The sequence below is a fragment of the Lactococcus sp. dk101 genome (assembly GCF_009601055.1).
GTDB lineage: Bacteria > Bacillota > Bacilli > Lactobacillales > Streptococcaceae > Lactococcus.
The window spans coordinates 1-115,343 of sequence record NZ_WITI01000002.1 but is presented as its reverse complement, the minus strand read 5'-3'; the positions used below and the strand labels follow the sequence as shown (position 1 = coordinate 115,343).

The 115,343-nt window shown below is 39.7% G+C and carries 102 protein-coding genes, 15 tRNA genes, 1 rRNA gene and 3 pseudogenes (1 of these 121 running past the window's edge); 16 read left to right on the top strand and 105 right to left on the bottom strand.

Annotation, left to right across the window (positions count from 1 at the left end):
* The 6 genes from GHI45_RS02460 to GHI45_RS02435 all read right to left on the bottom strand — a co-directional run.
* Positions 1-901, bottom strand: the 5' portion of a protein-coding gene (locus GHI45_RS02460) for an aminopeptidase P family protein (protein WP_147778912.1). 158 nt of this gene lie to the left of the window's left edge; 901 of the gene's 1,059 nt are visible here — the first part of the coding sequence; it begins with the start codon at positions 899-901; its stop codon lies beyond the left edge, outside the window.
* A gap of 118 nt (positions 902-1,019) precedes the next feature.
* A complete protein-coding gene (gene rsmA / locus GHI45_RS02455; protein ID WP_147778911.1) occupies positions 1,020-1,913 on the bottom strand; it encodes a 16S rRNA (adenine(1518)-N(6)/adenine(1519)-N(6))-dimethyltransferase RsmA in 894 nt (297 codons plus the stop codon).
* A gap of 4 nt (positions 1,914-1,917) precedes the next feature.
* Positions 1,918-2,493, bottom strand: coding sequence for a ribonuclease M5 (gene rnmV / locus GHI45_RS02450; RefSeq protein ID WP_147778910.1), 576 nt, complete (start codon positions 2,491-2,493; stop codon positions 1,918-1,920).
* Positions 2,494-2,542: 49 nt separating this feature from the next.
* Positions 2,543-3,319 (bottom strand): TatD family hydrolase, encoded by a 777-nt coding sequence (locus GHI45_RS02445; protein WP_147778909.1) that lies wholly within the window; start codon positions 3,317-3,319, stop codon positions 2,543-2,545.
* Positions 3,320-3,454: 135 nt separating this feature from the next.
* A complete protein-coding gene (gene spx, locus GHI45_RS02440; protein ID WP_147778908.1) occupies positions 3,455-3,853 on the bottom strand; it encodes a transcriptional regulator Spx in 399 nt (132 codons plus the stop codon).
* A 265-nt stretch (positions 3,854-4,118) separates the two neighbouring features.
* A complete protein-coding gene (locus GHI45_RS02435) occupies positions 4,119-4,649 on the bottom strand; it encodes a hypothetical protein (protein ID WP_187230040.1) in 531 nt (176 codons plus the stop codon).
* A 296-nt stretch (positions 4,650-4,945) separates the two neighbouring features.
* Between GHI45_RS02435 and GHI45_RS02430 the strand changes: the two genes are divergently transcribed.
* Complete coding sequence (locus GHI45_RS02430; RefSeq protein WP_147779128.1) at positions 4,946-5,584, top strand: ATP-dependent Clp protease proteolytic subunit; 639 nt, start codon at positions 4,946-4,948, stop codon at positions 5,582-5,584.
* 45 nt (positions 5,585-5,629) lie between these two features.
* Here GHI45_RS02430 and GHI45_RS02425 read toward each other — a convergent pair whose 3' ends face one another.
* The 24 genes from GHI45_RS02425 to miaA all read right to left on the bottom strand — a co-directional run bounded on the left by GHI45_RS02425 (position 5,630) and on the right by miaA (position 32,952).
* Positions 5,630-9,055, bottom strand: a complete 3,426-nt coding sequence (locus GHI45_RS02425) for a pyruvate carboxylase (RefSeq protein WP_147778907.1) — start codon at positions 9,053-9,055, stop codon at positions 5,630-5,632.
* A gap of 197 nt (positions 9,056-9,252) precedes the next feature.
* The gene (locus GHI45_RS02420; RefSeq protein WP_147778906.1) at positions 9,253-10,512 is read right to left on the bottom strand and encodes an FtsW/RodA/SpoVE family cell cycle protein; all 1,260 of its coding nucleotides are present in this window, start codon (positions 10,510-10,512) and stop codon (positions 9,253-9,255) included.
* Between the two features lie 96 nt (positions 10,513-10,608).
* Complete coding sequence (gene rpmG / locus GHI45_RS02415) at positions 10,609-10,755, bottom strand: 50S ribosomal protein L33 (RefSeq protein ID WP_147778905.1); 147 nt, start codon at positions 10,753-10,755, stop codon at positions 10,609-10,611.
* A gap of 77 nt (positions 10,756-10,832) precedes the next feature.
* On the bottom strand, positions 10,833-11,426 hold the full coding sequence (gene coaE, locus GHI45_RS02410) for a dephospho-CoA kinase (protein ID WP_147778904.1): 594 nt from the start codon (positions 11,424-11,426) through the stop codon (positions 10,833-10,835).
* A 199-nt stretch (positions 11,427-11,625) separates the two neighbouring features.
* The gene (gene pflB, locus GHI45_RS02405; protein ID WP_147778903.1) at positions 11,626-13,989 is read right to left on the bottom strand and encodes a formate C-acetyltransferase; all 2,364 of its coding nucleotides are present in this window, start codon (positions 13,987-13,989) and stop codon (positions 11,626-11,628) included.
* Between the two features lie 188 nt (positions 13,990-14,177).
* Positions 14,178-15,095 carry a magnesium transporter CorA family protein gene (locus tag GHI45_RS02400; protein WP_187230039.1) on the bottom strand — a complete coding sequence of 306 codons (918 nt, stop codon included), beginning with the start codon at positions 15,093-15,095 and terminating at the stop codon, positions 14,178-14,180.
* Positions 15,096-15,255: 160 nt separating this feature from the next.
* Complete coding sequence (gene eno, locus GHI45_RS02395) at positions 15,256-16,584, bottom strand: phosphopyruvate hydratase (protein WP_147778902.1); 1,329 nt, start codon at positions 16,582-16,584, stop codon at positions 15,256-15,258.
* Between the two features lie 211 nt (positions 16,585-16,795).
* Positions 16,796-17,557, bottom strand: a complete 762-nt coding sequence (locus GHI45_RS02390) for a (S)-acetoin forming diacetyl reductase (protein WP_147778901.1) — start codon at positions 17,555-17,557, stop codon at positions 16,796-16,798.
* Between the two features lie 186 nt (positions 17,558-17,743).
* A complete protein-coding gene (gene hpf, locus GHI45_RS02385) occupies positions 17,744-18,301 on the bottom strand; it encodes a ribosome hibernation-promoting factor, HPF/YfiA family (protein WP_147778900.1) in 558 nt (185 codons plus the stop codon).
* Between the two features lie 228 nt (positions 18,302-18,529).
* A complete protein-coding gene (locus tag GHI45_RS02380; RefSeq protein WP_147778899.1) occupies positions 18,530-20,980 on the bottom strand; it encodes an ATP-dependent Clp protease ATP-binding subunit in 2,451 nt (816 codons plus the stop codon).
* Positions 20,970-21,428: a CtsR family transcriptional regulator gene (locus GHI45_RS02375; RefSeq protein ID WP_147778898.1), complete on the bottom strand. Its 459-nt coding sequence runs from the start codon at positions 21,426-21,428 to the stop codon at positions 20,970-20,972. Before GHI45_RS02375 ends, GHI45_RS02380 begins: the two co-directional genes overlap by 11 nt.
* 141 nt (positions 21,429-21,569) lie before the next feature.
* Positions 21,570-21,725: a hypothetical protein gene (locus GHI45_RS02370; protein ID WP_153497385.1), complete on the bottom strand. Its 156-nt coding sequence runs from the start codon at positions 21,723-21,725 to the stop codon at positions 21,570-21,572.
* A complete protein-coding gene (locus GHI45_RS02365; RefSeq protein WP_147778897.1) occupies positions 21,722-22,162 on the bottom strand; it encodes a hypothetical protein in 441 nt (146 codons plus the stop codon). The genes GHI45_RS02370 and GHI45_RS02365 overlap by 4 nt, the downstream gene beginning before the upstream one ends.
* Before the next feature lie 275 nt (positions 22,163-22,437).
* Positions 22,438-22,911 (bottom strand): transcription elongation factor GreA, encoded by a 474-nt coding sequence (gene greA / locus GHI45_RS02360; protein ID WP_147778896.1) that lies wholly within the window; start codon positions 22,909-22,911, stop codon positions 22,438-22,440.
* 27 nt (positions 22,912-22,938) lie between these two features.
* Positions 22,939-24,531: an endolytic transglycosylase MltG gene (gene mltG / locus GHI45_RS02355; RefSeq protein WP_147778895.1), complete on the bottom strand. Its 1,593-nt coding sequence runs from the start codon at positions 24,529-24,531 to the stop codon at positions 22,939-22,941.
* A 202-nt stretch (positions 24,532-24,733) separates the two neighbouring features.
* On the bottom strand, positions 24,734-25,285 hold the full coding sequence (gene rpoE / locus GHI45_RS02350; protein ID WP_147778894.1) for a DNA-directed RNA polymerase subunit delta: 552 nt from the start codon (positions 25,283-25,285) through the stop codon (positions 24,734-24,736).
* A 123-nt stretch (positions 25,286-25,408) separates the two neighbouring features.
* A complete protein-coding gene (locus GHI45_RS02345) occupies positions 25,409-25,921 on the bottom strand; it encodes an adenine phosphoribosyltransferase (RefSeq protein WP_147778893.1) in 513 nt (170 codons plus the stop codon).
* A 92-nt stretch (positions 25,922-26,013) separates the two neighbouring features.
* On the bottom strand, positions 26,014-28,245 hold the full coding sequence (gene recJ, locus GHI45_RS02340) for a single-stranded-DNA-specific exonuclease RecJ (protein ID WP_147778892.1): 2,232 nt from the start codon (positions 28,243-28,245) through the stop codon (positions 26,014-26,016).
* Between the two features lie 25 nt (positions 28,246-28,270).
* Positions 28,271-28,963, bottom strand: coding sequence for an SDR family oxidoreductase (locus tag GHI45_RS02335; protein WP_147778891.1), 693 nt, complete (start codon positions 28,961-28,963; stop codon positions 28,271-28,273).
* The gene (gene rnz / locus GHI45_RS02330) at positions 28,956-29,879 is read right to left on the bottom strand and encodes a ribonuclease Z (RefSeq protein ID WP_147778890.1); all 924 of its coding nucleotides are present in this window, start codon (positions 29,877-29,879) and stop codon (positions 28,956-28,958) included. The genes GHI45_RS02335 and rnz overlap by 8 nt, the downstream gene beginning before the upstream one ends.
* 227 nt (positions 29,880-30,106) lie before the next feature.
* Positions 30,107-30,178 (bottom strand) — tRNA-Arg (locus GHI45_RS02325).
* A gap of 110 nt (positions 30,179-30,288) precedes the next feature.
* Positions 30,289-31,194 (bottom strand): SPFH domain-containing protein, encoded by a 906-nt coding sequence (locus GHI45_RS02320; protein ID WP_147778889.1) that lies wholly within the window; start codon positions 31,192-31,194, stop codon positions 30,289-30,291.
* A 108-nt stretch (positions 31,195-31,302) separates the two neighbouring features.
* Entirely contained in the window at positions 31,303-31,968 is a 666-nt protein-coding gene (locus GHI45_RS02315; RefSeq protein WP_147778888.1) for a hypothetical protein, read from the bottom strand.
* Between the two features lie 99 nt (positions 31,969-32,067).
* Positions 32,068-32,952, bottom strand: a complete 885-nt coding sequence (gene miaA / locus GHI45_RS02310; RefSeq protein ID WP_147778887.1) for a tRNA (adenosine(37)-N6)-dimethylallyltransferase MiaA — start codon at positions 32,950-32,952, stop codon at positions 32,068-32,070.
* 113 nt (positions 32,953-33,065) lie between these two features.
* Between miaA and GHI45_RS02305 the strand changes: the two genes are divergently transcribed.
* Positions 33,066-33,233 (top strand): DUF3042 family protein, encoded by a 168-nt coding sequence (locus GHI45_RS02305; RefSeq protein WP_147779126.1) that lies wholly within the window; start codon positions 33,066-33,068, stop codon positions 33,231-33,233.
* Between the two features lie 35 nt (positions 33,234-33,268).
* On the opposite strand, the gene GHI45_RS02300 is transcribed toward GHI45_RS02305, so the two are convergent.
* Positions 33,269-35,353, bottom strand: coding sequence for a potassium transporter Kup (locus tag GHI45_RS02300; RefSeq protein ID WP_147778886.1), 2,085 nt, complete (start codon positions 35,351-35,353; stop codon positions 33,269-33,271).
* Positions 35,354-35,485: 132 nt separating this feature from the next.
* A complete protein-coding gene (locus tag GHI45_RS02295; protein WP_147778885.1) occupies positions 35,486-36,043 on the bottom strand; it encodes a hypothetical protein in 558 nt (185 codons plus the stop codon).
* Between the two features lie 283 nt (positions 36,044-36,326).
* Here GHI45_RS02295 and GHI45_RS11235 point away from each other — a divergent pair, with 283 nt between their 5' ends.
* From GHI45_RS11235 to GHI45_RS02275, 4 genes are all read left to right on the top strand, one after another.
* Positions 36,327-37,049, top strand: a complete 723-nt coding sequence (locus GHI45_RS11235) for a helix-turn-helix transcriptional regulator (RefSeq protein WP_187230038.1) — start codon at positions 36,327-36,329, stop codon at positions 37,047-37,049.
* Positions 37,050-37,269: 220 nt separating this feature from the next.
* Positions 37,270-38,178, top strand: coding sequence for an NADPH-dependent FMN reductase (locus GHI45_RS02285; protein ID WP_147778884.1), 909 nt, complete (start codon positions 37,270-37,272; stop codon positions 38,176-38,178).
* Between the two features lies 1 nt (position 38,179).
* A complete protein-coding gene (locus GHI45_RS02280; RefSeq protein WP_147778883.1) occupies positions 38,180-39,133 on the top strand; it encodes an FAD:protein FMN transferase in 954 nt (317 codons plus the stop codon).
* An 11-nt stretch (positions 39,134-39,144) separates the two neighbouring features.
* Entirely contained in the window at positions 39,145-39,633 is a 489-nt protein-coding gene (locus GHI45_RS02275; protein WP_228385995.1) for a PAS domain-containing protein, read from the top strand.
* Between the two features lie 263 nt (positions 39,634-39,896).
* On the opposite strand, the pseudogene GHI45_RS02270 reads toward GHI45_RS02275, so the two are convergent.
* From GHI45_RS02270 to GHI45_RS02235, 8 genes and pseudogenes are all read right to left on the bottom strand, one after another.
* Positions 39,897-44,264: pseudogene (locus GHI45_RS02270) on the bottom strand (Eco57I restriction-modification methylase domain-containing protein).
* A complete protein-coding gene (locus GHI45_RS02265; RefSeq protein ID WP_147778882.1) occupies positions 44,264-44,938 on the bottom strand; it encodes a methylase in 675 nt (224 codons plus the stop codon). The pseudogene GHI45_RS02270 and the gene GHI45_RS02265 overlap by 1 nt, the downstream one beginning before the upstream one ends.
* A 250-nt stretch (positions 44,939-45,188) precedes the next feature.
* The gene (gndA, locus tag GHI45_RS02260; protein ID WP_147778881.1) at positions 45,189-46,607 is read right to left on the bottom strand and encodes an NADP-dependent phosphogluconate dehydrogenase; all 1,419 of its coding nucleotides are present in this window, start codon (positions 46,605-46,607) and stop codon (positions 45,189-45,191) included.
* Between the two features lie 174 nt (positions 46,608-46,781).
* On the bottom strand, positions 46,782-47,318 hold the full coding sequence (locus GHI45_RS02255; RefSeq protein WP_147778880.1) for a YtxH domain-containing protein: 537 nt from the start codon (positions 47,316-47,318) through the stop codon (positions 46,782-46,784).
* 2 nt (positions 47,319-47,320) lie between these two features.
* Positions 47,321-47,785: a DUF948 domain-containing protein gene (locus GHI45_RS02250; RefSeq protein WP_147778879.1), complete on the bottom strand. Its 465-nt coding sequence runs from the start codon at positions 47,783-47,785 to the stop codon at positions 47,321-47,323.
* Between the two features lie 150 nt (positions 47,786-47,935).
* Positions 47,936-48,742, bottom strand: a complete 807-nt coding sequence (gene lgt, locus GHI45_RS02245; protein WP_147778878.1) for a prolipoprotein diacylglyceryl transferase — start codon at positions 48,740-48,742, stop codon at positions 47,936-47,938.
* A 25-nt stretch (positions 48,743-48,767) separates the two neighbouring features.
* Complete coding sequence (hprK, locus tag GHI45_RS02240) at positions 48,768-49,694, bottom strand: HPr(Ser) kinase/phosphatase (RefSeq protein WP_147778877.1); 927 nt, start codon at positions 49,692-49,694, stop codon at positions 48,768-48,770.
* A gap of 136 nt (positions 49,695-49,830) precedes the next feature.
* Complete coding sequence (locus GHI45_RS02235; protein WP_147778876.1) at positions 49,831-50,010, bottom strand: DUF3272 family protein; 180 nt, start codon at positions 50,008-50,010, stop codon at positions 49,831-49,833.
* 134 nt (positions 50,011-50,144) lie between these two features.
* Between GHI45_RS02235 and GHI45_RS02230 the strand changes: the two genes are divergently transcribed.
* Complete coding sequence (locus tag GHI45_RS02230) at positions 50,145-50,588, top strand: GtrA family protein (protein WP_147778875.1); 444 nt, start codon at positions 50,145-50,147, stop codon at positions 50,586-50,588.
* Positions 50,589-50,612: 24 nt separating this feature from the next.
* Here the strand turns inward: GHI45_RS02230 and GHI45_RS02225 are convergent, their stop codons facing one another.
* Entirely contained in the window at positions 50,613-51,626 is a 1,014-nt protein-coding gene (locus tag GHI45_RS02225) for a YihY/virulence factor BrkB family protein (RefSeq protein WP_147778874.1), read from the bottom strand.
* A gap of 66 nt (positions 51,627-51,692) precedes the next feature.
* Positions 51,693-52,550: a methionyl aminopeptidase gene (locus GHI45_RS02220; RefSeq protein ID WP_147778873.1), complete on the bottom strand. Its 858-nt coding sequence runs from the start codon at positions 52,548-52,550 to the stop codon at positions 51,693-51,695.
* Between the two features lie 339 nt (positions 52,551-52,889).
* On the opposite strand from GHI45_RS02220, the gene GHI45_RS02215 reads away from it, so the two are divergent.
* Positions 52,890-53,336: a flavodoxin gene (locus GHI45_RS02215; protein ID WP_147778872.1), complete on the top strand. Its 447-nt coding sequence runs from the start codon at positions 52,890-52,892 to the stop codon at positions 53,334-53,336.
* Positions 53,337-53,386: 50 nt separating this feature from the next.
* Here GHI45_RS02215 and GHI45_RS02210 read toward each other — a convergent pair whose 3' ends face one another.
* A complete protein-coding gene (locus GHI45_RS02210; protein WP_147778871.1) occupies positions 53,387-54,124 on the bottom strand; it encodes an RNA methyltransferase in 738 nt (245 codons plus the stop codon).
* A gap of 194 nt (positions 54,125-54,318) precedes the next feature.
* Here GHI45_RS02210 and GHI45_RS02205 point away from each other — a divergent pair, with 194 nt between their 5' ends.
* Positions 54,319-54,612, top strand: coding sequence for an acylphosphatase (locus tag GHI45_RS02205; RefSeq protein WP_147778870.1), 294 nt, complete (start codon positions 54,319-54,321; stop codon positions 54,610-54,612).
* 30 nt (positions 54,613-54,642) lie between these two features.
* Here GHI45_RS02205 and GHI45_RS02200 read toward each other — a convergent pair whose 3' ends face one another.
* The 15 genes from GHI45_RS02200 to GHI45_RS02130 form a co-directional block, all read right to left on the bottom strand.
* Positions 54,643-55,245 (bottom strand): lysozyme family protein, encoded by a 603-nt coding sequence (locus GHI45_RS02200; protein ID WP_147778869.1) that lies wholly within the window; start codon positions 55,243-55,245, stop codon positions 54,643-54,645.
* Between the two features lie 112 nt (positions 55,246-55,357).
* A complete protein-coding gene (gene glyA / locus GHI45_RS02195) occupies positions 55,358-56,605 on the bottom strand; it encodes a serine hydroxymethyltransferase (protein ID WP_147778868.1) in 1,248 nt (415 codons plus the stop codon).
* A gap of 72 nt (positions 56,606-56,677) precedes the next feature.
* Complete coding sequence (locus GHI45_RS02190; protein WP_370450729.1) at positions 56,678-57,280, bottom strand: L-threonylcarbamoyladenylate synthase; 603 nt, start codon at positions 57,278-57,280, stop codon at positions 56,678-56,680.
* A 338-nt stretch (positions 57,281-57,618) separates the two neighbouring features.
* Positions 57,619-57,951: a hypothetical protein gene (locus tag GHI45_RS02185; protein ID WP_147778866.1), complete on the bottom strand. Its 333-nt coding sequence runs from the start codon at positions 57,949-57,951 to the stop codon at positions 57,619-57,621.
* On the bottom strand, positions 57,948-58,424 hold the full coding sequence (locus tag GHI45_RS02180; RefSeq protein ID WP_147778865.1) for an N-acetyltransferase: 477 nt from the start codon (positions 58,422-58,424) through the stop codon (positions 57,948-57,950). The genes GHI45_RS02185 and GHI45_RS02180 overlap by 4 nt, the downstream gene beginning before the upstream one ends.
* Entirely contained in the window at positions 58,421-59,260 is an 840-nt protein-coding gene (prmC, locus tag GHI45_RS02175; protein WP_147778864.1) for a peptide chain release factor N(5)-glutamine methyltransferase, read from the bottom strand. Before prmC ends, GHI45_RS02180 begins: the two co-directional genes overlap by 4 nt.
* Positions 59,238-59,522, bottom strand: coding sequence for a hypothetical protein (locus GHI45_RS02170; protein WP_147778863.1), 285 nt, complete (start codon positions 59,520-59,522; stop codon positions 59,238-59,240). Before GHI45_RS02170 ends, prmC begins: the two co-directional genes overlap by 23 nt.
* A gap of 14 nt (positions 59,523-59,536) precedes the next feature.
* A complete protein-coding gene (locus GHI45_RS02165; RefSeq protein ID WP_147778862.1) occupies positions 59,537-60,076 on the bottom strand; it encodes a hypothetical protein in 540 nt (179 codons plus the stop codon).
* A 53-nt stretch (positions 60,077-60,129) separates the two neighbouring features.
* Positions 60,130-61,203 carry a peptide chain release factor 1 gene (prfA, locus tag GHI45_RS02160; protein ID WP_147778861.1) on the bottom strand — a complete coding sequence of 358 codons (1,074 nt, stop codon included), beginning with the start codon at positions 61,201-61,203 and terminating at the stop codon, positions 60,130-60,132.
* 23 nt (positions 61,204-61,226) lie between these two features.
* On the bottom strand, positions 61,227-61,748 hold the full coding sequence (locus GHI45_RS02155; RefSeq protein WP_147778860.1) for a GrpB family protein: 522 nt from the start codon (positions 61,746-61,748) through the stop codon (positions 61,227-61,229).
* A gap of 18 nt (positions 61,749-61,766) precedes the next feature.
* Positions 61,767-62,228: a hypothetical protein gene (locus GHI45_RS02150; protein ID WP_147778859.1), complete on the bottom strand. Its 462-nt coding sequence runs from the start codon at positions 62,226-62,228 to the stop codon at positions 61,767-61,769.
* Between the two features lie 89 nt (positions 62,229-62,317).
* Positions 62,318-62,887, bottom strand: coding sequence for a thymidine kinase (locus tag GHI45_RS02145; protein ID WP_147778858.1), 570 nt, complete (start codon positions 62,885-62,887; stop codon positions 62,318-62,320).
* A 289-nt stretch (positions 62,888-63,176) separates the two neighbouring features.
* Positions 63,177-63,734: a GNAT family N-acetyltransferase gene (locus GHI45_RS02140; RefSeq protein ID WP_147778857.1), complete on the bottom strand. Its 558-nt coding sequence runs from the start codon at positions 63,732-63,734 to the stop codon at positions 63,177-63,179.
* A 435-nt stretch (positions 63,735-64,169) separates the two neighbouring features.
* Positions 64,170-65,804: an LCP family protein gene (locus GHI45_RS02135; RefSeq protein WP_228385994.1), complete on the bottom strand. Its 1,635-nt coding sequence runs from the start codon at positions 65,802-65,804 to the stop codon at positions 64,170-64,172.
* Positions 65,805-65,956: 152 nt separating this feature from the next.
* Positions 65,957-66,136 (bottom strand): CsbD family protein, encoded by a 180-nt coding sequence (locus tag GHI45_RS02130; RefSeq protein ID WP_147778856.1) that lies wholly within the window; start codon positions 66,134-66,136, stop codon positions 65,957-65,959.
* 242 nt (positions 66,137-66,378) lie between these two features.
* On the opposite strand from GHI45_RS02130, the gene GHI45_RS02125 reads away from it, so the two are divergent.
* The 4 genes from GHI45_RS02125 to yidC all read left to right on the top strand — a co-directional run bounded on the left by GHI45_RS02125 (position 66,379) and on the right by yidC (position 69,143).
* On the top strand, positions 66,379-66,564 hold the full coding sequence (locus GHI45_RS02125; RefSeq protein WP_187230037.1) for a 2-hydroxymuconate tautomerase: 186 nt from the start codon (positions 66,379-66,381) through the stop codon (positions 66,562-66,564).
* Positions 66,565-66,685: 121 nt separating this feature from the next.
* Positions 66,686-67,042 (top strand): iron-sulfur cluster biosynthesis family protein, encoded by a 357-nt coding sequence (locus tag GHI45_RS02120; RefSeq protein WP_147778854.1) that lies wholly within the window; start codon positions 66,686-66,688, stop codon positions 67,040-67,042.
* Positions 67,043-67,208: 166 nt separating this feature from the next.
* Complete coding sequence (locus tag GHI45_RS02115) at positions 67,209-68,036, top strand: HAD-IIB family hydrolase (protein WP_147778853.1); 828 nt, start codon at positions 67,209-67,211, stop codon at positions 68,034-68,036.
* Positions 68,037-68,174: 138 nt separating this feature from the next.
* Positions 68,175-69,143: a membrane protein insertase YidC gene (gene yidC / locus GHI45_RS02110; protein ID WP_147778852.1), complete on the top strand. Its 969-nt coding sequence runs from the start codon at positions 68,175-68,177 to the stop codon at positions 69,141-69,143.
* A 73-nt stretch (positions 69,144-69,216) separates the two neighbouring features.
* Here the strand turns inward: yidC and fabI are convergent, their stop codons facing one another.
* Positions 69,217-69,969 (bottom strand): enoyl-ACP reductase FabI, encoded by a 753-nt coding sequence (fabI, locus tag GHI45_RS02105; protein WP_147778851.1) that lies wholly within the window; start codon positions 69,967-69,969, stop codon positions 69,217-69,219.
* Between the two features lie 247 nt (positions 69,970-70,216).
* Between fabI and fabZ the strand changes: the two genes are divergently transcribed.
* Positions 70,217-70,666, top strand: coding sequence for a 3-hydroxyacyl-ACP dehydratase FabZ (gene fabZ, locus GHI45_RS02100; RefSeq protein ID WP_147778850.1), 450 nt, complete (start codon positions 70,217-70,219; stop codon positions 70,664-70,666).
* 34 nt (positions 70,667-70,700) lie between these two features.
* Here the strand turns inward: fabZ and GHI45_RS11490 are convergent, their stop codons facing one another.
* The 5 genes and pseudogenes from GHI45_RS11490 to GHI45_RS02080 form a co-directional block, all read right to left on the bottom strand.
* Positions 70,701-71,063, bottom strand: a complete 363-nt coding sequence (locus GHI45_RS11490; RefSeq protein ID WP_255471387.1) for a gamma-glutamyl-gamma-aminobutyrate hydrolase family protein — start codon at positions 71,061-71,063, stop codon at positions 70,701-70,703.
* Complete coding sequence (locus GHI45_RS11485; protein ID WP_255471386.1) at positions 71,002-71,436, bottom strand: gamma-glutamyl-gamma-aminobutyrate hydrolase family protein; 435 nt, start codon at positions 71,434-71,436, stop codon at positions 71,002-71,004. Before GHI45_RS11485 ends, GHI45_RS11490 begins: the two co-directional genes overlap by 62 nt.
* A gap of 73 nt (positions 71,437-71,509) precedes the next feature.
* Positions 71,510-71,764, bottom strand: coding sequence for a metal-sensitive transcriptional regulator (locus GHI45_RS02090; protein ID WP_147778849.1), 255 nt, complete (start codon positions 71,762-71,764; stop codon positions 71,510-71,512).
* Between the two features lie 46 nt (positions 71,765-71,810).
* Positions 71,811-74,276: pseudogene (locus GHI45_RS02085) on the bottom strand (FAD-dependent oxidoreductase).
* Positions 74,277-74,491: 215 nt separating this feature from the next.
* The gene (locus GHI45_RS02080; protein WP_147778848.1) at positions 74,492-76,291 is read right to left on the bottom strand and encodes a MucBP domain-containing protein; all 1,800 of its coding nucleotides are present in this window, start codon (positions 76,289-76,291) and stop codon (positions 74,492-74,494) included.
* 276 nt (positions 76,292-76,567) lie between these two features.
* Here GHI45_RS02080 and GHI45_RS02075 point away from each other — a divergent pair, with 276 nt between their 5' ends.
* Complete coding sequence (locus tag GHI45_RS02075) at positions 76,568-76,768, top strand: Sec23/Sec24 zinc finger-containing protein (protein WP_147778847.1); 201 nt, start codon at positions 76,568-76,570, stop codon at positions 76,766-76,768.
* 93 nt (positions 76,769-76,861) lie between these two features.
* Here the strand turns inward: GHI45_RS02075 and GHI45_RS02070 are convergent, their stop codons facing one another.
* From GHI45_RS02070 to GHI45_RS01970, 21 genes are all read right to left on the bottom strand, one after another.
* Positions 76,862-77,674, bottom strand: a complete 813-nt coding sequence (locus tag GHI45_RS02070) for a transporter substrate-binding domain-containing protein (RefSeq protein ID WP_187230036.1) — start codon at positions 77,672-77,674, stop codon at positions 76,862-76,864.
* A gap of 187 nt (positions 77,675-77,861) precedes the next feature.
* Positions 77,862-78,935, bottom strand: a complete 1,074-nt coding sequence (locus GHI45_RS02065) for an iron-containing alcohol dehydrogenase family protein (RefSeq protein WP_147778846.1) — start codon at positions 78,933-78,935, stop codon at positions 77,862-77,864.
* Positions 78,936-79,134: 199 nt separating this feature from the next.
* Complete coding sequence (hisC, locus tag GHI45_RS02060) at positions 79,135-80,193, bottom strand: histidinol-phosphate transaminase (RefSeq protein WP_147778845.1); 1,059 nt, start codon at positions 80,191-80,193, stop codon at positions 79,135-79,137.
* A gap of 96 nt (positions 80,194-80,289) precedes the next feature.
* On the bottom strand, positions 80,290-81,105 hold the full coding sequence (locus tag GHI45_RS02055) for a transporter substrate-binding domain-containing protein (protein WP_228385993.1): 816 nt from the start codon (positions 81,103-81,105) through the stop codon (positions 80,290-80,292).
* A 370-nt stretch (positions 81,106-81,475) separates the two neighbouring features.
* Positions 81,476-83,554 (bottom strand): excinuclease ABC subunit UvrB, encoded by a 2,079-nt coding sequence (gene uvrB, locus GHI45_RS02050; RefSeq protein ID WP_147778844.1) that lies wholly within the window; start codon positions 83,552-83,554, stop codon positions 81,476-81,478.
* Between the two features lie 433 nt (positions 83,555-83,987).
* Positions 83,988-85,085 carry a lactate oxidase gene (locus GHI45_RS02045; RefSeq protein WP_147778843.1) on the bottom strand — a complete coding sequence of 366 codons (1,098 nt, stop codon included), beginning with the start codon at positions 85,083-85,085 and terminating at the stop codon, positions 83,988-83,990.
* A gap of 168 nt (positions 85,086-85,253) precedes the next feature.
* Positions 85,254-86,501: a DUF916 and DUF3324 domain-containing protein gene (locus GHI45_RS02040; RefSeq protein WP_147778842.1), complete on the bottom strand. Its 1,248-nt coding sequence runs from the start codon at positions 86,499-86,501 to the stop codon at positions 85,254-85,256.
* A 137-nt stretch (positions 86,502-86,638) separates the two neighbouring features.
* On the bottom strand, positions 86,639-87,304 hold the full coding sequence (locus GHI45_RS02035) for a WxL domain-containing protein (protein ID WP_147778841.1): 666 nt from the start codon (positions 87,302-87,304) through the stop codon (positions 86,639-86,641).
* A 37-nt stretch (positions 87,305-87,341) separates the two neighbouring features.
* Positions 87,342-88,133, bottom strand: coding sequence for a WxL domain-containing protein (locus tag GHI45_RS02030; protein WP_147778840.1), 792 nt, complete (start codon positions 88,131-88,133; stop codon positions 87,342-87,344).
* 110 nt (positions 88,134-88,243) lie between these two features.
* Positions 88,244-89,038 carry a WxL domain-containing protein gene (locus GHI45_RS02025; RefSeq protein ID WP_147778839.1) on the bottom strand — a complete coding sequence of 265 codons (795 nt, stop codon included), beginning with the start codon at positions 89,036-89,038 and terminating at the stop codon, positions 88,244-88,246.
* A 50-nt stretch (positions 89,039-89,088) separates the two neighbouring features.
* Positions 89,089-89,868 carry a WxL domain-containing protein gene (locus GHI45_RS02020; protein ID WP_147778838.1) on the bottom strand — a complete coding sequence of 260 codons (780 nt, stop codon included), beginning with the start codon at positions 89,866-89,868 and terminating at the stop codon, positions 89,089-89,091.
* 120 nt (positions 89,869-89,988) lie between these two features.
* Positions 89,989-90,900, bottom strand: a complete 912-nt coding sequence (locus GHI45_RS02015) for a WxL domain-containing protein (protein WP_147778837.1) — start codon at positions 90,898-90,900, stop codon at positions 89,989-89,991.
* 299 nt (positions 90,901-91,199) lie between these two features.
* Positions 91,200-92,057, bottom strand: a complete 858-nt coding sequence (locus GHI45_RS02010; protein WP_187230034.1) for a WxL domain-containing protein — start codon at positions 92,055-92,057, stop codon at positions 91,200-91,202.
* Positions 92,058-92,142: 85 nt separating this feature from the next.
* Positions 92,143-92,958 carry a WxL domain-containing protein gene (locus GHI45_RS02005; protein WP_187230033.1) on the bottom strand — a complete coding sequence of 272 codons (816 nt, stop codon included), beginning with the start codon at positions 92,956-92,958 and terminating at the stop codon, positions 92,143-92,145.
* Between the two features lie 40 nt (positions 92,959-92,998).
* Positions 92,999-95,260 carry a hypothetical protein gene (locus GHI45_RS02000; RefSeq protein ID WP_147778834.1) on the bottom strand — a complete coding sequence of 754 codons (2,262 nt, stop codon included), beginning with the start codon at positions 95,258-95,260 and terminating at the stop codon, positions 92,999-93,001.
* Between the two features lie 93 nt (positions 95,261-95,353).
* Positions 95,354-99,124 carry a hypothetical protein gene (locus tag GHI45_RS01995; RefSeq protein WP_147778833.1) on the bottom strand — a complete coding sequence of 1,257 codons (3,771 nt, stop codon included), beginning with the start codon at positions 99,122-99,124 and terminating at the stop codon, positions 95,354-95,356.
* Positions 99,125-99,832: 708 nt separating this feature from the next.
* Positions 99,833-100,651, bottom strand: a complete 819-nt coding sequence (locus GHI45_RS01990) for a Cof-type HAD-IIB family hydrolase (RefSeq protein WP_147778832.1) — start codon at positions 100,649-100,651, stop codon at positions 99,833-99,835.
* On the bottom strand, positions 100,648-101,559 hold the full coding sequence (locus GHI45_RS01985) for an AraC family transcriptional regulator (protein ID WP_147778831.1): 912 nt from the start codon (positions 101,557-101,559) through the stop codon (positions 100,648-100,650). Before GHI45_RS01985 ends, GHI45_RS01990 begins: the two co-directional genes overlap by 4 nt.
* Positions 101,560-101,727: 168 nt before the next feature.
* Positions 101,728-102,225: a hypothetical protein gene (locus GHI45_RS01980; protein ID WP_147778830.1), complete on the bottom strand. Its 498-nt coding sequence runs from the start codon at positions 102,223-102,225 to the stop codon at positions 101,728-101,730.
* Between the two features lie 172 nt (positions 102,226-102,397).
* Positions 102,398-104,002, bottom strand: coding sequence for an L-lactate permease (locus tag GHI45_RS01975; RefSeq protein WP_147778829.1), 1,605 nt, complete (start codon positions 104,000-104,002; stop codon positions 102,398-102,400).
* 135 nt (positions 104,003-104,137) lie between these two features.
* Positions 104,138-104,596, bottom strand: coding sequence for an RNA pyrophosphohydrolase (locus tag GHI45_RS01970; protein ID WP_147778828.1), 459 nt, complete (start codon positions 104,594-104,596; stop codon positions 104,138-104,140).
* Between the two features lie 263 nt (positions 104,597-104,859).
* Here GHI45_RS01970 and def point away from each other — a divergent pair, with 263 nt between their 5' ends.
* The gene (gene def, locus GHI45_RS01965; RefSeq protein WP_370450731.1) at positions 104,860-105,441 is read left to right on the top strand and encodes a peptide deformylase; all 582 of its coding nucleotides are present in this window, start codon (positions 104,860-104,862) and stop codon (positions 105,439-105,441) included.
* 52 nt (positions 105,442-105,493) lie between these two features.
* Here def and GHI45_RS01960 read toward each other — a convergent pair whose 3' ends face one another.
* The 20 genes and pseudogenes from GHI45_RS01960 to rrf form a co-directional block, all read right to left on the bottom strand.
* Entirely contained in the window at positions 105,494-107,422 is a 1,929-nt protein-coding gene (locus GHI45_RS01960) for a hypothetical protein (protein WP_147778827.1), read from the bottom strand.
* Between the two features lie 288 nt (positions 107,423-107,710).
* Positions 107,711-109,960 (bottom strand): ATP-dependent Clp protease ATP-binding subunit, encoded by a 2,250-nt coding sequence (locus GHI45_RS01955; protein ID WP_147778826.1) that lies wholly within the window; start codon positions 109,958-109,960, stop codon positions 107,711-107,713.
* Positions 109,961-110,443: 483 nt separating this feature from the next.
* Complete coding sequence (gene rpoD / locus GHI45_RS01950; protein ID WP_370450730.1) at positions 110,444-111,547, bottom strand: RNA polymerase sigma factor RpoD; 1,104 nt, start codon at positions 111,545-111,547, stop codon at positions 110,444-110,446.
* Positions 111,548-111,652: 105 nt separating this feature from the next.
* Positions 111,653-111,802 (bottom strand): annotated as a pseudogene (locus tag GHI45_RS11550) (translation initiation factor IF-2 N-terminal domain-containing protein); the annotation flags it as partial.
* Between the two features lie 64 nt (positions 111,803-111,866).
* On the bottom strand, positions 111,867-113,750 hold the full coding sequence (gene dnaG, locus GHI45_RS01945; protein ID WP_147778824.1) for a DNA primase: 1,884 nt from the start codon (positions 113,748-113,750) through the stop codon (positions 111,867-111,869).
* A gap of 178 nt (positions 113,751-113,928) precedes the next feature.
* Positions 113,929-114,016: transfer RNA gene (locus GHI45_RS01940), tRNA-Ser, on the bottom strand.
* A gap of 12 nt (positions 114,017-114,028) precedes the next feature.
* Positions 114,029-114,102 (bottom strand) — tRNA-Ile (locus tag GHI45_RS01935).
* Between the two features lie 15 nt (positions 114,103-114,117).
* Positions 114,118-114,188, bottom strand: a tRNA-Gly gene (locus GHI45_RS01930).
* Between the two features lie 3 nt (positions 114,189-114,191).
* Positions 114,192-114,264: transfer RNA gene (locus GHI45_RS01925), tRNA-Phe, on the bottom strand.
* Positions 114,265-114,273: 9 nt separating this feature from the next.
* Positions 114,274-114,347 (bottom strand) — tRNA-Ile (locus GHI45_RS01920).
* 15 nt (positions 114,348-114,362) lie between these two features.
* Positions 114,363-114,436, bottom strand: a tRNA-Met gene (locus tag GHI45_RS01915).
* 18 nt (positions 114,437-114,454) lie between these two features.
* Positions 114,455-114,528 (bottom strand) — tRNA-Pro (locus GHI45_RS01910).
* Positions 114,529-114,530: 2 nt separating this feature from the next.
* Positions 114,531-114,604, bottom strand: a tRNA-Arg gene (locus GHI45_RS01905).
* Positions 114,605-114,621: 17 nt separating this feature from the next.
* A tRNA-Gly gene (locus GHI45_RS01900) sits at positions 114,622-114,693 on the bottom strand.
* A 19-nt stretch (positions 114,694-114,712) separates the two neighbouring features.
* Positions 114,713-114,785, bottom strand: a tRNA-Thr gene (locus GHI45_RS01895).
* Between the two features lie 66 nt (positions 114,786-114,851).
* Positions 114,852-114,933, bottom strand: a tRNA-Leu gene (locus GHI45_RS01890).
* 9 nt (positions 114,934-114,942) lie between these two features.
* Positions 114,943-115,015: transfer RNA gene (locus GHI45_RS01885), tRNA-Lys, on the bottom strand.
* Between the two features lie 25 nt (positions 115,016-115,040).
* Positions 115,041-115,113: transfer RNA gene (locus GHI45_RS01880), tRNA-Asp, on the bottom strand.
* A gap of 24 nt (positions 115,114-115,137) precedes the next feature.
* Positions 115,138-115,210, bottom strand: a tRNA-Val gene (locus GHI45_RS01875).
* Between the two features lie 6 nt (positions 115,211-115,216).
* Positions 115,217-115,332 (bottom strand): 5S ribosomal RNA (gene rrf / locus GHI45_RS01870).
* Between the last annotated feature and the right edge of the window lie 11 nt (positions 115,333-115,343).

Here is a 115,343-nt window from a genome sequence, read left to right as displayed (position 1 = left end):
TTTTCTGATTAAAATAAGGAATTTCGTGAATATCTAAGCCTACACCATGGCCAATCCCGTGTGTAAAGTACTTACCGTAGCCAGCTTCTTCAATCACTTGACGGGGAATGCGGTCAAAATCAGCGTAGCTTAGGCCTGCTTTCGCTTTTTCAATCAATGCTTGATTGGCTTTTTGCACCACGTGATAAATTTCAGCTACTTTAGGATCGGCTTCACCAACAAAAATAGTCCGGGTCATATCGCTCGCATAATGGTCATAATAACATCCAAAGTCCATTGTCACCGTATCGCCAAACTCAATCGTCTTGTGGCTAGCCACTCCATGCGGCAAACTGCTTCTGTGACCGCTGGCAATAATGGTGTCAAAGCTGATACCACTTGCGCCCATTTCACGCATTTTAAAATCTAAGAAATTGGCGATTTCGATTTCAGTGCGCCCAGGTTCAATAAATTTTAAGGCCTCCATAAAGGTAGCATCTGAGATTGCACAGGCTTTTTTCATTTTATTGATTTCATCTTCGTCTTTAAATTGGCGTAATTCCATCAGGAAATTTTGGCTGGCAAACAATGTTACTTCAGGCAGTCGGGTCGCAAGTTGATTGAAAAAACTGTATTCGACATTTTCTTCAAAGCCCAGTCTTTTAATCTTCTCAAACTCAAGAAGCGCAGGTAATTGACCAATCGGATCGCGTGTTTCGATGATTTCAAATCCTGAAATCAATGCTTTTGCCATTTCGCTGTAACGACTGTCCGTCATAAAAATGTTGCGTTCTTTGGTCAATAAAATACAGCCTGCTGTCCCTGAAAATCCAGTCAAGTAATAAATATTTTTCATGTCCGTAATCAATAAAGCTGGCAAATCTTGGGCTGCCATTTTTGTTTTTACATTTTCAACTCTCATGTGCTCTCCTTCAAATCCATTGCTTTGACCAAAAAGACTTCTCAATACTATGACTTTTGGCTTATTCCAATCATAGCAAAAATCACCAGCTTCTGCTAGTGATTTCTGATAATTTATTTTATTTTTTAAGCGGCATCAAGGCGTCTGCCAGATGGGCAAATTCTGGAATCGAAAGTGCTTCAGCACGCACACTTGGAGAAATTTCTGCTTGGGTCAAGCATTTTTCAATTTCTGGCTTGGCATCTTTCCCAAATTCAGCCTGCATGTTGTTCAACAAGGTTTTTCTACGGTGAACAAAACCGGCATGCATGATTTTGAAGAACCATGTTTCGTCTTCGACTTCTACCAAAGGTTTTTCACGACGGGTCATTTTCAAAATGGCCGAATCTACATTTGGCGCAGGAATAAAGACGGTTCGTGGCACGATAAAGGCGACTTGGGCTTCCATGTAATACTGAACAGCAATCGACAAAGAACCATAAGCTTTGGTTTTTGGATTGGCTGCAATCCGATCGGCTACTTCTTTTTGCATCATGACAACAAATTCAGCAAAAGGAATTTTAGATTCAATCAAATGCATCAAAATCGGTGTCGTAATATAATAAGGCAAGTTTGCGACCACTTTAATCGGCAAGTTTGGATTTTTAAATTTGGCAATTTCAGCAGCCAAATCCACCTTCAAAATGTCCGCATTGACTAAGATAAAATTATCATATTCTGCCAAAGTTTCGTCCAAAATTGGAATTAAGGTTTTATCAATTTCAAAAGCCATGACTTCAGCTGCTTCTTCAAGCAAATACTGTGTCAATGAACCAATTCCTGGTCCAATTTCAATCACGTTAACTGCTTCTGATAATTCTGCGGTTGCCGTAATCTTAGTCAAGATATTGTGGTCTGTCAGGAAATTTTGTCCAAATTTTTTCTTGAAATTAAAATCATGACGACGCAAAATATCCTGTGTTCTAATCACATTTGCGATACGGCTAATCTCTGTTTTTTCTGTTTTTGTCATTCTTCTATTGTATCACATTCCCATATTTTTTCATTGCTTGGTCCACTTCGTCAAGACCAATGCCAAACATATTCAGACGCTTCAAGAGTTGTTTCCCATTGGCATAACCAATCCGAAGCTCCGTACACAAAAAATCACGTCGTTTACGACTGTCTGCGCCCATAACTAATCCATAAGCCATCAAATCACTGACCGTCAATCCATTTTCATTTCTGTCAGGACTGACAGAAGTTTCAACTTGATTGAGGGCGGCTTCTAAAGCCGTGAAATCAGCGTGTTCAACGCCAAGTGAATGTCCTTTTGATTTTGATTTTGGCACCCCTTCATCACGTTGAATAAAGGCATGCTGAGCCGTCGGAATGGCTGCCATGATGATTTTTCGAATGCGCTCACCTTGAAAATCAGGGTCTGTAAAAACGATAATTCCCTGTTTTTCATGTAATATTTTTAATCGTTCCAAATCGGTTTGATTGATACTTGAGCCGTTTGTTTCATAAGTGTTGACCTCATAGAAACGTTTTAAATTGGCCGTATCATCTCGCCCTTCAACAACGATTATTTTGTTAATTTTTTTCTTCATTTTTTCTAATTTCTGTCTCTTGAAGTTCATACAATGCTAAAAAAGGAACTTATCTTTGCACTTTTTTAAAAATGGCAAGTGCATTTTGGTAAGTCTGCTCAGCAACGTCTTCTTTTGACATGCCTCGCAATTCAGCAATTTTTTCAACAACAAATTGAGTATAAGCCGGTGTATTTTCTCGTCCACGAAATGGCACTGGCGTCAAATAAGGCGCATCAGTCTCCACCAGTATTTTATCCATAGGCAAATGTTGTGCTGCATTTTGCTCATCTAAAGCCTTTTTAAAAGTGACAACACCAGAAAACGAAATCATCATACCAAGCGCAGCAAAACGTTCAGCATCAGCCAAACTTCCTGAAAAAGAATGCATGATTCCACCCGCAGGGCCGACACCTTCATCTTTAATGATTTTGTAAGTATCTTCTAATGCATCACGGGTATGCACTTGAAACGGAACATTCATTTCTTTTGAAATCTGAATTTGCCGTCTAAAAACACGCTCTTGCACCTCTTTTGGCTGTACCATCCAATGATAATCTAACCCAATCTCGCCAACGGCAAGCACTTTAGGCTTTGTCAGCTCTGACAAGAGATATGCTTCCGCTTTTTCGTCAAACTCGCCAGCATCATCTGGATGCCAACCAATCGTAGCATAGCAAGGTTCAAATTGTTCCGCAATCGAAACAGCAAGCTGATTGAGCTTCATGTTGCTGCCCACATTATTTATTTTAGTGACACCAAATTCCTGCGCTTTTCCAATTTCTTCTGCCAAGCGATTGGCAAAGGGAGCGTCATTCAAATGGGTGTGCGTATCGAAAATTTCCATGCCCTTATTATAGCACACTTCGCTTGATGGCATTTTATGAAAATGCCAAATAAAAGAAGCTCTGATATTTTTATCAAAATTGAAAACAAAAAAAGACGTGAAAACGTCTATAAAAATTCCGATTTTTTAAATAAATTAAATTGCACTACGTAAACGAGAGCCACCATTTTCAAGGATACGAACAGTACGTGGCAAAAAGGCACGAATTTCTTCTTCGTTGTAACCAACGTGAAGACGTTTTTCGTCCATAATAATAGGACGGCGCATAATTTGTGGGTTTTCAGAAATAATTTGAATTGCTCTTGATAAAGAGAGGTCTTCAAAATCGACACCAAGTGTTTTCACAAAACGATTACGACTTGAAATTAGACCTTCGACACCATCGTCGCATTTTTCAAGAATTCGGCTGATTTCTTCAACTGACAATGGATTAGCAATAATATTACGTTCTTCAAACGGAATGCGGTGATAAGAAAGCCATGTTTTTGCTTTCTTGCAGCTCGTACAAGACGGAGCTGTATAAATAGTAATCATTTTTTCTCCTTCATATAAGTATCTGTGATTTCAAAACAAATAAAAACCCACAGGTTTTCTTGTTTGATTTGTTTTTCATTTATCTAATAGTGTTTAGTAAACGGCAAACTCACGATTGTTCAATTATATCATAAAAGTGTAATGAAAAAAAGACCGTTTTGGACTTTTTTTTAATTTTTTTTAAAATAATTTGATAAAAAATGGAAATAAAAAAATGTCAGCGTTCACAAGCTGACTTTTATCAAATGTGCGACTGACATCTGGATTAAATATCGTAATGTTGACGTTTCAAAAGTGCCGGATAAATATTTTTTGCTTTATTGAGTTCACGTTTTTTGGATTCAATATCGTCAGTAATCTCAACTGAGAAATTTTCAAAAATTGGACGTGATTCTTTAAAAATATATCCTCCATTTTTCAGATCTTGCTCATCATCAAAAACAGCCAAATAATGTGACAATTTCTTAAAGAAAGTGTTCAAATAATAAGTTGGCAGGTAAAGATTATACATTGATGAGTAATTTTTAAGAAAATTATAATCATAAAATGGGACTTTTACATCGCTTTGAGGATTGATCAAAGCTGTGTCATCATCTGCAATTGGACGATTTAAAATTTCAATGATTTTTTGATTTAATGTGTTTCTCGCTTCAATTTCACGAATGAGTTTTTCCACAGCCAAACGCTTTTTATACCGATTTTCGTCGTATATTTTATAAATAAATATTCCAGCAATGGTCAACCAACAACCAAGCACTAAACCAACAACCATGGCAATAATGAGTTCTGTATTCATGAACCCATTATAGCAAATAAGTCAGACTTTGTGAACTTTTTTAAGAGACAAATGCTGATTTTTTCACATTTTTCTCATGAAAATCTTTTCTTTTGACCTTTTCTGACCTTTATTTTATAATATTACTATACTGAATCAGCAAAAGCAAAGTCTTATCTGTTGATTCAAGCTGTGGCAAATCTGTGATTTTTTATGGCATGGATTTGCAGAAGACTCAGTTTTTGAGTTCCTCAGCTTATAACAAAAACGAAAGGAACATCGGTTTCTATTGACCGGTGGACTTTATTAAACTTCGTATGTCTCGGCATACGAAAGAAAAAAGTCAGGAGACACTTATGGGTTACTTAGTTCCAACAGTTATTGAACAATCATCACGAGGCGAACGCGCTTATGATATTTACTCTCGTCTTTTGAAAGACCGCATCATCATGTTGACAGGTCCTGTTGAAGACGGTATGGCAAATAGCGTTATCGCACAACTTCTCTTCCTTGATGCACAAGACAACACAAAAGACATTTATCTTTACATTAACAGTCCTGGTGGATCAGTTTCTGCTGGTCTTGCGATTGTTGATACCATGAATTTCATCAAATCAGATGTTCAAACCATCGTTATGGGAATGGCTGCTTCAATGGGGACAATCATTGCTTCATCTGGTACCAAAGGCAAACGTTTCATGTTGCCAAATGCGGAATACCTGATTCACCAACCAATGGGCGGTGCTGGTCAAGGCGTTCAACAAACAGACATGTCTATCATTGCTGACCACTTGGTTCGCACACGTGACACGCTTGAAAAAATCCTTGCCGATAACTCTGGCAAATCAATCAAGCAAGTCCACAAAGACGCCGAACGTGACCACTGGATGTCAGCGAAAGAAACATTGGACTATGGTTTCATTGACGAAATCATGGAAAACAATTCATTAAAATGATTTTAAAATAAAAAAAATCTGTCAGAGCTGACAGATTTTTTTGTTTTATTCCATTTCAATTAACAAATCTTTGGTTTGAATTGCTTCGCCTTTAACCACGTGAATATCAATGATTTCACCTGCAAATGGCGCTTCAATACTGGTTTCCATTTTCATGGCTTCAGTGACCATCAAGGCTTGACCTTTTTTAACTTTGTCACCTTTCTTAACCAATACTTCAAGAACAGAACCTGGCATGGTTGCACCGATATGATGTGCATTGCCAGTTTCAGCCTTGCGTTTGGCAACCACTTGCGTCTTCACTGACTTGTCATTGATGACAACTTCACGACGTTGGCCATTCAAGTTAAAGAACAAGACACGGTTTCCTGATAAATCAGCTTCCCCGATTTCATCAAGACGAATGCTCAATGTTTTACCTTTTTCAATCTTCACTTCAATCTTTTCGCCCAAACGCATGCCGTAGAAATAGGTTGGTGTATCAAGTAAAGTGACAGCACCGAATTCACGTTGTATTTTTTGATAATCCAAGAAAACTTGTGGATACATAAGATAGCTGATAACTTCATGGTCAGCTGGTTCGTAACCGATTTTTTCTGCTAATTCTTTCTTGACAAGCTCAAAATCAACCGGTGCTGCATGCAAACCTGGTCTGTCAGTAATGACAGTTTTATCTTTAACGATAATCTTTTGCAATGCTTCAGGGAAACCGCCAACAGGTTGTCCCAAATCACCACGGAAGAAGGAAACAACAGACTCTGGGAAGTTTAATTCCATGCCTTGTTCGTAAACATCTGCTTCTGTTAAGTCATTTTGAACCATGAACAAAGCCATATCACCGATAACTTTAGAACTTGGCGTTACTTTGATAATATCACCAAACATCATGTTGACTGTTCGATAAACTTTTTTGATTTCATCAAAACGGTCGCCCAATCCAACAGCTGTGGCTTGAGATTTCAAGTTGGTGTATTGACCACCAGGCATTTCATGCGTATAAACTTCAGTCGATGGGCTTGTAATCCCCCCTTCGAAAGCAGCATAATATTTACGTGTATCTTCCCAATAATGGTCAATTTCTTCAGCGTTTTTCACATTGATTTGTGCATGACGTTTTCCGTGTTCCAATGCATAAACAATGGATTGCATTGACGGTTGAGAAGTCCCACCTGCAAGACTTGCACTGGCAACATCAATAATGTCCACGCCAGCTTGAGTCGCACCAGAATACGTAATAATTCCGTTTCCTGACGTATCATGTGTATGAAGATGAATTGGCATATCCACAGTGTCTTTAAGTTCAGATACTAAACGATAAGCTGCTTGAGGTTTCAACAAACCAGCCATGTCTTTGATTGCCAAAATATGCGCACCGGTAGCTTGCATTTCTTTAGCCAAATCTTTATAATATTTCAAATCATATTTAGCACGCGTAGGGTCGAGAATATCACCAGTATAACAAATGGTGGCTTCTGCAATTTTACCTGCATCACGCACTGCTTGAATTGATTTTTCCATTTGTGGCAACCAGTTCAGGCTGTCGAAAATACGGAAGACGTCAATTCCTTCACGGCTAGCAATTCGGATAAATTCTTCCAATACATTGTCTGGATAATTTTGATAACCGACTGCATTTGAGCCACGGAAAAGCATTTGGAACATGGTGTTTGGCATCAATTTACGTAATTGCCGCAGACGGTACCATGGCGATTCATTCAAGAAACGGTATGAAACATCAAATGTTGCTCCACCCCACATTTCAGCTGAGAATAAATCAGGCAAGCCTTGATCAATGCCGCTGGCAATAGCTTTCATGTCTTGAGTACGTAAACGTGTTGCAAGCAATGATTGGTGTGCATCCCGCAAGGTCGTATCTGTCAGCAAGACATTTTTCGTCTGTTTCACATAGTCAACAACAGCATCGGCACCCTTGGTATCCAAAATATTCTTGGTCGTCAAAATCTTCTTGTCAGCGCTGACCAATTCCAGATGAGGTTGTCTTGGTGTTTCAAAGTATTTCTTTTCTGGATCTTCAATTCCTGGGAAGCCATTGACGGTAATATTCGCCAAATAATGCAATGTTTTTGTTCCACGATTGCGCAAACGAGGGAAATTAAACAAGGTTGGTGTGTTATCGATAAAGGTTGTTGTTGCTAAACCGCTTGTGAACTGTTCATCATTGACCACATTGATCAAGAATGGAATATTGGTTTTGACCCCACGAATACGGAATTCATGAAGGACACGGCTCATCTTACGCACACTATCGCTGAAAGTAGGTGCAAAAGTACAAACTTTAACCAACAATGAGTCAAAGTAAGGTGTTACTTCATAACCAGCGTAGGCATTCCCGACGTCCAAACGGACACCATTACCACCTGGTGAACGATAAGTGTTAATCTTACCTGTATCAGGCAAGAAGCCGTTCTCTGGGTCTTCTGTGGTAATACGGCATTGAATAGCTGAACCCTTAATTGTAATTTCGTCTTGCTGTGGAAGTCCGATTTCTTTATGCAAATCTTTTCCTTGTGCAACCAAAATTTGTGTTTGAACAATATCAACACCCGTAATCAATTCAGTAATGGTGTGTTCAACTTGGACACGAGGGTTAACTTCGATAAAGTAAAAGTCATTGCCTTTCACGAGAAATTCTACAGTTCCTGCATTGACGTATTCAACGTTTTTACACAATTTAACGGCCGCATCACAAATTTGTTTACGAAGTTCAAGGTCAAGTCCAACAGCAGGGGCAATTTCAATAACCTTTTGGTTACGACGTTGGACAGAACAGTCACGCTCGAACAAATGCAAAATATTTCCGTGCTTGTCCCCCATGATTTGAACTTCGATATGTTTAGGATTTTCAATGTATTTTTCTACATAAATTTCGCCAGAACCAAAAGCACCAATGGCTTCGGATTTGGCACGAGCATAGCCATCACGCAATTCGTCATCATTACGTGCGACACGCATCCCACGACCGCCGCCACCAAGCGCAGCTTTAATCATGACAGGATAGCCATAAGTTTGAGCAAATTCATAAGCGCCATCGACATCAACGGCACCATGTGTCCCTGGAATTCCTGGAACACCTGCTTCGTCAGCCGCAGCTTTGGCTTTGATTTTATCTCCGAAAATGTCCAAATGATGTAATTCAGGTCCGATGAAAGTCAGACCAGCCTCACGTACTTTTGTTGCAAATTCAAGATTTTCTGAAAGAAGACCATAACCTGGGTGAATGGCGTCTGCCCCACAAGCCAAGGCAACTTTGATGATACCTTCAATGTCTAAGTAGGCTTCGATTGGTTTTTTTCCTTCCCCAATCATGTAAGACTCATCTGCTTTAAAGCGATGAACAGAGTATTCATCTTCTTTTGCATAAATAGCAACGGTTGCTAAACCAAGTTCATTGGCTGCACGAAAAACACGGATTGCGATTTCGCCACGATTTGCAACTAATAGTTTTTTCATTCTAAAGCTCCTTTTTCTACTTTAATTCTTCATTATTCAACTAACAATAACTAAGTAAATAAGCATCTATATACAATAGAATCTCATTTTCCTATACTATATAATAATATCATGATTAAATAAAAATTGCTCGCATGGCTAACCAATTCTAAGCATTTCAACAATAAAAAAAGAAAGGCCGTAAAAACAGCATTTCTTTAATTTTCTAAATCACTTTCTTGAATATAATGACTTGACAACTCACTAATTTCACGTCGTTTTTCATCCGCTGAAATGTTCAAAGCAAAGGCAATCCCTATCGATAATACAAGGAAGGAAGAGCCCCCTTGAGAGACAAACGGGAAGGTAACCCCTGTTTCAGGAATAACACCAATCGCTCCACCGACATTGACCAAAACCTGCAAAAGTAAGAGTGAGGCAACGCCAATGGCAATCAGGGAATTAAATGGATCTTTTGCACGAACCGCAACCATCAAAATTCGACCAATCAAGAAGAACAGAATACCAAGAACAAGAATGCCTCCAATAATTCCTAACTCTTCAACAATAATTGGAAAAATGAAGTCGGTTGATGCTTCTGGCAAGAAGCCATTCTTTTGGACTGAATTACCCAAACCACGTCCTAACCAGCCACCATTTGCAATCGCATAGTAAGAATTGGCCAATTGGTGTCCCGAATTTGCTAAGTCAACAAAAGGATCTACAAAAGCAATGAAACGTTTGTTCGCATAAGCAAAAGGAAGCGAACTTGGAATAATTTTTCCACCTACAACAAACAACAAGCCTAAAAAGGCGACAAAGATGGTTAAAAACACTTTTCCATAGCCACTAAACCAACGCCAAGAAATCCCACTTGCACCAATCATAATCAAAGCAATAAAGAGCATGATTGCGGTATTCCCAATATCTGGCATAATCAATTCAATCAGGATCAAACTTAGAACTGGTAAACGCCATCCACCGATGATTTTTTGTGAAAATGAGCTTCCTTTAAAGAGTTCATGAACATCATTCTTCTCAATTTCTTCTTGTTTTGCCGAAAAAACCGTTGCTAGATACCAAACCAAGAAAATTTTAGCAATTTCCGCAGGTTGAATGGTCCCAAAACCAGGAATATGAATCCAACCTCTAGCCCCATTGACAGGAGCTGTCAGTGCCACTGAAGAAGGCAATAACCGACACATCAACATGGCTAATAAAAGAACAATAAAGACAAAACTCAAGATTTTTTGATTTTTCAGCGTCTTTAATTTCATTCGATAGACGATACCCAACATGACAAAACTCAGCAGGATAAAGATACTTTGGTTAATGACCCCTGTATAAGGAGAAAGACCGCGTTGGAGTTGATAAGGGACGGATGTTGAAAACACCATAATAATTCCGATGAAAGCAAGTAAGACATAAGGTACAAGTATCGAATAATTTAAAAAACTATTTTTATTTATATTTTTCATTTTATTTATTATATCATTTGTAAGCCGAAAATAAAATAAAAGGACCAAATAAAGTTCTTCTATTCCCTATCGCACTCACTTTAAAAAGCACTTTCTTTATTCTTCTTTATGTAAAGTAACCATTCTTTCCTTTGGGCAAAATTTCATTGTTTCGACCTTTTCTGGATGATTGGCTTTATTTTTGCTACTAATATAATTTTTTTGGCCGCATGAAGTGCAGCGCAAAGTAATTTTAACTCTCATTTCAATGGCTCCGTTGCTATAAAATCAGGCCACAATAAAAAAGCGACAAACTTTCTATTTAGGCTTTGATTTTTTGATTATAATGACTGAAGGTAGGCTTTCACAATCTCGCGTGTTGCTTCAATCTCGCCTGAACTATCAATCACACGCGTTGCCAGTTGCATTTTTTGATCAAGCGGCATCTGTGCTGCTATTCTGGCCAATGCTTCTTCTCGTGTCAGATGATCTCTTGCAATCAGGCGTTCAATTTGCGTTTCTTTATCGACTGCGACAAGCCAGACCTCATCAAAGCCATCATAAGCTTGTTCAAAAAGCAAAGGAATATCCATAAAAATCGGTTGATTGTCTGTTGCTTGCTGTAAAAGGGCATCACGTTCTTTATAAAGTTCTTCACGAATGATTTGATTTTGAAGCCCAGCTAATTTTTCTCTCGCTTCTGAATCTGAAAAAATCAGTTGTCCCAATTTCGCACGATTCAACTGCTGTTCCTCATCAAAAAAGTCCGCGCCAAATGTGTCAGCAATCATTCGATTGAGACGACCATTTGGTGCTTGTAACCTTCTGACAAGCTTGTCAGCATCAATGACAGCATAACCTAAAGAAATCAAAAAATCAACAACAGTTGATTTGCCACTGGCGATACCGCCTGTTATTCCAATCACTTTTTTCATAACTCTATTATACCAAAATACCAACGATTTGGTATTTTGGGGTCGAGTGCTGGCACGAGACGACTTTAATGATTTTACGAAGCAAATTCCTTATACCACCGTTAGTGCAAGCAGCAGAAAACTTTTATTTTCCTGTATTATTTTCTGTCAGCTCTGACAAACAAAAAAACCTTCCTGATGGAAGGTTTTAATTTTATCATTAGATATTTGAAGTGTGCATTACTTCGTCATCGTCTTGTGAAAGAACTTCGTGGAAGACACGTGAAGTCAATTCTTGTTTTTGTTCAGGTGTAAGGTATTTAGTGTTAACACAGTATCCAGAGATACGAACGATAACATCTTCACCAGCCATAATTTTAGCGTAAACATCTTTAAGGTCCATAACGTTCAAGTTAACGTGTTGTCCAGCAAAGTCTGTACCAGAAATCAAAGCACCTGGAGTGAAGTATCCATCAAGAATGTGTACCAAGTTTTCAACTTGTTCGTCACGTGTTTTACCAAGTGCGCGTGGAGAAACTTGAGTTGTCAATGAGATACCGTCATTTGCGTCTTTAAATTCCAATTTAGCAAGTGAACGAAGGTTTTGCAACCATCCACCTTTAGCCTTGTTAGATGGGTTAGCACCTGGGCTGAAGAATTCAAGTTTAGATTTGTTAACTGTACCATCTTCGTTGAGGAATACACCTTTGTGAACTGGAGAGTTACCAGTTTGTTTAGAGTATGCAACGTTTGAAGTGATTGTCAAAAGTGATACAGTAGCTTCAGCGTCTTTGTAAAGTTTGTGTGAAGCAAGTTTAGAGTGATACATCTTCATAACAAGTTTAGCGATGTCATCAACACGGTCATCATCTTCACCATAACGTGGGAAGTCACCTTCTACTTCATAATCGTAAACATAGCCATTTTCGTCACGGATTGTTTTAACTTTAGCATATTTGATTGCTGAAAGTGAGTCAACAGTATTTGCGAAGCCACAGATACCAAATCCCATGTTAATTCCGACGCGTGTTGGCAAGAATGCCATTTGAACAGCTTCGTAGTTATATTTATCAGTCATGTAGTGAATGATATTCATTGCATCAACATAAGTATCTGTCAACCAGTTCAATGATTTATCAAAGTTTTCCATAACTTCATCGTATTCAAGGTATTCAGATGTGATGCCATCAATATCAAATACTTTAAAGTCTTTATGAACATCGTCATATCCACCATTGATACCAGTCAACATTGCTTTAAGCACGTTTACGCGGGCACCGAAGAATTGGATGTTGTGACGTGCATTTTCTGATTCTGGATCAAGAGGAGATACACAACATGAGATACATGACATTTCGCCGTAACCGTCTTTAGCCATTGTGTCAACACCTTCATATTGGATTGAAGAGTGTTTGTGTGACATAGACATTGCATAACGTTTGAATGAGTATGGCAATTTAGATGACCACAAAACAGTCAAGTTTGGTTCTGGAGCGTTACCGATTGTATCAAGTGTGTTCAAGAAACGGTAATCCATCTTAGTTACACGGTGACGTCCGTCGTTACCCATACCAGCCATAGAAGTTGTGATGAATGTTGGGTCACCAGAATAAAGTTCGTCGTATGCAGCAGCACGAGCGAATTTCATTGTACGAAGTTTCAAGACAAAATCATCAACGAATTCTTGAAGTTCTTGTTCAGTGAATGTTCCGTTTGCAAGGTCACGTTCAGCATAAATATCAAGAACGATTGGCACACGTCCGAGGGAAGTTGCAGCACCATTGATGACACGACATACAGCCATGTATGCAATGTTAACCCATTGGATAGCTTCTTTAGTGTTCATGGCTGGACGTGTAACATCAAGACCATACAATTTACCGAAGTTAACAACTTGTTGCAATGCTTCGTATTGCATGTTGATTTCTTCTTTAAGACGGATGTTTTCGTCATTGATTTCAGTGATTGCATCCCATTCACGCGCTTTTTCTTTCATCAAGAAATCAGCACCATACAATGCCAAACGTGCGTAAACACCAACGATACGTCCACGTGAGTAAGCATCTGGCAAACCAGTTACTGTGTGAGCGTGACGAGCTTTACGGATACCTGAAGTGTAAGCACGGAAGATACCATCATTAACAGATGTCATTGTTTGTGACAAAACATTGTGCAATGCTGGGTCAACTGAAAGTCCGTGCTCAACCAAGATTTTTTCTGCAACACGAAGTCCACCTTTAGGCATGAAGTTCAAACGGAAAAGTTCTTTGTTTTGTAAACCATAAATCAATTCAAGATCTTTATCGTTAGCATCAACGTAGCCTGCAGGAATTTTATCGACTGAAGCAACAACATCTGTATCAAATGGAAAGCCTACTTCTTCGTAGTGAGCTTTAGTGTCTTCAATGATTTTTTTAACTTTAAGTGTACGTTCTGTTGGTCCTGCGAGGAAACTTTCGTCTCCATCGTAAGGTTTGTAGTTTGCTTGTACGAAACGTGAAACGCTGGCTTTATCACGCCAATCCATTCCTTTAAAACCGTCCCAAGCTTGTTCGAATAATTCTGATGTTACTTCAGTTTTCATTTTGAAAATCTCCTTTGATTTCAACATCTGAACTTCTGTTTCAGATTATGGTTTAATTATATCATACAGTTTTACGATTTCAAGCTAAAAATGGGGGGTAAAAGCACTTTCTTTACTAGTACAGTTGCTCGTATTTTATTATCTGTTATATATTTTTGTGAAATTTTTAAACCAAACTAAAAAGAACATCAAATCATGTCCTTTTTATGTAACATCCAAGTGATTAAAGTGCAAATCAAAATCATCAATCCCAAAATTAACCAGAGCATATATTTATAATCTTGAAAAGCAATCGGGACATTCATGCCGTAAATCCCTGAAATAACTGCTGGAATACCAAGAACAAAAGTTGCAGAAGTCATAATTTTCATGACAATATTCAAATTATTGCTGACGATATTTGAGAACAAATCATGCAGATTTTCCAGTAATTTCAGTTGAATTTTGGTTTCTGTGTAGGCCTGATCCATTTCGACATAGACATCATAAATGCGATCTGCAAAGCCATCCTCATCTTCTTCACGCAGATAATGAATGAACTTTTGAATGACATCCAAGTTATTGTCGATAGCATCTTCAAAATAAATCAGACTTGCCTGAATTGCAATCATGTCAACGATTTGATCATTTTTCGTTGAATTTTTTATCCCAACTTCTAATTTTTTCCGTCGTTCACGAAAATCTTTCAAATAATCATGATAAGTGTGGGTCATTTGATACATGATTTGAAACACAAGCTGGTGCTTATATCTTTTCAAGTCATAAACACGATCAAACAAGATTTTTTTGTCAAATTCATGATTTAAAGCCAAGACCACATTTTCATTAGTTGTCCAAACTAATGAATAAGGAAACGTTTCGACTTCTCCTTCTTCTGATAGTGACGGATATTGAAGCAAAATCAGGTTATTATCATTTTCATCTGTTTCGAATCGGGCATTTTCATAATCATCTAAAATCCCTCCCAAATAATCAAAGGGAAATTTAAAATGCTCTGAAACTTCGCCAATTTCTTCGCGATTTGGATTTAAAACGTAAGTAAAATTTTTCATCTCATCTGAAGAGACGAGTTTTTTGTTTTCGGAAAGTTCATAGTTTTTGATCATTGGTCTATCGCTTACTTTCTTGTCATTTTTATTTATTATACCACACTTCCGACCAAGAGATTTTTTCCTTATGACTTCTGCAGTAAAAAAGTTCATCAGTCGATACTTTTGTTTTAGGAAACAAAAAAAGCCTCTAAAAAGAGACTTTTTTCACATTCAATTAGTCAACAAATTTGTTGTTTGGAATGTTGTAGAATGATGCAAGACCTTTGTATTGTCCAACTTCAGCCAATTGATCTTCGATACGGAGCAATTGGTTGTATTTAGCGATACGGTCTGTACGTGACAATGAACCAGTTTTGATTTGGCCAGCGTTAGTTGCAACAGCGATGTCAGCGATTGTAGCATCTTCTGTTTCACCTGAACGGTGAGAAACGATAGCTGTGAAGCCAGCTTCTTTAGCCATTTCGATTGCTTCAAATGTTTCTGTCAAAGTACCGATTTGGTTAACTTTGATCAAGATAGCGTTTGTAGCACCAAGTTTGATACCTTTAGCAAGGTAGTCAGTGTTTGTTACGAAGAAGTCGTCACCAACAAGTTGAACTTTGTCGCCAAGTTCTGCAGTGAATTTAACCCATCCGTCCCAGTCGTTTTCGTCAAGACCGTCTTCGATTGAGATGATTGGATATTTAGCAACCAATTCTTTGTAGTAGTTGATCATATCTTCTTCTGTACGGAGTTCCCATTCAGATTCAGGTTTACCAGCTAATTTACCGAATTCGTACAAACCAGTTTCTTTGTTGTAGAATTCTGATGAAGCAGCGTCCATAGCGAAGACGATATCTTTACCAGCAACATAACCAGCTTTTTCGATAGCTTCAAGGATAACATCGAAACCTTCATCGTTAGATTTAAGGTCAGGAGCAAATCCACCTTCGTCACCAACGGCAGTAGAGTAACCTTTTGATTTCAAAACTGAAGCCAAAGCGTGGAATACTTCTGCACCGTAACGAAGTGCTTCTTTGAATGTAGGAGCACCGATAGGCATGATCATGAATTCTTGGAAGTCGATTGAGTTAGCAGCATGTGAACCACCATTGATGATGTTCATCATTGGAGTTGGCAATACTTTAGCGTTAAATCCGCCAAGGTAGTTGTAAAGTGGAACACCAAGTTCGTCAGCAGCAGCACGAGCAGCACCGATAGAAACACCAAGAATAGCGTTTGCACCAAGTTTTGCTTTTGTAGGTGTGCCGTCCAATGCGATCATCGCACGGTCGATTGCTTGTTGGTCTGTAACTTCATAACCGATGATAGCTTCAGCGATAATGTTGTTTACGTTGTCAACAGCTTTTTGAACACCTTTTCCGCCGTAGCGTGATTTGTCTCCGTCACGAAGTTCAACAGCTTCGTGTTCACCAGTAGAAGCACCTGAAGGTACCATACCGCGACCGAATCCACCGTCTTCAGTGTAAACTTCAACTTCAAGTGTTGGGTTACCGCGTGAGTCAAGGACTTCACGAGCGTAAATATCAGTAATAATTGACATTTGTGTCTCCTTATTATTTTAAGTGCATCGCACTCTTAATACGCTTTAATTTTACTATTTTTTTACTTTTTTTTCAAGTGAGAATTGTGACAATCTCAAAGTTCACAAGGTTTTACGCTTACATTCACTTACTTGTAGTTTATAAATTAAAAAAAGATGATTTCCTCATCTTCTTTTAATTATTATTTATTTATTATTAGAATTCTAAAAATTAGTGGAATTGCATTCCGCCATCGACGATAATGGTTTGACCTGTAATATAATCTGAATCTTTACTTGCAAGGAAGCCAACGACATTTGCTACATCTTCAGGTTCTGACAAACGTTTCATTGCAATATCTTTTGCAAATGTGTTCATGCCCCATTCGTCATCTTTACCGGCATTTTTACCGACTTGGTGAGCAATATCAAACATCATTGGTGTTTTTACGATACCAGGTGCATAAGCATTAACTGTAATCCCTTCTTCAGCAAGGTCACGCGCAGCGATTTGAGTCATCCCACGAACTGCGAATTTTGATGAAGAATAAAGCATCAAATTAGGGTTCCCAACGACTCCAGCTTGCGATGTTGCATTGATAATTTTTCCACCGTGTCCGAGTTTACGGAAAGCTGCAGTTGCAGTTTGAGTTCCCCATAAAATACCACCAACGTTAATGTTGTAAACTTTGTGGAAAAGTTCAGGTGTAATTGTTTCGATTGGTGTTGTTGGAGCAACACCAGCATTGTTTACCATGACATTCAAATCACCGAATTTTTCGATGACAGCATCAATTGCTGCGATAACTTGTTCACGGTCAGAAACATCTGCTTTAAGCGCAATTGCATTTTCACCTAAAGTGCTTGCTGCTTTTTTTGCTGTTTCTTCGTTGTAATCAACGATTGCAACCTTAAATCCATCATTATAAAGACGTGTGGCGATTGCAAAACCAATTCCTTGACCTGCACCTGTTACTACTGCTACTTTAGACATAAAGTATCTCCTTTTATGAGTAAAAAGATTTTTCATCTTTTTATAATTTAATCTGCATACGCTAACATTGTTTGTGATAACACAAACTTTATTAGACACTTTCATTTTACGCTTAGTTTTTTTGATTGTCAAAAATTTGTTATGAAAAAACAAAAAAAATTGAGCAGGGCTCAATTTTTTATTTTATTATCTTGTTTCAATCACTCCGAAACGCCCGTCTTCACGGCGATAGACAACATTTGTTCCATCAGTTTCGGCATCAGTAAAGACATAGAAATCATGTCCTAGCATTTCCATTTGAAGGACTGCTTCTTCAGCATCCATTGGTTTAAGTGCAACATGTTTGGTGCGGACGATGTGAACGCCTGCATCTTCGATTTCTTCACTTACTTCCAATGGTGCAAATTCATCAGTGAAAATTTTTGAAGTAGGTACACTGTTTCTTGGGCGACGATTTGTACGTGTTTTATATTTACGAATTTGACGTTCGAGCTTTTCTTCAACAAAGTCAATCGATGCATACATGTCTTCTGAAGTATCTTCAGCACGGAGCGTCACATTTTTTGCAGGAATTGTGACTTCGACTTTTGCCCGTTTTTCAGTATAAACCTTCAAATTAACGTAGGCTGTCACTTCATGGCCGTCATTGAAATACTTATCCAATTTGCTGATTTTTCCCTCAACGTATGAACGGATTGCATCAGTTACTTCGACATTTTCACCACGAATATTAAATTTGAACATAAAATGCACCAATGTAGTACCAGAAATATTCTTATTATCATTTAACTTTAATCAATTTATCGCCGATTTCTTATTTTTACGAGCAATATTTTGGTCGAGTTGAATAATAAACCTTACTTGATTGTGCGTTAGAACTTTAAAGGAGTTCTGTTCAAGTAATCTTCTAACACTTCTAGAACCACCCTTTCTTTATTTCTAATTAAATTATAACATGAAACCGTTTTTATCTCAAATATTATGTGTAATTCTAATTTTTTTATTAGAGACACCTACTGAAACTTGATCACCGCGCTTGATTTGGCCAGTCAAAAGTAACTCTGATAGCTCATCTTCAATCTCACGTTGAATGGCTTTACGCAAGGGTCTAGCACCATAAGCAGGATCAAAACCAATCTGTGCAATCAGTTGAATTGCTGCAGGTGTGAGTTTTATCATAATCTCTTGTTCTGCAAGACGATTTATGAGAGATTTACTCATAATTTTCACAACTTGATGGATTTCATTTTCTGTTAAAGCATGGAAAACGATGGTTTCATCAATTCGGTTGAGAAATTCTGGGCGATAATGCAATTTTAATTCTTCAATGACTCTTGATTTCATTGCTTTGTAATCACTGACAGCTGATTTCGCTCCAAATCCAACGGTTTTGTCATCACGTAAAGCAGTGGCTCCCAGATTTGAGGTCATAATAATAATGGTATTCCTGAAATCGACTTTACGGCCTTTTGTATCTGTCACGAAACCATCATCAAGGATTTGCAACATGATATTAAAGACGTCAGGATGGGCTTTTTCGACCTCATCAAGCAAGACAACAGAATAAGGATGATTGCGCACACGTTCGGTCAACTGGCCGCCTTCATCGTAGCCCACATATCCTGGAGGAGCTCCGATTAAACGAGAGGTCGAGAATTTTTCCATGTATTCGCTCATGTCAATCCGTATCATGTTGTCCTCGCTCCCAAAGACACTCTCAGCAAGTGCTTTAGCGAGTTCGGTCTTACCGACACCAGTTGGACCTAAGAACATGAATGAACCCATTGGACGACGGCTGTCAGCAATGCCAGATCGGGCCCGACGGATTGAACGTGAAACCGCTGAAATGGCCTCCTCTTGCCCGATAACGCGCTTGTGAAGCTCTGTTTCGAGTTTAATCAGGCGTTCGCTTTCTGTCTTGGTCATTTGTTTGACAGGAATTCCTGTCAGGTTGCTAACAACATTGGTTACTGCTTCTGCGGTAACTTCTTGTTTTTTCGCTGTTGTCAATGAAAAGTGAGCAATTTTTTCTGTCAGCGCTGACAGTTCTTCTTCAACTTCTCTTGCCTTTTGGATATTCAATTCTGTCAATTCTTCGGTCAGCTTTTTCTCAAGATTTTGTGCTTGTCGCTCAAGTTCAACCCGTTTGGATTGATTATTTTTTGAGGAAATTTTAACCGCTGCGGCAGCTTCATCAAGCAAATCAATCGATTTGTCAGGCAATCTGCGACTTGGCATGTAGCGAATGCTTAATTTAACTGCTTGTTCAATGGCCGACTTTGTGAAAACGACATCGTGATAGCTTTCGAATTTTTCTTTTAAGCCTGTCAAAATGGCAATAGCGTCTGCTTCTGTAGGTTCGTCAACGTTGACACGCGCAAAACGACGTTCTAATGCTTCATCTTTTTCAATGTATTTTTGATATTCATGGTAAGTCGTTGCACCAATCAGTTGGAAACTGCCACGTGCCAATGCAGGCTTCAAGATGTTTGACGCATCTGTGACCGAGTCCATTCCGCCACCTGCGCCCACAATCGTGTGTAGTTCATCGACAAAAACGATGACATTTTCGGCTTGACTTACTTCATCGACAATGGCTGTCAAGCGATCCTCAAATTCACCACGGAACTTGGTGCCTGCAACGACTGCTGCCATGTTCAAGGACATGATACGTGTATTGATCAAGCCTACAGGCACATTGCCTTGGGCAATCCGTGTTGCCAGTCCTTCAATAATGGCTGTTTTTCCGACACCTGGTTCGCCAACTAAGACCGGATTGTTTTTTGTCCGACGGCTTAAAATATGAACCAAACGTTCGATTTCATTTTCACGTCCAATCATTGGATCTAATTTGCCCAAACGTGCTGCTTGTGTCAAATTGACAGAAACGGTATCCAGGGTTGGTGTGGTTGAGTTTTCGTCAATTGCGTGAGTCAAATCGCGTTTTGACATTGGAGTAACAGCTTTTTTCGCTTTCGGTGCTTTAAGCTGTGTTCTCTTTTTCAAATCTTCACGGATATTTTTGAGTGAGATTTTTTGCAATTTTAAAAGTTGAATGGCTGAGCCTTGATCATCTTGCAAAAGCGCAAAGAGAAGGTGTTCTGAGCCAATCAGTTCCGAATTATTCTGTTGTGCCAAGCGGTTCGCAAAATCTAAAATGTCTTGCACACGTGGTGCCAAAACGATTGCATTCTTCTTCACTTTGATTTGGCTTGAATATTCTTCCAAGTCCAAAAACATATCTTCCGCGTCAACATTAAAACTGGCAAGTGTTGTATAAGCAATCGAGGCTGGAATTTCAGCCATGGCAGTCAATAAATGACCACTTTCAAGCGTTGCAAAGTGAGTTTGATAGGCGATGTCTTTCGCTCTGGCAAAAATACGTGAGGCTACTTCGGTTAGTTGATATTCCTTATCTGTCATCTTCTTCGTCCCTGTCTAATCTTTGAATGATATTTTTCATCATTTGGCTTCTTAACATTGGAGTGATTGCTTCGTCAGTAATGACAAGTAAAAGGAGATTTCCTTCACGTTCTGTCAGTACTTTTTCATCGAACATCAACTGAATGATGTCTTGAGCAATCCTTGCCGTAAGGCTTACCGGCATTTTGTGATATAAATCGAGCAAGAACTCATGACGCGCAGAATAATGATACTTGACGATTTTGATATAGCCACCGCCGCCACGCTTTGATTCAACATCAAAGCCTTTTGAGCTTGTAAATCGCGTCTTAATCACATAGTTGATTTGCGAAGGAACCACATCAAATTGATTGGCTAAATCCACCCGCTTAATTTCTATTTCTGGCTCATCTTCTAGGAGCTTTCTTAAATAGGCTTCAATAATATCTGAGGTATTTGGTGTTGTCATTTCTGCTCCCTTTCTTTCTTTGACCTTTATTGACTATTATATTATTTTATCCTTTCAGATACAAGTATCACAGACTTATGCTCCGTTTTTGGCAAGAAAAAAAGCCCTCTTCATTTCTGAAAAGATGGGCTTATTTTTAAATTATTGATTATTTTGAACGGCTTGTTCAGCTTTAGTTTTTGTAGCTTCAACATCTGATAAGGCTTGTGAGAGTTCACTGTTTTTAGCAGTAAGGTCTGCGACCTGTTTTTTATAGTCAGTAATTTGATTGTTTAAGTCTGCAATCTGTGATGTCAATTGATTAGTTTTAGAAACTTCGTTGTTGTATGCTGTTTGTGCGTGCTCAACTCTTGATTTTTAGAACTAATTGTTGTATTGAGGTTATTGATTTCAGTGATTTTAGCATTGATTTCAGAAATTTTGGCATCAATTTCAGATTGTTTACTAGCGACTGAATTTTGTTTATCTGCGATTGCGTTATCTCTATCTGTAATTGCGTTTTGTTTCTCAATTTTCAACTGATCAATTTGTTGATTCAAACTCGTAATTTGATTTGAGTATGAAGTTGCATTTGAAGTAGCAGTACTTAAACTGTTTTGTAAAGTTTTAATCGAATCATTTTTAGTTTGAATTCTGCTGCTCAATGTATCAATATCTCTATTGATTGTTTCAATGTTGGCGTGACCTGCCCACATATTGTCCGCAAGGGCTTTGGCTCCTACCCCACTACCCAAGAGGACGACTGCAGCTGCTGTGATTACGATTTTCTTTTTTAAATCTATTTCTTTTTTCCTATGTTGTTCTATAATTTTTATATTGCTTTTTCAGCAACTAGAATAGTCTATCATATTTTTTTATTAAATAAAAGTATCAAGCATTGAATGTAAATGAAATAAATTATTTTATACATACTTATATTAAATTATTAAAACAACGAAATAATTGCAACGAAAAATATACAAAAAAAAGCCTCTATTAAGAGACTTATTCATTTTATGTATAAAATAATTTATTCAACACCAACGATTGTAACTTTCATTTCACCAACTGGAAGAGGAATTACGACTGTTTCACCAATCTTGCGTCCGATAAGTGAACGGGCGATTGGAGACTCATTTGAAATTTTACCTGTGAATGGATCTGCTTCTGCAGTCCCTACAATCGTGTAAGTTTCAGTGTCTTTTTCGCCGATTTCTTGGAAAGTAACTGTTTTTCCAAGAGAAACTTCATCTTTGGCAACAGAGGCACTATCAACGATTTCAGCATAGCGAATCATTGTTTCAACTGTAGAAACACGCCCTTCGATAAAAGCTTGTTCGTCTTTTGCTGCCTCGTATTCAGAGTTTTCTGAGAGGTCACCGTAGCCACGAGCAATTTTGATGCGTTCGATTACTTCGGGACGTTTCACAAGTTTGAGGTTTTCAAGTTCTTGTTCCAATTTTGCAAGACCGTCAGCGGTCATTTGAAAAGTTTTTTCTACCATTTTTATGTTAATCCTTTTTTTACTTTTTTATTTACTCAATTTACTGTTCACATATTTTTGAACATTTACATTTTGTTCTGCCAATGTCTTAGCAAAATAAACTTTGCCCGTTGTCACATCAGCGACAAAATAATAATAGGCATTCGTTGTTGGCTCAAGGACAGCTTTGATTGATGACAAGCTTGGATTGTCAATAGGACCCGGGCCATAGCCTTGATACATGTAAGTATTGTATGGCGAATTGAGCGACGTATTGATCGAGGCATCTTCTGCCAAAGTCGTCGTTGTTCCCAATTTTCCTTCAGCATACAAGACTGTCGTATTTGAATCCAAGGTCATGCCAGCCGCAATACGATTGTTAAACGTGCCAGCCACATTTCTTCTGTCATCGTCATTATTTGCTTCTTTTTCAACGATTGCTGCCAAACTTAGCACTTCATTAACAGTCTTATGACTGGTTGCAATTTGTGCATAGTAAGGGGTAAGCTGTGTATTCATGGCTTGAATCATACTTGCTGCTATCGTTTCTGCGGTTGAGCTCTTCGTATATTCGTAAGTAGCTGGGAAGAGGTAACCCTCAAGCTGATACTTAACGCCAGAAGCCTTTGTTGGAAGTGATTTGAAGAGATCAGGGTACAAGGCTGCCATTTTAGAAATAAAGGTTGGATCTTGTACGACTTTCAAAAATTCAGCTTCTGTAAATGGCGTTTTGCCATTTTTCACTGCAGAATTGACAGTCACTTGCTTGGCAATCTGAGCCAAGGTATAGCCTTCTGGAATCGTAATTTTTCCTAAAGAAGGAGCAACAGGTTTAGCCGTTCCACCTTTTTGAAGCTCCGTTGCAATGCTTGAGAGTGTCATATTAGGAGACAAGTTGTAGTAACCAGATTTAAAGCCGGTATAGTTTTTAAATTTTGTATAATACTGGAAAATCATGCCATTTTTGATAATGTTATCTTTTTCCAAGATTGTACCAATCTGTTTACTACTTGCACCAGCTGGAATATTGATTGCTTTGACTGTGGTATCTTTTGTATTCAGCGGTTGAAGTCCCGTTTGCACAAAATTATAACCGTACCAGCCCGTAGCTCCAGCAGTCAAAATCAAGACAATGACAATAACAGCAATAATTCTACCTGCTGTATTTTTTTGTTTCTTGTCTTTTTTCTTATTCTTCTTTTTGTTGTTTTGGGATTTTTTACTGGATTTGCGTTTTGGCTTCACTTCATCGTCCTCTTCGTCCTCCTTGTCAGCACTGACAGCACTTCTTGAATAATGAGTTGGCTCACTGATATCAGTAAGTTCGCCCGTTTCTTCAAGTCGGTCACGGAGTGTTGATTTTTGTTCAAAGCTCTTACGATCAAAATGATAGGGTTCATTTGATGCCTGTAAAAAATCGTGTTTCGTTATATTTTCATCTTCTTTTTGTGAAGATTTTTGAAAATCAAATGTGGGTTTTGTTTCTTCTTCTGACGAAAAACTCTGTGCGAAATTTTCTGACTTTAACTCTCTTTGAGTACTTTGTTCAGGTCTTTTCCCTTCGTTTCCTTCTTCAAGTTGACGTAGGATTTTTTCCTTAAAGCTCTCTCTTGAAAATTCAGTAGTTTCTTTTTCAACCAAATTTCTTCTCCTTAGAATTCTGAACACGTGGTTCATTGATTTACTGCATTTGCTTTGAACAAAATCCCCCAAAATCAGTCCAAAACTTTTCATAAAACGAAAGCAAACGAAGCGCTAAGTTAACGCTTTTCTTTATTTGCTCACGCCCAATACACATGAAATATTCATAAAAGTGAGGACGCATGCCTCACTTTTATCAACTTTAGTCTTCGTCGTCGATGTCGTCTTCGTCGTCATCTTCAACTTCAATGTCAACATCATCTTCAACATTGTCCAATTCGACTTCTTTAAGTTCCGCATCATATGCTTCAACTTCATCTTTTTCATCGTCTGGATTTTCGTCATAAATGATTTCGTCTTCAGCTTCAGCGTCGCCACTTTCGTCTTCAGGATCGATTTCATCTTCGATACCAAAGGCGTTGACTTTGCTACGTTTTTTGATTGGTGCTTCGTCTTCGTCGTCGATTTCGTCAAGTGCAATCACTTCTTCATCGATTTCGTCAATGGCGTACCATGAACGAAGTGCCCAAATGTTATTTCCAAGTGGGATAAAGCTGCCGTCAGTATTCATTTCTGTATAAAAACGAGTAATGTTTGCTTTAATCTCATCATCTGATTTTTGTAAATAATCTTGAACGGCATTCAAAATTTCAGCAAAAGTTAATTGTTTCCCAGTTTGTTCCAAGATGGCGTGGGCGACTTCAATCATTGAAAGTTCTTCGATTTTTTGTCCTTCTAAGGCTGTAATTTTCAACTTCTAGCTCTCTTTCCGATTTCTCTTTATTGTAATATCTTATATCAATTTTTGCTCACTGTCAATATGTAAATGCTTTCCAGCAAGCTTTTTTTATGTTTTTCTTGAATTATTATTCAAAAATTAGTAGTGCATCAACACTTTATAGTCATAATCACCGATTTTTTGACGGCCATTAAGTTCGTCAAGTTCAATCAAGAAAGCACAACCTGCAACAATTCCGCCAAGTTTTTCAACCAATTCGATTGTAGCTTGAATTGTACCACCAGTTGCCAACAAATCGTCAACAATCAAAACACGTTGTCCTGGTTTGATGCTGTCAGCATGCATGGTCAAAGTATCTGTACCATATTCTTTTTCATATTCTGCTGAAATGACTTCACGTGGCAATTTCCCAGGTTTACGAACTGGCGCAAAACCAACACCAAGTGCAAAAGCAACAGGACAACCAATGATAAATCCACGTGCTTCAGGGCCTACGACCATATCAATTTGTTTATCACGGGCGTATTGAACAATTTCAGTAGCAGCATAATTATAAGCATTACCGTCAGCCATCAAAGGTGAAATATCACGAAAGACGATGCCTTCTTTAGGATAATCATTGATAGTTGCGATATAGTCTTTAAGTTCCATTTTTTTAATGTCAAAAATCCTTGTCCGCTTGTGCATGCCCTTTCTGACTCAGCTGCTTTTGCAGGGGTCCGAACTGGCAGTGCTGACAAGTTTTAATTTTCGACTTCTCCTTTTTTTAAAGTTTGATAAATTTCTTTGACTGGCGAAAGTGCAAACATTTCTTGACGTTTAACAAGTTTTTGCAATTCTTGAAAGATTTGACTTTCGGAAATTTCATGTTTTTCGGCTTGTTTATTGACTTTCATCAAACCGTCCTTGATTTCAACAAACTTTAATTCTTCAAAAATTTGAATCATTTTAATCAGTAAAATTTCGGGGATTTTCAGATAATCGGCAAGTTGTTTCAGCTTAAATCGAATGTCAAATTCGGGAAATTGATAAATAGACTTGTATAATTTAGCGAACTGGTCTCTTGTACCAGCTCCCGTCAGATAATAAGCCTTATCAATCTCGTTTTTGAAGTAAATCAGTTGAACTGATGGCTCCAAAATTGCCTTTGTCAGTACTGACATTCCTTCATCAGTGGTTGGAACTTCAGCTAAAACAAGCACTTCTTCTATTATATCATTTTTTACAGTATTATTTGCAAAAACAACTGCATTTTTTGGTAAATTTATTTTCCGACTTCGGATATCAATAAGTTCAACGCCATTTGCCTGTGCATCTTCAACCATCAACTGTAAACTGGTATTGCCATTCCAGGTGTTTGATGAAAGCGTCACAGCAAGTTGACTGTCTGTTTGTTCAAATTCGAGCTGTTCTGCCCCATGTCCAAAATACACGGCATCAACTGTTGTTTTGCCTTGTTTAATTTTGAGTTTCAAATGCGCATTGTCTTTGCCCATGCTTCGACTTTGAAGCACTTGAAAATCTTTAATTAGGAATTTCGGCTTGGCGTTATCCATTCCAAATGGGCCTAATTTCGCTAAGCCGTCAATGGTCGCCAAGGAGATGTCATCAAGTTGACAAGTTCCAGCTAGAAGCAACTCACTTTTACCTGACATATCAAGATTTTCTTGATCAATATAATCAATCATTGCCTTTTTAACAGCTTCAATCTTGTCCAGTTGAATGGTCATTCCTGCTGCTTGCTTGTGCCCACCAAAAGCAACAAATAAGTCGCGGTGCGCATCAAGGGCTTTGAAAATATTATAATTTTCAATTGATCGTGCAGAGCCGCGTAAAACATCACCTTCTTGAGCCAACATGACTACTGGCTTATGGATTTTTTCTAAGAGGCGTCCTGCCACGATACCAAGCACACCCTTGTGCCAATCTTCATGATACAAGATTTGAACAGGTTCATCAGTTAACATTTGACTGGCTTCTTCAAATATCCGCTCGACAATGGCTTTGCGTTCGGTATTTTTTTCATCAATCATCTGGGCAATTTGTGCTGCTTCGTCTTCGTCCCAGCCCGTCAATAATTCAATGGCTGGATTTGGGTCGTCCAAACGTCCTAAGGCATTTAGTCTGGGCGCAATTTGAAAGCCAACCGTTTCTTCAGTGATGTTTTCAAAATCACACCCTGCAATTCGCATCAATTCTTGCAAACCAGCCCGTTCTGTATTAGCCATTATTTTAAGACCATAGGATACTAAAACGCGGTTTTCATCTGTCAAGGACACCATATCGGCGATTGTACCAATGGCAACCAAATCAAGCATCTCTGTCGGTGCATAATCCAATAAGGCACAGGCCACTTTAAAAGCAACACCAACCCCTGCCAAATATTTGAAAGGATAAGTACTGTCCGGATGTTCTGGATGGACAATGGCCAAAGCCGGTGGTAAGACTGCTGGCAAACTATGATGGTCAGTAATGACAACATCAACACCTGCATTTTGAGCATAACTTACCGCCTCAAATCCAGCGACACCATTATCCACAGTAATAATCAAATCAATGTGTTCATTTTCAATGAAATATTTATACACATCAAGGTTTGGCCCATAGCCATCTGTAAAACGATTGGGCAAATAAACTTGAACTTCTGCTCCAAGCTCATCCAATGCCGTTTTCATGACTGAACTTGCTGTCATTCCATCTGCATCGTAATCGCCATAAATCAAAATCTTTTCATTTCGCTCAATCGCTTGTAAAATGCGTGCCACGGCTTTATCCATGTCATGGAGCAAGAAAGGATCATGTAAGTCTTCCAGATTGGGCTGTAAAAATCGCTGTAAACTGGCTTCATCCCGAATGCCTCTCGCCCACAAAAGCTGACTGGCTAACAGATCCAATTGAAACTTTTTGGTTAATTTTAGAAAATCTTCTGGAATGTCGATTTCATTCAATTTCCAGCTATAATTTGACTGTATCATGTTCTCCTTATCTCATTTCAATTTTTTATTTGAAATTAAAAAAATGGACGGCACAATAATCTACTACTGCAGGAACAAGGCTGCGGCATTTTGCAACAAGCGCCATTGTCCACGGTAAATTGATTTCGCGTTTCTTTTTTCCTATATTTTTTAAAATCGTTTGCGCCACTTTTTCTGCAGAAATGGCATTTTTGCCTACTTTGGCTAGATAGTCCACATTGTCTGCATGAAACTTGGTCGTGACTGGGCCAGTATTGACTGTCGTGACAATCAAATCAGGTCTCTCCATCCGTAAGGCGTCAGAAAAACTGATTAAAGCTGCTTTTGATGCCGCATAAACGGTGGATTTGGCACTCGGTATCTTACCTGCGATGGATGCTATATTGATGAGCTGAACCTGTGGATTGAAAAAGCGTAAGCATTGGATAGGAAATAAACTGTTCACTTCAAATTGCTGCTTAATTTCCTCATCTGTCAGTGCTGACAGAGGTTTAAAAGCACCAAATCCTGCATTGTTGATGAGAATATCCACGGTCATTTTTGGATGGGTCAAAAGTTCATCATTCGTCATCAAGCTGACATAATCCAAATGTCCATATTTTTCTGTCAGTGCTGACAGGTCGCGTGATAACAAGATAAGATGGTCATTTGGGAGCATTTCAATCAGTTGTGCTGCGATGTCTCCCGTAGCTCCAGTAATGGCAATTTTTCTAGTCAATTTTTTCCTCGTAAAAGTCTCTCACGACAAACGCGTTAGCATGAACTTCTTGTGCCTCTGTAGCCAGTTGATTGACCAAAGGCCTGACATATCTTGCACTGATATGAGTCAAGAGGAGGCGATTAACGCCTGCTTCTTTGGCCACATCAGCAGCTTGTTTTGATGTCGAATGTCCATGATTTCTAGCCATCTTGCTTTCTTTAGCTTCATAAGTCGCCTCATGAACCAATAAATTAGCCCCCCAAGCCAGTCTTACCGCGGCATTTGATTTTCTGGTATCCCCCAAAATGGTTACAATTTTACCAATTTTGTCTTGACCAATGAAATCTTTCGGATCAAAAATTTTGCCTTTATATTCGACAACTTGACCTTTTTTCACTTGTCCAAAGAGCGGGCCAAATGGAAGTCCTGCTTCTTTCAAGCCTTGTGCATCAAGCTCACCGACACGATTTTTTTCAACCACGCGGTAACCCAAACAAAAAATGGTGTGGTCAAGCGGTTCAGCATAGACTTCAAAACTATCGTCTTCGAAAATTTTACCGCCATTTTCCAATTCATGAAAAATAATCCGATAACCTAACTTTGAACCTGATAAGCGTAAACTTGTCATCACATAATTTTTCAATCCAACTGGGCCATACATTTCCAAGTCGGTCTGTTCCTCAGAAGACTGAAAACTCCGACTTGATAAAAAGCCAGGAAGTCCAAAAATATGGTCGCCATGCAAATGCGTAATGAATATTTTTTTAATCTTGCGTGGCTTAATCGTTGTATTTAAAATCTGGTGTTGTGTTGCCTCTCCGCAATCGAACAGCCAAATTTCATTTCGTTCATCAAGTAATTTCAAGGCAATCGCCTGCGTATTTCGACTTTTAGAGGGTTGTCCTGCGCCTGTGCCTAAAAATTGAATCTCCATATTTACCTCATCGTACTTCTACTTCTATCGTTCAATAAATCGGTTTTGATACTAGTTAACCTACTGCCTTGCGCTAGCGCAAGAAGTGGTTTGCGTAGGACGCAAACTTTAACTTATAAAGGATATATTAGAAGTTAAACAGTATGAAATTAAAAAGACATTGCGAAAATTCACAATATCCGATTTATTTTTGTGGTGTTTTTTTTGCAAATAAAACCTTGCAAGCATGCGTCCGGAGGGAATCGAACCCCCATCGCAAGAACCGGAATCTCGCGTGATATCCATTACACTACGGACGCTTAATCAACTTCTCTATTTTACAGGAAAATGATAAAAAATTCAAGTTTCGATTTCGAAAATAAAAAAAACGAGAAAAACCAATGGCTTTCTCATTTTATTTTATTTTATTTTATTTCTTAGCTCCTGCGAGTGCAGTCATAATTTGTGTCCGAAGTTCATCGGCACCTTGTGCGCCACCTGGCAAGAAAATGGTTGAATTACCGCGGTCAGCAAATTGGTTCAAGGTATCAAGATATTGGTTGGTCAAGAGGATGGACATGATTTGTTCTTCGTCAAGGTCAACACCAACTTTCTTGATTTCTGTGATTTGTTGTGCCAAACCATCAACAATCGCTTTACGTTGCTCCGCAATCCCGACCCCACGCAGGCGGTCTTTTTCAGCTTCCGCTTCGGCAGCTGTAACCACTTGGATTTTGTTGGCATTGGCAAGCATTTGAGCAGCGTCTTGTTTACGTTGTGCCGCATTGATGTCGTTCATTGATTGCTTAACTTCAGCATCAGGTTCAACTTTTGTGATCAATGTTTTGACAATGATATAGCCATACGTTTGCATCTCTTCAGCAACGGTTTTTTGGACTTCCAAGGCAATCTCATCTTTTTTCTCAAAGACATCGTCCAAAATCAATTTTGGAACAGCCGAACGAATCGCATCTTCAATATAAGCTTTGATTTGTTCGCCTGGATTGATCAATTTGTAGTAGGCATCTTTGATAGATTCTTCATTAACACGATATTGTGTTGCAATATTCATGGTAACAAAGACGTTGTCGGCCGTTTTTGTCTCAACGGTCATTTCAGTTTGCAATAAACGCAGTTGGATGCGTGCAGCAATTCGGTCAATCCCCCATGGCAATTTCAGGTGAAAACCTGCTGTTGCTGTGGTTTGATATTTACCGAATCGTTCGATAATGGCCACCGTTTGTTGTTTGACAACAAAGGCTAGCGTACTCAGGCTTGCAATCAAAATAATTAAAACAGCAGCAAGCACAATCAGTGGAATGATAAGGACTGACATAAAAACCTCCCTCTGCACTGTCAGGCAGCGCAATATATTTCTTTCTGTTACTATTATATCATGATTTCATGTCAAAAAGAAAAAATTCCCAGTTTTGAGAACTCTTTTTTAGAATAATTTTTTGATATACAAATTAAATTGTTTTTGATAAAATTGCAGGCTTGGCGCTTCAAAGTAACCAATCTTTTCTGCCTGTTCAAATAAATCATCAATATTATAGCTTGACAAACGCATATAATTCGCGTTTTCAGCCAAATCTGTCAGCGCTGACAGGCTGTCAACTGCTTCAAAAGCTCCACCGAATTCTGCCTTTTTCATGCCAATCTCATTTTCATCATAAACTAGGACATAATGTGGGAAAATTTGTGACAGTTCAAAGACCAACTCACGCGTGATTTTTAAAGGAAACTCACAAAAAATCAGTGCCTCTTCTTGCGCATTTTTGTAGCAAAAACCAAAAGATTTCCCTGACAAATTCAAACGAATAAAGCGGAAATTTTCAGCTCCGGCTTTGCCTTCCAAACGGAAATCTGGTTTTTCTTGAAAAAGCTCCAAGTCTTTTGACAAATTGAAAAAGTAATCCGTTGCGTCCTTTGGCGAACGTTTTTGATAAAGCTCTGCAAAGTAAGCATTTAAGACACTTGCTGGTGGCGTAACCAATACTTTTTTGTCCATATCATCCGTCAAATTGGCAAGACGATTTTCCAAAAAAATACGATCTTGCTCCATAAAGCCTCCATATTTCAAGGCTAAGTCAATCCATTTTTGATTCATTGTGTTACCCAAATTCTATTTTTCTCGTTCTTCTAGACGGCACTCACTAAAAAATCTGAACGACTAAAAAGTGAGTCCTAGTCTATTATAACATGAAGCTCATTTTTCTTCGAGGAAGAGTTGTACCTCAGAACGCATTTTTTCCATTTGTTCTGTTGAAAAAACATCGACAAAGTCAACCGACATTCGATTTTTAAACCATGTAATCTGGCGTTTGGCATAGCGTCTCGAATTGCGTTTGACTAATTCGACAGCCTCCTCAAGCGTGATTTCTTGACGGAAATAAGGGAAGAATTCCTTGTAACCAATTCCTTTTGCTGCTTGAACATCAGGAAACTGGTCAAAAAGCATTTTTGCCTCATCTAATAAGCCATTACGCATCATCAGATCCACACGCGCGTTGATTCGCTCATACAAAAGCTCCCGTGGTGCATTTAAACCAATCAAATGAAAATCATAGTTCGAACTTTGATTTTCTCCCGACCCAAACTCAGCCAATTCAAGCGCCCGAATGGCACGACGCCGATTAATTTCCTCAATTTTAATTCCCTGCTCACTTACTTTTTGAAACAAAACATCGTCTGTCAGCGCTGACAGGCTTTCACGCAAGTCCATCATTGCCTCATGATTTTCCTGTCCGCCCAGATGATAGCCTTCAATCAAAGATTGGAGATAAAGTCCTGTGCCTCCAACAATGACTGGCACTTTTCCATCCGTTAACAGTTGCTCAATCAGCCGATTGGCTTCATTGACAAAATCAAATGCTGAGAAATTTTCAGTCAGCTGACGTACATCAATCAAATGATGAACGGCAGCAGCTTGTTCTTCAGCAGTTGCTTTTGCTGTACCAATATTCAGTTGGCAATAGACCTGCTGCGAGTCACCCGAAATCACTTCCCCATTAAAATGTTGACAGAGTTCAATCCCCAATGCCGTCTTACCTACAGCCGTTGGACCAACGACTACAATTACCTTATTTTTCATGAATTTTCCTTGCTATTTTTCCTGCAATATACTATATTTAGTATAACACAAGAAATCAAGAAAGCGATTAACCGATGTGTGAGTCACTTTCTCCAGAAACGAAAGGAATTGCCATGAACAAAATGATTAAGGGTTACCTGATTGGAAAATCAATCGAGATTGTTGTTGCCACAGCTATCGTTGTCTGCACTGGACTTACTGCAGAAATTGCCAAGACCAAAAAAGAGGATTTCATTGCACTCAATCGTAAAAAATCACAAAGAAAACGTTATTCACGTTAAAAAAAAGAGCCGAGGCTCTTTTTTTATTTTTCATTTTAATTTTTTTCTTGTGCTTTCAAAGCTTGATGTACTTCTGATGGCTTAAGTTCGCTCGTGGTAGAAGGAACACCTTCTGTCACGACTGGCTCAGCACCTGGAATACGTTCGTGAATTTCAAGATTACGGACATCTGACAGCACTAAAGGCACGGTCTCCATGGTTACTTCCGAAAATTGAAGTCCAAACCAGCGCATTGGCGAAGATGTAAATTTCTTAATGGTTGCCTTCGTGAGCAAGACAAAGCGATCAAAATCGTTCATCTGACGCGCATTGGTCAGCTTTTCTTCAATAACAACAAAACGGAAATCGCCTACTTTACGGCCTGGCGTAATCGAGTAATCCTGATGTTGCATTGGAATACGGCCAGACTCCATCAAATCCGTCACAATGGTTCTCAAATAACGTGGTATTTCTTGACGCATTCTAAAACCAAGATATATCACTACGCGAACGATATAATCCGTCCCCATCATATCTACCTTATACTCCGCGGTATATGGTTCATCCGTAACTTTCACATTGACAAACCAATAAACTTTGGCACGTTTTGGCCGTTTATCCAAGATCGAATACAAAACAGAGCGATCAATCCATTCATGATCCATTCGACTGGTCAAATAAACCACATTGGTTTGATACAAATCAATCGTTGGGTCATCGCGCAAGGCTTTGAGTTGATGCTTGTAGTCATTCAAGTTCAAGGACTTGATGTATTTAAAGACAATCGCATTGCCGTGGTGCCAAATAAACATGACAAACATGATTAACAAGGCAATAATGACAACAACATAGCCGCCATGCAAAAACTTCACAGCTGAAGCAATAAAGAACATGCCTTCAATAAGGATAAAGAATGACATGATGCCGTATGCCAACCATTTTGGCAAACCACGTTGAATAAGATAATAAGACAAGAGGATACTTGTCATCAACATGGTAACCGTGATGGCCAAGCCATATGCAGCTTCCATATGTGCGGAAGTCTTAAAATACAAGACGATGCAACTGGTTGTTATCCACAAGGCCAAATTGACCGCTGGAATATAAAGTTGTCCCAAAGTTTGCCCTGGATAATAGATTTTCAACATGGGCAACAATTTCAAACGAATGGCTTCTGAAACCAAGGTAAAGGAACCTGAAATCAAGGATTGCGACGCGATGATTGAGGCAAAGGTTGCCAAAATAACCGAGTACAGCATGATATTAGTCGGCAAAATGGCAAAGAAAGGATTAAGTCCGCCCAAATCAGAGCCACGGTGGGCAATCAGCCAAGCGCCCTGTCCACAATAAGACAAGACAATACAAATCTTGACAAAAGGCCAACTCACATGAATATTGCCTTTTCCGACGTGTCCGAGGTCAGAATACAAAGCTTCTGCCCCTGTTGTCGCAAGGAATATTGAACCCAAGACAAACAAACCGGCTTTATTCTCAGTGCTGAACAAGAGATGGATAGCATAGTAGGGATTAATGGCCTTAAAAATGGCCAGATTTGCAAACGAATTTAACAAGCCTGTAACGCCCAAAAAGCCAAACCAGATGAACATGACTGGCCCAAATATCTTTCCGACAAAGCCCGTTCCAAACCGCTGAATGAGAAACAAAATTGCCAAAATAATCAAAGTCGTTATGACAACAATGTTTTGATTGCTATAAAGTTCAGCCAAACTTGGCACGCCTTTTAGCCCCTCAATCGCCGAAGTCACCGTCACTGCTGGCGTTAGTGCGCCGTCAGAAAGGAGGGTTGCGCCTCCAATCATGGCAGGCACAATTAGCCATTTGGCCATTTTACGAACCAAGGTAAAGAGTGAGAATATGCCACCTTCATGATGATTGTCTGCATTTAAAGCGATAAGGACGTATTTTACAGTTGTAATCAAGGTCAATGTCCAAATAATCAGACTGACCGCCCCTAAAATAAAGTCCTCAGAGATATGAGCGAGGCCACCTTGGCCTTCAACAATGGATTGCATGGTATAGAGTGGGCTTGTCCCAATATCTCCATACACAACACCCAAAGCAATAATAAACCCAGCTTTTGTAGCTTTATTAAATGATTTATTATGTGCAGTTTTGCCCATAATAAAACCTCAACTTTCATTCCAAAAAAATTTTATCAAGATCTGGATGACACCATTATAGCAGATTTAAAAAATAAGTCATCAAAAATATCTTAATCCAAATGAAAAAGGGAACGTCATCCCTTTTTCGACTCAGTCTTTTAATAACCAATCAAGTGTCACAACGCCCATGTCACTGATTTGTATGCAATAATCAAGTAAAGGTGTACCGAAATTATTTTCCCAGTACATGACCGTTTCAGTTGAAACGGCGGGTTGCATGATTTGAGCGAATTCTGCTTCTGAAAGCGACAGTCTATTTCTTATGGATTGAATCTTTGTGCCTAGTTTTAATGGTGGAATAGAATATTCAAAATTCTTTTCTGTATCTAAAATCTCAGCTTCAGTCATTTCCTCTGAGTCAAGACTTTCATTTTCGTCAGTTTCTGAAGGTGACACTTTTGGAAGTTCTACCACAGTGATGGGTTTGACTCTGATGAGTTTGGCTTCTTCTTTAATTTGTGACACCGCTTCTTGAATGCTCAAAATCAGGGTATCGTCTGGTGCCTTTCTAAAGAATAAATAGTCTGACAAATTGGCGCTGTCCATGTTTAAAAACTTCGCTAATTCTATAGTTGTAATCCGCTGTGACTTTAATGTTGCTCGGATTTCTTTTAATTGCTTCACTTTATTTTCATCATTTTTTTGCATGAGTATCTTCTCTCTAATAATAATCTAATAAAACAAAAAACATTGCAGAAAGCCAAACCAGGATTATTTTAATCAATATTATAAAAAAATGTGAAAAATACGCTTAATTATAAAACATAAACTGTATTTAATCATTTTATGTGATATAATATAATTATTTATGTTACAATATGACAGAAATAATATCAATCCAGCTTCTGTAATCCATTAAATACAAAATGATTATATACTAGATTGTTTGTTTTGTCAATAATTTATTTACATTTTTGAGGAGAATTAATAAATGACTTTTTATGATCGTTTAAAAACGCTTGTTGTTGAATCGAAAAAATCGTTCAATCAAGTCGAACGAGAGCTGGGATATCCTCGAAACGCTCTCGCAAATTACCGTCTTGGGAAGCAACCTAGCGCCCGACGTCTGTCAGAACTTGCCGATTTTTTTGATGTGTCCGACGAATATTTGCTTGAAAAGAGCGATGACCGTGACCACAAAAAAATCCAGAAATTATTTAATAAATTAAATAATGATAATCGTCAATTGGTTATGGATTTTATTCAAGAAAAATTGGAACAGCAGGCTGTTGCTGAAGTTGGCTATACAACTGTTACCATCACAAGTTTCATTTATCGTGGTGACTACGTATGGCAACAAGGACGTTTGGACTCAAAAGTTGACGTACCAAGTTCACAAGTTCCTGAAGAATTCCATCAAGTGATTGAACCTGTCGGTTCAGACTTCTTCACCGAAGCGAAAGACGGCGATTTGCTCTTTGTCAAATATGACAAAGTGATCGATTTTGACAATATCGGTGGATTTATTTTTAATGACGAAAAATTTGTTCGTGTTGTAACATCTGGCGGACGTTTGCTTTATATTCACCAAGACAATCCTGATTTTGCGCAATACATTGCTGAAAATAATGCAGACACAAAAGAATTTCCTCAAGCAAAAATTGTGGACATTTTCCACACACGTACCCGTTCATGGGAAAAAGGAAATCAATAATCAAAAAGAAATTAACATTAAAAACGAAGGTGACCTTCGTTTTTTTGTCAGCTCTGACAGAAAAGCAGTGAGTTCACTGTTCTTTTTTTATAGCATCTGTATTCTATTGACACCACAAGAATTTTATATTAAAATGAAATTGTTAAATAATAAGCTATAGAAAGGACGTTTGTTGCTTTGCAACAACGGTTCTACTTCTAATAAATAGAACGGTCAAGCTATGAAATACGTTGCTATCGTTGGAACCAATGCCAGTTTTTCTTACAACCGAAAACTCCTTTGGTACATGAAAAAGCATTTCAATGCACAAGCTCAAATTGAAGTGCAAGAAATTACAGATGTTCCACTTTTTAGTGAGGACTATGCAACAACACTAGCCCGTGTCAATGAAATTGCGCGCGCCATTGAAGAATCAGACGGCGTCATCTTCTCAACGCCCGAATACGACCACTCCATTACCGCAGGTTTGAAATCTCTGATAGAATGGCTCTCTTGGGGCAAGCACCCTTTGACCAATACGCCAGTCATGATTGTCGGAACTTCTCTTGGACAAATGGGTACCGTTTTCGCCCAACAAAATCTGCGTGAAATCCTCAGTTCTCCAGGCATTGACGCTTTTGTCTTGCCCTCAAATCAATTTTTGCTTGGGCGGGCACCTAAAAGTTTCAATGAACATGATGAGCTGTCAGATGAACGCACCATTGGTTTTCTTGAAGCCTGTTTCAATAATTTCATGCTTTATTCACAAACCGTCAAATCCATGCGTGATTTGGCACAAGACCGCACTGGAAAAGCGCTTGTAAAGACAGAAAAACCTGTCCACACACTGCACGAAGTTGCTCATATTCTTGAAAAAGGCGAGGGCTGGTGGATTGAGAAAATCAATCTTGGCTTTCCAATTTCTGATGCTGAGACGGGAAGCTCGAAAAAAGAGACCCACGACGCTAAGACTGGTGCATCAAAATCTGAACACGCAAAACCTGTTGTTTTAGCACCAAAAGCAGATGCTCACATCTTGGATAAAGGCGAAGGCTGGTGGATTGAGAAGGTTGCATTGACCACAGGCGCTTCAAAATCAGAAGCCGATACGGAAAAATCTGATAGCGAAACAGGTGCCTCTAAACACTAAAATGGAAAAAGAACGTGCAAAAAAGCAGATTGCAAAACGTTATCGTGCTTTAGGGACTGTGATTGATTTGGCCGTTTATGGCAGCACTGACGAGAACTTACTTGATGGCGCTTTTCACTTAATTCAGCATTATGAAGATTTACTGACGGTCAATCGCCCCTTGTCAGAGCTGATGACCGTCAATCTTGCCGCTGGAAAATCAGCCGTCCAAGTTTCCGACGCTGTCTATCAGCTGACAAAACAAGCAGTTGAGCAAAGTCAAGAACATTTTGGCTTCAATGCTGCAATTGGCCCTTTAGTCAAACTGTGGCACATTGGTTTTAAAGATGCCAAACTTCCGACAGCAGCCGAGATTGAGGAAAAATTGGCTCTTGTCAGCCCTGACAAGATTGAACTTTCGGATGCAGATTTTTCCATATTTTTGCCCAAGGCTGGAATGGAACTTGATTTGGGTGCGATTGCCAAAGGCTATATCGCCGACCGGGTGCGCGATTATTTTGCTGCCTACGGTGTCAGCTCTGCCATCATCAATCTGGGAGGCAATCTGGTGCTTATGGGGTCTGCTCCTCATCATGACGATCAGAACTGGCGGATTGGCATTCGCGATCCATTCGGGGCTTCTGATGAAGCTGTGGTGCAACTTTTGACGCGTCATTGCTCAGTGGTCACTTCTGGCATTGCAGAGCGCCATTTTGAAATCAATGGCAGATCTTATCATCACATTTTTGATTCAAAAACGGGTTATCCTTTTGAAACTGACCTTGTCAGCGTAACTGTCATTACTGACAAATCGGTTGATGCCGAGATTGAGACCACACGGCTCTTTTTCGCACAGGAAATCCCTGCCGATTATGCCCATTCAGCCATTTTTATCTATCAGGACAAATCTATAAAGCTAGTCAACATTAAAGCTGACCAACTACGCATTATCAATCACGACTTTTATATCAAATAAGGAGAATTAACATGGTTATGACACGCGAACGCGACCAAAAAGACGAAGACGCAAAAACATATATTGATGAACTGGGCAATATCAATTTACCAACAGGACATTTTGACTTAAAACTTCTAAGAACGATGCTTAACATGATGCCATTTGAAATCGATTTGATCGACGCCAATGACAAATTTGTTTACTTTACTGACAGCGATACACGGATGCACCAACGCTATCCTTACCAATTAGAACAAGATTTACTTTCATTGCACCCAGAAAAACCTGAGCGCATTCGCCCAACCGTTCAAAAAATCTTGGACAGTTTCCACGACGGCTCTGCAGACCATTATGAACAATGGTTTCCAATGGCTGGAAAGACTTGCTACATCAATTATTACGCCTTGCGTGATGCCGATGGCACATATCTTGGATGTATGGAATTCACAGGTGACATCACGCGTATCCAAGGCTTCCGCGGTATTCGTACCCCACATAATTCTGAAAAATCAGAATAGGCCAAATGTGGAACGAAAGGATGATTTAGTTCATCGCTCTATACGTACACGCATGCGTGGAGATAGGGAAATATTCCGATTAAATCCAGCTTGTCGCTGGGTTTTTTCTTTTATTTTGACAAAAAACTAGAGATAATTAAATCTCTAGTTTTTGCTTTAATCCATCGCTCTAGCACTTCGTGAACGCATGCTACGCTGTCCATTTGCTGTAAAGTGCTAAAGCACTAACGCAAAATGGCAAGCGACTGCTAATGAGCTAAAGCTCAAAGCATCTGCTTAACTTTCTCCTCAATAAACGCAATCTCATGTTCATCAAGTCCATACTTGGCATAGAGTTGTTGGTCAATTTCAGGGATTGATTTTGTCCAGTCGATGTCGGAGTTGGATGTGAAGTCTTGGAGGGGGACTTTTCGCCATGTTGACTTTGGATTATCTTGTGTGATTTTCAAAATCCCAAGCATTGCACGAGCAAATTTTGTTTTAATATATTTAATCATATTTTGAGCTTCATTCTCTTTAGAAAATATACCTAAAGAAATAAAACTTTGGGTAAACCCGATTAGGGGCTCCCCGATTAGGGGGGTGGAAAGCACTTCGCCAATCGCTCCTGTTCCATTGGCTTTTGGAACTAAAACTTTATATGATTCAAGATTTCCATATTCTTGCAAATATTTTCTATTTATCCATTTATATAATCGTTTGTTCTTTGTTAGCCCAAGAATTTGAACATCTTCATTTCCCCTTTTTTCATCAGTAAATACTGATAATTGCTCAAAAGCAGGTGTTGTTAAACGTTGTTCTTTTCCATCACTTCCGATAATCTGCTTTAATTCAGGAAAATCATTGTACAGCACTTCTAAATTAAATTTGTTTTGCAAAGTCACATAATCACTTAATGGTTCAAATTTATCATTGACAACTTTTTTTAGAATTGTATTTAGTTCTTCAAAATGAGTGAAAACATCAATAGCACCAAAGTTTTGTTTCTCATCTCTATAACTTACAACTAGACCTCCTTTAATATCTGTATTAGGGAAAACTTCTGCACTATTTTGATTAAAATAGACAACCTTAAAATGTTTATCTTGAAGCATTTTTTCATTCCATGATTTCGGTGTCTTTCCTGCATTAAATAAAAATCGCGCTGGAGTGATTAAAACTGCTTTGGCTGCAACTTAATAAGCAGCTTCCATGAATAAATGATAAATTGGTATATCGCTAGTATCTTTCGTTTCTTCCTGATAAGGCGGATTCCCCACCACAACATCAAATTTCATTACATTCAGTCCTTTTTGTATTTCTTCTACGGTATTTTTAAGATTAGCTTTTAGCTTCTGGTTAATATCTTCCACATACAAAATATTCGTAGTCCAATCCTTATAACCTGCCATCGTACGCTGTGTAATCGTCTTCGCCATCGGCGTTTTGGCGATGACATAGATGTTATCCTCTAAAATTCTTTGGATGATTTCATCTTCATCCAACTTACTGATTTGTCCTGCACGGTCATTATTGAGCTGATTTCGCTGTTGATAAAAGATAGAACTTGCGACATAAAGTGGATAAAGCCCTGTCTTTGAATTGATCTCAAGAATTTTGCTCGTCGGATGAAACACTTCATGACTCAAGTCAGTTTCGACCCAACAAATAGACTCTTGACCGTTCAACGTCGTATTTTCAAAGTTTTCATCAAAATAACGCAGCCCACCAATCGTTTTAGACAGTTGGAGATTGACCACGCGCCACGGTGTCAAAACCGTTTCTTTATCAGGATTTTTGAACGTCCCGAAAAGCTCTGCGATTTTCTCTGCACGCTCGGTATATTCCAAGTCATCATAAGATTTGGCACGTTGACGGATGATGCGCCCCGCCTCGATGAAAACCTCAGGGTCGTAGTATTTTGCAAAGCGTTTGAAATCAGATTTTTTAATCCCTCTAGGCATAAATTCTTCCCAAGAAACGCTATCCACTTGATTGACAAACTCATCAATATCAACCTCTTTATCAATATCAAGTTCCATGCCGTAAATCATCATCGGGATGCGGATAGAAATGCCACGAAGAATAGAAATCATCGTTTTACGTTGTTTTTTAGCTTGCTTCGTCTTTTCTATCGCTTCATTTTCTTCCGGCGTTCGCTCACGTTTGGGCTTCTTCTGCGCTTTTTCGGCTTGATCGTACTCCTCATCGGTCAAGCCTTGTTTATTGATTTCAATTTTCTTTGGAAGTCCTGCAAGATTCGTTTTACCGACAATTTCTTTCAAATTCTTAAAATCATTCAAATCTGCTTCATCAAGTGTCAAAAGCTCATCATTATAGAGCGAGTCATCTTCAAATCCTGAACGCACTGCTTTTTCTGCATAGACTTTCTTGAGTTGCGTCAGCATATTGTCCACGTTAAAAACTTTCATACCGTTTGCTGTTTGTCCCAAAATCGGCATAAAATTAAGCAAGCGTGTCATCGCTTCTTTTTGTTGAACGGTATTTTTCTTGCCGACACCCGAGTTGATTTGCGCACTCTCGGCCATGACAGCAAGGGCACGGTCAGGCGCAAAGTCAAAGATATAACAATTTTTCTTCATACCGAGCTTTTCATGAGAAAATGGCGTTTGCGCACGGAAAGCCGCTTGAAGATAGTTCATCGCACTGTTCGTATTTGAAAGGAATAATACTGCCGTCCACTCAGGAATATTGACACCTGTCGTCAATTTTCTTACTGTTAACGTAATGGTTTTGGTCTGGCTAGGGTCACCGATAGCCTGTCTAACTTTATCGAGGTCACCTGCCGTCGCGACCTCGTTATTATCGAATTTGTCATTTTTAACGACATTGATGATTTTGTATTCTTGACCAAAAATTCGATGTGCGTTGAGCAATTTCTCAAAAGCGTTGGCTTCTTTGACACCTGGCATGAGCCACAAGGTATGACGGAGTTCATTGCGATATTGAGCCGTTGAAAATGGATAATTTGTCGAACTATCTTGATTCGTGATATTATCCAAAAACGCATTGACATCTAATTTATGTACAAGTTCACCATACTCATCTACTCGGAAAAATTCACGGAAATTAAACGCTTTTGATTCTTCCGCAAATCGCTCTTTATGCTTCATTTCAAAGGTGTACATATTGACCTTTGGCAGCGTTTCATAAGGATTTGGCTCAAGTGGATGCTCATAGTGCCAATGATTTTTAGCATTTTGCTCCATCGTATAATCCCATGTATAGACAGCTTTTTCATCATATTGATCTTGAATATTGAACGGTGTACCACTGAGTGACAGGATTTTTGTATTTATTTTATTAAGAGATTTCAACACATTATCCGCAAGCTCCGTCTGCGTCCCTTCGTGGGCTTCGTCAATGATAATCAAATCCCAGTCCACGTCTGAAAATTCGCTGAGATCTGCTTTCCCGCCATCATAACGGAGCTTTTGAATAGAGACAAAATAGATGAATGGTGTATCGCCTGATTTCAAATTTCCAAGTCGTTCTCCTTTATTTTCTGAACCGAAACGATAGTTTTCGTCCGCCATCTTCATTTTACCAAAATCTTCAAACCATGAGTCTGACACTACCGGACGATGGGTCATGATAAGTACTTTTTGATAGTGTTCATCTTTGATAAGTTGGAGCGAGGTCAATGTTTTACCAAAACGCATTTTTGCATTCCAGAGCATTTTTTTATTTTTCTTATCTTTGAATACCTTTTTTGTTTGTTCTACAGCTGATTTTTGCTCGGGCCGAAGTTTGATTTGATATTCAGGACTTGGTTCCGAGACGATATTTAAGGCTGATTGCCGATTTTTAACAGCTTCAATCGCTTGTTTCGCTGTTTCTAAGTCAGTTTGAAACCATTCTGTACCGCCTAATTTATCAGCACGCTTAACACCTGAACGTTCCAAAACTTGATGCACTGCTTTATCATGAAACCACTCTTTGGGTCTATATCGAACTGCAAGTTCTGCCCATTCTATTTTCCAAGGCAATCCCGCCGTTGTCATATATTGTTTAATCCGTTGACTGGCCTTTTTCCTCAAAAAATCACTGTTGGGCTCTGTATTTTGTTCCTCATCTTCCTCTGAAATCGATGCTTCGCCAATTTTTTGAGTTCCTTCATATCGTGGAGAAAGCCCATCGGAATTATCAACAGTTTGAATATAAATCAACTTACGCTCTGCCGTTTGATAGAGTTTCTCCGCTTGGGGTTCTAGAAAATCCATATAAACAGGTTGAATATCTGGTGAAATATATTTTTTTACATACCAAACGAGTATCACAAAAATTTTATTAAGGGCAAGTTTTGCATTCTCTTGAGTAGCACTCCGACTATTAAGATTATGCGCCGAATCGTTTCCTAATTTTTTGACATCATAAAATGCATCTATAATAAAAGGTTCAAATTGATAGGCTTTAATTTCACGCAAATTATCATTAAAGCTTGAACGCTCATCTAAATCTTTGCCTTCCTTTACTAGAATAGCTTGAGCTGTATTTTCAGCCAATTTTCTTACTTTTGTTAGCGTTCCTTCATAATCTTTGGATGTATAATTCTGTTCAGCAAAATTTGCCGTTTGAAATAATTCTGTAGTTTCTAACTCCAAATTTAAAAAATCAAAATTTGTACTCATTATAATTCTCCCAATTTATAGGCTTCTTTAATATCAATTACCTCGATTTGTTTAGCTTGAGGTTCATCGTCAAATAAAAAATCAAAACTCATTTGTCCATCAACAACCCCAACTTCAGCTTCTTCGTTAAAAAGTGAAGCAAAAGTAAATTTGATAGGCTCAACCTTACTTGAGCTTCCATATACTTTCTTCCATTCGTAAAACTCAATCCATTCATCATACTCAGGATGCTTTTTTGTTAACGTATTTCCTCGAACAATATTTTTATCAATAATGAATTTTGCTGATTTGTATATTTTGTTTGCTGGATTTAACTTTTCTCCATTTTTTTGTTCATACCAGTCTAAATAAAAAATCCGCATTCGGTAGCGTGCAAGTTCTAGATTATCTTCTAAAAACTCAATTCCATAAATAGAAGATAATGCAATCAAAGATTTCGATTCCCAATACCTTTTATTAAATTGTGTTGTAACAGCATCTAATTTACGCTCCAGTATTGCAAGTAAAAAATTGCCATCCCCAGCAGAAGGTTCTAAAAACGTAGCTTCAATATCTTCACAAGATTTTTTTATTTCGGGAACATCCAGCATTTTTTGCACCATCCAATGTGGTGTGAATACCTCGCCATGCTGTTGCACCCTTGCTTTAGACTTAATTAGTTTTTCATCGTACATCTCTAACCTCCAGCCTATTTAATAAATCACTATAGCCATAGGCACGAGATCTATCTTGGTTTAAATTTTTCTTTTTTAATTCTCATTAATTTCTTAAAAGTATGTTAAAACTACTATTTTAACATACTTTTATTATAGCAAATTTCTGAAGCCCTTACACCTGATAATACGTATTAGAACTCTCGAAATATTTTAACATTTTTTGAGGGTACAAAAAAAAGCCACGAAATCGTGACTTTTATTATCTTAATTATTCTTCCGTGTACCAGTCATAGTGATAAACACCTTCTTTATCTGTACGTTCGTAAGTATGTGCTCCGAAGTAGTCGCGTTGGGCTTGAATCAGATTTGCTGGTAAGTTTTCTGAACGGTAGCTGTCATAGTAAGCAATGGCAGAGCTAAATGTTGGCGCTGGTGTTCCAGTTTGAACAGCGAGGGCAACAACGTCACGGACTGCAGCTTGATAGTTTTTAGTGATGTCAACAAAATAGTCATCAAGCAAAAGATTTTCAAGTTCTTTGTCTTTATTGAAAGCATCTGTAATTTTTTGCAAGAATTGAGCACGGATAATGCAGCCTGCACGCCAAATCTTAGCGATATCAGCGTATGGCAAATCCCAGTCAAATTCTACTGAAGCCTTGCGAAGTTGAGCAAAACCTTGTGCATAAGACATGATTTTTGAGAAATACAGAGCTTGACGGATTTTTTCAATCACTTCTTTTTTGTCGCCTGTAAAGTTGGCTGTTGGCCCAGCCAAAACTTTGCTTGCTTTGACACGTTCGTCCTTGTATGTTGAAATATAACGTGCAAAGACAGACTCTGTAATCAATGGCAATGGTACACCGAGGTCAAGTGCAGATTGTGATGTCCATTTTCCTGTGCCTTTATTTCCAGCTTTATCAAGAATTTTATCAACGATAAATCCTTCGCCTTCGTCATCTTGACGTTTCAAAACTTCTTTTGTGATTTCAATCAGGTAGCTGTCAAGTTCACCTTCATTCCATTCTTCAAAAATGGCTTGAATTTCAGCATTTGATAGACCCAGAACGCGTTTCAAAAGGTCATAAGACTCAGCGATAAGTTGCATGTCGCCATATTCAATGCCGTTATGCACCATTTTAACGAAGTGTCCAGCACCATTTGGGCCAATGTAAGTGACACATGGTTCACCATCTTGAGGGGCTTTTGCTGAGATTTGTTCAAAAATTGGAGCAACAAGATCATAGGCTTCTTTTTGTCCACCAGGCATCATTGATGGGCCTAAGAGCGCACCTTTTTCACCACCAGAAACACCTGTTCCGATAAAGTTAATGCCTGAGTCTGCAAGTTCTGCATTACGACGGATAGTATCCGGATAGTGCGTGTTTCCACCATCAATCAAAATATCGCCTTTATCAAGCAAGGGCAACAAAGATTTGATTGTTGCATCAGTTGGGCCACCTGCTTTGACCATGAGCATGATTCGACGTGGTTTTTCAATCGCGTCAACAAATTCTTCCAGCGTTTTAGTAAAGACAAAATTTTTGTCAGGGTGTTCAGCGATAACTTCTTCAGTTTTAGCTGTTGTACGGTTAAAAAGTGCAACGGTATAACCACGTGATTCAACATTGAGTGCGAGGTTTTTTCCCATAACGGCCATGCCGACAACACCAAAGTTTGCTTGTGTCATAATGATCTCCTATTTGTGAATTAATAACTCCATTATAGCGTAAATTTCTTACAAGATGCTTAATAAAAGATAGAAATTGTTTTACATATACAATAAAAAATAAAAAATAACTGAAATACTGCCTTTTCTTTGATTTTTAAGCATATAAAAGGCTACTCTCAGTTACTTTTTATTTTAATCTTCAGTTGCTTTTTCAGCAATGTCTTCTGCTGTTTCAGCAACTTTATCAGCTGAATCTTCAACGACTTGATCTGCTTTTTCTTTAAAATCGGCAGCAGCTTCTGCGACTTCATCAGTCACTTCAGATTCTGTTTCGTCAAAAAGTTCTTCGCTCTCTGAGGTAATTTCATTGATTTTTTCAACAATCGCATCACGCGTTGCATTGAAGAAAGCAATCACTGATTCTTTAGAAAGTTCGCCTGAATCAACTTTTTCTTTGATGATATCGCGTTTATCCAACAAAAAGTCTTTTGCGCGTTCTGCTGAGATTTCGCCTGAGTCAAATTTATCTTTGACATCATTGAACTTTTCTGTTGAATAGTCCATGGCGTTGTCTTTCCAACGGTTCAATGCTTCTTGTGGATTATCTTTGAAATCATCATAGACTTTTCCAGCATCTTCACGCAATTCTTCTCCTTTTTTTGGAGCGAGGAAAAGGGCAGCAGCTGCACCAACAAGGGCACCAATAAGTAATCCTGATTTTTTAGACATCTTTATACCTCCGGTTTAGTTTCTTTTATTTCGACTTTTGTGTTCACCTCTTTGCTAACCTTTTTATCTGCTGTTTTGACAGGAGATTTTTTAACAAAGAATTTTTTCGCTGTTTTAGCAGCAAGGACAGCCGACGTTGCCGTACGCGCTGTATTTGGACGGTTCATTTTTGAAACAAGACGACGGGTTGACCCATTGACTTCAGAAATGCTTTCTGATAAATCAGCAACCGCCGTAAATAATGGATCGATTGTTGCCACCTTGCCGTTGACATCTTCAAGCAATACATTTGCTTTCGTCATCAAATTATCGGCTTGATGAAGCAATAAATCGACATCACTCGTAACAACTTTTACTGTGCGATTTGCTTCTTCCATTATTTTCGAAGCTTTGATTAAAACAATCACTAAGAAAACAACAAGTACTGCAAATGCAATAGCAATCACCATTAAGGCAATACTTCCCATATTGATCCTCCTTGTATTTTACGCCGTAGCGCTGTTACAATCTTAGAAACAGATTATAATTTAATTTTATTATAACAAATTTTTTATCTTTTTGTTAATAACTTTATTATATAAGACAAAAAAACTTGTCAGTACTGACAAGTCTTTATTTCATTCATATTTTTTATAACGGCGAACGGCAATGATGCCGATACCTACAAGAATTAAAAGGCCTGATAACCATTGTGAAACACGAGCTGGGCCCAGCATCAAACTGTCCGTCCGCATGCCCTCAACAATCATTCGTACAAAACCATACCAAATCAAATAGAAGGCAAAAAGATCCCCACGTTTGATAAATTTCAAACGGTGTCGGAAAATGACCATCAAAAGGAAACCTAGTATATCGCCAATACTTTCATACAAAAAAGTCGGCGTCCGATAATGTCCGTCAATGAACATTTGATTTTTGATAAAATCGGGTAAGAAATTGAGATTATCGACGATTTTTCCATAAGCTTCTTGATTGACAAAATTCCCCCAACGGCCAATACCTTGTGCTAAAATTACACCTGGAACCGTAATGTCAAGCAAGTCAAGCGGATGAATCATGCGATAATAACAAAAGATAAACAAGACGATTGCTCCTGCAATGAGACCACCGTAAATGGCACCTCCACCATCCCAAAGAGCAATGATTTGACCTGGGTGTTGACTATAATAAGACCATTGGAAAGCGACATAATAAGCACGTACACCAACCAATCCAAGCGGAAAGGCAATCAAAACAAAGTCAATAATGTCATCAACCGAAATCGTCATGCCATCAGCTTTAAGCTTCGTTGGTGCTTCTTTACAAGCCATCCAGACCGCAATAGCAGCCCCGCTCACGATAAAAATCGCATACCAGTGAATAGCCAAAGGGCCTAATTGTAAAGCAACTTTGCTAAGGGCTAAAAACGGAAATATAGTATTCATAATATTCTTCTTTTGAGTTTATTTTTTAATCTGTGTTTTCTTCAATAAGATGAGTCAAACGATCTTCAAAAACTTGTGTTGCGTCGTAGCCCATTTGTTTGGCACGGAAATTCATAACCGCCGCTTCAATGATAACAGACACGTTGCGGCCCGTTTTGACTGGAATTCTTGCTTGAGGCAATTCAACACCAGCCAGCGTAATCATTTGTGTGCCATTTCCCAAACGATCAAACTGCTTGTCTGTGTCGTAATTTTCAAGGTAAATGGTCATGTCAATATCCGTTTCGTCTTTGACAGCACCTGCACCAAATAGGGTCATAACATCGATAATTCCGACACCACGAATCTCAATCATATTGCGTAAAATCTCTGCTGGTTCGCCAGACAAAGTGAAAGCATCGCGTTGATAAACATCAACACGGTCATCAGCCACCAGACGATGACCACGTTTCACCAATTCCAGACCAGTTTCAGATTTACCAATGCCACTTGCTCCTTGAATCAAAACGCCGACACCGAAAATATCCATCAAAACGCCATGAACAGTAGTGCGTTCAGCCAGCTTTTCATCAAGGAAAGTCGTTAAAATTGAATTTAATCGACTGGTTGATTCGCGAGATTGTAAGAGGACAATGTCTTGCTTTTTAGCTGCGGCAATCATTTCTTTGGGAATTTCCAAATCACGCGCCACAATCACACAAGGCGTCACGTCGGTCATGATTTTCTTGAGTAAATCATAACGATTGTCTCCGACAATGTCCATCATGTAAGACCATTCTTTCATCCCAAAAAGCTGAATGCGTTCTGGTGTGAAGTATTCGAAATAGCCTGACATTTCAAGTCCCGGACGCATGATGTCCGAGGTTGTGATTTTTTTAGCTAAGCCGCTTTCTGTCGAATAAATGACATGAAAACGAACACGTTGCACTAATTCACGAACTGTTACTTCCATGATTTCTCCTCTTAAACTAATAAAATTGATCCTTAAATCAAGTCAAAATATCATTTCCTTGAGTGATTTGCTGCAAAATAAGGGATAAAAATGCATGCGCAAAAAGCTAGACTATAAAATGGGCCTAGAATTTCGATTATAGCAATCCGCTCTTTTTGATAAACTTATCCAGTTTGTATGACACTGACAAGCGACGGATTAAAAATAAAGCAAAAAAGCCAGCAAAAAGCCAATCTCGACTAAAAAGACAGATTGAGAAAAAAATTGCTTCGACGGCTGTTCCGATAATAAATGATAAAAATCTTTGTTTAGGCATGTGTCTATCATATCCTATTTTGTCATTAAAAGTCAATCATCAAGAATATTTTTTTAACGTTTTCATTTCTGATATTTCTTCATCTTCTTTGATTTATCTCACAAAAATCATGCATAATTTGCTATAATTACTTCATGAAAAAAATCATCTCATTCGCAAAGACCGAAGCTTTCAAATATCTGGTCTTTGGCGTCCTAACAACACTTGTTTATTATATCTTCATGTATGGCAGTCTGTCATTACTGACACATGTGGCGGGCAAAGCTTCCATCTCTGAAGCGATTGGTCAAGCCATCAGCATTATATTTGCCTTTTATACCAATAAAAAATGGGTTTTCGAACATGAAAGCAATCACGTTTTCCTTGACTTTATCAATTTTGCAGCCGGTCGTGTTTTCTTCATGGTGATTGCCATCGTGCTCAAATGGTGGTTTGGCGATGTTTATCCAAGTATCTTAATGAACCTCCTTCATTTAGGTTTCAATACTAGCATGTTGGTTTTCTCGCTCTTTATTCAAATCCTTAACATTGTCCTTAACTATTTTTATTCCAAGTTTTTGGTTTTTCGCAAAAAATAAAAACATCTCTCGTGAGATGTTTTTTTATTCTTCATCATTTTTATCAGCGGTCATTTTTTCAAGCCGGTCTTCAATAAAATCTGAAATTTTGTGTTCGCCTGCTTTCTCGTCCTTGTCTGTCTCCAAGTCGTCATCATCTTCGTTGTCTTTTTTGCGGTCTTTGATGAATTTAACGATTTCGCCACGTCTGGTTTCGAATTCCCCTTCACGCATGCGTTGGAAGGTCGCATTTAATATTGACCCAATAATCAAGACACGTGAAATAAAGATGAACCAAATCATCAAGGCAAAGATAAGCAATGACCCAATCAACTTAAAGTCATTCAGTTGACGAAGGGAAAGATTGACCAACTGCGCGATGAAGTTCATGAAAAAGACTAGGATAATGGTCGAAAAAACAGTTCCCGGTAAGGCATACCGAATTTTTCGAATTTTGACATTTGGCAAGAGATAATAGAGTAAAACCAAACTCAAGAAGGTGGCAAGACTGACTGCCGGAATGGTCATGCTATGCAAAGTTTGATAGAGCTGGTCATTGAAATGAAAAGAGCTATGCACCTGTTGCAAAATAATTTGACCAAAGGTCGATAAAGCGATTGAGAAGTACAGAAAGAGGAAAATTGCCAAGCCTGAAATCATCCCAATCAAGCGACTAAGGATAAAATCACGATGTTCCGAAACTTCGTAGGCTTTATTCATGGACATTTGCAAAGCAGACAGCGCTTTTGAAAACGTCCATAACCCTGCCAAAATCGAAACCCAAAGCAAGCTTGTGTTTGGATTGCTCAAGATGTTTTCAACCACTGGTGCGAGGCCATCATAAAGTTGCTCTGGTACATTGGTACTTAAAAAATCAAGGACGGTGTCCACGTTAATTTTAAAGAAAGGAAGCGCATTTCCAATAATCAAAAGCATTGGAAAAAGAGACAAGAGCAGATAATAAGCGACTGCGATTGACGACAGACTCATCTCTGAACTTTTGAAAAAGCCAATAAAAGTATTTACCCATTCTGCAATCGGTTTTATAAGTTTTTTCATCTTGTCTCTTTTTCTCATGTTGAACACCAGTCATTTAAAAAATGGCTGCTCCTTACTTCTTAATGCTTAATAAGTCCGTTCTTCACCTTGAGAAGTCAAGATGACTGGACCATCTTTTGTAATGACAAATTGGTGCTCGTATTGACATGAAAGACCACCGTCTTCTGTCTTAAAGCCCCAACCTGTTTCTTCATCTTCCACCACACGCCAAGTGCCTGTGTTAATCATTGGCTCAACTGTAATGACCATTCCTTCGCGCAAACGAAGGCCGCGTCCTGCTTTACCAAAGTGAGGAATCAAAGGTTCTTCATGCATGGTTGGCCCAACGCCATGTCCGCAAAGGTCGCGAACAACGCCATAACCAAGGCCTTCTGCATATTCTTGAATGGCTGCACCAATATCTCCAATACGATTGCCCACTTGTGCCGCTTCAATGCCTCGATAGAGACATTCACGTGTCACATTCATCAAATCAGTCACTTCTTTTGGTGCGTCACCAACAGCGTATGCCCAACAAGAGTCAGCCACACCACCACGGAAACCTTCCATGATTGCTTTCATTTTCTTGGTATCGTTGAAGTCAACTTTTTTCATGTCAGCATAGTCATCTTCGATGAGGCCTAAAACCATGTCAACTTTAATCAAATCACCATCTTTAAGTGTTTGATGACGCGGGAAACTATGTGCCACTTCGTCATTCAAACAACAACAAGTCGCATAAGGATAGTCCATCATGGCACCGTCAACACCAATTTGCATTGGGATAACGTTTTTTTCTTTACAAACCTTGCGGACATATTCTTCAATCTCCCACATGTCAATGCCTGGCTTAATAAGATCACGCAATCCAATATGAATTCCAGCAAGAATATCACATGAACGTTGCATTTGTTCGATTTCACGAGCAGATTTAAGTGTAATCACGATAATTACTTCTTTCTTTTGTTTTTAAATTTATTTTGAAGTGACGCATACTTTAATTGAAAATTGGGTTTCATGACGCATTCAGCTGGTATTTATCATCAACTGCTACGCTAATTTCAAAAAATCATGAGCCTTTTCAAAATCTTGTTTCTTATAAATACACTTTATTTTACCACAAATCACAAACTTTTTTCTACAATCCTGTGTTATCCTGCTATTTCAGCTCTTTTTTCATCGTTTTTCAAGTCCTTTTCGCTAATAAATGATTTTTTCATGTTTTTTTTGTGAAAAATTGATATAATTTGATTAATCAATAAATCTGAAATAAGAGGATTAAAAATGGCTTTAGCAAAAATTGTATATGCAAGTATGACTGGAAACACCGAAGCGTGTGCGGATATTGTCGCAGACAAGCTTGAAGAACTTGGCTTTGAAGTTGAATGTGACGAATGCTCATCTGTTGATGCATCTGATTTGGAAGACGCTGATTTGATTGCTGTTGGAACTTATACTTATGGCGATGGTGAATTGCCAGATGAAATCGTTGATTTGTACGAAGATTTAGCTGACACTGATTTGACTGGCAAAATCTTTGGTTGTTTTGGTTCTGGCGATACATTTTACGATGATTTCTGTATCTGTATTGACATGTTTGAAGAACGCATGTTGATGACAGGTGCGACAAAAGGTGCTGACATTGTCCGTGTTGACTTGTCACCAGAAGATGAGGACGAAGAACACTTGGAAGCCTTCGCTGAACAGCTTGCCACTCACTTTGACCTTTAATAAAAGTACAATAAAAAACTGTCAGTTCTGACAGTTTTTTTAATTCATTTTTATAAACTAAACATCAAAATCCCAGCTGCAACTGCCACATTGAGTGATTCGGCTTGACCTGGCATTTCGATATGCACCAGTTGGTCTGCTTGTCCGACTGCCAATTCGCTCACGCCATTGCCTTCATTGCCCATGACAAGTGCAAAACGGTCGTAGCTCAACTTTTTATAATCACTAGATTCAGCAGATAAAGTCGTGACCAAAAGTGGTAAGCCAGCTTCTTTCATTTCAGAAAAAACTTCCAAAGCCGACTGACCTGTCAGTACGGACAGATGAAAATTGCTGCCCTGCATTGAACGCATCACTTTTGGACTGTAAATATCTGCGGTATCTTCAGTCGTGATGACAGCATCAAATCCAGCAGCGTCAGCCGTTCGGATCATGGTACCGACATTTCCAGGATCTTGAACATTTTCCAGAATCAAAATTTTATTTAATGTAAAAGCGGCAGGAGCCGTATTTTTAACGACAGCCACAATTCCTTGAGGTGTTCCTGTTTCTGACAAACTTTTCAAAACCTCAGGACTTGTTTCGATGAAATCAACCCCTTTTGGCAGCTTATCTGTCTTGTCAGAGCTGACAAAGACCTCAACCAATTCAGCCTTGGCTGCTAGCGCTTCATTGAACAAATGAAAGCCTTCAATCAAGTAATTTCCAGCTTGCTTGCGCCCTTTTCTCGTCAAAAGTTTCTTGGTTTCTTTAATTTTTTTATTGTCCTTAGACGTTATCATTTCCATAAATTCATTTTAACAAAATTTCATGAAACTTGCTCTTTTTTATGTTATAATTTTGGCAAATGGAGCTATTCTATGACTATTTCAACACTACAAGACAAAAATTCCCTGAACAAAAATGTCTCTCAGAAGAGCAAGATATTTTTATTCTTTGACTTTGCTTTATTTCAATTTTTATAGATTGGAGGTGAATCCTAATTTTTAAAACTAAAATTATCGTTTCAGGCCGTGTTCAAGGCGTTGGCTTTCGTTATTTTGTGATTGCAACAGCCCAACAAGTCGGTGGCATTTATGGTCGTGTCTGGAATAACGACGACGGTAGCGTGGGCATTTTAGCTCAAGCTGATGACGCAGAGCGTCTCAATCACTTCATCACTTTAATCAGAAATGGCCCCAAACGAAGTCCGTTTGCGAAAGTCACTTATTTGGAAAGCATTCCTGCTGCATTTGATGATTTTCATGATTTCAACATTTCTTATCAAGCCTATTAAAAAAACTGTCAGCTCTGACAGTTTTTTAGTTTACCAGTTTAAATAGCGCAACAAATACATGTTCATCCGCACTTCACGCGCATAAAACATATTGCCGCCATCAACATAAAGCTTGCCTTGATTGAACCAAAGCGAATCTAGCGTGATATGATAATAAGTTGCTCCTGTTGTATTGCCAAGACTTGGCGCCACAACATCTCTTGAATAGGCCTTTGACAAGGCTAGTGTGTTTTGCCCACCATTTTTTGCCACATAATCGACATAAGACTTGCCATAATTGTAAGCTTGGACACCTGCCCAAACATCAACATTTTTTTCATCTGCATATTGCAAGACTTTCGTCAGATTTGACAGCCCTTGATGGATACTTTCTGCCTCTGTCATGATGGTATCTTTTTGGCCAGTCAAACTTTCACTTGACTGCATGATATCAACATTCTTCCCTTTTGTTTCCGTATAAATAATGGCAAGGGCTAGGTTGGTATCTCCTTGCAGACCTTGCTTTTTAAGACTTGCCTCAACAGCTGACTTATAAGTCATCACGTGTTTGACATTTTGATGCACGCGGTACACGTAAAAAGCTGCAAGTACAAGCAGTACCAGCATGGCTAATTTTACGATTTTTTTAAACATATCACTTACCTGGATTCTTTCTGATAGCATTTATTTTCCACAAGGGAACGTTGAATAATTTAACAGTCGAGATTTATGCTATCAACTTGATTTCATTTTTATAGTCTTAATTTTAATACAAAGGGAAGCGTTTTGTCAAGTCAAGTACAGCTTGACGTACTTCATCCAATGCCTTTTGGTCATCGTGATTTTTTAATGCTTTCGTAACTAAATGGGCAACTTGACGGGCTTCATCTTCTTTGAAGCCACGAGAAGTCATGGCAGCGGCACCAATTCGAACACCTGATGTTTTGAATGGTGATAAAGTTTCATTTGGAATGGCTTCTTTATTCAAGGTGATATAAACGCCATCAAGTAAATCTTGTGCTTCTTTTCCGTTAATGCCAAGTGACAAAACTTCCATGTTTAACAAATGATTGTCTGTGCCGCCAGTGATAACGTGCAATCCTTCTTTGGTAAATTCGTCAGACATGACAGCCGTGTTTTTCACGACTTGTTCAATATAATCTTTAAATTCAGGTGCCAATGCTTCTTTAAATGCGACAGCTTTACCAGCAATCACATGCATCAAAGGCCCACCTTGTGAACCAGGGAAAATCGCTGAATTGATTTTCTTTGCCAATGCTTCATCATTGGTCAAAATCATTCCTCCACGAGGACCACGCAAAGTTTTGTGCGTTGTCGTCGTTACAAGATCAGCGTAAGGCATTGGACTTGGATGTGCACCAACAGCGACAAGCCCTGCAATGTGTGCCATGTCAACCATCAATTTACTGCCTACAGCATCCGCAATTTCACGGAATTTCGCAAAATCAATCACGCGTGAATATGCTGAAGCACCAGCCACAATCAATTTAGGGTGTACTTCTTTTGCCTGAGCCATAATTGCATCATAGTCAAGCATTTCAGTTTCAGGATTAACGCCATAAGGCACAAAATGATAAGTCTTACCTGAGAAATTAACGCTTGAGCCGTGTGTCAAATGACCACCAGCATTCAAGTCCATTCCCATGACGGTATCGCCAGGTTCAATTAATGCCATATAAGCAGCAGCATTGGCTTGTGAACCTGAGTGAGGTTGAACATTCGCAAATTTAGCGTCAAAAAGTTCTTTCGCACGTTCAATCGCCAAGTTTTCAACCTTATCAACAAATTCTGTTCCGCCATAGTAGCGTTTTACAGGATAACCTTCAGCGTATTTGTTGGTCAAAACAGAGCCTTGAGCGGCTAAAACTGCTTTGGAAACAATGTTTTCAGAAGCAATCAGCTCAATATTTTTTTCTTGTCTTTCTTCTTCTTCGTGGACGGCTGTCCAAAGTTCAGGGTCAAATGCTTCAAAATTTTCTTTATCAAAAATCATGGGTCACTCCTTTTTTATTGATGCCTCTATTATATCATGTCAAGCCTAAGTTAGCACTCGGTAGAAATCAACTTATTTAATCGTTTGTAATTCAGGAATTGCGGCCAAAAGTTCTTCTCTTGTAATCGCACCCTGACGTAAAAGTTTAGGTTCTTCGGTCGTTAAATCAATAATCGTCGTATCTAATCCATAGACTGAATCATCAAAGATACTTACAGCAGCATTATCCAAAATTTCAGAGGTCAAATCACTTGAAAAACGTGGGCTTGGACTTCCTGTCAAATTTGCTGATGGGCCAACTAAGACACCAACGCCCGCAATAATTTCTTGTGTGGCATCAATTTTTGGCATCCGGAAACCAACAGTTGATTTCCCAATATGAATCCATTCAGGTACATTTTCTGACGCTTCCAAAATGATCGTCAATGGTCCAGGCAAAAATGTCTTCACCATTTTTTCAAGATATGCAGGTTGATTTTTTGAATATTTCAAAATTGTATCGAAGCTTGAAACGTTCATGTTCAAGGCTTTTTCCGTTGGACGTCCTTTAACCGCATATAATTTCTTAACAGCTGATTCATTGGTTGCGTCTGCGAAAAGTCCGTAAACTGTTTCAGTTGGCAAAATAGCGAGTTCGCCTGATTTTAATGCTTCGATTGCGTTTTGTGTTTCCACTGTAATACTACTCCCTTTTTGAGTTTTATAACTCTGTTTTTATTTCTCTTGCTTTCTGATACTGTTTAACTTCTAAAAAATATAGAAGTTGCTTCGCTGTCGATGCTCACTACACGAACAAGTTCGTTAGTCGCAATCGCAAAGTTTGCGTAAACGCAAACCACTTCTTGCGCATAAAAGATTTGTCCGTTTTATATAGTCGCTGAAAACATTTGACCGTTTTGCCTAGTCGCTAAAGCGACTGGCAAAAAGGCTGAAGCGACTGATAAAAAGGCAAGCAAGCGCAAGGCAGTATCTTTGCAGTTAATCTACTAAACGACTTAAAGGTCGTTTAGAGGTTAACTAGTATGACGTGCCGCTTTGTTGCGCGCTTTTTCATTTTCACGCTCAAGTTCCGTCTGAATTGATTTCACTTGTTTTGCTAAAGCATCACGCATCTGCAAAAGATCTTCAGGCACATGATATTTATGTCTGAAAATAATTCCTGCAATCCCTTGGTGGCTGCCTTCGAGGTCTTCAAGACGTTCTGTCCAGCGTGTTACTTCCTTGCTGACAAAGTCAAATTTCTCATTGGCAGATTCCAATTTTCCTGCAGAAAGATCAGATTTGGTATCTAAAAGTTCTCGTGTCAAGATGTCTTGCATCGTTTTAAAATCATTTTCTAGGCTCATTTTATTCCTTTTCCATGGTCTTTAACTGTTCTTCTTAGATAAATCTTATCTACTAATTGTACTCCATTTTCAAAAAGAGGTCTTGGATAATGCTCAAGAAAAAAGTTTTTTTCTCGTTTAAAAACTTCAAAACCATTTTTCTCATAAAAGTCAACATTTCCTGAAACGTCGTCAGTCCCAAGCACGATTTCATTTTCAGCATACATCTGACAAACCGCTTGGAGCAACTGACTTCCCAAGCCTTGCTTTTGATAAGCTGTCAGCACTGACAAGTTCTCGATTTCAATCCGTTCTTTCTGTTGACTTACTACCAAAATTGCCCTTATCTCTTCTTTTTCAAAAAGGCCATAGCAGATTCCATTTTCTAAGTATTTTCTTATCATTTGCTCATCTTCGTCACCAATGAGGAGCAAAGGAAGCAACTGATTTTTATTCTCAAAAATTGCTTTGATCTGAAATGCTTCATTTTTCATCTGACACTTACCATACGGTCTTTGCCAAAAAAGTCCTGATGAAGCATCACTTCTTTATCTGGAAAAGCGTGTTCAAATAAACTTTTGACTGCTTGCCCTTGCTTGTAGCCAATCTCCAAATAAATTTGTCCATTTTCCGTCAGTGCTTGCGGTGCTTCCTTGGCAAGCCGTTCGTAGATAGCAAGGCCTCGGTTTTCCGCAAATAATGCCGACTTCGGCTCATAAGTCATGACTGACACATCAACTTCGTCTTGATCAGCCCAATCAATATAAGGTGGATTGGAGACAATCAGATCAAATTTTCGTCCTGTCAGTGCTGACAAAACGTCTGAAAGAATGCACTCAATCTTAACCTGATTGGCTTTGGCATTTTCACTTGCCACAGCTAAGGCAGCCTCGGATAAATCAGAAGCCGTAACGCTCCAATTTGGCCTTGTGTGTGCTAAACTAATCGCAATCGCACCAGAACCTGTACCAACATCTAAAATATTAAGTTTTTCTGCACTTGTATTTTCTAAAATCAAGCACACCAATTCTTCTGTTTCTTGTCTTGGAATCAAGACATTTTCGTTAACCTTGAATTTCAAGTCACAGAATTCAGCCCAACCGACCAGATATTGCGGTGGCACATGCTGTTTAAGCTGTTCACAAATCGCCGTAAGCTCTGACAAATCCTCAGCTGAGATTTCTTCACGCATCAGATTTAACCAGTCTAATTTTGACAAGTTACGTGTGTTTCGCCAGACAAATTCTAACTCAAACGGTTCTGTCAGCTCTGACGACAACTGTTTGACTACGGTAATCCATAATTCCTTACTCACTTTTGCCCCTCTCATGACTCTTCCATGCTTTTTCTCTTGATTTCCAGTAGGCTTCATCAAGACTTGGCTGATACGGACGCCCCTGCATTTTGACTCGATCTTTGATTTCGATGAGTTCTTCTTGAAGCTCATCAGTCAAGTCCATTTGCAAAAAAGCAAGCCATTCCTCTTTGGATAGCTTGTATCTTTTGCGATATATTTTTTCAATTTGAAGCGAATCAGAACCATTGATTACCAATTCATTTTGCAACCCACCAATCCAATGCAAAATCCACATGCTTTCTCCTCAGCCTACTCCTCTTTACGACCATATTTTTCAAGATACTGGTCAAATTGATCGAGTAACTCATCTTTTTTCGTCGTCAGTAAGGCACTTCTCATGGTAAAGAGAACCTTTGACTCATGATCCCTTATCCGAAAATACTCTTGAAACTGCTCTGGCCGATCTGTCATGAAATAGTGATACAGCTTTCCTTTGTTTGGATCAACGCCCATCCCATAAAAATCAAACAAATCGATTTTTCCGATTTCTTGCCAATAAATCTTCTGCTCTCCGCTCGTTCCGGGATAAAAGCTAATGCCATCAGTGTCATATTTCAGTAAATATTTTGACTTATGCAAAAGCCCTGACACAAGCAGGTAAAGACCAATACCAGTCCAAAAGAGATACAAAACAGTATCTGGCACATTACTCGTGCCTGAAAAAAAACCGTTAGGAAATAAAAGCCAGGTTAGCGCAGTTAGAAAAAACAAAATAAGTCCCGACCAAAAACTAGGTTTCCAGCTATATTTTATCTGAACCGTCTCGTCATTCCAGTATGTTTCAGTCATCTCTCCCCAAATCCTTGACTTTCCTGTCAAATACTCCTTTTGACATTACCGACTTATTGACCCAATGCTTCTAATTTTTTCGTTTGGTCATAAATAATCAAACTGTCAATAATTTCATCCATTTCTCCAGAAATAATGCGGTCTAATTTTTGAATGGTCAAACCAATGCGATGGTCAGTAACCCGATTTTGCGGGAAATTATAAGTCCGAATACGTTCTGATCGATCACCCGTTCCCACCGTTGATTTACGTTCTGTATTTTGTTTATCCAATTCGATTTGTTGATAATGGTCAAAAACCTTGGTATTCAACAATTTAATGGCTTTGTCACGGTTTTTTTGTTGGGTTCTTTCTTCTTGCATTTCCACTTTTATTCCCGTAGGCAAATGGACCATGCGGACCGCAGTAGCAACCTTATTGACATTTTGTCCACCGGCACCAGACGCATGATAAATGTCCGTCCGGATTTCATTGGGATCAATCTGATAATCAAATTCTTCTACTTCTGGCATCACTAAAACAGTGGCGGTTGAGGTATGGACACGCCCTTGCGTTTCCGTTACTGGAACACGTTGAACACGATGCGCACCTGATTCATATTTTAATTTAGAATAAACACTACTTCCAGAAATCAAAGCGGAAACTTCTTTGAAGCCTCCGATTGAGGTCTGATTGGCTTCCATCACTTCAAATTTCCAGCCCTGACTTTCAGAATAATGCTGGTACATGTTGAGCAAATCTGCTGCAAACAAGGCTGCTTCATCACCGCCTGCGGCACCACGAACTTCCAAAATGATATTTTTACCGTCATTTGGATCTTTTGGTAAAAGCAAAATCTTCATCTGCTCCTCCAAAATTGGCTTTTGAGCTTTCCCTTGTGCAAGTTCTTCTTTGAAAAGCTCTTTCATTTCATCATCAAGTCCACCTTCGTTGAGCATTTCTTCGCTCTCAGAAATTTGTTCAAGTACTTTTTTATATTCTTGATAAGTTGCGACTGTATCACGTAAATTGGCTTCCTCGCGTGACAATTCCATGAAGCGTTTGGTATTTGCAACAACTTCTGGGTCACTGAGCAATTCGCCCAATTCTTCGTAACGGCCGATCATTGATTCTAATTGGTCAAACATTTATTTCTTTTCTCTCTTTGCTTTTAAAATAATTTTTTCAATAAACTCACTTTTAGCACGCGTATAGGAGGAATAGCACGCGTATAGGAGGAACGATTATCAGGATAACGATACAATAATTCTTTTTTTAATTCCTCATATGTTTTTCTTTCTTGCTCATGCGCATTTAGAAAATCTCTAAACATGATGCTACCCATGAAATTTTCATTATCCGGGAGATAAATTCCGATATGATGCGTTGAAATTGTTCCATGCTCTCTTTTGACAAAAAGCATTTTTCCAATATTCATAGGATCTCCACAGTTTTCATAACCTGCTTTTTCTAGTTTTACCACGTCTGAGTTATCAAGACTTCTGACAACGACAGCAATATCTATAATTGGTTTTGCTACAATTCCCTGAATTGAAGTACTTCCGACATGTTCAATTTGAAGAATTTTCTGTCCCAAAATTTTTTTTAGTATTTTTTCAGTCCTTAAAAATTCAAAATACCAATCTCTATCATGCTCAACTAGATTGACATGATTACGCTCGACACCTAGCATTCAATCCACCTCGGCATCTTATTTTTTAGTTTTTGGATCAATATGAACCTTCAAAAAGCCTTGGAAAGCTGACCAATGGCTTTGATCATCTAACCATTCTTTCTTCAAAATCATGGCTTCGTTTTTACTCATGTACAAATAAACAGCGTCATCAAAATAGGTCACCTTAAAAATTGGTTGTGCCAAGCTCATGCCTTCATAAAAATCAAAGACCTGCTCTTTTTGAAGTTCAGCATTTTGCTCATAAAGTCTTTTGTAACGTTTCGGAGCAAAAATCAGGTAATTCAAGATGAAAATAATGAGCGCAAAGCCAATAAATACGACAGATTGCAAGACTGGTGTTTTTAAGAAAGCATAAATCACAATAATAATCACAATCAAAAGGGCATCAAAAATAAATTGACGCTTATTGGTCAACCGACGAATCATTTTCAAATAATCATCAAAAGTTACGCGACCTCTAAATCTAAAATTTAACATCTTTTCTCCTTCAACTTGATACAATCAGAAAGAATTTATTCTCTCTCCATTTTTTATGAAACACAAATGCCACTGAAACAAAATCTTATTTACATTTCAGGGTTAAAATAATGCTTCCGGCACACTGGAATATAGGTTTCATTTCCACCGATTTGCAACTGTTGCCCCTCATAAACAGGATGTCCGTCAATGGTACGAATAACCATCGTCGCCTTTTTACTGCAATACCAGCAAATGGTTTTGATTTCTTCAATCTTGTCGGCTAACAAAAGCAAATATTCTGAGCCTTCGAATAACTCATTTCTAAAATCATTTTTAAGTCCAAAAGCCATGACTGGAACGTTCAAAAGATCCACCACGCGTGCAAAATCATAAACATTTTTCTTGGTCAAAAATTGTGCTTCATCAATCAAGACACAAAATGGTTTTTCAGGTAAATTTTCAACATAGGTAAAAACATCCATCTCATCATCAATCGCGATTGCTTTTTCTGCAATCCCAATCCGACTCGCCACAGTTCCAATGCCTGAGCGCGTATCTAAACTTGAAGTCATCAAAAGGACAGGTTTGCCTTGTTCTTCATAATTATGCGCCACTTTCAAAATCTCAATTGATTTTCCTGAGTTCATGGTTCCATATTTGAAATATAACTGTGCCATTTTTTCTCTCTCTTTATTATCCCAATAAAAATATTTTTGCGTCTTTTAAGACAAAAGCCCCTTAAAGCTCCTGCGCCTTTAGTAAATCATTTACTTTCTTATTTTTCTGCATGCCTCTAAAAAGAAAGCCTAGCAGAAAATACATGTTCAATTATATCATATTTTTTGATGACTTTGCTTTCCATTTTTTCAAATCTTATCCACCCAATTTAAGCCTTTCAGCGCTATCTTTGTAACTTGCAAGCTCTAAAAAACAAAAAAAGACCGTTCAGTCTTTATTTTTATACTGTTACCAGCATTTTTCAATTTTGTTCATTGTTTGAGGGTCAAAATCCGAAAAGACCTCGAACCCTAAGCTCTGATAAAAACGTTCGCGTTCATGATGATTTGTCCAATATTTCAAGTCTCCTGTGATTGATTTAAACCGAAAATTTGCCAGACAAAAATGTTCAAATTGTTGGTAAAGACGACTTCCTATTTTTTGGTTCTGCCATTGCGGACAAACATATAAAATAAGAATTTGTATCCGTTCTTCCACCGCTTCATAAACAGCCTTTAAATAAGCAATGCGGACAGCATTTTGACCATCCAAGATAAAAACTTCGCAATCAATTAAGCACTCAGCTTCTGGCCCCTCATGCTGATGAAAAAGGAGGTCAAAACTTTGAAAATCCTGTGTTTTTTGATTTATTTTACCGATTTTATAAGTCGTAAATTCTGCCTTGGTCATCTGCTGTCTTTTGAAGGCAACTGGCACTTTTCTTTTAAACATGTCTTCGTCAATCGGAAGCCCCATCTGTATCCTCAACTCATTAAATTCGATTTGCCTTTGAGTCAATTCAAGCATTTTATCAATTCCTGTCTGATTTCATATTACGTCTTCTTTTAAGCAGTCAGCAAAAAAGAACACATTGTTCTGATTATACTATAGGCCGATGAGGAAGTGAAATGAATTGACAAACTTAGCTAAGGGCACCTGAAAAATAGAGGAAAAATAAGCCGATGATGACTAAAATCAAACCATAAAAAAGCTGCCAAAACATACTGCGGTCATTAAAAAACCATCTCAAGAAAAAACATTTTTTTCCGACTAAAAAAATGAACATGCCTACAAAAAATATGAGTATTCCAATAATAAGGAGTGGGTTTGTTGTGATTTGACTTTCCGTCATCGTGTTATTGCCCCTTTCTTTCTTCTTTATTATCTCGCAATTTCATCTGGATTTTTCTTACATTTTTGAAAGTTTTTCAAACAAAAAAAGACCGCTATGGTCTTTTTTAATTATTGCCCAGGATATTTGCTGTCGTTGGGGTAAAGTTTTCCGTCCATCGCATAGACATAATAGCCATTTTTGTATAGCACAGTATAGCCTTTCGGAGATTTATAAACGCCTGTTGTTCCGGTTGTTGTCAAGCCTTGAGGAAGGCCAGTTGACAGACTTGAACCTGTCGTGTTCGATGCTGCATTTGCTGTTGTAGTCGTACTTGAACTGCTTGTTGTAGAACCTGAAAGTCCCGTACTATTGACTACGGATGATGTTCCTGTACTGCTAGAAGCTGCACTTGCTGAAACAGCGGAACCCGTTGTTGAAACAAACTGACTGGCATTTGAACTCGTGATTGAAACCAGTTGTCCAGTCGTGTCAAGTCCGTAAACAACAGGACTCTTACCTGAAACAGTTACTGTTGCAGATGGCATATAGTATTGATTTGCTTTCTTTCCAAAATAGCTTTCATAAGTAATCATGTCACTATTTAAAGTCGTTTCAGTCGCATCGCCTGCTGCCAATTTCATGGCATTTTGAACAGCTAAATCTACATTTTCAGGAATAAACTGATAACTTTCGCCTTCTGCCGTTGCTCCTACGCCTTGATACTGAATGGATACAATCTTCTTGAAACAATTTCGATAAGCCAAGAGAGCTTGCAGATTGCTCAAGTTGGATGAAATATTTGTCTTAAAATCTGATGAAATATCGTTTAAGAATTTTTGATATTTGAGTGCATTGTTTATGCTGAGCATTTTCTTGACCAGTTGAGTCATGACTTCACGTTGGTGAGCTGCACGACCGTAATCGCCGTTGGCCAGTGTATCTCGGTCACGGGCAAAGACAAGGGCTTGATTTCCGTTGACCAACTGTTCTGGATTGCCTTTGATATATGGGACATATGCCGTATATGCAGGCTCTGTGTTAGAGATATAAATGGCGCCGCTCTTGACGATTTGATGCGTAACTGGCAGTGTAATGTTGCCAGAAACTGTATTTTGGTAAACGTCTTGTCCATTGGTATCATTGACAACTTCAACACCGCCGACATCATTGACCAGATTGATTAAGCCATCCATATTGACCGTAACGAAGTTAGACAGTGGAATACCTGCTTGATTGCCAATCGTTTTCATGGCGTATTGAACAGCTGTGGTCAGTCCACCTGCATTATATCCTGCAGGATATGCTGCATTCATTTTTTGGGTGGATTTAATTGTGCCAGAAGCATCTTCAATGTTGGTCATCGTGTCGCGTTCCATGGAAACAATGGTAGTCGTGTCCGTTTTTGGATTGAGCGTCATGATGATTTGAGAATCAGAGTTGCCATCCCATGAGCCTGCGCCACCACGTGTTGTGTCGCCTGTATCGACACCCATCAGTAAAATGGTCAATGGCTTTGTTGCCTGAATAACTTGCGGACTTGAGCCACTCGTTCCTGTGTTCACATATGTTTTACTCAGACTTTTTTGTACATTACCATAAGCATAGACCAGAAAGCCACCTGCACTCACAAGAACAAGCGCAAAGACAATCATCAGATTTCTCAAAAGGTGATGCTTCTTTTTTATTTTTTGTCTTGGCTGAGCTTTCGCAACGTGGTGCCGGTTAGCACGCGCATAGTGTGGTTGATTTTCATTATTTTCCATTTTATTCCTATTTTCCAATACTAGTGATAAGAATAATTATGATGTCATTAGCTAAACTGCGGCTTAAATAGATTACAAAAATTAGAGTTTATCAGACAAAAAAATCGCTCGGTTGAATGATGGATTCAGGGGAGCGATTTTTGTTTTATTCATTATAATTTTTCTTTGATATCGTCTTTGATTTTTTCTACAGTTTCTTTGACTTTACCAATTCCTTTTTCTACTTTACCTTCGGTTTCGACCTTTTTATTGCCCACGACTTTACCATACGTTTCCTTCGCAGTCCCTTTTACTTGGTCCACTTTGGCATCAATTTTATGTTCGACAGTCATTGTACCTCCATATTTGATTCGTTTGTAATGATTTTAAATTTGCTGTGGCATCTTCTTTTCTCTATCTGACTTCGTCAAGCCAATAGATGAAAGAAATTAAAAAGCTCCTTTCGTTTGCCTAAGAATATTCTTGTATCATTATTTTAACACTTAGATTAGAGAAAATCTAGACCTTGGCTTACTTTTTTGCATGAATGTGTGACAATCGTGGTAAAATAGAGAAAAAGAAAGAGAGAAAGATTATGCCCTTTGTCCATATTGAACTCGTTGAAGGTCGCACACGCGAACAAAAAGCAGCCATGGCTGCCGAAATTACAGAGACCATCGCTAAACATGCAGGTGCTCCAAAATCTGCTATCAATATCATTTTTACAGACTTGCCAGAAGGAAGCCTCTACCAAGCCGGTCAAATGCGTGAGAAAAAATAAAAGCACATCATTGATGTGCTTTTTTCTGTCAGTGCTGACAGAATTTTATAAGGCTTTCGACTGTCAAATTTCCTAAGAATAAGTTAAAATGAAAGAAGATAAGAAAGAGGGGATATGACTCATGAACATCACTTTCGATGACTTTGTACAAAATAAAATTGCTGCTCTCAAACTGACAGCGCCAGCGCTCTTGGCTTTGGATTATGATGACAGTTTGACACCACATGGTGAAGCTGATTCCTGCGCGATTGTTACGCGTATTCGTATTGTCGCTCTTTCCGACAGATCAGCCTTGCCTGCTGAATTTGACGGCAGCATCCAATCAAATCTTGGAGAAATCGCTTATAAGTCTTTCGGACAAACTTTTCTTGATCCAAATATGAAAATGAGACGTGCCGAAACGGGCTATCGCATTGAAGTCATGGGCGACGGCGGTTTGCTTTCAAGCAATGCCGAAATCGTGGACTATCGTAACTAATGAAATAAAGAACTGATGGCGTCAGTTCTTTTTATTTGTCAAGCCTTATTTTTCAAGGCTCAAAAGAGCCAATAAAAATCTCATTTTTCTTAGCTTTCTTTAGGTTTTTTTTAATAATAATGATATAATGTAAGCGTTGATAGAATACATTAAGGAGAACAAATCCGTGAAAAAAATCTTAAGCTTCGACATTGACAATACGCTCAATGAACCAAAAATGCCAATCTTCCCAGAAATGGCTGAATTGCTTGCAACATTGTCTCAAAAATATACAATTGCTCCAATTTCTGGACAAAAGTATGATCAATTTTTGATTCAAATCATCAATAATTTGCCAGAAAGTGCAAATCTTGATAACTTCCACCTTTTTGTAGGTCAAGGAACCCAATATTATGCACACAAAGATGGCGAATGGAAACAAATTTTCAACTTCGCTTTGACAGATACACAAGTTGCTGAAATCTCTGCTGCCCTCAAAAAAGGTGCTGAAGAACTTGGTTACTGGGATGAAAGCGTCCTTGCTCCTGGCGATGAAATCATCGAAAACCGGGAGTCAATGATTGCTTATTCTGCGATTGGTCAAGCTGCTGGCGTTGAAGCTAAGAAAGCTTGGGATCCAGACATGACAAAACGTAATGCCATAGCCAAAATCGCTAAAGAATTGGCACCTAGCTACGATTTTGAAGTCGCTGGAACAACAACCATCAATGCATTCGTTCCTGGTCAAAACAAAGAATTCGGTATGAACCACATGATGGAACACTTGAATGTAACAAAACCTGAAATTCTCTACTTTGGCGACATGACTCAACCTGGCGGAAATGACTATCCAGTTGTTCAAATGGGCATTGAAACAATCACTGTTCGTGACTGGAAAGAAACAGCTGCTGTATTGAAAGCCATCATCGCTATGGAAGGTATCGGTTCATGTGACTGTGACGATTGTCAATGCGACGACTGCCATTGTACAAATTGCAAATGCGGTAAAGACTAAAAATATCTGACCTGTCAGCTCTGACAGGTTTTTTTTTGCTTAAATGGACAAAAATCAGACTTTTGTCCTATTGAAAAAAAGCCGAAATTTAGGTAAAATAGACCAGTATGCTTTATTTATGATAGAAAAGGAATTATTTTGAAGAAAACTAATAAAAGATTTGCACTTGCAGGTTTGTCAACAGCCGCACTGCTTCTGCTTTCAGGCTGTGTCCAAACCCATAAAGTAGATGGAATTCTCGTCCCAACAGACGCTGCCAAAAACGGCTTTACTTATACTTGGCTGGTTCGTCCAATGTCATCTTTCGTTGACCTTTTTGCCAATAACATGCATTTGGGCTATGGGCTTGCTATTATTCTTGTCACTTTGATTATCCGTTTGTTGATTTTGCCTCTTGGTTTAAATCAAGCCTACAAATCAACTTACATGCAAGAAAAGATGGCCTACCTTCAACCTGTTTTAGCACCGCTCAATGAACGCTTGAAAAATGCAACGACACCTGAAGAAAAAATGGCTGCTCAACAAGCCTTGATGCAAGCTCAAAAAGACAATGGCATCAACATGCTTAGTTCCATGGGATGTTTGCCGATGTTAATTCAATGGCCTTTCTTTATTGCCTTGTATAACGCAGCCATGTACACACCTGGTATCATGGGCTCAACCTTCATGGGCATCGACTTAGCAAAATCAAGTATCATTTTGACCATTATTTCTGGTGTGCTTTACTTCTTGCAAACTTTGATTTCAACCATTGGTATGACTGAAGAACAAAAGAAAACAAGCAAGACCATGCTCTTCATGAGTCCTGCAATGATTGTTATCTTCAGCTTTATGGTTCCTGCCGCTGCCGGACTTTACTGGGCAGCTGGTGGTTTGATCATTGTCATCCAACAAATCATCATTACATTCATCATGAAACCAAGCATGAAGAAAAAAATCGATGCTGAATTTAAAGCGAATCCTCCAAAAATAATGGACGCTCCAAAAGATGTTACACCATCTTCTGTTCAAGAAAATTTCAAAGCTATCACAAGCCAACCTAATGAAACAGAACGTAAAAACACTGGTAAACAAGGCGGACGTAACTCAGGAAAACAAAATCGTTAAACAAAAACGCTGTCAGCTCTGACAGTGTTTTTTTGTGTTGAAAATAAAAAAAAGCTGAAATCAGCTTTTTTTCTTATGTCAAATGAACCCCTTTATCCACATAAATCACATCACCAACGACGCCTGACGCGAGTGGTGAGATAAGAAAGGCAGCCATATTTCCGACTTCTTCGATGGTTACACCTTGGCCATCAATGGTACGACTATCTGATTCTTTAATCAAATCTTTGTATCCTGAAACTCCTGATACGGCAAGTGTCTTAATGGCACCAGCAGAAATGGCATTGACATGAACGCCAACTTGACCGAATTCGACAGCCATATAACGAACTGAAGCTTCGAGTGCTGCTTTAGCAATTCCCATGACATTGTAGTTAGGAATGGCACGTTCAGAACCCATATAAGTCAATGTAACAATTCCTGCCCCCTTATTGAACAAAGGTTTTGCCGCTTTTGATACTGCAAGCAATGAAAAAGCTGAAACGTCTTGCGCAAGGGCATACCCATCACGAGAAACATCAGAGATATTGCCACCCAATTCTTCTTTTTTAGAATAAGCAATCGCATGAAGCAGTCCGTCGATTTTTCCGACGCGTGTTTCAATCGTTGAAAAAGCACGGCGAATTGACTCATCAGAAGCCACATCGCATTCCACCAGCAAGTCATCTTCTTGAGCCAAACGTGCCAGTTGTTTCTCCATACGTTCATTTTGGTAAGTATAAATCAAGGTTGCTCCTTGATCTTTCATCGCTTTAGCACAGCCCCAAGCAATGGATTTGTTATTTGCCACGCCCATAATGACGATTTTTTTTCCTTCTAAAAACATAAAATAATTCCTTTTCTGATAAATAAAAAATTGACAGCGCCACATTTTATTGGTAAGATAAGATGTGAACAATGTTTGATACATAAAAATACTTTATACATCAAATTTTAAATTAAATTAAACAAAATGTCAAGGCTAAGTTTGTAAAAGTTGCTTTTCAATCGGTCAATCGTCTTTTTCAATCCAAAATCGACGAAAAATCTTCCAGAACTTGTCTTGTCCTTTGCTTCACAGAAAGTGAGAACTTATGACCAGAGTAATGAACGCTCAAGAAGTCGCAGAAATCATCCCTAATCGCTACCCAATTTTATTTATCGATTATGTTGATGAAATTTCTGAAAATAAAATTGTCGCAACAAAAAATGTAACCATCAATGAACAAGTTTTCAACGGACATTTCCCAGGAAATCCAACTTTCCCAGGTGTCTTAATTTTGGAATCCCTCGCGCAAGCAGGTTCAATTTTGATTTTGACTAAAGACGAATTCAAAGGAAAAATGGCTTATATCGGTGGGATTGACAAAGCCAAATTCCGTCAAAAAGTCACTCCTGGTGATGTCATGAAACTCGAATTTGAAATCACAAAATTCCGTGGAAAAGTCGGTGTTGCTACTGCTGCTGCACTTGTTGATGGCAAAAAAGTTGCTACCGCTGAATTTACTTTCATCGTTGACGAAGCTGCTGAACAAACAAAATAATCTAAAACTTCTGTCAGTACTGACAGAAGTTTTTTTAACATTTCTTTATAAAATTCTCAAATAGAGCCAACTGTTTTTCATCATGCTGCCACATGTTTTCTGGGTGCCATTGAACCGCTGTAAGTAAGCCATCCGTAGAAGAAATGGCCTCGATGACATCGTCATCAGCCTGTGCAAGTACTTGAAAACCTGTCGCCAGCTTTTTGATGGCCTGATGATGCCGCGAATTGACAAAGGCAGTCGCTCCAAAAATGTCTGTCAGCGCTGACGAAATCGGAAAATGAACCTCATGTGTCGGATAGCTACCAAAAGCAGCCTGTGCATGCTTGATAAGATTAGCTTTGGGATTTTCTGCTAGCAAATCTTGATAGATGTCTCCACCAAAAGCAACGTTCATCAGCTGCAAGCCTCGGCAAATCCCAAAAACCAGTCTTCTTGAGCGCAGCGGCTTTCTTGAGCAAGGCAAGTTCGTAAGTATCCCGCAAATAATTGGTCGCACCCAGATAAACTTTCGGCGTCTGACCATAAAAACGTGGATCCACATCCGGCCCGCCTGGAATAATCAAGCCGTCAAACAAAGGTAACACAGCGTCCACCATTTGCTCGACTAAGGCTGGATCTTCGGGAAATGGCAAAATAATGGGAACGCCACCCGCGTTGATGACCGCTTCTTTCAAATCTCGTGGCGCAAAAGAAGCAAAATTGAGGTTAATCACCTCAGACGGCTCCGTCAAGTTGTCTGCTGTGATTGCGATGATTGGTTTTTTCATCTTCTTTCTCCTGATTTTTCTAGATAAAATTCAGAAATTCTTTTTAAAAATAAGCCTGTCATTCCTGACAAACTTATTTTTTTCTAATCATTTTGATGGCTTGTTCGATTTTTTCTTCTTTGTCTTCCATTTCTTGATCGAGCAGGCAAGCCTTGAGATTCTCGGCAACAATCACACCAATGAGCGTATCAATGCTGGAACGAACAGCAGAAAGTTGCGTGATAACATCCACGCACTCCTTGTCATCCTCCATCATCCGTAAGACACCTTGAAGCTGACCTGTCGCACGATTGAGTCGGTTTTTCATCTTTTTATCATAATTTATCATACAATTATTATACACTTTTTATGACTTAGAATAAAGCTTCATTGGCTTATATGAAAAGTTGCATATTGGCTTGCTCGCTATCGCCGATAAATGTGGCAACTCCGCCAAACTCAACCCAGTCAAAGAGTTCCTCTTTTTCAATGCCCATCAAATCCATACTCATTGTACAAGCAACAAATTTAGCGCCTAATTGATGTGCTTGCTCAAGCATATCAGGCAAACTGTCCACATTCTTCTTCTTCATGATATCTTTAATCATAGCAGAACCCATACCGCCCATGTTCATTTGAGAAATTGGCATCTTATTGGCAGAACTTGGAAGCATCATGTCAAACAATTTGGCCATGCCTGATTTTTTGATTTTCTTTTTCTTCAGCAATGACAGCCCCCAGAAGGTACAGAAAATGGTAACTTTCTTGCCATAAGCTGCCGCACCCGAAGCGATAATCATGCTGGCTAAGGCTTTATCAAGATCGCCCGAGAAAAGCACCATGGTTGCACCGTCTTTGGTCTGTTGCATGACGCCTTCTGACATCTTTGTCAACTCTGACAAGACGGCATCTGGATTTTCTTTACCTTTGACAATCGTAGCCACTACTTTATTGCCATCGATTTTATTTTCGACCAATGTATTTCCTGTATTGGCACACCAATTTTCAATATCCGCTGAAAAGCCGAAATCGCTCGCCTGCACGTTCAAACGTTGGCCGTTTGCCATTTTATCCATATTTTCCTTGACTTTCAAGATTGGGCCAGGGCATTGCAAACCGCAAGCGTCAAGTTCAAGGGCTTCACCAACAGGAGTTGGCACTGTTTGGACATTTTGTTCAAGTTTTGGTTGCATCTTTTTGATTTGGATTTCCCGCAACTGATAATGCGCATTTTTATAAGTCTTGTAGCCACCGTCAAGATTTTTCACTTTGAAACCAGCCTGCATCAAAATCCGTGACGCATTGTAACCACGAGCGCCAACCTGACAATAAACATAGATGGTTTTATCTTTTGTCAGCTCTGACAAACGTTGACGGAGCTGGTTGAGAGGAATTTGGATACTGCCATCAATTTTTCCTGTCGCAAGTTCAAAATCTTCACGCACATCGAGAAAGACAGCATTTTGTGCTTTCAAATCTTCAACTTCTGACCATTGGAAAGTCTCTACTTTACCACGCATCATGTTATCTGCCGTATAGCCTAGCATATTGACTGGATCTTTGGCTGACGAATAAGGAGGGGCATAAGAAAGTTCAATCGCTGCCAAATCCGGTGCCTTTGCACCAAATATCATGGCCGTAGCAATCACATCAATCCGCTTTTCAACGCCCTCAGTTCCAACCGCTTGAGCACCCAAAATCTTGCCATCTTTGGCAAACAATAATTTCAATGCGATAGGTGAAGCACCTGGATAATAGCCCGCATGAGAATTGGGATGAATATGAATGACATCGTAATCTAGCCCTTGCATTTTCAACAAACGCTCGCTGTTGCCCGTTGCTGCTGCCGTCAATTCAAAAATTTTAGCAACAGAAGTTCCCTGTGTGCCAACATATTCAGCAGCCAAACCATTGATAACATCTGCGACCAAACGTCCTTGACGGTTAGCTGGCCAAGCCAGTGGAATATTAGTTGGTTGACCAGATACCGCATCTTCGACCTCTATGACATCGCCAATCGCATAAATATCAGCTTGGCTGGTTTCCATCTGACGATTGACCTTGATGGCTCCTTTAAAACCAAGTTCAATCTCGGCAGCTTTAGCCAAACGATTTTCAGGAAGCACCCCAATCGACAAAATGGTCATGTCTGTCTCAAGAAGCTGACCGTCGGTCAATTCCAGTTGACGACCGGCCTCGTGAAATGCTTTCAAACCATTGCCAAGCAAGAGTTTAACGCCATGCATATTGATTTGGGCATGCAGCATTTGTGCCAGTTCAAAATCCAGATTTGGCATGACTTGAGGCGCCATTTCCACCAACTGCACCTGAATGCCAAGCTCCACCAAGTTCTCCATCATTTCAAGACCAATGAAACCACCGCCAATGACCGTCGCTGTTTTCACATCATGTCATGCCACGTAAGCTTTCACCTTGTCCATATCCGGAATATTCCGCAGACTAAAAACATTATCGGCTTCATCAAGCCCTTCAATCGCTGGTAAAATTGCCTTTGCGCCTGTTGAAATAATCAATTTATCGTAAACTTCTTCGTAAGTTTCGCCCGTCACCTGATTTTTTACACGCACTGCATGTTGGGCAGGCATGATTTCCAACACCTCGCTCTTCACACGAATGTCAAGCCCATACTGAGCACCCATCCCCTCTGGCGTCTGCAAGAGCAAATCCTCACGATTTTTGATGACCCCACCCACATGATATGGCAAACCACAGTTGGCAAACGAAATATAAGGGCCTTTTTCAAAAAGCACAATTTCATCTTCTTCTGACAAGCGACGCAAACGTGTTGCAGCAGTCGAACCACCCGCGACGCCACCAATAATTACAATTTTTTTAGCCATTTTTTATTCCTTCTTTTTATACCCCTATGGGTATTAAACAATCATATTATAGCCCATCAAACGGATTCTGTCAAGAGTTTGATTGATTTTTCACAAACTTTTCGTTCAAACCTAAGTCCTCATTCATTTTCAATAATCCAATTATTTTTTATTCACAAAGATCTTCATTTTTCAGCCAAAAAAAGACGGGGCTTCACCCTGTCTTTTCTTTATTTTTAATTGTTATTTGACGAAGTTTTCACTTTTTTTCGATAAGCAAAGATGGAAGTCCCTAATACAATCAGCATGATTCCCATAAATAAAGGAGAAATTGAATTTTCTTCCCCCGTTACAGGGAGTTTTTGTACATTCTTATCTGTAGCCGAATTTGTCTTTTTAGCTTCCGATTTTTTACCCGAAGCATCATTATCTTGCTTTTCTTCTGGTGGATTAATTACTGCTTCATCATCTTTTGTATAGATATAGCTGATGTTTTGAGAATCTGATTTAAAGTTACCAGACGCTTCTCCTTCAATGGATTTGAAGCTATAGCCTAAAATTTCTTTTTGTTCAGTCTCAAAACGTTCGCCTACTTCACCAGTCAAAGTCACTGTATCAGCAATTTCCAATCCATCTTCATCCAGATAGTGAACATTCACACTGCCATTTTCAGTTTTTTGCCATTTGGCATAGAGTGTTTTATCACCACTATCCGTTTTTGAAATGGCTTGAATAGGTTGATTTTCTGAATCATACCAACCAAGGAAATCATATCCTGCTTTCGTTGGATCTTTGATTTCTACTACCCCAACACCATATTTATAAGTGGTAGGATTATCTGTATGATTGACGCCACCGTCAAGTTCGTAGTCAACTGAATAATTTAAATGGCTCTCATCAAGGGTAAGAACAGCAGATTCTGTATAAAATGGTTCTGAATCTGTCGCTCCATTTGGAGTGATTTTCAAACGATAAAGATTGCCATGCTCTTGCAAGGTGGGCTCAAATGAGAGTGTGCTTTCAAGTTCTTTTTCACCGTTTGAGTTCAATGCTGACTCTTCTATATCAGTGTAAGTAACTCCGTCATCTGTACTCACTTGCCAAACCGTATCTGCGCTAATCATGGCAGGCGCATCAAGCGTTACCGTTGAAGAAAATTGAGCTGTATCACCTAAAGTAAGGCCAGTTTGTGGTTCTGGATTAGACCCTGAAATCGTGCCATCAAAGTCATAGGTCACACTTGAAAGAACTCCAATTCCCCAGTTATGCCAGTATCCTGACTCAGAGTAAAGGCGTTCTTGGAAGATATTAAATTTTGCTGTACTCGTTTCATTATCAGACATTTTTTCTACATCATCAAAGAAAATAACAGGCCTGCTTTCTTCCAATGTTGGATCATTTCGTAGCTCCGAAAGCGGTAAAAATCCTGTCGAATCACCTGTCATATACAATTTAATTCCTGATGTTCCATTCAGTGCAGTTGTTGTATCAATGACGTTAGCATTGACATCATGCATTGGATTTGGCATACGCCATGCCATGATTGATTCATCCCAAACATAGTTATCTTGTGCAACCGTTGGCCCGCCCCAACTGGTAATGTAAAAATTAGGATTGACGATAAATGGCGTCACGTTCGTCATCCTGAAATATGGATTCACTTTTTTGGTCAAATTTACGGTAGCGTTATAAATGTCACCATTGATCGTCGTTGTTCCCGGTGTGGGAACCGTAAAGGTCATGCTAAATAAAGTGTTTGTTGCTAGAGGATTGATAACAATTTTTTTCTCAAAAACTAAATCTTTATTGGCAATTGTAACATTTTTCAAGTCACGTTTTGTTGACACTGTCTGATTGTCAGACCAATATTCAATTAGTGCGTCTGTGGATTGATTACTACCAGATACCACCCCCGTATTTACAGAAGCTTTATTCTCGTTTTCTGACTGACTGATTGAATCGGCATAAGCAACGATTGGCAAGGCTTGTGAGCATAATAGAATGCCTAATGCGATGAGTGATGTACTTTTTTTCAATTTTTATATCCTTTCAAAACTAGATTTTATTTGATAATTAAATAATAGCATAATTTCATTTTGATTGCAATTAAGTTACTGTATATTGATTTTAAGTTACATTTAGGCTTTTGATTTGTCATTTTATTGATTTGATTTTTATTTAAGTTGAATATTTAGAATTTTTAATTTAAAAATTCTAATATTTTTGTTATAATACATATATCTTTTATAAATACGTTTTCGTCAGCTCTGACAGACAGACGCTGCTCAACCTTAACATTGGAGGAAATAAAAATGGCAATTTCAGACTTTATCGGTGGCATTGATCCACTTGAAGAAAACACTTTGGAATATGATTTCTACTGTGACTCATGTCAGTCACACCTTAACCCGCAGGACAAATTTGATCACAGCGCTTCTTCTTGGAAATGTACTTCTTGTGGCAAAGAAAACAATCTGCTCCAAAAAATTGAAAAAGAGTTAAAAAAACTTTAACAGTACAAGAGCAAGAAAATGCTCTTTTTTACCAAGCTCTTCTTGCTTTTTTAAACGCAAAAAAACCTGTCAGCACTGACAGGTTTTTTATGATTAGTTTGCTTTTTGTGACGCAGCGTAGTTTTCTTGGATAATTTTTTCCAATTCGCCGCTTGATTTCATTTCTTTGATAACTTCATTGATTTTATCAGTGAGTTCAGTTGAGCCTTTAGGCACAGCGACAGCCATACCAGGATTATCTTTCAAGTTTGGCAAATCAACATTGGCAATGGCAAGGTCAGAGTTTGCTGCCACATAGCTCTTAGCAATCATGTCTTCCAAGACTGCACCGGCAACCATTCCGCCTTTGACTTCATTGATTTCGTCACCTGTTGAAGTGAGAGAAACGAGTGTTGAACCTGTGATTTGCGATGTTACAGCAGTTTCTTGAGTTGAGCCTTTTTGAGCAGCCAATTTCAAGTTTTTAAAGTCTGACAATGATTTGTATTTATTCAAATCAGATTTTTTCACGACAACCACATTGTTGGCATCATAGTAAACATTTGAGAAATCAAATGCTTCTTTACGTTTTGAAGTTGCTGAAATTCCTGAGATAGCAATGTCTGCCTTGCCTTGTGACAAGCTCGTCAAGACATTGTTGAAATCCATTGCACTGATTTTAAGTTTAACATTCAATTTTTTTGCAATGGCATTTGCCAAGTCAATATCGACACCAACCACAGTGTTTTTACCATTTTTAATGGTTTGATATTCAAATGGAGGATAGTCAGGGCTGACAGCCAAAACCAAAGTCCCTTTATCTTCAATTTTCTTAACGGAGTCGCTGTTGGAACTTCCGCAAGCAGCAAGTGTCGCCACAGCAGCCAGACCAACAAGACCCAACATCATTTTTTTCAAATTTTTCATGGTTTTTCCTCTATATATTTTTCATTATTTGATGAATAAAATCGTTTTTTATTCATTACACGTATAATTATACACTAATAAAAAACTTTGTCAAGCATTTTATTCAGTTGGAGTTTCTAAATATTTTCTAAAAATAAAAAGTTAGAAACCCTATTGTCTCTAACTTTTATCTCATTGTTTTCTATTTTTATTTACTGATTGCTTCAAACTCTTGAATGGCAGTCAAAATCTTATCCGTGGTCACTTCAGCATCAACCAAATCATAGCCTCTTCCTTTTCTTGCTGCGAATTCGGCAACGGGGCGCCACTTTTCAAGCTCAAATCCTGCCAAATCCATATCCGCCAATGAAATAGGCAAACCACAAGCTTGATAAAATGGCAAAAGCTGGTCAAGCTCCGCCAAATCATGCCCATAAGCCAACATAACAAGCACGCTGTAAGCGACTTTATGTCCATGCAAAATCTCATGCGTTTCTGTCAGTACTGACATCCCATCGTGCAAAGCATGGGCGCCTGATGTTCGACCATATTGGGCGGCAAAGCCACCAACTGTACCTGAAAGTGCAATGACAGTATCCACAATTTTGGCATAAGCAGGCGTCAGCTCTTGGCTATCAAGTGCCTCAATCGACGCGACTGCTTTTTCTTGCAAGAGTTGCATAATTTCTTTGGCACTAGCAAAACCAAGGCGTGCTGTTGCAGGCAAATCAGCAAGATCCATCTGACGCACGATAGCTTCCATTTCATACCATTTGGCGATGGTATCGCCAATCCCTGCAACCAAATAGGCTTTCGGTGTCCGCAGTAGAAATTCTGGATCAACCAGCGTCAGATACGCCACACGTTTGGGATAAGCCACTTTGACAAACTGATGTTGCTCATCATAAACAGCAACAACTGGCGTATAAGGCGCACAATTCGACACAAGCGTAGGCAAAATCAATAACTCACAATCCAATAATTCTGCTGTTAATTTTGCCGTATCTGCCACTTTTCCACCACCAATGGCAATGATCAAATCCAAGCGTCCTGTCAGCTCTGACAAACGTTTTGCATCGGCATATGATGCTGTCCCATTGTAAAAATAAACGGGATAGGGCAATTTTTTTTCATAATAATCCGAAAAAACCGCGAATGATTTTTCGCCTGTGATGACGGCAACCCTTTTAAAACCCTCTACATAAGCTTCTAATTCTTGAACTGCCCCCGCTTTTGATACATAACGATTTGGGCCAGGTCTTATTTCTAATGAAATTTTCATCTTCTCTCCTCATTCTCATCAATATTTAAATAACAACAGTTATCTAGTTAATCTCTAACCGACTTCTAAGTCGGATGAGTAGATTGCCATACTGTCCATATACCATTTGCCCTTTATCTGTAATGAACTAAAGTTCAAACAATAAGGCATTGGCTGTAAATCGTTGAAGCCTTTTTGCCAGTCGCTTCTCATGATTTTCTCACGCTTCACGCATCAATTTGCTCAGAAATTCAAGGACTTGCTTCATCTGCTCATCCGTCCCAATGGTAATCCGCACCCAGTCCGAAATCCCAGGCTTATCCCAGTAACGGACAATGATATGCTTGTTATACATTCTATCATATAAAGTCTGACCTGAAAACTGTTCACAGCGAATAAAGACAAAATTCGTCTGGCTGTCCGTACTGACAAAGCCAAGTTTTTCCACAGCCTTGCTAAACCAAGTTCGCGTGGCGATGATTTTATCCACATTGGCAAGCATTTGTTCCGTATCCTGAATGCTGGCAAGTCCAATTTCCTGTGCAATCATATCCACACAATAAGAATTAAATGAGTTTTTCACATCGTATAATTTTCCGATCGCATAGCTTGAGCCCAATGCCACACCAAGCCGAATACCAGCCAAACTTCTGGCCTTCGAAAAAGTGCGCGTAATCAACAAATTTTCATATTTATCTAATAAAGGAATAGCCGATTGGCCCGAAAAATCAGCATAAGCTTCGTCAATAATCACCACACTCTCTTGATTTTGCTCCAAAATCTGCTCAATCAAATCCAAAGGCTCACTAATGCCCGTCGGATTGCATGGATTACAAAAAATAATTCCGCCATTTTCTGCCACATAATCCTTAGCCTGAATATGAAAATCAGCATCCACAGCTTGTTTGACATACTTTATCCCATACAAATCACAATAAGTTGGATAAAAAGGATAGGTAACATCAGGCATGAAGACCGGTTTGTCGCTGTTGAAGAAGGTCAGAAAGCTCAAAGACAGCACTTCGTCGGAACCATTTCCAATAAAAATTTGGCTTTCATCAAATTGCCAAAATTCAGCAAGGGCAGTCCGTAAGGTCTCAGCGTCCGAATTTGGATACAAGGCAAGCTTGTCAGCATTGACCGACTGCAAAACTGCCCGAACCTTTTCTGACGGTGGATAGGGATTTTCATTGGTGTTCAATTTAATCATTTGCTCAAGTTTGGGCTGCTCACCTGAGACATAAGGCTCAACTTTTCTAATCTTATCTTTCCAAGACATTTCTTTTCCTCATTATATTCTTATATACAAAAGAATAAGACTTGTAGCAGATGCTCAAATCTTATTTTATTTTCATTTATTGCTTCAAGACCAAACTTATTTTGCCGTTTTAGCCAGCTCATAGTTCTTTTGAATATTTTTATCCATGGTTCCATCTTCAAGCATTTGGCTAATAACTTCATTGACTACTTTTGTCAGCTCTGACGAGTCTTTTGGCATGACAACCGACATTCCAAAATCATTTTTCAATTTCGGCATTTCGACTTTGGCCAAAGTCAAATCAGGATTTGCGTCAACAAAACTTTGTGCAATCAGTGTTTCAACGACCGCACCTTCAACCTTGCCCGTCTTCACTTGATTGACCTCATCGCCAATGGTTGATAAAGCAATGTCAGTACTCTTCTTCATGTCTTGCAAGACGATTTGTTCTTGCATTGAGCCCTTTTGAGCCGCCACCTGTTTGCCATCAAATGCACTCAAACTCGTATATTTATCAAGATTTGATTTCTTAATAATTATTGAATTGGGTGAATGATAATAGATTTTTGAGAAATTGTAGACTTTTGCCCGTTCCTCCGTATAAGTAATCCCTGAAATCGCCAAATCAGCCTTTCCAGATGACACACTTGCAAGGACATTTGAAAAGTCCATGTTGCTAAATTTGACCTTGACGCCCAGTTTTTTCCCGACAGCATTCGCCAAATCAATATCTGAACCAACAATCGTATTCTTGCCATCTTTCAATGTTTGAAACTCAAACGGCGGATAATCAGCTGATAAAGCAACCGTCAATGTGCCGTTCTTTTTAATCTTGTCCACCTGATTTTCAGACGCATTACTATTACCACAAGCTGCCAAAGTGGCGACCGCAGCCAAACCAATAAGACCTAATCCCAATTTTTTCATTTTCATCTTTCAATTCACCTATTTGAATTTTTATTTATTTATATTTCATAATTATACAATAAATAATAAAGTTGTCAAGTATTTTTATACATTTTAATGTATTTTATTTCAAAAACAAAAAAAGAAGCCCGAAAACTTCTCTCTTTTTCTTTTTATACTGCACTAAGGCTATTGCCTGTTGAGACTCTATTTTACTATACTGCACTACCAAAAAAATTTAGACAATTTTAAAGTTAGTCTCGTATAAATTTAGCAAAGTGAAGCGAGGGGAGATGTTCCGACATTCACGTGGACAAATCGCCTTGCGTCAGAACATCTCCCTCAAAGAGCGTAACAAAGCGCCCTCCAAGCCTTTGTGTCAGCACTACCAATAAAATCAGTCCATGGCACGAATTTCAAGAACCATATCACGCAGTTGTGCAGCTCCTTCAAAGTCAAGCGCAGCAGCAGCTTCCTGCATTTCTTTTTCCAGTTTTTTGACCAATTTCTGACGTTCTTTTTTGGTCATTGCTTCTGCATCGACTTCTTCGATTTCGCCAGTTGCCGACTTCTTCGAAATCGAAATCAAGTCCCGAATTTCCTTGACAATGGTTTTCGGCACAACACCATGTTCTTCGTTATAAGCCATTTGAATTTCGCGCCGGCGTGCCGTTTCATCGATTGCCTTTCGCATACTCTTGGTAATTTTATACTTTTCGCCATCAAGCGCGTAATAATTCCCCAAAGCCAAAATTTCTTGGTCTGCCTCATCATTTTCATTCAAAGGTTTATCCATGTCAGCATACATAATCACATGGCCTTCACTATTTCTGGCCGCACGTCCAATGGTCTGAACCAAACCACGTTCATTACGCAAGAAACCTTCCTTATCAGCGTCCAAGATAGCGACCAACGAAACTTCTGGCACATCAATTCCTTCTCGCAACAGGTTAATCCCCACCAAGACATCAAAAACACCCAAACGCAAATCTCGAATAATCTCCGTCCGCTCCAAAGTCTTAATATCACTGTGCATATACTTGACTTTGACACCCATTTCTTTCAGATAAGCACTCAAGTCCTCTGACATTTTCTTGGTCAATGTTGTCACAAAGACACGCTCGTTGCGCTCCACACGCGCATTGATTTCGCCCAACAAATCATCAATCTGTCCCATCGAAGGACGAACTTCCACTTCTGGATCCAAAAGTCCTGTCGGACGAATGATTTGTTCAACAATGGTATCGGTCTGTTCCATCTCATAATCCCCAGGTGTCGCCGACACATAGACAATCTGATGTACATGACTTTCAAATTCTTCACGTTTCAAAGGACGATTGTCCAAAGCAGACGGCAAACGGAAACCATAATTCACCAGCATGTCTTTTCTGGCTCTATCGCCGTTGTACATGCCTTTGACCTGCCCCATCGTCATGTGGCTTTCATCAATCATAATCATGAAATCATCTGGAAAGAAATCAAGCAAGGTATAAGGCGGTTCGCCTTCCTCACGCCCATCCATGTGGCGTGAATAATTTTCGACCCCACTACAATAGCCCATTTCACGCAGCATTTCAATGTCATAGTTCGTCCGTTGTTCCAACCGTTGCGCTTCAAGAAGTTTTCCTTCGTCACGGAAACGTTTCAACTGATCTTGCAATTCTGTCTCGATTTTGGCAATGGACTCTTCCATCCGATCATCGTTGGTCATAAAGTGTGTTGCTGGGAAAATGGCAACATGGTCAACTTCAGCAATAACTTGACCTGTCAGCACTTCAATCTCACGAATCCGATCAATCTCATCGCCGAAAAATTCCACACGAAAGGCATGTTCATCACGTGAAGCAGGGAAAATTTCCACCACATCTCCCCGCACACGAAAACGCCCACGTTGAAAATCAATGTCATTGCGTTCAAACTGAATACCGACCAGACTGTTCAACAATTTATCTCGTGAAATCTCTTGTCCAGGACGCAAGGAAACGACACTGTCTTGATATTCTTTTGGCGACCCCAAACCATAAATACAAGAAACCGAAGCCACCACAATCACATCATTACGCTCAAGCAAACTTGACGTTGCACTATGACGCAATTTGTCGATTTCATCATTGACCGAACTGTCTTTTTCAATATATGTATCCGAGCTTGGAACATACGCTTCTGGTTGATAATAGTCATAGTAAGAGACGAAATATTCAACCGCATTATTTGGGAAAAATTCCTTAAACTCGCTGTAAAGTTGACCCGCTAAGGTCTTATTATGTGCCATGACAAGCGTTGGTTTTCCAGTTCTAGCGATGACTTGAGACATGGTATAAGTTTTCCCAGTCCCTGTCGCTCCCCGTAAAATCTGCGCCTTTTCGCCATTTTCAATATTTTCTACCAAAGCCTCGATTGCTTGCCCCTGATCTCCCGCAGGAGAGTACTTACTGACAAGGTCGAACTGATTATCTGTAATTCTATCTATTGCCATTTTTTATCCTTTTATCCAGCAAATACCTGACTTATAGGCTAGCCATAAGCAATCACCTGCTTTTCTGTCGTTCATTGACTCGAAAAAAGAGCCAACAGCCTCTCTTTCCAAGCCTTTCATTCAACGTTTAACTCCCTTAATTATACCATTTATCCGCACCATAAAGCCACTATCCAACCAGTACTTGATACTAGACTAACTTTAAAATCGTTAAGATTTTATTAGTTAGTCTGCAAATGACTGCCCTTGGAGCGGTGAGCGAACAAGGAAAGCTGCGCGAGCAGCCTAACTAAAAAGCGTACTGTTTTTTAGTTAGTGCAGTATAAGCATTAAAAAAATCAGAAAAACGAGTCCTAAGAAAGACCCGTTTTACTTGTGTATAAAATGTCATTCAATCCGCAAAGCAGAAATGTTTATCCACTATTCAACAGGATTAAAGCAATTCTGTCGTTTTGACAGACTCAATATCTTTAGCACCTGCCAGTTGCATGGTGATTGAAAGTTCGTGATTAAGATGTTCTACGACAGAGGCCACGCCATCTGCTCCTCCAAGGTTCAAGCCCCAGATGATAGGACGTCCAATAGCAACGAGATCAGCTCCTGAAGCCAATGCTTTAAAGACATGCTCACCACGACGAACGCCTGAGTCAAAGACGATTGGCACACGTTTCTTAACAACCGCAGCGATAGCAGGTAAAACATCAAATGAAGCTGGGCCACCGTCTAATTGGCGTCCACCATGATTTGATACCCAAATGCCATCGGCGCCCGCAGTGATTGCTTCTAATGCGTCAATAGGTGACTGAATTCCTTTGACAAGGACAGGTAAATTTGTCCAGTTCTTAATTTTTTGAATATCATCCAATACCAAGCCTTGTTTTGCAGCACCGAAGATTTCAAAGATTCCTTTTCCAACACCATCTGTCACAGAGTAAGATTCGAGATTTTTCATTGGAATTGGAAATTGGAATTTGCTAACCACATCTTCTTCACGATAGCCACCAAGTGTCGAATCAGCTGTTAAAATAATTGCTTTGACACCAGCTTTGACCGCTTTATTAAGCAAATATTGATTAAAATCATCATCTTTACTCATGTAGAGTTGGAAGAACTGAGGAGCACCATTTACAGCTTCAGCTGCTTCTTCAACAGTCGTGCTACCATAAGTTGAAATCGAGAACAAAGAGCCGACTTTTTCCATACCTTTTGCAGTATCAACTTCGCCTTCCATGTGTGCCAAACCTTGAGCGGCAACAGGTGCTTGAATAATTGGTGTCTTGAGAGGAATACCAAAGATGCTCGTGCTTAAATCAGCTGAGTCAATCCCACGCAAAACACGAGGAACAATCGTTTTACGATTGAATGATTCTGTATTTTCACGGAGTGTCCATTCATCTTCTGCGGCACCACGGAGATATCCGAAGGCCCCACGATTTCCTTGAGCAACCATGCGTTCTTTCACGAGCGCTTCAAGAGATTTAAGATTAACGATTTCAACAGCATGTTCATCTGTACTTGTAAGATAAGTCATAATTTTATCCTTTTTCTATTTTAATAATATTTTTATCCGATAGAAACAACATCTTATATTTCATTTACGCCAAGCAAGCGATAAAGAATAGTTCTTCATCGCTTGTTTGTTTGTTTAATTGAGTAGGAGCGTAAAACGACACTCCTTTTATCGCTAATGCGCGATTTTTTATTCTTCTACAACATTTTCTTGCATGGCGTTACGTTCAGCCGTAATGCGTTCTTGCGAAGCTTTAGACAAGTCATCAAAGTAGAAATAAGTCTTACGACGACGTTCGCGAAGTTTGATGCGATCGCCTTTATCATGAAGTTTGGCCCCTTCAATATCATAAGCATCTTCTTTATAACGACGAAGCAACAACAAGAGGAGGAGCAAGAGGAGCAATAAGAGGAGGAGACCTAACAACCACCAAGCCCAACTATAATCTGGCTTAGGAACTGTAACGTCCTTCTTATTCATTGCTGCTGCTTGTGCACCTGTGATTGTAAATTCTTGGTCAAAAATCCAACGGTAGCGGTAATGCTGACCTTTATAAGTAAATGGACCCGAGCCGTCATATTGGCCATAGACGACTGCGTGATACAAATAAGTTCCTGCTTTGATAGCACCTTTGGTGTAAATAGGAATTTGTGCATTACTATTTGGAGCCATTTTCATATTGCCTTGGTCCATCGAATAAAGCACCGTATTTGATCCTTTAGCGGTAACCTTAGCATCAATCCACATGTCTTTCAAATAAGCCTTAGCAGGTTCTTGATAGTGTGCATTGATAACATTGTGATAGTTGAGGTCACTACCAGCCACTTGCAAAAGGTTCAGCTTTGGTGCAACAAGATTTGTATTTTGTTGCATCAACAAACCAACCACATAACCGTATTTGTTTTGAATGTGAACACCTTTGGCCGTTGATTTTTTTTCAGTCGTTTCTTGTTGGAGGGTAATCCCACCAGCAACGACACCATCAAAACTAGCAGACGGCATTTTTACAGTAACTGGAACAACAGACATGGACTTAGCAGGAATAACAACCTTACTTTGCATATGTGCATAATCAACGATATTATAAGCAAGCGTTGGGTCAGCTTTCGCTGCGTTAAGCGCGTACTCAACAACACCATTTGAATTGGTTGAGGCACTACCAATCGTACAATCAACCGTAATAGGGCTTGCCGTTGCATTTCTCAAGACAAGATTAACGGTTTGACTTTTGCCCGGATCGAGCAAGACATCAAAATACCCCAAATTACTTGCAGCCTGATTACTCGGAAGCTCAGGAGAGACAGTAAAACCAAAATTAACTGGCTGACTAGAACTCGTTGCAGCCAAAACTCGTCCACCCTTGAACATCGTGAGCGAGCCCAATGCCAAAATAAGTATGATGATGATGCGTGATATGTTTATTTTTTTATTCTTCAATTTTTTCTCCTTGTATCTCCTTTTATCTTTAGATTTGACGCCGTTTGTCGTAGAAGATTACACATTGAAATACAGTAGGACAAGCCCATATTGCGCCTATCCTATCGTATTCTCTTTCTCAATTTTTCATGTACTCTCTAAGGAGCGGTTGTTAAATTCCAAACGATATTTCCCGAATAAGACTGATTGAGGTCAATGCCATTCGGTGTGACCAATGCAACCCCCTTGAACGGAAGGACGTTAATGCCTGTCGCATTTAATGCACCACCACCTTTTTTCGGTGCTGTTGCAATGTTTACGGCAGCATTGGTTGCATTGCTTCCACTTCCTGTTGTTAAAACAGTATTGGCACTTAAGCTCGGAAGCTCTACCCCTTTTGCAGCGTTCATGGCGTTTCCGCCATACAAAACAATTTCTGAACCTGTCAAGCTACCCGACTCGCTTTGGAGATCTGTCGCATAAGCAGACAAGTTCCAACCCGAGTTGGTGCCCCGATCATCTATCACTTGAACACCGACCTCACCAGAAGTGATTGGGGTCAAGTTTTTTTTGACAGCAGGACTATCTTTCAGCCATTGATTGTTTGTCGGTTGAGCAAAAGTAATCTCGGACAGACCTGTTTGATTTCCAGTAAAGGAAAAACTGTCTGTCCCACCCAAAGTAACCGCACCATAATTAAAGGCTTGGTCACTTGTCGCGTTATTGCTTTTGCTCTTTGCGGCAGCCGCAAAGGCATATTGAGGAAATACAACACATGCAGTTAAGAAGAGTGAAATAGCAATTTTTAAGTTTCTATTTTTCATCTTATCTTTCTATAATGCGTATTTTTTTATTTAATACTTAAGGCGCAGTCGTCAAATCCCAAACAATGTTGCCTGTATAAGTACCGATTTGAGCGATACCAGCAGGCACGTTCAAGGTAACAGAACCAAATGCCAAAGCGTTAGTTCCTGTACCGCTGAAAGTACCAGCTGTTGATGAACCTGCAGGTGCAGTCGCAACTTGAACGGCTGGATTTAGAACATAAGTTGTAGGTGTGCTATCAGTTGTAGATGTTGTACCTGTAGTTGAACCTGTAAGCAATGTTCCACCAGTTACAGAAGCTGGGCTTACAGGGGCAAGATTGGTATCTGAACCCGCAGCAAGTGAAATGGTTGAGCCTTTCAACTCATATGCGCCATTGTAAAGGTTAGTTGAATAAGCATAGAGTGACCAACCAGCGTTTGAACCACGGTTATCTGTAACTTGGACTCCATCTTTTGTTGGTGCTGCTAATGGTGAAGTCATTGCTGTAACTGTTACAGAACTACCATTGACATCGACGTTATCGTTAAATGAACCTGTCGTACCAAGTGTACCAAGCGTAAGGCTATCTTTTGAAGGCGTTGTTGGCAAACTCAGAGCAGTTGAACTGATGGCAGCAGCACCATTTGGTGTGAAGTTGTAGTTGGTTGCCCCATCAATCGTCAAATAACCAGCGCCAAAAGTTGCCTGTGTCGTTGTCGTCAAAGTATCGTTGGTTGTAGTACCAACAGCACTTGGTGTTGCAGCAAGTGCAACCATAGGTGAAGCAAGTGTAATGACAGTTAGCAATGTGGTTGAAGCTGAAAAGATTTTTGTTGAAGTTTTCATGATTTTTTCTCCTTTATTTTATTTTTTGTTACTTTATTTTGTTACTTTATTTTAGCTTTGTCTATCTAGATGATGAGCAAAGGAGAAAGAGACATTTGTTACACAGTCCTTTATGGCGCAGTCGTCAAGTCCCAAGTGATGATACCTGAGTAAGTTGTTGCTGCTGTACCGTAGTTTGGATCTTTCAGTGTTACACTCGAGAATGGCAATACATTCGTCCCTGTTGCATTCATGCTAGCAGATGTATTGCTTGCAGTGGCAACTTCTTGAGCCGCATTGAGTGTTGTCGCGTTGTTATTGCCTTGACCAGTGTTAAGCGTCACCGTGTTCACAGTTGGAAGCGTCTCGCCAGCGGTAGTATTGACGGCTGCTGCGCCAGTCAAAGTGATGGTTGAGCCTTTCAAAGAAGATGTGCCATCATAAAGGTCTGATGGATAAGCATAGAGTGACCAACCAGCGTTATTGCCGCGGTTATCTGTGACTTGCACACCATCATTTTGAGAACCTGTAGGGGCTACAAAATAAGGTGCTACAGGTGCTGCAAAGTCTGTTGATGTAATCGTTGGATTGACATCGATGGCATCAGGTGTTGATAGTGTTGTACCAACAGTCCCTGCAGTCCATGTGTCACTTTTTGGATCTGTTGAAACAGTTTCACCGCCTGTTTTAATGGCTGTTGATGGGAAGATGTAGTTTGTCGCACCATCAATCGTCAGGAAGCCAGCCGTAAAGGTAGCCGTATCTGTCGTATTCATGGTGACATTACCATTGACTGGTGTGGGTGTTGTTACAACTGGAGTACCAGTAGGACTTGACGTTGCAGCTGAAGCTACAAGTGGCATTCCCATGGCAACAAGTGTGAGTAAAGCGGTCGATGCTGAATAGACTTTTGTTGAAGTTTTCACGATATTCTCCTTTATTTTATTTTTGATACTTTATTATTTTTTTCTGCTCCTTATGGTGCAGTAGTCAAATCCCAAGTGATGACACCTGAATAAGTTGTTGCTTGTGTATTGGCACCGCCAGCGATACCTGGAACAGTCAGTGTTACACTTGAGAATGGCAATTCACTCGTTCCTGTTGCATTCAGGTTAGCAGTTGTAGCACTTGCTGTTGCAACTTGTTGAGCCGCATTGAGTGTTGTCTTGTTGTTATTGTCCATACCCGTTTGGAGCACTGTCGAAGCAGTCTCAGTTGGGAGCGTTACGCCAGTGGTTTTATTGATGGCTGTTGTGCCTGTCAAAGTGATGGTTGAGCCATGCAAGCTCAGGCCATTCGTCGATGCGACAAGGTCTGATGGATAAGCATAGAGTGACCAGCCAGCGTTTGAACCGCGGGCATCTGTGACTTGCACACCATCTTGGGTAACAGGAGCAAATGGCACTTGAGCAGCTACAAATCCCGTTGATGTAATCGATGGATTGACATCGATGGCATCAGGTGTTGAGAGTGTTGTACCAACAGTACCTGGTGTCCATGTGTCACTAGCTGGAATTGTTGAAACAGTTTCACCAGTTGATGAAATTTGTGTTGCTGGGAAGATGTAGTTTGTGGCACCATCAATGGTCAAGTAGCCAGGTGTAAACTGTGCTGTATCAGTCGTTTGCATTGTGACATTTGTTGTGTTACCAGTAGGACTTGGTGTCGCTGCCGCAAAAGCTACAAGAGGCATTCCCATGGCAACAAGTGTGAGTAAAGTTGTCGAAGCTGAAAAGACTTTTGTTGAAGTTTTCATGATATTCTCCTTTATTTTATTTTTGAAGCATATACTTTCTTTGCCTATCGGTAAAGAAAGGAGAAAGAGCGTAATTGATAGAGATGGAGCAAACTGCTCCTACTCCTGCAGTCCTGCTGATTAAGGTGCAGTCGTCAAATCATAGGTGATAGTACCGTTGAAGGTACCAGCAAGTGCCATACCTGCAGGAATGTTGAGCTTAGCTGAAGAATAAGTAATGTCGTTCGTTCCTGTACCGCTCAGAGTTGTAGTCCCAGCTGCTGCTGTTGCGATTTTCACTGCAGAAGTGCCGTTCGGTGTATTTGCTGTACCCGTTCCAGTACCTGTTTGTAAAGTAACACTAGAAGTCAGAGTTGGCATAGTGTAGTTAAGGTAGTTTGCACCATTAGTCGTTGTAGTCGAATTATTAGGGTAGTTCAGACCAGCAGGGTCCAAACTAGTATTGGTATTTACAACTTGATTAGTTTTAATTGTGATTGTTGAACCAAGCAAGTACTGACCTGACGCATTCATCAAATCAGATGGATAAGCGTAAAGCGTCCAACCAGCATTTGAACCACGTGCATCAGTGATTTGAACACCATCTACAGGGGAAGCGGTACTAGAACTTGTAAACAATGCATCTTCTGCGACACCACTTGCACCATTATTACCATTGGTACCAGAAGCTGTGATTTGCGCATTGATATTGGCTGCTGTCGCACTACCGTTCCCGGTCATTTGGTCGGTGGTTGTTGCTGCAACTCCTGCAGTACCTGTAGTCCAAGTATCCACACCATTGCCACCTTGGTCAAAATTCATTGTCATTAGACCAGGTACGATTGCTTTAGTCCCAAAGTCAAAGTTTGTTCCACCATCAATGGTCAGATAACCAGGCGTTAAGGTTGCCGTATCTGTCACTTGTTGTGTGACGTTGGTTGTGTTCCCTGTTGGACTAGAAGCCGTTGCAGCATAAGAAACAACTGGTGTGCTGAGTGTTACAAGGGCGAGCATAGTAGCAGAGATTGAAAAGACTTTTCTTGAAGTTTTCATCGTATTTTTCCTTCTTTTTTTTATTTTTTGACTCTATTGTTCTGTTGATAAGCCTGTTATTAGTCTTCGTCAGCGCTGACAGCTGTTTTATAGCACCCTTGTCAGCGTTGGCGGAAAACATTTGTCCGTTTTCTCTAGTCGCTGAAGCGACTGATAAAAAGGCGGACTCCTATCAACAAATCATTAGAGTTAAAAGTTAAAATTTTAAATCTTGATGACCTCTTTTTTCGCCATCTGGCAAAGGAGGAATTTTCTTCTCTTCCAGATGGCGAAAATTGTAGTCATCTTCTTTTTTATTTTTATGGAGCGACCGTCAGGTCGTATGTGATGGTGCCAGTGTAGGTATCCGCCATGCCGACACTTCCACTCGGGATATTGAGTGCGACATTATTGTAGAGGATTTGATTGGTTCCTGTGGCATTGAGATAGGGGGCAGGTTGGGCAGTTGCTCCAGATGTCGCGACCTGAACAGCGTTATTGAGCGTTGTAGTGTTGTTATTGCCATTGCCGACATTAAGCGTGACATTGGCTGGTTCGCTTGCTGGTAAAAAATAGTAAGATGGTGTTCCGTTTAAATCCAACTGGTCATTTTCTACCCCCAAATCTCCCGTCCAGGTGATTGTCGCGCCGTAGAGGTCATAGTCTTTCGTCGAGACCAGATCTGTAGGATAGGCATAAAGTGACCAGCCCGTAGATGTCCCACGCACGTCCGTTATCTGGACACCGTCCTCGGCGACAGACGGCGCAAATTGACTTCCTGGTGCTGCAATGTTGGCTTGTGCCATCGTACCATAGGCGGCATTTGCACTGGTTTCATCATTGGCTGTTCCTGGCGTTCCCAAAGTTGCTGTAACAAACTTATCTTGATTATTACCTGCAACGACTGTCGTTAAGGTCATGGCATTTGGTGTAATCTGTGCATTTTTACCCGTCGGAGCCAAAAAGTTAAATGCTGTCGCACCATCGATGGTCAGATAACCCGATGATAAAGTGATTGAGGCATTGGTGGATGTTGTGACATTCAGTGCGCTCCCAGTGACAACATTGGTCGTTATTCCATTATATTTAGTCGTCGCATGTGCGATGAGCGGGCTTGACAAGAGCATGACTGTCAATAAAGCACTGGCATGAACCGTCACTTTTTTGAAACGTCTCACGATTTTTCTCCTTTCTTCTCTGATAATTTCTTTTTGCATCCTGTCGTAATGACAGCATGAGGTTTTATCAAATTCATGTCCAACTTCAAGGAGTCATAGTCAAACTCCATGTGATGTTGGCATTGTAAGTATCAGCTGCCATTCCCGCACCTGTTGGCATGTTCAAGGTCACCGCATTAAATGGGATTTGAGTCGTTCCCGTCGCATTGAGTTGGGGAAGTGCTTGAGCAGTTCCCGTCGTCGCAATCAAGACCGCAGGGCCAACTGTTGAATTCGCCGTAGGCGCACCTGTCCCACTTGTACCCGCATAGGGATTCATCCCAGTCAGCAAAGGTTTTAGATTGCTACCAACGGACGCGCCCTCTTTGGCCTCAATATAGTTTGTCCCACCATCAAGTGCCGCATTGGTCGGTTGCCCTGCCGTAATAATAATGCTTGAACCCGTCATGTGATAGCCTTTATTTGAAATCAAATCGGTCGAAGTTGCATAAAGTGACCAACCTGCGTCTGTTCCGCGATAGTCAGAAACCTGAACCCCGTCCATCTCGGGAGGCGTTGTTGCGAAATAGCCTTGTGCAGCCGGAAAATCCGTAGATGTGATTCCAGAATTGGCGTCAATGGCATCTGGCGTAGATAAGGACGTTCCGACCGTGCCTGCTGTCCACGTATCCAAACTTGCACTCGCCAAAATGTTCATGGCATTGGGTTGAATTTGACGGGTTGGAAAATTCCAATTCGTCGCGCCATCAATGGTCAAATAGGAACCTGTCAGCGTTAATGTTTGAGGCGTTGTTGCGACGACTGCTGATGTCGAAGCATGAGCCAAATGGGGCGTGCCCAAAGCCCAAAGCAAGAGCAAACTTGCCGAGACCGTAACAACTTTTCTTTTTGAAATGCTCATCATTATCCTTTCTGATTTATTTTATACAAAATCATTTTCATCAAGGTGTATCCGTCAATGTCCATGTGACCGTACCATTATAAGTCCCCGGTACTCCTGCACCTGCAGGAATCTTGACTGTAAATGGTGTCGCCCAGTTAATCTGTGGTGTTGGATTTGCCGCGCCTGAAACAAATGTACCGAAGTTGCCATATTCAGTCCCTGAATTGTTTGCGATTGGTGACGCATTGTAGAAGACCGTTACTGCACCAGACGTGAGCGATAATGGCACTTGTAATGCACCAACCAACGTATCTTGCGAGAGATCCGCATTTGTACCTGTCGTTGTTCCCAAGGTATTGACAAACAAATCTCCCTCAAGTGTGATACTCGTGTTAGTCGTATTGGTCAATGCTTTCGTTTCAGCGACTTGCAATTCCCACGGTGTGACACCATTGTTCATGGTATCTTGCACACCGATATAGGTTGCAGGATTGTCGGATTGGTCGTTTACAGTGGTTGAGGTTGTCGGATTGGTACTTGAGAAAGCGCCTGAAATATTCGTTGTCTTAGCAACCGATCCCGAACCAAATGAAACAGAGCCTGGATTTTGAGTAAAGGCGAGGACTGGTGCTGCCGTCCCCTCCACAGTCAATGTAACAGGGTTAGTTGTCGTATGTTGCGTGGTCAAAGTCGTTCCGTCAGTCGCTGTATATGAGAAGTAAATCCCTTTCGTCACATCCGTTGTCGATCCAAATTGGAAGGTTCCTGCTGCTTTGGTACCGGCATAATTAACCGCCTGCCAGAAAGCACTTGTCGCAGGAAGAGCGACTGCTGACGTACTTGTTGAGCCAGCACCGTTGAGTACCCCTGTGATGTTAGAGCTTGACGCACTTGTACCGGCAATCTCGGACACGTTTGTAACCGTGTTGCTACCGGCAGCAACCGTTGGACTTCCTGTCGATGTAACATCAAGGAAGTAACCATTGCTTGCCGTTCCTGCTTGACTTGCTGCAACATCAGTTGCATAATTTTGTCCTGTCATGCTGATACCGCTATTGATAACAGACATGTTCCCTGTCGACGTATTGAGTTCGAGGGCAACAACGTTCATGTAATTTTCGACTGTCGCTAAGCCTGCATCATCAACTGCTGTATCTGTCGCCGAAGTGTCATACTGGACAGCGGCGGCTTGTGAATAAGAAATGGTTGATGATTTGGCAGATACGAGGGCGTCATTTCCTGAGATTGACGCATTACTGTTAAGAATATAAAGATAATTGGTCTTTGTCGCGGTACCGTTGGTCCATGTGACAGGAACTTTAAGATAAGATTGGTTGGCTGCCAGATAAGGGCCTGCACCAACGTTGTAAAGCGTCGTTGTCAGTGCTGCCGTGTTGACGGTCAAATTTCCCGTCAGACCAGTACCGCTGACCAGCATCAGATTTTCGAGTGCCTGTTGATTGAGGACACCAGAGCTGTTAAAGAGTTCTGAAACCACGCTTGATTGTGCCATCATAGCGTCGCTTGCCGAAAGGGTTGGCGCTACTGTTGATGCAATCGTCATCAGCCAAGAACCCGTATTTGGGGTGACAGTACCCGTCATTGGATTGGCTGAACCTGGTGTATCGACTGAGGCATTTAACTGCATGGTCGAACCAGAATTCATCGTGTACAAATCTCCCGTAGGATTACTTGTCAGCGTCTGGACTGCACCCGATTGCGAACTTGTATAAGCCGCGCTTGCATAGCTTGCCACAGGGGCGTAGTCATGTTGTTGCGTATAGCTAAAGACGCCCGCTGTTTCAGTGACGGAGCTTTCAACCGCACTCGAGATAACGTTTGGATTTGAGGTAGAATACATGACCTTGACCGTTGGAAGGTTTCCAGCGGCGCTGGCAGGATACTCAAACAACAAGTCCGTATTTCCGGTTGCTGAGTTCGTATTGGTGTACGCAGTCATTGAACCACCTGCACCATTGGCACCTGTACCTGGAGAAAGTCCCGTTGTAAAGGTTGCTGCCGTGATATTCGATGTGTTATTTCCTGACAAGCTGTAAGACCAAGTCCCGTCAGCCGTTGTTGAGCGATACTCGACACGTTGACCAGGTGTGAAATAACCTGCATAGTAGTTACTCAGCGTACTGGTTGATTGACCACCTGCTGACAGATTTTCTGAGAAGTCAGACAGATAGAAGTTACCGCTCGTACCCAAAGACATCAAAGTAGCAGGTGTAATCTGGTTTGGCGCACAGTCCGAAGGCTGCCAGCTGGTATATGTATAGCCCGTTCTGCTGTATTCACCACCCGTAAAGGTAAGCACAGGCGCAGCCGTCGTTGCTGCTCCCCAGTAATAACCGGTATAAGGGTTGTTGACAGATCCTGGTTGGGTTATTGGAAGCCAAGCTTCTACCCCTTATGTCAAATCCAAGTAAGACAGATTGATGACCCCAGGATTATTGATGAACGCTGTGGTTAGTGTATCCACACCTAAAACTTGTAATTTCCCTATGGACATGGACATTGAGGTATTGTTAACGGTCAAGTTTGAGTTAGAATTTTCCGTGAGGGTACCAAAGTTGGAATAAGAGTTTCCATAGTCCGTTGCATTCGTATTTCCGTCATAGAGATAGTGGTTGGCTGCCGTGGCACCCGAACCATTGAGGACTTGACCCGAAATAACAACGTTTGAGTTGGTATCCATGTTTAAGCTTGAAAAGTTTTCAATCGTCCCATTGACGTTGATAGGTGTTGTTGTGCCATCGTCACCCAGATAGATGTTGACCCCAGTCGTTGTTCCATTAAAGACATTGTAGTTATTAAGATTGGTTGCACCTCGGCTTGAAGCAAAATAATTATTGGTCAGACTATCAGCGGTGCCTGATGGCGTGGTTGAACTTGTCGTTCCACTATAACCAAGACCATTGATAGCCCCTTGTATGGTTATCCCTGTCCCAATCGTGATGTTTGAGTTGTGCTTGACACTCGTTCCACTAAGCCCCGTATAGTTTTCAGCGGCAATGGTACCAATCGTACCTGTCGAACCAGTACCATAAGCAGTAACATAAGCATTGAGTGTTGAAGCTTGTGTGTTTGAACCATTCGAACCATCGATGAAGTAGGTATCTGAGCCGAGGGCAGTTGCAAGTGCAGCAGATGGACTTGACGGCAAGATGATTTTCAAACCAATCGTGTTGCCAGCACCAGCGGTACCGACTCGTAAACCTGTACCAGTCATGGAACCACCTGACATATCAATCCCTGTCGGTGCGACGAAGCTATTGCCGTTTGGTCCTGACAGATTGAGTGACAATAGGGAGTTACCATTGACAGCTGCGCTATTGTATGCTGCCCCACAAAGTGCTTTGGCAAGCCCAAAGTCGCCACCATAGATGGAAACTTTTGAGTCACCGTCGATAGTGTCTGTCGTAGCCAAACCATAAGTCCCACCAACATAAGCATTAGGGAAGGAACCTCCATAGATTTGAACCAAGGAATTCCCTGTAACTTCATAAGTATCCCAAGCACCACCTGAGGCGAACCAACCTACTGAACCACCATTCATGATGGCGTTAGAATTCCCAAAGTTTTTCGAACCTTCCCAAGAAGAGCCTTCAAAAGTATTAAGATCTCCCAAGTTGTTGACGTTTTCTGAATTGCCCCAAAGCTCACCAACATAGTTTGCACCGTAGGTGTAACCTGATATGACATTATTCGAAACAGTCGTAGTGTTTCCCGCTTGGAAATAAGTATTGGAGTGTCCACCGTTGCCCCAGTTTCCACCACCTCCACAATATTCCAAGTTTACATCGTCAGCACCTGTTGGCACTGCACCGACCGTACCCGTTGACCCTGTTGGGTTATTGAGATAGTAGCCTGTTTCGCCGATGAGACCTGATGTCCCTGCACGACCATTCCCCCCAATGTTGCCTCCATATGAGTTAGAGCCTAAAGCCATTCCGTAGCCACCGACAGATTTGGTTGCTGAACCTGTCGGCTGCGTTGCAGCAGGGACATTTGCCTGTCCTGCTGTGCCATACACACGTCCCATTTCTAAGGTCGAATTTCCTTTGACATAACCCGTCAGACTTCCGCCGTGAGGTGCACTATTGCTTCCAGGACCTGAAGACTCGACGCTTCCACCTTCAACCCAACTATAGATATTGCCAAAGACTGCTGAGGACTTAGTGGGGTTATTATTGACATAGGTATTTTGAATGGTGTCATCTGCTGTTCCTGTACTTCCTGAAGTCCAGCTCGGCAGGTCATAAGAGCCATTCCCATTTCCTCCTTGGAAACCGTAGATGGCTGATCCCATATAAGTTGTGGTTCCTGTTTTGTAAAATCCAGCGTTGATCGAGTTAACGATGTTGCCATAAACAGCACCTGACGAATTACCCGCCGATGTCGTAAAGCTACCATTACCACCGCAAAAGTACGGCGCACCTACATTCGTAGGTGATGTTGTATTTCCAGCAGGGTCAAGGTTGATGTTATTGAAGATAGCACTGGCAAGCGCACTCTTGCTTCCGACATTCCCAAAGACTGAACCGCCTACGATATACTCGCCACCTGAGAAACCGCCATAATAGTTAAAGTTATTGAAAACCGACGCAGCCGCATTGGTTGCCACATTTCCGCTATAGGCACCGCCAGCGAATTCTTGTAAGGTCAAGCCCGTATTTGGACTCGCACTATTTCCTGTGATGTCCGTATTGACCGAGCCGTTGACCGTTACAGGTGCACTATTGACAGCTGTACCTGACCAATTGAAAGAACCTTGGCTAAAGCCACGTGTATCAGAGTCATAGCGTCCTAGCCCGCCACCAAAAACCATCTGGATTGTGGTGTTTGTATTGCCAAGAATTTGCAGGTTGGTGTTTCCTTGAATCGTTCCACCATCATAGTTCCCACCTGAGACGATATTGTAAGACCCACTGCTTGAAAGATTGTAGATGGTAACGTGAGTCGAACCCGAAATCGTTGATGTACTGTTTGTTCCTCCTGCTCCACCCGTAACTATCGTATCACTAGAGGTACCAATGGTGTGTGTGGTCGTGATGTTTCGTCCATCATTGCCACCATAAATCGAAAAGGTATTATTACCTGAGGCGAGGAAGAACATATTGGTGTCGCCAGAAATATTTATAGCACCAGTTGAACCACCAAAGTATGAAAAGTAAGAGGACGTATTCCACGAACCATCTTCGTATGCTACTGGGTTGCCTTCGGCATAGATACCAGAAACATAGTTATTATTATTTACATAATAAGTCATATTACGAAAGACTGTCGGAACACCCAACGCTATAACTGGAGCAAAGTTAATTGTCGCAGCCGTTGTATCTTGAGCTGTACTCGTACGTCCGACTGGGTCTGTTGGGTCTGAAGTAAAAGTCATCGAAGCCGCACGTCCCTTTAAAGTATAAAGGTTCATGTCTGTCGCTGATGGTGATGTGATGGTGTATTCATCAGTAGCCCCAGCCGAAACCGTAAAGGACGACCCAAGATAGATTACATAATTAAAACCACTCTGATTGGCTTTATAAATATCATAAAGGGCTAGTTTAAAGCCTGCATCCGACGCAGGATAGTAGCCAAGACTAGTCGCAGAACTATTTTGAACCGTTAAACTTCCTGTGATTGAGCTTGAGTAAGCTACCACGATTTGTGCAGTGTTATTTGAGTTAATCAGCCCCTGAGCTGTGAGTCCCGTTGCCCCAGTTCCTGTCGAGGTAGAACCTGCAGAACCACCTGTATTATTCCCGATTGAGTTTTGATAACCAAAAGTTGAGGGCAGAGTCGCTAAAGCACCATGGATATAATAGTTCCCACCAAGTAATGAAGTCGTAGTCGTAACTGCTGCATTATTGGCAGGTCTTGATGTATTCAGCACCGAAGTTGGGGCAGTACCAGGCGTCGTGTTGACCGTTCCCCAGTAACCGTAGTCCACACTGTGGTCAGAAGCACCAGGTATCGTTGTCGTGCCAAACTCTTGTTGCCAAGCAGGCGTCGCTGTCGCAGCATCTACCTTTTTCGTGTTCATGCTATTGAGGATAGAGACCGTCGCCACCGTTGCGATCAAAGCCGTCAACAGTGTGCCCACAGTGATATACACCACTTTAGGCTTCAAATGTTTCAGATATTCTTTGCCCTTTTGATGTTTTGGATATTTAACGATTTTCATATCAGCACTCTTCCTTTTTCTAATATATTTCTAATTTGTAATCTTATTTTTTATTCTCTTCGTAGTCCATAGACTACGCTCCACTAACATAATAGCCTTTTATAAGCCACTTGTCAACTATCAACTTCTGCGAAAATAGATATAAATTCCTGATAAAATCTCATGTCATATTTTTGTAATCTTCCAAGAAGCAAAAAGACAGACAGACAGACAGACAGACAGACAGCTTTTTTCTTAATCAAAACTTAATCTTTCTTGACATTTTAACCAAGCCCACCCACTCACGCGCACAAACAAAAAGAAGAAAACGGCATACGCCGCTTTCTTCTTTTCCATTTTCTACTATTATAAAGACCCTAAATTCCTAAAAACTAAACACACACCAAAAAATTTAACCAACATTTAATCTGCCCCGCCCAAACCATATGATATAATCCCCCTGTAGAGTTTATGAACGGTGGCCAGACTGGAGGTGATGCTTATGCAATGTCGTGAGCAAACCTCACAAACAGAAAGGCAGATTTTGTCGATATATCAGACACTTTCACTCATGATTGCATTTGCGATTTTGGTGCTAAAGATTAACGATAATAAAAACAAAAAATAACCGTTCATCTTAGTAGGTAACGGTTATTTACAACTAATATTTGCTACCGTTCTTAAAACGGCTACACTAGAGCTTGTTGACGCAAGCTCTTTTATTTACATTTATTTTATCATTTTTGGCTCAAATGTCAAATTTTTTTCAATGACCTGTAGAACACCCGAATCAGAATTCGAAGGAGCTAAGTGTTTTGCGACAGCCTTAACTTGTGCATTTGCATTTCCCATAGCATAACTATTTTCGGTTAGTTTTAACATTTCTAAGTCATTATTTGAATCTCCAAAAGCCATTAGCTCATCGGGTTTGATTTTCCATTCTTTAAAGAGTTTGAGAAGTGTATCTCCTTTAGTGACGCCTGGAAGAATGATATCAATACTTCCGTGACCACTTGAGACCGCTTCTACTTCTCCTGTAAAGCCATCGTTAATGAGTGATACGACTTGATTCACTTTTTCAGGGGCAACCTCCAAAGCAAACTTCACAAAAATATCATTAGGAAGCTCATCAAAACTATCTACTTCTTTAAGTTCATAGTAATACTTCTTAGCAAAATCTTTAAATTCTGTCTGACTGTTCGAAAGTAAATATGCCGAATCAACACCACACAAAACAAATTCTAAGTCTATTTGTTGCTTTTGAAGTTGTTCGATAATGGATAAAGTGAGCTGTTTGCTAAATTCTTGAACGGGCTTCATCTTTTTATTTATAGTTACGATCGCTCCATTTTCGGATAAATAAATAATTTTATTATCTTTGTTGGGAAAGAATGAGCGGATTTGATAATATTGGTTTCCACTTGCAACGATAAATTTTATTCCTTTTTCTTCAAGTTTCGAAAAAATCACTTCAAATTTTTGTCTATCATAATCATTATCTGGATTTAAAAAAGTACCATCCATATCTACTGCAACTACTTTTATCATGTTATCTCCTTGGTCATCTTCTTTCTATATTTAAGTGGCGATTCTCCATATTTTTTTTTGAATTGTACACCAAAATAACTTGAGTTTACTAATCCAAAACGGTTCACAATTTCTTTTATTGAATCATTAGATACTATCAATTGTTTAGCAGCTTTTTTGAGTTTCAAATCATTGATATAGGTCATTGGCACTTTATTTGTAAATAGCTGAAAACTTCTGAAACAATCACTCCTACTAATCCCTGCATACTCGCATAGTGTTTCAATTGTTATTTTTTCACTCATATTATTTTGAATATAATTTAAAAGAACTTTAACATTTTTTTCTTTTTGAATCATTATTTCTTTGGTCATATAAAAAATATCAGAATTATTCTTAGACATATATTCTAAAAATATATTCCAGATAGCTGACAACGAACTTATGATACCTAACTCATAAGTCAAAGAATCGCTATTTAATTTTATAATTCTTTTAATATGAAAAGTCATTTGTTTCCCTAGTTCATCATCCCTAGAAATCTTTACACCAGATACCCTTAACTCATTCATTCGACTAAAAAATTTCTCTTGTAAAAAATTGTTATCTCCAACGATAATTTCAGATGAAAAAGTCATCACTTTCATAATGCTATTATTAGCGTTACTCCTAGGAGCTTCTGCATGATGAAGTGTTCCGCTATTTAGAACGATACAATCTCCCGCTTTTAGTAGCACAGAGTTACCATTCAAATAATATTGAAGCTCTCCTTGCTCAAGATAGCCAATTTCATAATAGTCATGATAATGACACTCTAAAGTCTGTTCTGGAAAATCGGAATAGTTATCTTCCCACAAGCCAAAATTAAATTTCGGGTTTGGAAATTCAAAAACTTCTTCCAATTCATCATTGATTATAATTTCCTTCATCCGCACCTCTTTGAAACTAATATTATATAAAAATATTTAAAATAATTTATTTAATAAAAAAATGAAACTAATATTATATTTTAATTTTAAAACATAATAATGTAAAAGTCAATACCGTTTTAAAAAAAAGCTCATGATTATGAAATTATGAGCTTTTTATTTATTGACTTAGTTTCTATACCAGAGTTCGTCTTTCTCAAAAAAAATTTTATGCCATGCTAGGAAAATTTCATCATTTAAAAAATATGTGGTTAAAAAGTGACTATGACCTATCACCTCAAGTATGGCTTTTCTATCTTTATAGAAAATAATATCCTCTGGAAGCTCCTCAAGATTATCATCTCCCCATCCAAATAAGGAATGAGAAAAGATAGAAAGTATTTTTCGTGTGTTTTGATTATATTTATAGTAATAAACTCCACCAACGATCTCATTCTTTCTTCTTTCAGCCGTTAAGCAAATATCTGTCTTTCTCTTTCTTATCAGATATGGTTTCAATTCTTTTTCTAATTGGATTCCATTTTCATGTATTCCTACTTCTTCGTTAAATGCAAAAGAGAATTCATCTGCTTTTGCCGTATTAAGTAACCAATTTAATAGTTCAATGTATTTCTCCCCAGAAATATTATCATTCATCGTATATTCCCTTATTTTTTGTTTCTTCATTTTATTTCCTCCTTCAAGCTAATATTCTACTAAACTTATGACAGTAAAATGACTTCTTATAGGGTTCTTCTGCTAGGGTTCTTCTGCCTCTATTTTACGATAAAAGATAGATAAATGGAATATAAAAACTCATAACAGTTACGTTATGAGTTTTTTATACAAAGTACTAACCTCACATCAGTTGCAGATACACAAACGAAGCAGCAACGATGAGGAGCGTGTAAATCAATGCTGGAAGCATTGTTTTTCTGAGGATTTCACCTTCTTTTCCGAAGAGGCCGACAACGCTACTTACGGCAACGATATTGAAGATACAAATCATACTTCCTGCTGCTGCTCCCATTGCTTGTCCTGCAAGGATAAGATGGGTTGGAAGATTTGAATCAGCTGCTACATCCGCTTGGATTGTTCCAAAGGTTAAATTCGAAACAGTCACACTTCCTGTGATAAAGGTGCCAAGTTCTCCTATAAATGGTGCAATAAAGAGCCAGAAGTTTGAGAGGTATTTCGAAAGGAATTCAGCAATATATGCTGGCATTGACGCAAGGTCGCCATTATTGATGCCGGAGTTTGAAAAGATTTGAACCATAATCAATGTTACTGATAAGGTTATCCCTGTTGTAACGACATTTGAGAAGGCCTCTTTCGCCGTTGGAATAAACATTTTCAAGGATTTGACTTGAATGAGCAGTGCCAAAATCGAAACTAAGGTAAGGACAAACCCTGGAGAATAAAGGACTGCCCAATCTGAATTGATGGTTTTATAGCCTAGTATGTCATTCCAACTTAGATTGACATACTCATTTAAGAAGCTGGTCAAAGCAGGAATGGTACGAGTAAGCAGTAATAAAACAACGACAATGCCATAAGGAAGCCATGCTTTGATCAAAGACATGCTTTCTTCTGTGGCTTCTGGTTCAACAAAACTTTCTGACTCAAGTTTTCGCCAAGGTTCTATTTTACTTTTCTTTGGCAATAAGAAATTGAAACGTAAGAGAAGCATTGTGACGACTAGCATTGTCAATGGTGTAACGATTGATACAAACTCATAGCTTAAGAGATTAGAGTAAAGCCATGAAAAGCCACTGTAACAAGCTCCTATAAAGAGTGTCCAAGGCAATACTTCCAACCAGTCTCCGATGCGTTTATCTTTTGGACTCAGCAATACCGTCATCAAGAAAACTAAAATCGTTGGAATAAAGATACCACCCATCAAATCTAGTGTTGTTATTGTCTGTGAGACTTGGTTCAGGACATTTCCAGATTGTTCTTGAGCAACATTACTCAAACCAACTGTAATCGGTGTACCGACTGCTCCAAAAACTGCCGGATTCGAATTTGACACGAGCGCTAATACGACTGCCGATAAGGGCGAAAAGCCCAAGGCAATGAGTAAGGGCGCCGTAACCATTGCTGGTGTTCCAAATCCTGAAACGCCCTCAATCAATGCCCCAAAAAGATAAGCGACTAAAACGCCCTGAAGTCGCATATCTAAAGTCAAACTTTTAAAACCATTGTTAATGCTCGTGATGGCGCCTGTTTTCTTCAACACATTCAGTAACATCAAGGCGCCGAACAAGATCCATAAAATCGGTAATGTTTTATGAATTCCTTGTAATGTCGACGCAAGAATAACATTAAAGGGGATTTTCCAGAAAATAAATCCAGTTATCGCAACGACAACTGCACTTATTGTCATTCCTGTACGTGCTGGGAGGTTAAGAACACCTAGTAAAATAATAGGTATTAAAACCGCAAGAAGTGCTATTAGTATCATATTATCTTATCTCATTTCATTTTTGTTATATATGACTTAATTATAACATATTTAATTGAATGAAATTTTTGGTATGATAAATGCTCTGTTGATTTCATTTTTAATCGCCAGATTTTTCCTATTTCAACAAAAATTTCAATTCATTGCTTCAATTTTTTGCTTGAAATAGCGGACAACGGTTTGGTAGATGTCCGTTTTGAAATGAAAGTCCATGGTCATAAATTCGTCAGTGCTGACAAATTTGTACTGGGTAATTTCGATTTCTTCTGGGTGGCTGTCCAGCTTGATGACCGCGTCTTTGTCCAATTTGACAAGAAAATAATATTGCTCTTGGCCTTTATAGGTCCAAGTTGGAAAAGTCATGCCTGCTGGAAAATCATATTTGAGCGTACCTGGGTACTGGTCTAGGATATCAAATTTAGTTGTTCCGATTTCCTCGCCTAATTCGCGTTTGAGGGCTTCTTTAGGTGCTTCTCCTGACTCAATTCCGCCTTGAGCGAGTCCCCAACTGAGTTTGTCTGCGCGTTCGCCAATCCAAATTTTTCCGTCAGTACTGACAAGCAACGCTGCTACGTTTTGTCTATAATCGTTCATCTTTTTCACTCGCTTTCTTATCTTTTCTTAAATTTTACCACTTTTTCCTTAAATTTAGCTTTTTTTTCATTTGGGTAAATCCTTGATATGACTGGCTTTGATTGCAAAAGATTGTTGTTTTGCCTTTCTTACGATATAATAGAATTATCGTTAAAAGAAATAAGGAATCAAAAATGACTGGTAAAGAAGTAAACGAAAAACTGTCAGCTCTGACAACTGACCAAATTCAAGAACAATTGACGAAAGCAAGCCACCAAATCGACATGGACGACATCGTTCGCGAAGGCTTCCCAACCTTACGTCAAGTCGCATCTGATGTCAGCTTCCCTTTGTCTGAACAAGATGAACTTTTGGGTGAAAAAATGATGCAATTTTTGCGTAATTCGCAAGATCCTGTTATCGCTGAAAAAATGGGACTCCGTGGTGGTGTTGGACTCGCTGGTAATCAACTTGGCTTGTTAAAACGTGTTATCGCTGTTCTCATCCCAAATGAACCTGAGATTGATGAAGCTGGTAATGAAATTGCACCTAAGGAAGCTTTCAAGATGCAAGAAATTTTGTACAATGCTAAAATTGTGAGCCATTCTGTACAAGATGCTGCGCTTGATACTGGCGAAGGATGTCTTTCAGTTGATGAAGAAATCCCAGGACTCGTTGTTCGTCACGCGCGTGTCACTATTGAATATTATAACAAGGCTGGCGAAAAGAAGAAAATCCGTCTTAAAAACTTTGAATCAATGTGTGTCCAACATGAAATTGACCATACCAACGGTGTCATGTTCTACGATCATATTGATCCAAAACAACCTTGGGCAATCAAAGATGGCTTATTAGTTATCAAATAAAAAAAAGCGAAGATTTTCGCTTTTTTTTATTGTCTTATTTGTCGAGTGAAATTCAAAATGGGAGGGCATCTCCAGCTGTTGGGTCAATCACATGAACTTCAAGAGCTTCCATACGGAGTGATTTTCCTTTTGTTCCTGCGAATTGACCGTCGCTGAACCAACCTGTCCAACCTGAGCCTTGAACATGCACACGGTAGAAGACGCGGAGATTTGGATTGGTCGAATTCACTTTCAGTGACAGACCTTCCATGCGGCGACTCTGTCCTGTTGTCCCAAGGGTCAAGAGGCCATTTGCATCAACTGTTCCATCCACATCACCGAGATCTTGAAGATGTGCTGAACCGCTCAGCGTATATGTACCACCAGCACCGTCAGAACCACCTGTCAAGTGAGCAGCTTCCATACGAAGCGAACGACCCGTTGTTCCAATAAAGTCCCCTTTTCCTGGATCAGTAATGGCAGACATCCAACCTAATCCTTGCACGTGAGCTTGTGCTGTAAGGGCGATTGATGCAAATCCTGTTGTTAATGGAATGGCTGTTGGAGTATTTGGTGCCGTAAAGTTCGTTGTCGTTACCTTAGCAGACAAATGGTATTTTGTATTGGTTGGTAAACCTGTGAAATCATAAGCCGTGCCATACGCTACTGCTGGAGAGACAAGCGGTGTGCCACCTGCATCTGGTGTCAAAGTATAAACTACTTTGGCATCTGCTGCTAGTCCTGCATTAATCGCCGCTGAAGCTGTTGGAGAGCTGATATTTGCAGCAATCGTCGTTCCTGAAACTTTACCTGAAAGCGTCAAATCCTGTGGTGCTGTCGCTTGAGAAATGATATTATTTCCAGGTGTAAAGAATGGGAGCGCTCCTGTACTTGCTAGAAGGGCTTGAAGTGTTTGGAGTTGTGCTGCTGACAAGCTGACATTAAGTTTTGAAGCATCAATTCCTGTAATGGTCATGTTATGATTACTTGCGACATTAGCATTGTCATATGTCGCTTGAATTGCTTGACCGATTAAAGCATTCGTTACTGTTTGCGCAGTGCTTGCAGTACCTGTTTTTGCATTTGATGTCGGACTGGCTGCAAAAGTTAAGGTTGCTGTATAAGTCGGTACACCTGTCGCTGTAAATGGAACCGAGACAACCACATTTCCTTGCGCATCAATCGGGTTAATTGTCAGATGTCCCATCGTCAAAGTTACCGGTGCAGCACCATCAACTGAGACCGTGACAGGACTTGTTGCAAAAATTCCAGAAATTAAAGATTGTTGAGCTGCTGCAGTCATTCCTGCAAATACCGTACCTGAAGTATCTGTATCCATTTCATTTGTATCCGTAAATGTATTTCCTACTGTGGCTGTCAGTGCTGCAGTGCTTGCAGGCGTGCCATAAACAAAGGCATTTGTCCCATCAAAAACTTTTGAAGCAGTAATTGGTGTAACTGCTCCACCAAGCATAGATTTAATCGTGTCAATACTTGATCCTAGTGAACTCAAATCAATTCGTGTGATATTAACTGTTAATGCAATCGTTGAACCATCTGTCGCATTTCCTGTAATTGTATAAGTTCCCGCATTTGAAGCATTTAATGCTGCAATCAATCCTGAACCGCTAACGCCCGTCCCATTGACAACCCAGCCAGTTACAGTACTATTCATGGTTATCGGATCACCTGATAAGGTCGAATTAAAAGGTGCACCATTCAACAAATTATTCCAGTTGCTATTTGTATTTGATACAGTCGCTGTACTTCCAGCAGGATTCGGAGAAATAGAGTTGGCAAGGCTTTGAGAAGTCATCCCAGAGCCCCAAGCAAAACTTCCTGTTCCAGAGATTGCAGCACGTACACTCTGCGAACTTGTCACACTTTTAGCAAGGACGTTGACTGTTGGTGCAAGTGGAGCAACCATCATGGTTCCAAGTGCTGCTGTGGCAGCCAGTTGGCGTAAAACGATTTTTGTTGAGCGGTTAGTTTTCTTAGACATAAAGATGTCCTTTCTTTAGTTGTATTTGTTTTCGATAAATTGGTTCAATAAATTACTTTTCATCTTAGGAGAATTTAATATGTTTTCTTCATCATTAAATTATTATGAGAAAATAATGTGATATAAAATGTGGTTCAGCTAGGGGAAGTATTCATCTTCATAGAGACCATGTTGCATCCCTCACCTCCTTCTCATTTATTTATAATCTTATTATAATCTATTTATTACTTTCTCCAAAACAATATACAAATAAAAAAACTGAACTTTCGTTCAGTCTTTTCTTTTAGTTTATTCCGCTTCGACTTCTGTGCTGTCAGCAGGTGTTTCTTGGCCATTTTCAGTTTGATTGACAATGACAATCTTGTCATCAATGACATCAGCCACCAAATCTTTATATTCAGGGTGTTCGATGTAAAAATCAGCAATGGCATCTTCGATATGATCTTGGATGGTACGACGCAATGGACGTGCTCCCATTTTCGGATCGTAGCCCAAGTCAACCAATTTTTCTTTTACTGCTTGAGTGACTTCAAGATGAATGTCATTACGACCAATTTGTGCATTGACTTCATTCAACATCAAGTCCACAATCTTAAGGAGATTTTCTTTTGAAAGTGGATTGAATTCGATGATACCGTCAAAACGGTTCATAAATTCAGGACTGAAGAAATTGCCTAATTCGCCGAGAACTGAATTTGTTTTTCCTTCGCGGGCTGCACCGAAACCAACATTGGCTTCGATCTTACCAGTTCCTGCATTAGAGGTCATGATAATGATGGCATCTTTAAAGGAAACTGTCCGTCCTTGACCGTCCGTCAAACGCCCGTCATCAAGAATTTGCAAGAACAAGTGCATGACATCTGGGTGTGCTTTTTCAACTTCATCTAACAAAATCAAGCTGTAAGGATTACGACGCACTTTTTCAGTCAATTGACCTGCTTCTTCGTAGCCGACATATCCTGGAGGGGCGCCGACCAATTTGGCCACACTGTGTTTTTCCATATATTCGGACATATCAAATCGAATCATACTATCGGCAGAGCCGAAAAGTTCAACAGCAAGCTGTTTCGCAAGTTCCGTTTTACCGACTCCAGTAGGCCCTACAAAAAGGAAGGAACCGATTGGGCGATTTGGTTTTCCAAGTCCCACGCGCGAACGTCTGACAGCTTTTGAAATTTTATCAATGGCTTCATCTTGACCAATAACATGGGATTTCAAGTCTGGTGCCAGATTGATCAGTTGCGTTTGTTCCTTATCTTTCAGCTCACCAACTGGAATATTTGTTTTTTGCTCAACAATCTGTTCAATATCTTTGTCAGTAATGACAGGTGTTTCGTCATCAGTAACTTGATGATTTTGCAATTCTTTAAGTTTTGCAATTTGATCTCTAAAATGAGCAGCTTTCTCAAAATCTTCTGTCCGCATGGCTTCTGATTTCTGTTGTTCTGCTTCTGCAATCCGTCGTTTAATGTCTTCTGGATCTACAAATTTCAAGGTCAAATTTTTCTTAGATCCTGATTCATCAAGCAAGTCAATCGCCTTGTCAGGCATGAAACGATCTTGAATATAACGGTTAGACAAATGCGCGGCCGCTTCGATTGCTTCATCCGTATATTTCACATGATGATAATCTTCGTAGCGTTTCTGAATGCCCTTCAAAATCGTAATCGTTTCGTCAACTGAAGGTTCGTCAACTTTGACAGGTTGCATTCTGCGTTCCAAAGCTGCGTCTTTTTCAATGATCCGATATTCATTGAGGGTTGTTGCCCCTACCAGTTGCAATTCGCCACGTGCAAGTGCTGGCTTCAAGATATTTCCAGCATCCATGTTGCCGTCGCCAGCTGAACCTGCACCTACGATTTCATGGATTTCATCAATGAACAGAATGACATCATTTCGTTTTCTGATTTCTTCCATCAATTTTTGCATGCGTTCCTCGAATTGTCCACGAATTCCCGTTCCTTGTACGAGAGAAACCACATCCAAACGAATGACTTCCTTATTTTGCAATTTTTGAGGCACATCACCATCAACAATTTTTTGAGCCAAGCCTTCAACAACGGCTGTTTTACCAACACCTGGTTCACCAATCAAGACAGGATTATTTTTTGTTCTTCGATTTAATATTTCAATGACACGTTTGATTTCGTCATCACGACCAATCACGGGGTCAATTTCTCCACGACGTGCTGAATCCGTTACATTGATGCCGAATTCTTCAAGCATTCCTTTTGGTTGTTTACCACGTGGATTCCGTGGTGGTTGTTGTTGTCCACCGCCAAAACGGCCGGCTTGTGTGGGTGGCGTTTGGTTTTGATTTTCAGGACCATGCAAGGCACTAAAAATATCATTGAATGGGTTAAATGGTTCATCTTGACCCATCATGTTGGCATTACCAGGACCAAACAAAGCTTCCTGACCACCAGATTTCATAATTTGATAACAATTTTGACAAAGGTCAGTTTGGCGTTTCTGACCATTGACATTGGTATAGAGGTGAATAGTCGCCTCATTTATTTTACAATTTTGACAGAGCATACGCTTCCTCCTTTTAGTTCATTTATTCGTTTCAGACAGTTTACTGTCAGTTTCAAACTCAGTGTTCATTTCTTTTCCCCCAAATATCTGGGAAAAATTAAAGCATGGCTTCATTCTTATACTATTTAATTCCTAAAAGTTAGTACTTTTAGGAATTAACTCGCATTAAAACATCAAATTTGATCATCAAAGCATCAGATCATGAAAGACATATAGTTTGACCTTCTTTGACCTTTGATGATTTAATTATAATTCTTTCCAAAAAAATAAGCAAATAATATGATTTTGATGAGAAAAATTCTGTCAGCATTAAAACGACACTGACAGAACTCACAATTTATTCATTTTTTTATCATTTGTATCAAACATTTCAAAGAACAAGCTAAGAATGACCCGATAATTTTAGTATAGCAATCCACTTTAGGCTTGTCAAGCATAAAAAAACTGTCCGCACTTTTTGTCAGTGCTGACAGCCTTAATTTATTACATAAAGTCACGCAATGGTTTGCTGCGACGTGGGTGACGCAATTTTTTGATTGCTTTTGCTTCGATTTGACGAATACGTTCACGTGTTACTTTGAATTGTTTTCCAACATCTTCAAGCGTGTGCATCCGACCATCATCAAGACCAAAACGCATCCGAAGGACATTTTCTTCACGGTCAGTCAATGTGTCCATAACTTCGTCAAGTTGTTCACGCAAGAGGACACGGTTGGTATAATCAACTGGTGATTCAATCACATCATCTTCGATAAAGTCACCCAAGTGAGAATCATCTTCTTCACCGATAGGTGTTTCCAGTGAAACTGGTTCTTGAGCAATTTTCAAGACTTCACGGACTTTATCTGGTGTCATGTGCAATTCTTTACCGATTTCTTCAGGAGAAGGGTCACGTCCCAAATCTTGTAAGAGGTTACGTTGCACACGAATCAATTTATTGATTGTTTCAACCATGTGAACAGGGATACGGATTGTACGTGCTTGGTCAGCAATGGCACGTGTAATTGCTTGACGAATCCACCAAGTCGCATAAGTTGAGAATTTGAACCCTTTCGTGTGGTCAAATTTATCAACGGCTTTCATCAAGCCCATGTTACCTTCTTGAATCAAGTCCAAAAATTGCATGCCACGGCCAGAATAACGTTTCGCAATGGAAACAACCAAACGCAAGTTTGCTTCTGCAAGCATTTGTTTTGCCATTTCAGCCCCTTCGCCACCAGCAATGATTGCTTCAGCAAGTTTTGTTTCTTCTTCAAGTGAAATCAAAGGGTAACGACCGATTTCTTTCAAGTACATGCGAACAGGGTCATCAATACGAACATTGGTTACGATTTCGTCCATTGCATTGTCAGAAACATCATCTTTTGCTTCAGCTTCATCTGATTTCAAAGCGAGGGCGCTTGGATTGCCTTGAGTATCGACAATAGAAATTCCTGCATCTTGGATTTGTTGCAATAAATCTTCAATCGCGTCTGCTTCCAAACCAAATTTGACAACCAAATCGCCTGTGATTTCATCATCCAAGGCTTGTCCAAGTGGTTTACGTTTGGCAATATAAGCTTTTACTTCTTTTTCAAATGCCTTCACGTCAAAATCAGCCTTGTCAGCTTTGACAGCTTTCTCAACTTTTTTTTCTTCAACTTTAGCTACTGGACTGATGCGTTCAACGACGACAGGCTTGATATTCAAAGCATCAAGAAGGCGTTTTTCTTCATTTTCTGTTACTGAACTAGAATGAGATTTGACAGCCATCTGCAATTCTCTTGCTTTTTCGACAAGTGCATTACTACTCACGCCTGTTTCCTTAGCAATTTGATTAATTCTTTTCTTAACTTCAGCCAATTTACTCCTCCTCAACGGTGTAAAATATCTCTACAATCAATCTGACAGATTGACATTCTTAACATTATAATTTTTTCTTTTGGTTGACAATCTGGACAGTCAATTCTAACTCACGTTCCACATTCCCTGCTTTTTTGGCGACTTCCAGCTGATTAAATAAGTCAGCCAACTGACTTTCCCCTTGCTCTTTTTCCATCTTTTTTAACAAATCATCAATTTCTTGAGTGGGGACATCATCAGGTAAATCTAAACTGATTACATCGTAAAAATACTGACGCAATTCTTCATCCAACTCACTGGCTAGATGATTTGGCTCTACAAGCCCATCATAGCTCATGGATTCAATCATCAGAACATCAAATAACTTTTGAAATTGCTGATGAATAAACTTAAATTCCTCATCTTGAGCAAACCGCTTCAAGATAGAAGGATGATAAATCATACGGTGCAAAAGCTGTGCCTCAACAAGTTCAACTGCCGTAGGCTTCACTCGAATTTGCACTTCAGTTTTCTGAAATGCAGGTTGCTGATAAGCATTCTCTTGAGGTTTTTCTTCCCAATTTACAGGTTCTGCTTGATCGTAATAAGCCTGATCAGGCGGACTCGGAAGTTCGTTCATTCCCTCGAAAAAAGAGGCTTCATTCTCTTGATTGCTCCGGACATTTTCCCGACGCAAATTGACGGCACTCTCTACTTGATTATACTCGAAATCAGGTAAAATCTCAACTAATTTTCTTACAAATGCGTCCTGTGCCGTAATCGATTTAACCTTTGCAATCATTGGTGCAATCTGATCAATAAAATCGATTTGAGCTTGCAAATTTGACAGATTTGAAGGCTTCAAAAAGTCAATCAAAAATTCAATCGGTTGAATTCGACCATCCTGCATTAAATGTGCAAGTTCTTCAGTTCCATAATGTTTTTGATACTCATCAGGGTCCATTCCTTCAGGCACTTTGACGATTGAGACATCGTCACCAATCAAATTCATTGCCTTATAAATGGCATTTTGCCCCGCCGAGTCACCATCATAAACCAGTACAAACTTTTTAGCCAGTTGCTTCAAACGTCTGACATGCTTTTCGGTCAATGCCGTCCCCATTGATGCAACGACATTATTCATTCCCGACTGATAAGCCGCAATCACATCCATGAAGCCTTCCATCAAATATACTTCATGATTTTTGGAAATAAAAGGTTTGGCCTTATCCAAATTCCACAATTCGTAAGACTTATCGAAAACCGGTGTGGCAGTCGAATTGATATATTTTGCTTTAGATTGGTCGTTCTCCTGCCATTTTCGACCAGAGAAACCAATCGTATGACCATATTCATTAGTTATTGGGAACATAATACGATTTGAAAATGCATCAAAAGTATTTTGATTTGAAAAATGGAATAAGCCCGAATTCGCCAAAACGGCTTCTTCAAACTTATTTGATACATTTTTAAAAATAAAATCATTCTCGTCAGGGGCAAGACCAATATTAAAACGTTTGATTAGATCGTGTCCAATGCCACGTTCCTCCAAATACTTTCTGGCCTTTTCTCCGAGTTCAGTTGACATCAAGAGAATATTGTACAGACGTGCTGCCTGATTATTCAAATCCAAAATGGGTTGATTGGGATTTTCTTGAACCTGTTGTGAAGCTTCAATCTTCAAATCCAAACCAGCAAAATCCGCCAGTTCAATCACAGCATCCCGAAACCCAATCTGCTTATATTCTTTTAAAAACTCAATCGCATCGCCAGATTTTCCACAACCAAAACAGTGATAAAAACCTTTCTCAGCATTCACATTAAAGGAGGGAGTCTTTTCGCCATGAAAAGGACAAAGTCCTAAATAACTTTTTCCATTTTTTGTAAGAGCAACATACTGGGATATAATATCCACAATATTGATATTTGCCTTTAAATTAGTTAGTTCTTCATTCGATAAAATAGCCATAACTCCTCCTTTCTTCACGTAAATAAAAGTACAAAAGACGTCTATTAAACAATAGACGTCAGGGAATATTCCCAAACCAGAAAGTCTTGTAGGATCAACATCTCTGTTAGTCTACACCAATACACCCAATTTGTCAATAGTATTAAAAAAGCCTTAGTGACAAGGCCATGTAAACATAAGGGGAGTAAGAGATTCGAACTCTCGCGCCGGTTTCCCGACCTAACGATTTAGCAAACCGTCCTCTTCAGCCACTTGAGTAACTCCCCAGAGTTCTAAAATGGGAAACTCAGGATTCGAACCTGAGACCCCTGCGTTATCAACACAGTGCTCTAACCAACTGAGCTAGTCTCCCTAAATATTTAGTTAAAGCGGATGACGAGAATCGAACTCGCGTAGCCAGCTTGGAAGGCTGGGGTTCTACCATTAAACTACATCCGCAAGTGGCGCGGGACGGAATCGAACCGCCGACACATAGAGCTTCAATCTATTGCTCTACCAACTGAGCTACCGAGCCAAATTGCTATGGATCTTGCAGGACTCGAACCTGCAACCGCTCGGTTATGAGCCGAGAGCTCTAACCAGTTGAGCTAAAGATCCAGCAACTAAATGTTATAGCGACGAAGGGGATCGAACCCCCGACCTTTCGGGTATGAACCGAACGCTCTAGCCAGCTGAGCTACATCGCCATGATGAATTAACATCAATCGGGAAGACAGGATTCGAACCTGCGACACCTTGGTCCCAAACCAAGTACTCTACCAAGCTGAGCTACTTCCCGTATGCAAGCGGTAGGATTCGAACCTACAACCGTCTGATTCGTAGTCAGATACTCTATCCAGTTGAGCCACGCCTGCAAAATATTATAAAGAAAAGCGAACGACGGGATTCGAACCCGCGACCCCAACCATGGCAAGGTTGTATTCTACCACTGAACTACGTTCGCAAGTAATAACTTACTTATATGCCGACTACATGATTCGAACACGCGACCCTCTGATTACAAATCAGATGCTCTACCAACTGAGCTAAGTCGGCTAATGATTTCTATCATTACCTAAGTAATAACAGCTTATCACGATACCTTAGTATCTTAAAGCACGATGCGGATGAAAGGACTTGAACCTTCACACCTTACGGCACTAGAACCTAAATCTAGCGTGTCTGCCAATTTCACCACATCCGCTTTGGATAATGACCCGTGCGCGGCTCGAACGCGCGACCCTTTGATTAAAAGTCAAATGCTCTACCAACTGAGCTAACGAGTCTAAATTTTATTCGTATTGCTACGAACGGTCTCGACGGGAATCGAACCCGCGATCTTCGCCGTGACAGGGCGACGTGATAACCGCTACACTACGAGACCTATTCATTAAAGGCGAACAACCTATGGGAGTTAACGGGATCGAACCGCTGACCCTCTGCTTGTAAGGCAGATGCTCTCCCAGCTGAGCTAAACTCCCAAAATCACTTAGCACCGACCCTATCTCGCAGGGGGCGACCCCCAACTACTTCCGGCGCGGAAGGACTTAACTGCTGTGTTCGACATGGGAACAGGTGTATCTCCAACGCTATGGGCACTAAATTATTTTGCAC

Bases quoted from the DNA above. Each gene is read 5' to 3' on its own strand.
- rsmA (WP_147778911.1), bottom strand. From the start codon at position 1,913: ATGACAAAAACAGAAAAAACAGAGATTAGCCGTATCGCAAATGTGATT.
- rnmV (WP_147778910.1), bottom strand. From the start codon at position 2,493: ATGAAGAAAAAAATTAACAAAATAATCGTTGTTGAAGGGCGAGATGAT.
- GHI45_RS02445 (WP_147778909.1), bottom strand. From the start codon at position 3,319: ATGGAAATTTTCGATACGCACACCCATTTGAATGACGCTCCCTTTGCC.
- spx (WP_147778908.1), bottom strand. From the start codon at position 3,853: ATGATTACTATTTATACAGCTCCGTCTTGTACGAGCTGCAAGAAAGCA.
- GHI45_RS02435 (WP_187230040.1), bottom strand. From the start codon at position 4,649: ATGAATACAGAACTCATTATTGCCATGGTTGTTGGTTTAGTGCTTGGT.
- GHI45_RS02430 (WP_147779128.1), top strand. From the start codon at position 4,946: ATGTCTCGGCATACGAAAGAAAAAAGTCAGGAGACACTTATGGGTTAC.
- GHI45_RS02425 (WP_147778907.1), bottom strand. From the start codon at position 9,055: ATGAAAAAACTATTAGTTGCAAATCGTGGCGAAATCGCAATCCGTGTT.
- GHI45_RS02420 (WP_147778906.1), bottom strand. From the start codon at position 10,512: ATGAAAAATATAAATAAAAATAGTTTTTTAAATTATTCGATACTTGTA.
- rpmG (WP_147778905.1), bottom strand. From the start codon at position 10,755: ATGAGAGTTAAAATTACTTTGCGCTGCACTTCATGCGGCCAAAAAAAT.
- coaE (WP_147778904.1), bottom strand. From the start codon at position 11,426: ATGAAAAAAGTGATTGGAATAACAGGCGGTATCGCCAGTGGCAAATCA.
- pflB (WP_147778903.1), bottom strand. From the start codon at position 13,989: ATGAAAACTGAAGTAACATCAGAATTATTCGAACAAGCTTGGGACGGT.
- GHI45_RS02400 (WP_187230039.1), bottom strand. From the start codon at position 15,095: ATGATCAAAAACTATGAACTTTCCGAAAACAAAAAACTCGTCTCTTCA.
- eno (WP_147778902.1), bottom strand. From the start codon at position 16,584: ATGTCAATTATTACTGATATTTACGCTCGTGAAGTCCTTGACTCACGC.
- GHI45_RS02390 (WP_147778901.1), bottom strand. From the start codon at position 17,557: ATGTCTAAAGTAGCAGTAGTAACAGGTGCAGGTCAAGGAATTGGTTTT.
- hpf (WP_147778900.1), bottom strand. From the start codon at position 18,301: ATGTTCAAATTTAATATTCGTGGTGAAAATGTCGAAGTAACTGATGCA.
- GHI45_RS02380 (WP_147778899.1), bottom strand. From the start codon at position 20,980: ATGACAGATAAGGAATATCAACTAACCGAAGTAGCCTCACGTATTTTT.
- GHI45_RS02375 (WP_147778898.1), bottom strand. From the start codon at position 21,428: ATGACAACACCAAATACCTCAGATATTATTGAAGCCTATTTAAGAAAG.
- greA (WP_147778896.1), bottom strand. From the start codon at position 22,911: ATGGTAGAAAAAACTTTTCAAATGACCGCTGACGGTCTTGCAAAATTG.
- GHI45_RS02345 (WP_147778893.1), bottom strand. From the start codon at position 25,921: ATGGAACTTAAAGACTATATCGCAACTATCAATGATTATCCTAAAGAA.
- recJ (WP_147778892.1), bottom strand. From the start codon at position 28,245: ATGATACAGTCAAATTATAGCTGGAAATTGAATGAAATCGACATTCCA.
- rnz (WP_147778890.1), bottom strand. From the start codon at position 29,879: ATGGAGATTCAATTTTTAGGCACAGGCGCAGGACAACCCTCTAAAAGT.
- GHI45_RS02320 (WP_147778889.1), bottom strand. From the start codon at position 31,194: ATGTCAGTCCTTATCATTCCACTGATTGTGCTTGCTGCTGTTTTAATT.
- GHI45_RS02315 (WP_147778888.1), bottom strand. From the start codon at position 31,968: ATGAATCAAAAATGGATTGACTTAGCCTTGAAATATGGAGGCTTTATG.
- miaA (WP_147778887.1), bottom strand. From the start codon at position 32,952: ATGAAAAATAAGGTAATTGTAGTCGTTGGTCCAACGGCTGTAGGTAAG.
- GHI45_RS02305 (WP_147779126.1), top strand. From the start codon at position 33,066: ATGAACAAAATGATTAAGGGTTACCTGATTGGAAAATCAATCGAGATT.
- GHI45_RS02300 (WP_147778886.1), bottom strand. From the start codon at position 35,353: ATGGGCAAAACTGCACATAATAAATCATTTAATAAAGCTACAAAAGCT.
- GHI45_RS02295 (WP_147778885.1), bottom strand. From the start codon at position 36,043: ATGCAAAAAAATGATGAAAATAAAGTGAAGCAATTAAAAGAAATCCGA.
- GHI45_RS11235 (WP_187230038.1), top strand. From the start codon at position 36,327: ATGACTTTTTATGATCGTTTAAAAACGCTTGTTGTTGAATCGAAAAAA.
- GHI45_RS02285 (WP_147778884.1), top strand. From the start codon at position 37,270: ATGAAATACGTTGCTATCGTTGGAACCAATGCCAGTTTTTCTTACAAC.
- GHI45_RS02280 (WP_147778883.1), top strand. From the start codon at position 38,180: ATGGAAAAAGAACGTGCAAAAAAGCAGATTGCAAAACGTTATCGTGCT.
- GHI45_RS02275 (WP_228385995.1), top strand. From the start codon at position 39,145: ATGGTTATGACACGCGAACGCGACCAAAAAGACGAAGACGCAAAAACA.
- GHI45_RS02265 (WP_147778882.1), bottom strand. From the start codon at position 44,938: ATGTACGATGAAAAACTAATTAAGTCTAAAGCAAGGGTGCAACAGCAT.
- gndA (WP_147778881.1), bottom strand. From the start codon at position 46,607: ATGACACAAGCAAACTTTGGTGTTGTCGGCATGGCCGTTATGGGAAAA.
- GHI45_RS02255 (WP_147778880.1), bottom strand. From the start codon at position 47,318: ATGTCTAAAAAATCAGGATTACTTATTGGTGCCCTTGTTGGTGCAGCT.
- GHI45_RS02250 (WP_147778879.1), bottom strand. From the start codon at position 47,785: ATGGGAAGTATTGCCTTAATGGTGATTGCTATTGCATTTGCAGTACTT.
- lgt (WP_147778878.1), bottom strand. From the start codon at position 48,742: ATGAATACTATATTTCCGTTTTTAGCCCTTAGCAAAGTTGCTTTACAA.
- hprK (WP_147778877.1), bottom strand. From the start codon at position 49,694: ATGGAAGTAACAGTTCGTGAATTAGTGCAACGTGTTCGTTTTCATGTC.
- GHI45_RS02235 (WP_147778876.1), bottom strand. From the start codon at position 50,010: ATGCCTAAACAAAGATTTTTATCATTTATTATCGGAACAGCCGTCGAA.
- GHI45_RS02230 (WP_147778875.1), top strand. From the start codon at position 50,145: ATGAAAAAAATCATCTCATTCGCAAAGACCGAAGCTTTCAAATATCTG.
- GHI45_RS02225 (WP_147778874.1), bottom strand. From the start codon at position 51,626: ATGAAAAAACTTATAAAACCGATTGCAGAATGGGTAAATACTTTTATT.
- GHI45_RS02215 (WP_147778872.1), top strand. From the start codon at position 52,890: ATGGCTTTAGCAAAAATTGTATATGCAAGTATGACTGGAAACACCGAA.
- GHI45_RS02210 (WP_147778871.1), bottom strand. From the start codon at position 54,124: ATGGAAATGATAACGTCTAAGGACAATAAAAAAATTAAAGAAACCAAG.
- GHI45_RS02200 (WP_147778869.1), bottom strand. From the start codon at position 55,245: ATGTTTAAAAAAATCGTAAAATTAGCCATGCTGGTACTGCTTGTACTT.
- glyA (WP_147778868.1), bottom strand. From the start codon at position 56,605: ATGATTTTTGATAAAGAAAATTTTGAAGCATTTGACCCTGAACTTTGG.
- GHI45_RS02185 (WP_147778866.1), bottom strand. From the start codon at position 57,951: ATGAGCCTAGAAAATGATTTTAAAACGATGCAAGACATCTTGACACGA.
- GHI45_RS02180 (WP_147778865.1), bottom strand. From the start codon at position 58,424: ATGAAAAATGAAGCATTTCAGATCAAAGCAATTTTTGAGAATAAAAAT.
- prmC (WP_147778864.1), bottom strand. From the start codon at position 59,260: ATGAGAGGGGCAAAAGTGAGTAAGGAATTATGGATTACCGTAGTCAAA.
- GHI45_RS02170 (WP_147778863.1), bottom strand. From the start codon at position 59,522: ATGTGGATTTTGCATTGGATTGGTGGGTTGCAAAATGAATTGGTAATC.
- GHI45_RS02165 (WP_147778862.1), bottom strand. From the start codon at position 60,076: ATGACTGAAACATACTGGAATGACGAGACGGTTCAGATAAAATATAGC.
- prfA (WP_147778861.1), bottom strand. From the start codon at position 61,203: ATGTTTGACCAATTAGAATCAATGATCGGCCGTTACGAAGAATTGGGC.
- GHI45_RS02155 (WP_147778860.1), bottom strand. From the start codon at position 61,748: ATGCTAGGTGTCGAGCGTAATCATGTCAATCTAGTTGAGCATGATAGA.
- GHI45_RS02150 (WP_147778859.1), bottom strand. From the start codon at position 62,228: ATGTTAAATTTTAGATTTAGAGGTCGCGTAACTTTTGATGATTATTTG.
- GHI45_RS02145 (WP_147778858.1), bottom strand. From the start codon at position 62,887: ATGGCACAGTTATATTTCAAATATGGAACCATGAACTCAGGAAAATCA.
- GHI45_RS02140 (WP_147778857.1), bottom strand. From the start codon at position 63,734: ATGCTTGAATTGACTCAAAGGCAAATCGAATTTAATGAGTTGAGGATA.
- GHI45_RS02135 (WP_228385994.1), bottom strand. From the start codon at position 65,804: ATGGAAAATAATGAAAATCAACCACACTATGCGCGTGCTAACCGGCAC.
- GHI45_RS02130 (WP_147778856.1), bottom strand. From the start codon at position 66,136: ATGACTGTCGAACATAAAATTGATGCCAAAGTGGACCAAGTAAAAGGG.
- GHI45_RS02125 (WP_187230037.1), top strand. From the start codon at position 66,379: ATGCCCTTTGTCCATATTGAACTCGTTGAAGGTCGCACACGCGAACAA.
- GHI45_RS02120 (WP_147778854.1), top strand. From the start codon at position 66,686: ATGAACATCACTTTCGATGACTTTGTACAAAATAAAATTGCTGCTCTC.
- fabI (WP_147778851.1), bottom strand. From the start codon at position 69,969: ATGTTTTTAGAAGGAAAAAAAATCGTCATTATGGGCGTGGCAAATAAC.
- fabZ (WP_147778850.1), top strand. From the start codon at position 70,217: ATGACCAGAGTAATGAACGCTCAAGAAGTCGCAGAAATCATCCCTAAT.
- GHI45_RS11490 (WP_255471387.1), bottom strand. From the start codon at position 71,063: ATGAACGTTGCTTTTGGTGGAGACATCTATCAAGATTTGCTAGCAGAA.
- GHI45_RS11485 (WP_255471386.1), bottom strand. From the start codon at position 71,436: ATGAAAAAACCAATCATCGCAATCACAGCAGACAACTTGACGGAGCCG.
- GHI45_RS02090 (WP_147778849.1), bottom strand. From the start codon at position 71,764: ATGATAAATTATGATAAAAAGATGAAAAACCGACTCAATCGTGCGACA.
- GHI45_RS02075 (WP_147778847.1), top strand. From the start codon at position 76,568: ATGGCAATTTCAGACTTTATCGGTGGCATTGATCCACTTGAAGAAAAC.
- GHI45_RS02070 (WP_187230036.1), bottom strand. From the start codon at position 77,674: ATGAAAAATTTGAAAAAAATGATGTTGGGTCTTGTTGGTCTGGCTGCT.
- GHI45_RS02065 (WP_147778846.1), bottom strand. From the start codon at position 78,935: ATGAAAATTTCATTAGAAATAAGACCTGGCCCAAATCGTTATGTATCA.
- hisC (WP_147778845.1), bottom strand. From the start codon at position 80,193: ATGTCTTGGAAAGATAAGATTAGAAAAGTTGAGCCTTATGTCTCAGGT.
- GHI45_RS02055 (WP_228385993.1), bottom strand. From the start codon at position 81,105: ATGAAAATGAAAAAATTGGGATTAGGTCTTATTGGTTTGGCTGCGGTC.
- uvrB (WP_147778844.1), bottom strand. From the start codon at position 83,554: ATGGCAATAGATAGAATTACAGATAATCAGTTCGACCTTGTCAGTAAG.
- GHI45_RS02045 (WP_147778843.1), bottom strand. From the start codon at position 85,085: ATGACTTATCTTACAAGTACAGATGAACATGCTGTTGAAATCGTTAAT.
- GHI45_RS02035 (WP_147778841.1), bottom strand. From the start codon at position 87,304: ATGAAAAATAGAAACTTAAAAATTGCTATTTCACTCTTCTTAACTGCA.
- GHI45_RS02030 (WP_147778840.1), bottom strand. From the start codon at position 88,133: ATGAAAACTTCAACAAAAATCTTTTCAGCTTCAACCACATTGCTAACT.
- GHI45_RS02020 (WP_147778838.1), bottom strand. From the start codon at position 89,868: ATGAAAACTTCAACAAAAGTCTTTTCAGCTTCGACAACTTTACTCACA.
- GHI45_RS02015 (WP_147778837.1), bottom strand. From the start codon at position 90,900: ATGAAAACTTCAAGAAAAGTCTTTTCAATCTCTGCTACTATGCTCGCC.
- GHI45_RS02005 (WP_187230033.1), bottom strand. From the start codon at position 92,958: ATGAGCATTTCAAAAAGAAAAGTTGTTACGGTCTCGGCAAGTTTGCTC.
- GHI45_RS01995 (WP_147778833.1), bottom strand. From the start codon at position 99,124: ATGAAAATCGTTAAATATCCAAAACATCAAAAGGGCAAAGAATATCTG.
- GHI45_RS01990 (WP_147778832.1), bottom strand. From the start codon at position 100,651: ATGATAAAAGTAGTTGCAGTAGATATGGATGGTACTTTTTTAAATCCA.
- GHI45_RS01985 (WP_147778831.1), bottom strand. From the start codon at position 101,559: ATGAAGGAAATTATAATCAATGATGAATTGGAAGAAGTTTTTGAATTT.
- GHI45_RS01980 (WP_147778830.1), bottom strand. From the start codon at position 102,225: ATGAAGAAACAAAAAATAAGGGAATATACGATGAATGATAATATTTCT.
- GHI45_RS01975 (WP_147778829.1), bottom strand. From the start codon at position 104,002: ATGATACTAATAGCACTTCTTGCGGTTTTAATACCTATTATTTTACTA.
- GHI45_RS01970 (WP_147778828.1), bottom strand. From the start codon at position 104,596: ATGAACGATTATAGACAAAACGTAGCAGCGTTGCTTGTCAGTACTGAC.
- def (WP_370450731.1), top strand. From the start codon at position 104,860: ATGGACGACATCGTTCGCGAAGGCTTCCCAACCTTACGTCAAGTCGCA.
- GHI45_RS01960 (WP_147778827.1), bottom strand. From the start codon at position 107,422: ATGTCTAAGAAAACTAACCGCTCAACAAAAATCGTTTTACGCCAACTG.
- GHI45_RS01955 (WP_147778826.1), bottom strand. From the start codon at position 109,960: ATGCTCTGTCAAAATTGTAAAATAAATGAGGCGACTATTCACCTCTAT.
- dnaG (WP_147778824.1), bottom strand. From the start codon at position 113,750: ATGGCTATTTTATCGAATGAAGAACTAACTAATTTAAAGGCAAATATC.